The following is a 113538-nucleotide window of genomic DNA, read 5'->3' as shown; positions in this document are numbered from 1 at the left end:
TGCAGCAGCGCCTCACGCAGGCCTTCCAGCGGGATCTGGCTGACCTTCAGCTCGATCGGACCCGGGGTCTGGCCCTGCGGCACCTGGTTGGTGTCGATCAGCACGGTGCCGTCGGGCAGCGAGCCCTTGTAGCTCAGCGCGACATCGCTGGCCTGGGTCGGCTTGGCGCCGTTGCCGACTTCGATCACGCGGTACTGCACGCCGCTGGGCAGGGTCTGCACGCCCGACTTGGCGCGGTTCTGCGCAAGGTAGGTGTCGCTGGCCGCCTTGTTGGCGTCGGAGACGCGCTTGAACTCGGCCTCCATCTTGGCCTGCTGGCGCTTCTGCATGTTCTCGACGGCGGTGCGCAGGTCGTCCACGGCGACCGTGGGCTCCTTCTTGCCGTAGGCGTCCTGCAGGGCCTTGACGACCGTGTTGACGTCGATGGCTTCACCGCGCTCGGTCAGCTCCGCAAGCTCCGCGCCGGTGTTGTAGCCGATCGCGTAGCTGAGCTTCCCTTTCTCGGAAGTGGTGTCCTGGGCGGCGGCGGTACCGGCGACCAGGGTGGTGGCCGCAAGGGCGGCGGCGAGCAGGCGCAACTTCATTCGTGGGACTCTCCGGAATTGCAGATTGGGTGGGTCCAAGACGCGGCGGGGCGGTCTGGCCGCCCCGTCTGGACACGTTAGGATACTGGCCCCAGCGCTTAACCGCCACTGACACCGCAGCATCCGACCCCGCCCGGCACGGGAAGTTCCCGCCCCGGGCCCGACCACGGGAATCCCATGTCCGAACTCGTCCTGACCACCGACCGCGGGGCCGTCCGCGTCCTCGCCGTAAACCGCCCCGACAAGCTGAATGCGCTCAACCGGGCCACGCTTGAAGCCCTGCACGCCGCCTTCGACGCCGCCGCGGCCGACGACGCGGTGCGTGCGCTGGTCCTCACCGGCAGCGGCAACAAGGCCTTCGTCGCCGGTGCCGACATCGCCGAGATGTCGGAACTGAGCGCGGTCCAGGCCCGGGACTTCTCCCTGGTCGGCCAGCGCCTGATGCGCCGCATGGAGCGCATGCCCAAGCCGGTGGTGGCGATGGTCAACGGCTTCGCCCTGGGCGGTGGCCTGGAGCTGGCGATGTGCTGCCACCTGCGCATCGCCGCCGACACCGCGAAGCTGGGCCTGCCCGAAGTCACCCTGGGCCTGCTGCCGGGCTTCGGCGGCAGCCAGCGCCTGCTGCGCCTGGTCGGCCGTGCCTTCGCACTGGAGCTGACGCTCACCGGTGCGCCGGTGGACGCCGCGCGTGCGCTTGCGCTTGGCCTCGTCAATCGCGTGGTGCCCGCCGACGGACTGGAGGCGGAGACCATGGCCCTGGCCACGAAGCTCGCCGGCAACGCGCCGCTGGCGATGCGCGGGATCCTCGATGCCATCCACGTCGGCGGCGAGTGCGCGATCGACGACGGCCTCGAGTACGAAAGCGCGCAGTTCGGCCTCGCGTTCTCCACGCAGGATGCGCGCGAAGGCATGAGCGCCTTCCTCGAACGCCGCAAGCCGGCGTTCAACAACCGCTGAGCCGGGGCATGGTGGTGGACCATCCACGCAGCGGGCCCGGTCTTTCGGCCGCCAATGCCGCGTTGGCGCCGGACGCGGCACAGGCGCAGCGCATCCTCGCGCTGCTCCGCGGCGACGACGTCGATGCGGCGATCGCGGCCGGCCTCGCCGGCTTCGTGCCCCTGGGCGAGCTCGACGACCTCTCCAACGGCGCGCTGGTCGCGGCGCGTGATCGCCTGCTCGCGGCCTGGGCTGCGCGCGAACGCCACCGCGCGCGCGCGATGCGCCTGGAGCGGATCGCGGACGAGCGCAGGCGGGCACGATTGCCTTCGCCCGGCCCGGTCGCGGTCGACGAGGGAGTGACCACGGACGTTGCCGCTCCGACCCGAGCACCCAGCCCGTCCCTGCCTCCCGCGGCGGCCGCCGCACTCGCCCGCGCGAAGGCTCGGGCATCGGGGCGCGAATCGTGAGCGTCGTGCGTGAACGCCGCGGCCGGGTCATGCCCAATGCACACGTGCGCGAGATGTTCGCGCGCCTCTCGGAGCTCAACCCGAAGCCGACCACCGAACTCGAGTATTCGTCGCCCTACGAATTGCTGGTGGCGGTAACGCTGTCGGCGCAATCCACCGACGTGGGCGTCAACAAGGCCACGCGGCGCCTGTTCCCGGTGGCCAACACGCCGGCCGCCATCGCCGCGCTGGGCGAGGACGGACTGAAGCGCTACATCAGCACCATCGGCCTCTACAACGCCAAGGCCGCCAACGTGGTGGCGATGGCCAAGCTGCTGCTCGAGCGGCATGGCGGCGAGGTGCCGCGCACGCGCGCGGAGCTGGAGGCGCTGCCGGGCGTGGGGCGCAAGACCGCCAACGTAGTGCTCAACACCGCGTTCGGCGAGCCGACCATGGCGGTGGATACGCACATCTTCCGCGTCTCCAACCGCACCGGCCTGGCACAGGGCAAGGACGTGCGCGCGGTGGAGGACCGGCTGCTGAAGCGGGTGCCGGCGGACTACCTGCACGACGCCCACCACTGGCTGATCCTGCACGGCCGCTACGTCTGCAAGGCACGGCGGCCGGAGTGCGGGCCCTGCGTGATCCGCGACCTGTGCACGTATCCGGACAAGACGCCGCCCGCCGCCTGAAACGGCGGACGGTTCGCGGGGCTCAGCGCGCCGCGGTGTACGTCACCGTGACGTTGGGATCCAGCGGCAGCACGGTCTTGCTGGAGAAGCGCAGCGCGTCCGGGCCGGTCCAGCTGCAGGCCGCGGTGTCGGACGTCGGGCCGAGGTAGCACACCGGCCACAGCAGGGTCGACGGCACCGCCTTTCCGGCGACGTGCTCCGGCGAGAAGCGCCACTGCCGCGATGCGTCCGCGGCGGCCGCCGCCATCGCACGCGAGACCGATCCGGTGGCGGCGTGGACGTCGGATGCACGCACCGCGCCATCGGCGCCGACTTCGAGCCGCAATACCACCATGCCCTCGTGGCCGGCCAGCTGGTCGCGCATCGGATAGTCGGGCGGAGTCATGGCCGCCAAGGCCGGACCGGTCGTGGCCGAGACGACGTCATAGGCGCCTCCGGCCGTCTCGTCGACCACCACGCGCAGGTAGGTGCTGGCGATGCCGTCGTCGGGCGTGCCGGAGTTGAACACCCAGCCGCGGATTTCCGACGCCAGGGCATCGCCGGCGGCGCCCGGGGCAGAGCCGTATGGCGACAGGCCCGCGATCTGGCCATCGGCACCGAGTTCGATGGCGAAGGTGTAGACCTGCTGCGTGGACGCCGGCGCGACGTCCGACGCCACGGCCGCGAACGGCAGTGCCAGGAAGAGGAAAACGGGAAGGGCGATCCGCTGCATGGTGGTGCTCCGCGCGCTGGCGCATAGAGGTGATGCACCGATCACACTACGCCCGCAGATGTCGTGGGTTACACCTCCATGACAAAGACCTTCGGTATTGACCAACGGTATCAATGTGCCGACAAGCGGTCGATCAGGCGTACCTCGCAACCCGCAGCCACTTGGTGGCCACCCACTTCTCACCCTCGCCCACGGGCGCGCCACCGTGCAGGCTCCCGGTCATGGGATGCGGCCGGTCGTAGGCGAAGAACACGGCATTGCCCTTCACCGCCGCGACCTCGAAGCGCGCATCCGGGAACGTCGTCGCGCCGCCCCGGACCGGCGTGTTGAGGTACATCACGATCGAGGCCACGCGCTGGCCACCGCGCGACAGCGCGACATGCGCACCGGGCCGGTCGGGATCGAAATAGTCGTAGTGCGGCTTGTACTGGGCACCGGGACCGTAACGCAGCAACTGAAGTCCTTCGCCGTTCTCGAGCGGCCAGTCGACCAGCGCCGCCAGGCGGCGCTCGATCCGTGCACACAGCGCGTTCTCGCCGCGGCGGAAGAACGTGCCTTCGCTGCTGCGCGCCTCGTGCGCCTCGTCGGCGCCGGTATCGGGATTGAACACCGCCGAAGGCCGGAGGCGCTCCCGCCCCATCGCCACCAGCGCATCGCACTCGTCGTCCGACAGCACGCTGCCGAACACGACCACGCGCGGGTGCAGCATGTTCGCCAGCACCACGACCTCGCGGTCACCGGCGTCGATCACCGAAGGCCCGTTCATCACCAGGGGTGACGGCACCTTCTCGGGCGGCGGCAGGCCATGGTCACGCGCATGCGCTGCGAGGTGCGCGCGCATCGCATCTTCCAGCGCCGCCACGGCCCCGTCCTCCGACCAGCCGCGACCGACCATGGCCCCGACCACGTCTTCGGGCGACGCGCCCGCCTGCACCTGTCCGAGCAACCACTGCAACGTGGCGTCATCGATACCGGACTTGTCCATGCACGCACCTTCGAACCCTGTGTGTCAGTGCGCCAGCAAGCCCCGCGGACATGACAGATGGATGACAGGCGTCGCGCGGATGTCATCGACCCGCCATGAGCGACGGAACGCACAGCCGTAGCACGGCTGCAAGAAAGCTGTCACCGACGGTCCCTATCGTCAGCGTCGATTCATACGGAACGCAGCGGAGCCGCCCAGCCAGGCGCCCAAGGCCGCGGTTCCTTTGCTGCGTCCGCAGTCCATTCCTCCGGAGACCAACCAGATGTCCATGCGCCACAGTTCCAAGGCCCTTCTCATGACGTTCGGTGCCGTGCTCGCGCTCAGCGCCTGTGGCGGTGGCGCCGATCGCGTCGCATCGCCCGGCGAAGGCGCGTTCCCGCCTCCGCCGACCACTCCGCCCCCGCCGCCGCCGACTACGCCTCCTCCTCCGCCGCCGGGTGGCGAGGCCGCCGCGGATTGCCCCGACGGCTTCTCCAACATCGGCACCATCGCCGATGGCAGCCTCCGCGCCTGCCGCCTGCCCGAGCAGATCGTTGGCAACTTCGTGATTCCCGCCCGCAGCGGCACCGCGTACGCGATCAGCGGCCGCGTCGAGGTCGGCGACGACCGCGGCGGCGACGCCAACACGCCGATCGCCGGCGCCCAGCAGGGCATCCTCACCATCGAGCCCGGCGTGACGCTGTACGGCTCCGCCGGTGCCGACCTGCTGGTCGTCAACCGCGGCTCGCAGATCTATGCCGAGGGCACCGCCACCAGCCCGATCACGCTCACCGCCCGCGCCGACCTGGAAGGCCAGACCGGCGCCGATTCGATCGGCCTGTGGGGTGGCCTGGTGCTGCTCGGCCGCGCGCCGATCAACGCCTGCCCGGGTGAGACCGTGTCCGGCACCCCCGAGTGCCAGGAGCAGATCGAGGGCACCGACGGCTTCTACGGCGGCAACGCCCCGCGCGACAACTCCGGCATCGTGAAGTACCTGCGCGTGAAGCACTCCGGTTTCGAAGTCACGCCCAACAACGAACTCAACGGCATCACCCTGGGCGGCGTCGGCGACGGCACGCTGTTCGAATACGTGCAGGTGCACAACAGCTCCGACGACGGCATCGAGTGGTTCGGCGGCACGGCCAACGGCCGCTACATCGTGGTCACCGGCGCCGACGACGACAGCCTCGACACCGACACCGGCTGGAACGGTTCGCTGCAGTTCGGCATCGTGGTCCAGCGCGCTGGCGGCGGCGACCGCATGAACGAGTGGTCCAGCATCCGCCGCGAGCCCTGGTCGAACCCGAAGGTCGCGAACTTCACCTTCGTCGGCCGTGCCGGTGGCGGCGCCGCCATCACCCTCAACCAGGGCACGCAGGGCGAGTTCTACAACACGGTCGTCACCCGTCCCACCGGCGGTACCGGCGCAGGCGCCCAGTGCCTGAGCATCTCGGATGAAAACACCACCGGCACCTTCGGCTCGGTGCATTTCTCCTGCCCCACGGCCTTCGCCGACGCGCGCGCCGAAGCCGCGTTCAACGCCGGCACCGGCAACGTGGTCGGCGAGTCGACGTTGACCGGCCTCTTCGTCAACGGTGCGAACGAGACCGCGGTGGCCGCGTTCCAGGGCCTGCAGTCGGTCGACAGCTTCTTCCAGCAGGTCGACTACATCGGCGGCGTGCGCAACGCCTCCGACACCTGGTGGCAGGGCTGGACCTGCGGCCTGAGCGCCGACACCCCCTGCTGACCGGCTGGCGCTCCAGACCGGGGGCGGCCCACGTGGCCGCCCCCGCCTTGCATGAAGCACAGCCCCGCACCCGCACAGCCCAAGGTCAAACAATGAAGCGCATTCCGACACGCAGCGGCCTGGCCGTCGCGATCACCACCCTCCTCGCCTGCCAGGGCGCGTGGGCCCAGCAGCCCGATTCCCCGGGCGGCCAGGCCGCGATCCCGTCCCAGGCCACGATCGTGCACGCCACCGTCGCCCAGTCGGCACCCGCGGCCGCCGCGGCATCGCCGGCCGGCGACGACCAGCCAGCGCAGCTCGATGCGGTCGAAGTGCGTGGCGAACACATCCCCGAACCCATGCTGCAGACCGCCCAGGTCGCATCGTTCATCAGCCGCGAGGACTTCGAACGCACGGGGGATTCCGATGCGGCGTCCGCGCTGCAGCGCGTCTCGGGCGTCAGCATCGTGGGCGACAGGTTCGTCTACGTGCGCGGCCTGGGCGAACGCTACTCATCGGCGCTGCTCAACGGCTCGCCGCTGCCCAGTCCCGAGCCCATGCAGCGCGTGGTGCCACTGGACCTGTTCCCCGCGGAAGTCCTGCAAGGCATGACCGTGCAGAAGACCTATTCCGCGAAGTACCCCGGCGAGTTCGGCGGCGGCATCGTCGACCTGGAGTCGCTCACCATCCCCGACGAGCCCTTCTTCAAGATCACCCTCGGCGGTGGCGCCAACAGCGTCACCACCGGCGAGAAGGGCCTGACCTACTACGGCTCCGAGGACGACTGGTCCGGCTACGACGACGGCACCCGCAAGATGCCGCGCGAGCTCCGCGACGCCATCGCCACCGGCAAGCGCGTGGACCTGGGCAACTTCGGCCGCGAGGAGATCCGCAGGATCGGACGCAGCTTCCAGAACGCCAACCTCAACCTGCTGCAGGAAAACGACAGCATCGACCCGGACAGCAACGTCAGCTTCAGCGCCGGTTACTCCGCCGACATGGGCGACGACGCCCGCATTGGCTTCGTCGCGGTGGCCGGCTTCGAGAACGAGTGGCGCACCCGCCATGGCGACCAGGAGCAGGGCTTCTTCGTCGGCGACGTGCTCGAGTACGACTCCGACTACGAGTTCCTGTCCACCCAGAACAACGCCCGCACCAACGCCCTGCTCGGCGTGGGCTACGAATGGGGCCGCAACAGCATCGGCCTGACCACGCTGTACGTGCACGACACCATCAAGGAAGCGCGCAGCCGCTCGGGCCTCGACAACCTCGCCGGCTTCGAGGTGCGCGACGACTACACCGAGTGGTTCGAGCGCGAGATGATCAACCACCAGCTCCGCGGCTCGCACGCGTTCGGCGAGTACGACGACCTGAAGGTGGAATGGCGGGCCGCATGGGCCCGGGCCACGCGCGACGTGCCCTACGAGAAGGGCATCCGCTACGAGAACGTCGACGGCTACTGGGCCCACGACGCCTCGCGCGTGCAGAACTACACCCGCTTCAGCGCGGTCGAGGACGAGGTTGCCAGCGGCGGCGTGGACCTCACCTGGCGCCTGCCGGTCGAACGCGACATGACCCTGAGCGCCGGTGCGTCCTACATGGACAACGACCGCAGCGCATGGTCGCGCGAGTTCAAGTTCCTCGCGCTCGACGGCCCCCTGCCCCACTACAACCGCTACCAGCGCCCGGACTACCTGTTCTCGGACTACAACCTGAGCCAGGACCTGCTGACGCTGCGCGAGACCACCGGCGGCTTCGGTGCGGCCGCCTACGACGCCACGCTCAAGGTGCTGGGGGTGTACGCCGAGGTCGAGACCGAGCTCACGTCCAACCTGCGCGGCACCTTCGGTCTCCGCTACGAGGACGCCACCCAGGCCGTCCACCCCCATGACATCTTCACCGGCGCCCGCCAGGCCAGCCCGGAGCCGCTGCGCAATGACTACATCCTGCCGGCACTGACCCTGACCTGGAACGTGGGCGAGAACCGGCAGCTGCGCTTCGGCGCGTCGCAGACCATCGCCCGTCCGCAGTTCCGCGAGATGGCGCCGCAGCAGTACACCGACCCCGACAGCGACCGCCTGTTCTCCGGCAACCCGTACCTGGTCGACAGCGAGCTGACCAACCTCGACGCGCGCTACGAGTGGTTCTTCGGCTCCGGCGAGTACTTCACCGCCGGCCTGTTCTACAAGATGATCGACAAACCGATCGAGTCGAACGTCAACTTCGCCGGCGGCACCACCTTCCAGAGCTACCTCAACGCGCCCGAGGCCACGGTCCATGGCGCGGAGCTCGAGTTCAAGAAGTACTTCGACGCCGGCATCGCCGCCGACTGGTGGACCGGAAACCGGCTCTACCTCGCCACCAACTACACCTGGACCGAGTCCGAAGTGAATGCCGGCGCCGGCGACACGGTGCAGCCCTACGGCTTCGCCACGCCCGTCGAGGCCCGCCTGTTCGTGCGCGACGGCAGCCGGATGCAGGGCCAGTCGGACCACATCGCCAACCTGCAGTTCGGCGTCGAGAACGAAGACAAGGGCCTGCAGGCCACGCTCATCACCAACTACGTCAGCGAGCGCGTCTCGGCCCGCGGCCGTCCCGGCCAGCCCGACTACATGGAAGAGCCGGGCGTGACGATGGACTTCGTGCTGCGCAAGACGATGACGTTCGGCGAACGCCCGGTGACCTTCGGATTCGCGGCCCGCAACATCCTGGAGACCGAATTCCACGAGTACCAGGAACGCGCCGGCCAGAAGGTGCACGTGCACCGCTACGACCCCGGCGTGTCGTACTCGGTGAGCATCTCCACCGAGTTCTGATCGAAGGGGACATCGGACCCGGAAGGCCGCCGCATCCCGGCGGCCTTCTGCTTTCCACCGGGGCGGATGACGACGGCAGGCGCGCTTCGCGACGGAAATGTGTCAGTTGAAACACGGGTGTCACGAAACATTCGCATCCTGTCGCAACGGCGAAACACCCCGCGCCACGACACCACTGCCCGTGCCTGCATTCCCGATCATTCGCGCCCCCCGTGCTGCGCTTGCCAGGCTTGGCGGCGCCGATGGGCTGCGCGGTGCCGTGGAGGTCTGCATCGTCGTCCTGCTGGCCGTCCAGATCGCGCGCCTGGCCTGGCTGCTGTTGCCGCCGGCCCCGCTGGGCACGCTGCCGGCGACGGCGGCGGCTCTCGCCCCCCCGCGCCCCGACCGTCTTCTGGTCGACGCCTTCTATCCTTCCAGCGGCCCCGCTCCCGCGGGCGCGGACGTTTCGGGCCTGCGCCTGTTCGCGGTGCGTCCCGCACAGGCCGGCGGCAGCGCGATCCTCGCCAGCCGCGAGGGTCAGCAGCGCGCACACGCGGTCGGCAGCGAAGTCGCACCCGGCCTGCGCCTGGCCGAGGTCCATGCCGACCACGTCGTCCTGGATGCCAACGGCCGCCGCAGCGAACTGCGCTTCGCCTCCATGGAAGGGCGCGCTCCGTCGCGGCCTGCGGCATCGCCGCGCACGGCCACAGCCACAGCCACGGAGGCAGGCGAATCCGCCATCGATCCGGCGCAACTGCTTGCACAGGCCGGCCTCAGCCCGGTTGAAACCGGCGGCCGCGTCACCGGCTACACCGTCATCCCGCGTGGCGACGGCGCCGTGCTGCGCCGGGCCGGGCTCCAGGCCGGCGACGTGCTGCTCTCGGTCAACGGCCAGGAGCTCACGCCGGAACGCTACGCCGCGCTGGCGGACGACCTCGCCGGCGCACCCGCCATCACCCTCACCTACCTGCGCGACGGCCAGACCCGCAGCGCGACCCTGCAGGCCAAGACTCCGTGAGACAGCGACTCATCGCCGCCGCCCTCGTCCTCGCGCTGGTCGCCCAGCCGATTCCCTACGCCCACGCCCAGGCGGCGGCCGGCAGCAGCGTCACCGCGCAGGACGCCGACATCCGCGCCTTCATCCAGGACGTGGCACGCGCGACCGGTACCACCTTCATCATCGACCCCGCCGTGCAGGGCAGCGTCAGCATCACGCGCGACGTCGCGATGGACGAGGCCGAGCTGCTCGGCGTCCTGCTCGCGGTATTGCGCGCGAACGGCCTGGTCGCGGTCAGCGCCGGTCCGGGTGCCTACCGCGTGGTGCCCGACACCAGCGCCGCGCAGCTGCCCGGCGGCGGCCGCGGCGGCTCCGCGTTCACCACCCAGGTGCTGCCGCTGGCGACGGTGGACGCGCGCATCGCCGCCGAAACGCTCAAACCCCTCATCGGCCGCGGCGGCGTGGTGGTGCCGACGCCGCAGGGCAACGCGCTGCTGATCGCCGACTACGCCGACAACATCCGCCGCATCCGCGGCCTGGTGGCGCAGATCGACAGCGACACCGCGGGCATCGACACCGTGACCCTGCGCAACACCTCGGCGCGCGAGATCGCCGGCACCGTCAACCAGCTGTTCGGCGGCGGCGCGGACGGCCGCGGCGGGCAGCTGTCGATCCTGCCGGTGGAGGGCAGCAACTCGATCGTGGTGCGCGGCGCGCCGCAGGCCGTGCAGCGCGTGGTGCAGACCATCCTTGAACTCGACCGTCGCGCCGAGCGCACCGATGGCGTGCGCGTGATCCGCCTGCAGCACGCCAGCGCCGAGCAACTGCTGCCGGTGCTGCAGCAGCTGGTGGGGCAGACGCCCGAAGGCAGCGACGCCTCCGGCACGGTAGCCGCGAGCACCGTGAACCCGGAGGCGGACACTGCCCAAGTGATCACTGCCGTCCCCGGCAAGCGCCCGACGATCGTGCGCTATCCCGGTTCCAACGCGCTGATCATCAACGCCGATCCGGAAACGCAGCGCCTGCTGGCCGACGTCATCACCCAGCTCGACACCCGCCGCGAGCAGGTGCTGGTGGAGGCGATCGTGGTCGAGATCTCGGACAACGCCGCACGGCGCCTCGGCACGCAACTGCTCATCGCCGGCAAGGAGGGCAGCAACGTGCCCTTCCTCGCCACCCAGTACCCCAACAGCCGTCCGGGCATCATGCCTCTGGCAGGCGGCTACTACGCGCAGCGCGAGCGCGATGCCGGCGACGACGACAGCGTGCTCGACCTCGCGCGCAACGCCGCGGTGCAGTCGCTGCTGGGCCTCAACGGCGCGCTTGGCGGCATCGTCGGCAGCAACGACAACGCCACCTTCGGCCTGATCATCGATGCAGTGAAGAGCGACACCGCATCGAACCTGCTGTCGACGCCATCGATCCTCACCCTCGACAACGAAGAGGCGCGGATCCTGGTCGGCCAGGAAGTCCCGACCACCACCGGCGAGGTGCTGGGCGACAGCAACAGCAATCCCTTCCGCACCATCCAGCGCCAGGACGTCGGCATCCAGCTCGAGGTCACGCCGCAGATCAACGCCGGTGGCGGCATCACGCTCACCCTGCGCCAGGAAGTGTCGTCGATCGCCGGCCCCGTCAGCGATGACTTCGCGGAGCTGGTGCTCAACAAGCGCGAGCTCGAAACCCGCGTACTGGTGGACGACGGCGCGATCGTTGCGCTCGGGGGCCTGCTGGACCAGAGCGACCGCAACACCGTCGACAAGGTGCCGCTGCTGGGCGACATCCCGATCGTCGGCAACCTGTTCCGCCACAAGTCGCGCTCCAGGGACAAGACCAACCTGATGATCTTCATCCGGCCGACCATCGTGCGCAGCGCCGCCGATGCGCAGGCCATGACCGCGCCGCGCTGGGACCACATCCGCCGCAGTCAGGCGCCGGTGGCCGGCGAGCAGGAGGCGGCACTGGACCAGCTGGTGCGCGAGTACCTGCGCACGACACCACCGGTGATGCCCGTCGCTCCGTCGGCCACGGGTTCACCGGGGGCCGCCGCGCAATCCGCACCGATATCCACGATTCCGCCGGCCGCCCCGGCGGAAGCCCCTGCCACGGCCGACGACGCACGGTGAGCGAGCCCCTGCCTGCCTTTGCTTACGGCTTCGCCAAGCACCAGGGCGTGTTGCTGCTGGCGCTGGGCGAACGCGCGCGCGTGGGCCTGCGCGAAGACGCCGACCCGGCCGCGCTGCTGGAAGCGCGGCGCAGCCTGGGGGTGGAGCTCGACGTAGAAGTCCTGCCGCGCAGCGTCTTCGACCGCCGCCTGTCCGAGCTCTACGCGGATGCCGCGATGGCCGGCGGCGCTGGCGAACTCGAACTTCCAGGTGACCTCGACGCGCTTGCGGGCGACATCCCCGCCACCGCCGACCTGCTCGACGCCCAGGACGACGCGCCGGTCATCCGCCTCATCAACGGCCTGATCGCCGAAGCCGCGCGCATCGGCGCCTCCGACGTCCACATCGAACCCTTCGAATCCGGCCTGGTCGTGCGCATGCGCGTGGACGGCGTGATGCGCGAGGCGCTGCGCCTGCCCGGACGCATCGCGCCGCTGCTGGTGTCGCGCGTGAAGGTGATGGCGCGCCTGGACATCGCCGAGAAGCGCCTGCCGCAGGACGGCCGCATCGGCCTGGCCATGGGCAGCAAGGCGCTGGACGTGCGCGTGTCCACCCTGCCCGCGCGCGGAGGCGAGCGCGTGGTGATGCGCATCCTCGACAAGGACCAGGGCACGCTCACGCTGGAGGGCCTCGGCATGCAACCGCACGTGCTCGAAGCGCTCCAGCGCGCGCTGCGGCAGCCCAACGGCATCGTGCTGGTGACCGGCCCCACCGGCGCCGGCAAGACCACCACCCTGTATTCGGCGCTGGCCTCGCTCAACGACGGCCGCCGCAACATCCTCACCGTCGAGGACCCGGTGGAGTACGCCATCGACGGCGTCGGCCAGACCCAGGTCAACGCGCGCGTGGGCATGAGCTTCGCCACCGGGCTGCGGGCGATCCTGCGGCAGGATCCGGACGTGGTGATGGTCGGCGAGGTGCGCGATCCGGAAACCGCGCAGATCGCGGTGCAGGCAAGCCTGACCGGCCACCTGGTGCTGTCGACCGTGCACACCAACGACGCGCCTGGCGCGGTGACGCGGCTGCGCGACATGGGCATCGAACCCTTCCTGCTGGCGTCGAGCCTGCGGCTGGTGCTTGCGCAGCGTCTGCTGCGCCGCCTGTGCGCCGCGTGCCGCGAACCCGTCGCCGGGGAGACCCGCGCATCCGCGCTGCGACTGCTCGGGGCCGGCTCCCGAGTGGATGCCGGCGCCTGTGCCGACACCCACGCCAATAGCGACACCGAGGTCGACCCCCAAGCCACGCTCTACCGCGCCGCCGGCTGCGCGCTGTGCAGCCACACCGGCTACGCCGGCCGCCTGGGCATCCACGAAGCGCTGGAAATCGACGAACGCATGCGCCAGCTGATCGGCGCCAATGCCGACGAGGACGCGCTGGCCGCCGCGGCCTTCGCCGGCGGCCAGCGCCTGGGTGATGCCGCCCGTGCGGCCGTGCTGCGCGGCGAGACCACGCTCGAGGAAGCCATGCGCGTCACCCGCCAGGAGCTGCAGGACCATGGCCGCGTTTGAGTATTCCGCACTCGACGTGCAGGGGCGCAGCCGCGACGGCGTGATCGACGCCGGCAACGCCGCGGAGGCGCGGCGTCTGCTCGAAGCCCGCAAGCTGCTGCCCGTGCGCGTGGAGCCGGCCACCGTGCGCGCCGGGCAGGCCTCGCGCGGGGGCGGCCGCTTCCGCGCCAAGGACCTGGCCCTGCTCACGCGTCAGCTCGCGACGCTGGTGGCGGTGGCGCCGCTGGAGGAGGCGATGCGCACCATCGGCAGCCAGTCCGAGCGCCCGGCCGTACGGCGCGTGTTGATGGCCACCCACGCCCGCGTGGTCGAGGGCTTCCGCCTGTCCGACGCCATGGCGCGCGAACCCCGCGCGTTCCCGCCGCTGTACCGGGCAATGGTCGCCGCCGGCGAGGGCACCGGGGCGCTTCCCGCCATCCTCGAACGCCTGGCCGACCTTAACGAGCGCGAGCAGCAGGTGCGCGGCAAGCTGGTCTCGGCGCTCGTGTACCCGGCGGCGCTGGCGGTGACCGCGGTGCTGGTGGTGATCGCGCTGATGGTCTTCGTGGTGCCGAAGGTGGTCGAGCAGTTCGAGTCCATGGGCCGCGAGCTGCCGCTGCTGACCCGGATCGTGATCGGCATCTCCGAGCTGCTCTCCACGTGGTGGCTGCCGATGGCCGTGCTGCTGGCCACCGCCGCGATCACGGCGACGCGGCTGCTCCGACGCCCCGCCCTGCGCCGCCGCTTCGACGCCGCCCTGCTGCGCCTGCCTCTGCTCGGACGCATCCTGCGCGACGTCCACGCCGCACGCATGGCACGCACGCTCGCCACGATGTCCGATAGCGGCCTGCCGCTGATCGAAGGCCTGGCGATCACCGCGCGCACGGTCGGCAACACGGTGCTGCGCGAAGCCACCGAGGCGATGGTCGAGGTCATCCGCGAGGGCGGCAGCCTGTCGGGCGCGATGAAGCGCGCCGCGGTGTTCCCGCCAACCCTGCTCTATATGGCCACCAGCGGCGAGGACAGCGGCCGCCTGGCGCCGATGCTCGACCGCGCGGCCGACTACCTGGAACGCGAGTTCAACACCTTCACCACGGCGGCGATGAGCCTGCTCGAACCCCTGATCATCATCGTGCTCGGCGCGGCGGTGGCGGTGATCGTGCTCGCCATCCTGCTGCCGATCCTGCAATTCAACGCCCTCGTGGCCGGCTGACCGGAGGCCTCCATGCACCACCGCACCATCCACACATCCACCTCACGCCCCCGCATGCAGGGATCCGTAGCGGGCCGCAACGGCACGCGCGGGCGATCCGCCGGCTTCACGCTCGTCGAGTTGATGGTCGCGATCGTGATCATCGGCCTGCTGTCGACAGTGGTGATGATCAACGTCATGCCCAGCCAGGACCGCGCCATGGCCGAGAAGGCCCGCGCCGACATCTCGGTGCTGGAGCAAGCGCTGGAAACCTATCGCCTCGACAACATGGCCTACCCGACCGCGACGCAGGGCCTGGGCGCCCTGCTCGATGCGCCTTCCGGCCTTGCGCGCCCCGAGCGCTACCGCAAGGGCGGCTATATCCGCCGCCTGCCCGAGGATCCCTGGGGCAACGCCTATCAGTACCGCCAGCCGGGCCGCAGCGGCGGCTTCGACGTGTTCTCCCTGGGCGCGGACGGCACCGAAGGTGGTGACGGCGACGGCGACGGCGCCGACATCGGCAACTGGCGCTGACAGCGGCCATGCGGCGCGCGCGCGGATTCACCCTGGTCGAGCTGATGGTGGCGCTGGCCGTCATCGGGCTGGCTGGTGCCGCCGTGGCGCTGACCCTGCCGCCCGCCGACGACGTGCTGGCCAAGGAGACGGAGACCTTTGCGGCGCGCCTCGCCCACGCGCGCGACGAGGCCATCCTCGGCATGCGCACGATTGAAGTCGACGTGACATCGGTTGGCTATGCGTTTTCGCGGCGTCGCTTCGGGGGCTGGCAGCCGCTGGAAGGTCGCGCCTTCGCTCCCGTCGACTGGGCACCGGGCACCAGGCCGAAGCTTCCGGGTGGCGACGCGCGCATCGCGATCCGCTTCGATCCGACCGGCGCCACGGAGCCGCGCAGCCTCGCGCTGCTGCGCGAGGGCCAGCGCATGCGCGTGTCGGTCGACGGCGGCGGCGAGGTGACTATCGATGGCATCGCGCGCTGACACAGCGGCCGTCCGCCGGCCACGCGACGCGGACGCGGGCTTCTCCCTGATCGAAACGCTGGTCGCGCTGGCGGTGTTCGCGCTGGCCGTGCTTGGCCTGCTCAACCTCGCTGGCGAAAGCACGCGCACCGCGGTCGCGATCGAGGAGCGGGTGCTGGCGGCCGTGGTCGCCGACAACGTGGCCGTGGACGCGGCGACGCTCGACGTCCGCGCGCTGGCCGACGAAGCGAGCGGCACCGAGGACGCCGGCGGCATCACTTGGCGCTGGACGCGCCGCACCACGCCCACGGCCGATCCGTCGCTGCTGCGCGTGGACATCCGCGTGTCGCCACCTGGCGAGGAACGCGTGGCTGCCGACGTCGCGCTGTTCCGGAGCCTGCCGCGATGAGCACCCCGCATCCACGGCGCAACGCCCGCGGCTTCACCCTGCTGGAAGTGATGGCTTCGCTGGCCATCTTTGGCCTGATCGCCGCCGCAGGCGTTGCCGTGATGGCCTATACCGCCGACAGCCAGGCGGTGCTGCGTGAACGCATGGCGCGGCTAGGCGAGTTCCAGCGCACCCGCGCCCTGCTGCGCGCCGACCTGTCGCAGGCCGCCGTGCGGCTGGTGCGGCGCAGCGACGGCAGCAGCACCCGCGACGCCTTCACCGGTGGCCGGCCGGATGTCTCCGGGCCGCTGTTCGCCTTCGTCCGCCGCGGCCGTGAGAACCCCGGCGGCGAAGCCCGCGCGTCGCTCGAGTACGTCGAGTACCGCATCGTCGACGGGCGCCTGGAACGCAGCGCGCGCGCCGCCGTCGATGGCGCGGCACCGCCGCCGGCGCGTGTGCTGATCGATGGCATCGGCCTTGCGCGCGTCGCCTACCTGTCCGGCGACACCTGGAACGACGGCTGGCACGGCGGCGCCACCTCGTTGCCGGCGGCGGTCGAACTCGAGCTCGACCTCGACGGCATCGGCACCGTGCGCCAGCGCTTCCTGCTCCCGGGAGTCGAGCGGTGAACCGCCCGCGCATCGGCGCCGGGAATCGCCCGAAGACCGAACGCGGCGCGGCCCTGCTCACCGTGCTGCTGCTGGTCGCGGTGATGACGGTGCTGCTGGTCGTGGTGCTCGACGACATCCGCTTCGGCCTGCGCCGCACCGGCAATGCCCAAGCGCTGGCGCAGGCGCAGTGGTACGCCCTGGGCAGCGAGGAGCTGGCGCGCGCGCGCATCCACCAGCTCGATGGCAACGATGGCCGCACCACGCTCCAGGGTGGCTGGAACGGCAAGCCGTTCGTGTTCCCCATCGACGGCGGCGCGATGCGCGTGCGCATCGACGACGCCACCGCGTGCTTCAACCTCAACAGCGTGGTCGAGGGCGCCGTTGGGCAATGGTCGCGGCGCGAGGCCGGCGCGGGCCAGTACCGCGCTCTGCTGCGTGCGCTGGACTTCACCCCGGCGCAGGCAGCGACCATGGCCGACGCCCTGGTGGACTGGATGGACAGCGACCAGGTGCCCGGGCCGGCCGGCGCCGAAGACGCGGCCTATGCGACGCGCGGCCCCGGTTACCGCACCTCCGGCGCACTGCTCGCGGAAACCAGCGAACTGCGCGCCATCGCCGGCCACGACGCCGCGCGCTATGCGCGCCTGCGCCCGCACGTCTGCGCGCAGCCGGACAACGCGCTGTCGCCGGTGAACATCAACACCCTCGAGGAAGACGACGCGGTGATCCTCGCCATGCTCAGCGACAACGTGCTCGACCGCGACGCCGCGCGTCGGATCATCGCCTCGCGGCCGGCCGCTGGCTGGCTCGACGTCACCGAATTCGCGGCGCAGCCGGCCGTCGTGGCCGCGATCCTGCCCGATCACGCGCTGCAACAGCTCCGGCTGCGCACGCGCTATTTCAACCTGCGCACCGAGGTCGAGTACGACGGTGCCGAGGTGCTGCTCAGCGCGCTGCTCGACAGCGACCCCTACGGCCCCGTGCGCCTGGTGGCGAGACGATGGACACACGACGAATGACCAACCGCATCCTGTTCCTGCCCACCGACCCCGCCGCCGAGGCCATCTGCCTGGACGTGGACGACTTCGGCCAGGTGCTGTCGCGCTCCACACTGCAGCCTGATGCGCCTGCGCGCATGCCACCCGCTGCGCGCACCGTGATGGTCGTGCCCGGCGGCGCCATTCGCATCGACCGCCTGGAATTGCGGGCCCACAGCCCTGCGCAGGCGCAGGCCGCGGCGCGCGCCCTGCTTGCCACACGGCTGGCGATGCCCGGCGAGCCGCATGTCGTGCTGGATGCTGACGCCACCGCGACCGTCCGCACAGTCGCGGCGGTGGAGCCCGGCCTGCTGCGCGCATGGGTGGCGCAGGCGGCGACCTTGGGACTGCATCCCGACGCCGCGGTGCCGGAGCAGCTGCTGCTGCCGGAGCCGGCCGACGCCGGAACCGTGCACCTGCTCGTCGCCGCGGACCGCTGGCTGGCACGCGGCGACGGCCTGGCGTTCAGCGCCCCGTCCACGCTGGCCGCACAGGTGCTCGGGGACCGCCCGCTCGCACGCATCGAGGGCGACATCGAGAGCTTGGCAGGACGCGCGCTGCGTCCGGAACTCGACTTGTTGCAGGGGGTCTTCACCCCGGCCGCGGCGCGCGCGAAGCCGGCCAACCGGCGGCGCCTGGCGTGGCTTGCCGCAGCGTTGCTGGCCTCGCCGCTGGTGCTGGTCGCAGCCCAGGCCCTGCGCCTGGAGCTTGCCGCGCGCGCGCTCGAATCCCGTGCGGCAACCGTCGTGCGCGGGGTCCTGCCGGCCGCCGGCGATGGCGCCCCGGATGCCCTCCGCTTGCAGCTGCAGGCCGCGCGCGAACCCCGCCTGTTCGCGGCCGCCAGCGGCGCGCTGTTTTCCGCCGTGGCGGCCCGCGCCGGCAGCCACCTCGCCGGGCTCGACTACCAGCGCGGCGACCGGCTGCGCGCGGTGCTGTTCCATCCCGGCCGCGAAGACATCGAAGCCATTCGCGGCGCGCTCGCCACGGACGGCTGGCAGCTGGTGGAAGGCGGCAGCAGCGCAGTGCCCGGCGGCCTGCACACCGGTCTGGTAGTGGAGCCCGCGCCATGACCATGAACACTCGTATCCAAGCCTGGTGGCGCCGCCGCGAACCGCGCGAACACGCAATGCTCGCCGCGATGGCCGTGCTGCTCGCCGCCTTCGCCTGGTGGTACGGCCTGCTGTGGCCGCTGCGTGCGATGCGCGATGGCGCCCAGGCGCATCACCACCGCGCGGTCGTGGCCCTGCAGGCCGCACAGGCCGACGTCGCGGCGCTTGCCACGGCCGGCGCCACGCTGCCGGACGCGGCGACCGGTGATGCCCTGCAGCGCGTGATCCTGGACAGCCTGCGCGATGCCGGCCTCGCCCCCAGCCGCCAGCGCACCGCCGCCGACGGGGCGTTCCTGCTCGAGTTCGAGCGCGTGGCGTCGCCCGCGCTGTTCGGCTGGCTCGGCCGCCTGGCCGACGAAGACGGCCTCGCACCCGCGTCCCTGCGCGTCGAGCGCGCCGACGGCCGGCTGCGGGTCGAAGTCGGCTTCGGCGGCGGAGCGGCGCCATGAGCCCTCGGCGCCTGGCCTGGTGGTTCTCGGGGAGTCTCGTACTGGGCCTGCTCCTGTCGCTCCCCCTGCAGCTCGTGCTGCCCCGGCTGTCCCTGCCGTCCGGACTCTCGGCCATCCGCGTCGAGGGCAGCCTCTGGCGCGGAACCCTGCGCCAGGCGCAGTGGCGCGGCGCCGCACTGGGCGACCTGCGCATGGGGCTCTCGCCGCTGCCACTTCTTGCAGGCCGACAGAAGCTCTGGCTGCACGGTCCGGATGCAAGGCTGGCGCTGCAGGGCGGCCGCGCCAGCGGCATCGGCGATGCCCACGGCGTGGTGCCGCTGCCGCCGCTGGCGGGCCTGGCGCTGCGCGCGTCGCTGGACGGCGCACGCATGCTGTTCGACGGCGATGGCTGCAGCAGCGCCGGCGGCCGCGTGCGGATCGAGGTCAGCCTGCCCGGCGACGCACTGCCACCGGTGATCCTCGCCGGCACGCCCGCCTGCGACGGCCGCAGCGGAACGCTCGCGCTGCTCTCCGAAGACACCGGCGGGCCGCTGGTGCTGGAAGCCACTTTCACCTTGGACGCCGACGGCAGCTACGGGCTGCAGACCCTGGCCCGCAGCGACGACCCCGGTATCCGCGCAGTGCTGCTCGCCGCCGGCTTCCAGGCCGCCCCCGGCGGGCTCAGCCGCGTCGACGCGGGCCGGCTCGAAGGCTGAACGTCGAAGCGGGGCCCCGGAACACATCGTGCCGCGGGCGGCCCCGCATGTGGCGGGGCCGCTCACGCCCCCCGGGCTAGACTGGGCCTCCCCCGAAAAGATGACCGGATCGCGTCGAATCCATGAAATTTCTGTTGCTGCCGATAGCACTTGCCGCCGCCTGCCTCGTCCCCGCCCACGCCGAGGTTCCCCTGGGCACCGTGGCCGGTTCCGACGTGTCGTTCGAAGGCATGTTCCAGGTTGACGGCTACTGGTTCGACAACGACGTCATGGACCTCGATGGCCGCCCCGACGGCCGCGACCGCGCCACCGGCATCCGCCGCTTCGAGCTCGCGCTCAAGGGCAGCGGCCCCGGCGGTTTCGCATGGGCGCTGGGATATGACGTGGAAGGCGAGAACTATCTCGACAACAACGTGTCGTGGAGCTTCGGCGGCGACGGTTCGCCCAAGCACACGCTGCTGCTGGGCCAGTCCAAGCAGGCCAGCGGACTCGAAGAACTCTCGTCCGCGCGCACCAACGATTTCATCGCCAAGGCCTCGGCCACCGGCACCTTCGCCACCGGCCGCCGCCTGGGCGCGTCCTGGAGCTACGACGCCAGCAGCCACGGCGCCTCCCTGGGCTGGTTCGGACGCAACCTCGACGATGACGCCGGCGGCCCCGGCTATGTCGCGCGCACCTGGTGGGCACCGATCCGCGACGACGGACAGGTGCTGCACCTGGGCCTGAGCCACGTCGACCGCGACACCGACAGCGACCAGCTGCGCCTGCGTTCGCGGCCCAACGCCGACATGGCCGCCGTGCGCCTGGTCGACAGCGGCGCCCTGTCCGACGTCGACCGCCTTGCCACCACCGGCCTGGAAGCGATGTGGATCCGCGGCCCGCTCAAGCTGCAGGGCGAGTACTTCATCGCCAGCGGCGACCGCATCGGCAGCGGCAACTACGACACCGAGGGCGGCTACGCCAGCGCGCTCTGGACGCCGGGCGGGACCAGCTGGGGCTATCGCGGCGGCCTGCCGCGCACCACGGTCGAAGGCGCCGGCCTTTGGCAGTTCGGGCTCCGTTACGACTCGCTCGACCTCGACGACGGTGCCGTCCGCGGCGGCCGCATGGAGGCCTGGACGGTGGGCGTGAACTGGTACTGGCGCGACAACGCCAAGCTGATGCTGAACTACGTCGACGTCGCCAGCCGGCGCGCCGTGGCCGGCGGGCCGGTGGTCCACGACGACCCGTCGATCGTCGAGGCGCGCGTCCAGCTGCACTGGTAGGCGCGTCACGCAGCGGTCAAACAAGTGTAATAGGCGCGACACCGCATCCGGTCAGGCTTGGGTCAAACCGGAGCCCCGCATGCGCTACACGATCGTCACCGAGACCTATCCGCCGGAAGTCAACGGCGTCGCGCTCACCGTGCAGGATCTGGAGCACGGGCTCCGTAGCCGCGGCCATGAGGTGGACGTGGTGCGGCCGCGCCAGCACCGCCGCGACCGCGCCGCCGACCACGAGATGCTCACCGCCGCCGGCCGGTTGCCGTTCTACGCCGGCCTGCGCTTCGGCCTGCCCTCCGCCTCGCGGCTGCAACGCCGGTGGCAGCGCCAGCGCCCCGATGCGATCTACATCGCCACCGAGGGCCCGCTGGGCTGGTCGGCGATGCGCGCCGCGACGGCGCTCGGCATCCCCGTCGCGTCCGGCTTCCACACCCGCTTCGACCGGTACATGCGTGACTACGCCGCGGCCTGGATGCAGCCGGTCGCGCTGGCGTGGATGCGGCGCTTCCACAACCGCTCCGCAGCCACCCTGGTGCCGACCCGGGAGCTGCAGGGCGAGCTCAACAGCCTGGGCTTCGAGAACGTGGTGCACCTGCCTCGCGCCGTGGACACGCGGCGCTTCGATCCCGCGCACCGCGACGAGGCCCTACGCGCCCGCTGGGGCCTGAAGCCGGGCGACCTGGCCGTGGCCTGCGTCGGGCGCATGGCCGTTGAAAAGAACCTCGACCTCGCGATCCATGCCTTTCGCGCCCTGCAGGCGCTGCGCCCGGATGCACGCTTCATCTGGGTCGGCGAAGGGCCCGAACTGAGCGCCATCCGCGATGCCAACCCCGACTTCATCTACTGCGGCATGCAGCGCGGCGACGCCCTCGCGCGCCACTTCGCCAGCGCCGACCTGTTCCTGTTCCCGAGCCTGTCGGAGACCTTCGGCAACGTCACCATCGAGGCCATGGCCAGCGGCGTGGCCACCGTCGCCTACCGCTACGGCGCCGCCGCCGAGCACCTGAAGCATGGCCTGCATGGCGCCGCCATCGCGCTGCACGACGAAGCCGCCTTCATCGACGCCGCCTGCCGCCTGTCGCTCGAGGACACCTCGCGCCGCGACATGGGCTGCAACGCGCGTCGCGCGGTGCAGCCGCTGCGCCCGGCGCAGGTCGCGGCCGACTTCGACGCCATCCTCCAGGGCATTGCCCACAACAGGAGCCATGCCGATGTCCACGCTGCACTCGCCTGAGCGCCACCGCGCCGACCGCTTCCTCTGCCTGCGCACCAACGACTGGTGCGCGCACGCCGGCGTGCTGCGCATGTTCGCCGCCACCAGCCGCCTTGGTGATGGCCTTGCCTGGTATGCGCTGATGGCGGCCATGGTGCTGTTCGACGGCGTCGACGGCCTGCGGGCCTCCGCCCACATGGCGGCCACCGGCGCCATCGCACTGCTGCTGTACAAGGGCCTCAAGCGCTGGACGCGGCGCCCGCGGCCCTTCGCCGCCGACGTCCGCATCCGCGCCTGGATCGCGCCGCTGGACGAGTTCAGCTTCCCGTCCGGCCACACACTGCATGCGGTCTCATTCACCATCGTGGCCCTTGCGTACTACCCGCAGCTGGCTTGGGTGCTGCTGCCGTTCACCGCGATGGTGGCGCTGTCGCGGGTGGTGCTCGGACTGCACTGGCCCAGCGATGTGCTGGCCGCGACGCTGATCGGCAGCGGCCTTGCGGCGCTGTCGCTGTGGCTCGGCGCCGCGCTGCCCTTCCAGGCCTGAGGGCGAGCCACTAGCGTGCATCGGGGCGCATCGACGTCTGGTACCAGTCGACCCTGCGTGTCACCACCATGATCGCGGCCAACACCACGAACAGCAGCCCGGCGCCGAGCACCAGGGCGTTGTCCTCGGACACCAGCAGGCCGTACAGCGCCGCGTACAGCGTCGCCAGCATCCCCGCGAAGGCCGCGCCCCGCAGCGCGCCGCCGAGCACCGCCGCCAGGTAGAACCCGATCAGTCCGATACAGGCCGTGGCGGCCGACAGGTAGGCCAGGCCGAAGGGAATGTGTTCGCCAAGGCTGACCAGCAGCAGGAAGAAGACCGCGATCGCCAGGCCCACCAGCCCGTACTGGATGGGGTGGATCGGCTTCTGCCGCATCAGTTCGAACATGAAGAACGCGACGAAGGTCAGCAGCACGAACAGCAGCCCGTATTTGGTCGCGCGCTCCGCCTGCAGGTAGGCGTTCACGGGGTCGACCAGGGTGAGGCCGGCCGCATCGGGGTCGGGACTCCACATCTGGTACGGGTTCACGTCCCGCGCCAGGGAGGCCTGCCTGCGATAGCGGCGCTGGGCATCGGTGGACAACGAAGCCACCTTCCACTGCGCGCTGAAACCGGCGACGTCGAGATCGTGCACCGGCGACAGGCCTTCGAAGCGCGGGTGCGGCCAGCTCGAGCGCAGGCGCAGGTCGTTGTCGCGCGCCAGCGGCATCATCGCGAAGGACTCGGTGCCGCGCAGCTGCAGGTCGACGCGACTCGCGAAGGCCAGCCGCGCGCCCGATGCCGGGGCCCGGAGCCGCGCGTGCACGCCGGGGCCGTCGTCGTGGCCGATGCCCTGCGCCAGCTCGACCGCGCGTCCGTCGACCTGCATGCGCGGCAGTTCGCGCAGGCCGCGCACGTCGGCGATGCCGAAGGCCAGCCAGGGCTCCCCGATGCTGCGGTCGGCACCTTCGGGCGCGTCGTCCGGAATCTGCGCGTCGAAGCGCGCCTGCACCGTGCCCTGCCACTCGTAGACGCGGACCTCGTGCAGGCCACGCTTGCGGGTATCCGGCGCCATCGCGCCGTCGACCACCAGGGTCTCGGGGAAGAAGGTCCAGTGCCGCGTGCGCCGCCGCTCCGTGGTGCGCATGATGCCGGCCGCGTCGGCCGCCTGTTCGCGCACGTTCTCGGTGTAGGGCACGACCAGCACCGGACCCGACACCGTCTGGCGCCCGCCGTAGCTCGCAGCGATGTTCGACACCGCTTCGGCGCGCCGCGCCTGGCGCTCGTCGATCACCCCGCGCACCATCGTCAACGGCACCAGGATCGCGATCGTCATCGCCGCCACCATCAATATTTTTACCCACAGACGCATGACCGCACCTCCCTTGGAAATTGCAGGCAGGTTGCGGGCGCCCAGTGTGGCCACCGCGGGGCGGGGGTGAGGCGGGTGTGAAGTGGCGGGCCCTCAGGCCGTCGGCAGCTCGATGCCGGCGAGCGCACCGCCGCCGTCGCGGTTGCGCAGCCAGGCGCGGCCACCATGGAGCTGCGCCACCTCGGCAACGAATGTCAGGCCGATGCCGCTGCTGCGGCCACCGCCGCCGGGACGCGGCAGTGAATAGAAGCGCTCGAAGACCTGGTCGAGGGCGAAGTCCGGCACGCCAGGCCCACCGTCGGCCACTTCGATCAGCACGCCGCCATCCTGCGCCCGCAGCGCGACCGAGACCGTGCCGCCCCCGGGCGAATGCGCGATCGCATTGTCGACCAGGTTCTCCAGCGCCTGCCGCAGCAGGAAGGCATCGCCCGCAGGCGACGGCAGCGGCTCGTCGGCCTCCAGCGCCAGGGTGACGCCGCCGGCGCGCAGCCGCGGCGCCACCGCCTCGGCGACCTCGCGCGCGACGGCCGCCAGGTCCACCGGTGCGGGATCCTCCAGCCGCTGGCGATGCTCGACCGCGGCCAGTGCCAGCAGCTTGTCGATCATGGCCGCCATGCGCTCGCTCTGCGCGCCGATGTTGGCGGCGAACCGCTGGCGGTCGGCCTCGGGCAGCGGCGACTCCAGCAGTTCGGCCGAGCCGCGGATGGCCGCCAGCGGCGACTTCAGCTCGTGGGTGAGCGTGTGCACGTAGCGCTCGACGTAGCGGCGGTCCTCGAGCCGGTCGCGCATGGTCTCCAAGGCGCGCCCGAGGTCGGCGAACTCGCCGGCGGAATCGGGCAGCACCGCGCGCCGGCCGGCGGTGACCGCATCGGCATAGCCGCGCAGCCCGCCCAGCTGCCGCGACAGCCACCAGGCGGCAAACAGGCCGACCAGCAGCGCGGCGCCCAGCAGCACCAGGCCCCAGCGCAGGATCACGCCCTCGCTGCGGGCGATGAAGGGCGCCATCGCGCGGTTGGGCTTGGACACCGTCAGCACGCCGGCGATGCGTGCGCCGTCGCGGATCGGCGCCGCCACGTGCATCACCGAGCTGGCGTCGTCATCGGGATCGCTGCGCGTGGAGCGCGCGCCGTAGCGGCCGCGCAGGGTCAGGTGGACGTCGTTCCACCGCGAGTAGTCGGCACCGACGTCGCGCCCGGCGGAATCGAAGAGCACGATCCCGTGGGCATCGGTGACGGTGACGCGATAGCTGGCCTCGCGCTTCTCGAAGCCCCAGATGCCGGCGCCGATGTCGCGTCCGGCCAGCGCCCTAATGCGGGTGGCGAACTGGCCGTCCGCGATCCGTCCCGCGAGCAGGTCGTCGGTGGCGAGCTCGGCGAGCACGTTGGCGGTGTCCACCAGCGTGTCTTCCATCGCCTGGCGCACCCCGGGCTTCACCTCGCGCAGGAACACCTGGCCCAGCAGCAGCGCCGCCAGCGCCACGATCAGGAAGTAGCCGAGCAGGATGCGCAGCCCGATGCGCATGGGTCAGTCCGTGTCCAGCGAATAGCCGATGCCGCGGTGGGTGCGGATCGGGTCGGCGGCGGGATCGAGCTGGCGCAGCTTGGCGCGCAGCGTCTTGACGTGGGTGTCGACGGTGCGTTCGCCGCTGTCGGGCGCATCCGCCCAGGCGCGGTCGAGCAGCTGCCCGCGGCCCAGGATCGCGCCCGGGCGCCGCAGCAGCTCGACCAGCAGCGCGTACTCGTTGCGCGTGAGGTCCAGCAGCTGGTCGTCGAAGCGGATCCGCCGCGCCTGGGCGTCATGTTCGAAGCGCCCGTGCCGCCGCACGCCGTTGTCGGCGGCCGGGTGCCGCCGCAGCCGCGCGCGCACGCGCGCCACCAGCTCGCGCGGCGAGAAGGGCTTGGCGATGTAGTCGTCGGCACCCAGCTCCAGCCCGAGCACGCGATCGACCTCGTCGCCGCGCGCGGTCAGGAACACCACCGGCAGCGCGCTGAAGCTGCGCAGCTGGCGGCAGACCTCGAAGCCGCCGATGTCGGGCAGGCCCACGTCCAGCAGCACCAGGTCGACGCCTCCGGCACGCACGCGTTCGGCCACGCCGGTGCCCAGCATCCGGTGCTCGACCACGTAGCCGTCGGCGCGCAGTGCGTAGAGCACGGCCTCGGCGATCGCCGGGTCGTCCTCGACCAGCAGCAGGGTGGACGGCGTCGGCGCGGCGTCGGGAGGCATCGCGGGAAGCATACCGGGCGCCGCAGGCCGGCGGCGGACCGGTATCCTGCAGCGATGAATTACCGCCACGCCTTCCACGCCGGCAACCATGCCGACGTCCTCAAGCACGTCGTCCTGCTTGCGCTGTGCGATGCGCTGGTGGCCAAGCCGGCGCCGCTGTTCGCGCTCGACACCCATGCCGGCCGCGGCCTCTACCACTTGGGCGGCGCCAGCGCGCAGCGCACCAACGAGGCCGACGACGGCATCGCCCGCCTGATCGCGGAAACGCCGCGCGACCCGCTGCTGCGCCGCTACCTCGATGCGGTGTCGGCCTGCCGCAAGCAGCACGGCGCCGATGCCTATCCCGGTTCGCCCTGGCTGCTCGCGCACGCATTGCGCGACGTCGACCGCATCGCTTGCTGCGAGGTGCAGCCGGAAGAAGCGAAGGTGCTGGCGGCGACCCTCGCCACCGACCGCCGCGTGCGCGTGCACGAAAGCGACGGCTATGCCGCCGTTCGCTCCCTGCTGCCGCCGCGCGACGGCGAAGCACGCATCGGCCGCGGCCTGGTGCTGATCGATCCGCCCTACGAAACCCAGCTGGCCGAGTTCGACACCTCGCTGGCCGCGATCCGCGAGGGGCTGCGCCGCTTCCCGCAGGGCGTGTTCGCGCTCTGGTATCCGATCAAGCTGCGGCGCACGCTGGGCCCCTTCCAGCGCCGTGCCGCCGACCTGCCGGCGAAGTCGGTGCTGGTGGCCGAGCTGCTGGTCCGCCCCGACGACTCGCCCCTGCGCATGAACGGCAGTGGCCTGCTGGTGGTCAACGCGCCCTGGCAGTTCGACCTGGCGCTGAAGCCGGCGCTGGCGGCGCTGGCCACGGCACTCGGCGAACGCGGTGCGTCATCCCGCCTGCACTGGCTCCGCAGCCCGCCCTGAGCCTGCCCGGGTCAGCGGGTCCGAGGATGTAGAGGCCGGCTTCACTTCGACCGTGCCAGCATCCGCCCCATGGTCGCCAGAAACCGCCTTCCCCCGTGGCACGAGGAGATCCGCCTCGGCAACGGCCGTGATGTGCTGATCCGTCCCATCCGTCCGGAGGATGCGCCGGTCCTGCGCGCCAGCTTCGAACTGCTGCAACCGGATGAGATCCGCAGCCACATGCTGGGCGGCGTCCATGCGATGAACGCCGACATCTCCCGCCAGCTGTCACAGCCCGACACCCGCAGCGAGTTCACGCTGGTGGTCGCCGAGCAGCTGCCGCCCGGCGAGGCCATGATCCTGGGCGTGGCCCGCGCCGCCGTCGCGGCCGACAGTCGCAACGCGGCGTTCTCCATCCTCGTCAGCCGCAACGTCGCCAGCATGGGCCTGGGCCGGCATCTGATGCGCCGGCTCGCGAAGTGGGCCCGCGGCAAGCGCCTCGATGCGCTGCAGGGCGATATCCCCGAGGCGAACGGGCCGCTGCTCGATCTCGCACTGTCCATGGGCTTTGGCCAGGTGGACGGCGCGGATCCGGGCTTCACGCGTATCCTGCTGCCGCTGGCCGCGACGACGCCGGTGGCCGACGCTGAAGGCGGGGCCTGAACCACGGTCCCCCTGCGCGGCGGTGGCGACAATGCCCCCGCGTTAAACTGCGCGTCCCTGCGCCGGGTGCGTGACCGCATCCGGCGCTTCCGTTGTCTGCGTGCCGATGACCGACAAGACCCCAGCTTCCCCCGTCCTCCTGCCGTCCTCCCCTCCGCCGCTGCCCGGTCCCGGCCGGCCGCGTGCCTGGTGGCGTGCGCCCGCCTCCCGTTCGGCGCTGGCCTGGTTCGTGGCCGCGGCCGCGCGCGCGCATGAGGGCATGCTGCTGGCGGTCACGCGCGACAACCACGCGGCCGCCCAGCTGGAAGCGGACCTGCAGACCCTGGGCGGCGCCGACCCGACACTGCCGGTGCTGGCCTTCCCCGACTGGGAGACCCTGCCCTACGACCGTTTCAGCCCGCACCCGGAGATCGTCTCCCAGCGCCTGGCCACCCTGCGCCGGCTGCCATCGCTGAAGCGCGGCGTGCTGGTGGTGCCGGTGCAGACGCTGATGCAGCGCCTGCCGCCGCTGTCGTACGTCATCGGCAACAGCTTCGACCTGTGCGTGGGCCAGCGCCTGGACCTGGACGCCGAGAAGCGCCGCCTGCAATCCGCCGGCTACCGCAACGTGCCGCAGGTCTACGATCCCGGCGACTTCGCCGTGCGCGGCGCCTTGCTCGATGTCTATCCGATGGGCGAGGCCGCGCCGTTCCGGATCGAGCTGCTCGACGACGAGATCGACACCATCCGCGTGTTCGATCCGGAGAGCCAGCGCTCGCTGGACAAGGTCCAAGCCGTGCAGCTGATGCCCGGCCGCGAAGTGCCGCTGGACGAAGCCTCGCGCGGCCGCGCATTGGACGCGCTGCGCGAGCGCTTCGACATCGACACCCGTCGCAGCGCGCTGTTCCAGGACCTGAAGGCCGGCGCCGCGCCCGCGGGCATCGAGTACTACCTGCCGCTGTTCTTCCCCGACGGCGCCACCGCCACCCTGTTCGACTACCTCGGCAACGACGCGCTGCCGCTGGTGGATGACGGCACGCCGGCCGCGGCCGACCACTTCTGGATCCAGGCGGGACAGCGCCACGAGCAGCGCCGACACGACGTCGAGCACCCGGTGCTGCCGCCGGATGCGCTGTGGCTGGCGCCCGACGCGCTGCGTTCGCGCTTCAACGAGGCACCTCGGATCGAGATCGCGGGCGCCGACCACCCGCGCCATGCCGAAGCCGCGCGCCTGGGCGAACAGCCCGCGCCCCAGCTGCCGGTCTCCGCCCGCCACGACGCCACCGCCGCGCCGCTCAAGGACTTCCTGGGCAGTTATCCGGGCCGCGTCCTGGTGTCCGCCGACAGCCCCGGTCGCCGCGAGGCGCTGCTGGAAGTGCTCGACGCCGCCGCGCTGCATCCGCAGGTCGTGCCGGACTTCCGCGCGTTCGCCGCCGGCGACGTGCGCTTCGCGATCTCGGTGGCGCCGCTGGAAGACGGCTTCGCGTTGGACGGCGGCGTCGCCGGCGCACTCCCGCTGGCGGTGCTCACCGAACGCCAGCTGTTCCCGGAACGCGCCGCGCAGCCGCGCAGGCGCAAGCGCGTTGGCCGCGAGCCGGAAGCAATCATCCGCGACCTGGGCGAGCTGTCCGACGGCTCGCCGATCGTGCACGAGGACCACGGCGTCGGCCGCTACCGCGGACTGGTGAAGCTCGAGGCCGGCGGCATGCCCGCCGAGTACCTCGAGATCGAGTACGCCAAGGGCGACCGTCTATACGTCCCGGTTGCGCAGCTGCACCTGATCAGCCGCTACTCGGGCGCCTCGCCGGAAACCGCGCCGCTGCACTCGCTGGGCGGTGAACAGTGGACGAAGGCCAAGCGCAAGGCGGCCGAGAAGGTCCGCGACGTCGCCGCCGAGCTGCTCGAGATCCAGGCCAAGCGCCAGGCCCGCGCCGGCCTGGCCATCGACATCGACCGCGGCATGTACGAGCCGTTCGCCGCCACCTTCCCGTTCGAGGAAACCCCCGACCAGCATTCCGCGATCGAGGCCGTGCTGCGCGACCTGCAGTCCTCGCAGCCGATGGACCGCGTGGTCTGTGGCGACGTGGGTTTCGGCAAGACCGAAGTCGCGGTGCGCGCGGCCTTTGCCACCGCGGCCGCCGGCAAGCAGGTCGCGGTGCTGGTGCCAACCACGCTGCTGGCCGAACAGCACTTCCGCAACTTCAGCGACCGCTTCGCCGACTGGCCGCTGCGGGTCGAAGTGCTGTCGCGCTTCAAGAGCACGAAAGAGATCAAGGCCGAACTGGAGAAGGTCGCCGAAGGCACCATCGACGTCATCATCGGCACCCACCGCCTGCTGCAGAAGGACGTGCGCTTCAAGGACCTGGGCCTGGTGATCGTGGACGAGGAGCAGCGCTTCGGCGTGCGCCAGAAGGAGGCGCTGAAGGCCCTGCGCGCCAACGTGCACCTGCTCACCCTTACCGCGACCCCGATCCCGCGCACGCTCAACATGGCCATGGCCGGCCTGCGCGACCTGTCGATCATCGCCACCGCCCCGGCCAACCGCCTGGCGGTGCAGACCTTCGTCGTGCCCTGGGACGACGACCAGCTGCACGAGGCCTTCGACCGCGAACTCGCGCGCGGCGGCCAGCTCTACTTCCTGCACAACGACGTCGAGTCGATCGGCCGCATGCAGCGCCAGCTGCAGGAGCTGGTGCCCGACGCGCGCATCGGCGTGGCCCACGGGCAGATGCCCGAGCGCGAGCTGGAACGGGTGATGCTCGACTTCCAGAAGCAGCGCTTCAACGTCCTGCTGGCCTCGACCATCATCGAGTCCGGCATCGACATCCCCAACGCCAACACCATCATCATCAACCGCGCCGACCGCTTCGGCCTGGCGCAGCTGCACCAGCTGCGCGGCCGTGTCGGCCGCTCGCACCATCGCGCCTATGCCTACCTGGTGGTGCCGGACAAGCGCTCGATCACCGCCGATGCAAAGAAGCGCCTGGACGTGATCGCCTCGATGGACGAACTCGGCGCCGGCTTCACACTGGCCACCCACGACCTCGAGATCCGCGGCGCCGGCGAGCTGCTGGGCGAAGACCAGAGCGGCCAGATGGCCGAGGTCGGCTTCAGCCTGTACACCGAGCTGCTGGAGCGCGCGGTGCGCTCGATCAAGCGCGGCGAACTCCCCGACGTCGACGGCACCGCCGCGCGCGGTGCAGAAGTCGAGCTGCACGCACCGGCCCTGATCCCCGACGACTACCTGCCCGACGTGCACACGCGCCTGACGCTCTACAAGCGCATCAGCTCGGCGCGCGACACGGACGCACTGCGCGAGCTGCAGGTCGAGATGATCGACCGCTTCGGGCTGCTGCCCGACCCGGCCAAGCTGCTCTTTGCCATCGCCGAACTGAAGCTGCGCGCCAACACGCTGGGCATCGGCAAGATCGACGTCGGCGCCAGCGGCGGCCGGGTCAAATTCGTCGAGAAGCCCTCGGTCGATCCCATGGCCATCATCCAGCTCGTGCAGTCCCAGCCGAAGAGCTACCGCATGGACGGCCCCGACACCCTGCGCCTCACGCTCGAACTGCCGACGCCGGAAGAACGCCTGCAGGCCGTCCGCGGACTGCTGGCCTTGCTGGCGCCCGGGAAGGGCTGATTTATCGCGCGGAGGCGGCGGGCATGCACGCCACTTCGCGCGTCAGGCTGGCCGCGGAGTGATGTGCCACTGGCCTGCCCCCGCCATTGACACCCACTCCTCCCCTCTCCAAGCTTCGCGCGCCCACGAATGGGCGCATCGACGTTCAAGGAGAACGCACCACATGAAGACCCACCACCTCGCTCTCGCCTGCGGCCTCGCGCTTGCCGCCATCGCCCCTGCCGCCCTCGCCGTCGACGGCGGAGCCGGCTTCCTGCGCGCCGAGATCGGCCAGAGCGACATCGACCTGTCGTATGACGGCATCTCCGCCAGCGAGGACGACACCTCCGCCGTGCTGTCGGGCGGCTACTGGTTCAACCGCAACTTCGCCATCGAAGGCCATGTCGGCACCCTGTACACCGAGTACCTGGGTTACGACACCGACCTCGACCTCGTCAGCTTCGGCATCGGCGTGGCCGCCAAGCACAACTTCGGCGCCGACGGCCTCGGCTTCTTCATCGGTGGCCGCGCCGGCATCGCACGCATCACCGCGCAGCTGCGCGAGGACGATTGGGACGTGATCGACGACGAGCACTCCACCAAGCCCTACTTCGGCGCAAGCGTGGGTTACGACTTCAACCGCCGCTTCGGCCTGTCCCTGCACTGGGACCGCCGCCAGGCGGACTTCGACGGTATCGACCTCGACATCGACACCATCGCCCTCGGAGGCGAATTCCGGTTCTGAGCCCCCGGCCAGGACTGCTCCGCATGGCCGCCTCCGGGCGGCCATTTTCGTTGGTGTTGGGCTCTGCGAAGGCGGCGGGCAGGCGCGTCACTCCGCGGCCAGCCAATGGGGGGCTTCGCGGAGGCGGCGGGCAGGCACGCCACTCCGCGGCCAGCCAGTGGGAAGCCGCTGCGTGACGCGCCTGCCCACCGCTTCCACCTTCGCGGCGAGGTTGGGTTCGCAAGCCCACGCACCCCAACGGCCCAGCCGCACCACCCCATAAGCGCCCGCGCCTCCAATCTGGCCAGCTTTTCCTCCCACCCTCGCGGGAAAGATGAAGGGCAGGCCAGCGGCGCATCACGCAGTGGCTTCCCACTGGCTGGCCACGGAGTGATGTGCCGCTGGCCTGCCCCACGCAGCCCTCCCGCCTTCACTCCTGCGAGCGTTTCGTCGCCGCCTTCCCCACGTTGAGCGAGTCCGCGATCCGCCACAGGTACAGCCCCGCATGCGTCCGGAACGGCCCCCAGCGTTCGCCGCGCGCAGCGAGTTCCCGCGGCGTCGGCATCGCCTCCGCGCGGTCCAGCACCTGCACACCTTTGCGGATGCCCAGATCGTCCACCGGCAGCACGTCCGGCCGCCCCAGGCGGAACATCAGCATCATTTCCACCGTCCAGCGCCCGATGCCCCGGACCGGCACCAGCGCCGCCACGATCGCGTCCTGGTCCATCACCGACATCCGCCGCAGGTCCGGAATCTCGCCGCGCGCCTCGCGTGCGGCCAGGTCGCGCAGCGCCAGCGTCTTGTTGCCGGAGACACCGCAGGCGCGCAGCGTGGGGTCGTCGACGCGCGCCAGGGTGTCGCAATGCAAGCGGGCGGCACCAATGGCGGCCTCGACCCGCGACACGATCGTCGCCGCGGCCTTGCCGCTCAGCTGCTGGTAGAGGATGGCCCGGGCCAGGGCGTCCGCAGGGTCGAAGGAGCGGCGCCAGCGCGGGTCGGGTTCGATCGGGCCCAGGCGGCGGATCCAGGTGCCCAGGCGGCGGTCCCGGCGGGCCAGCCAGGCCTCGGCTTCAAGCGTGTCGTACCCGCGGCTGTAGCGTGGCATGGCCTCAGTCCCGTAGCGCGGCGGCAGCATGCAGCAGCCAGCCGAGGATCATCAGGCTCCCGCCCGTGGGCGCAAGCCGGGTCGGAAGATCCAGGAAATGGGCGCCGACCAGCGAGCCGGCGAACAGCAGCACGCCCAGCAGCAGTGCCCACAGTGCCGCCTTCGCCAAGCGTCCGGCCGCGCGCGGTGCCAGCGCCGCCAGGGCGAGGCCGTGGCCGAAGGCGAAGGCCGCCGCGAGGCCAAGCCGCGCGCCAGCATCGGGCCCCGCGGCGTGCGAGGCGTAGGCCGCCAGCGCAACCGCCGCCGCGGACAGCACGGCGCCGGCGGATGCCAGCAGGCGGCGGCCCGCCACGGATCGGATGCCCACCTGCGATGCCATCGGAAACGCCTCCTCCAGAACGCGAAACGCCGCACCTTTCGATGCGGCGTTCCGGGATGTCACACGCGCGGGCCGGGGCTCAGCGCTTGAGGTTCCAGAACACCTGGAACTGGCCGTCGGCGGTGAACGCGGTGTCGACGCCGTTGAGGTAGTACTCGTACGGGCGACCGATGGCCTCTTCGCCCTGGGTCATGGCCCAGGCGCGGGTGGCGTTGCGGGCCACGTCGAGTTCGGCCATGAAGCCCTTGTAGTTGGCGCGGACCACGCGCGTCGGCTCGCTGCGCACGTAGGTGACCGGACCCAGCAGCTCGATGGACGCCTCGTCCAGCGCCTCCGACTCTGCCACCACGAAGCCGGGTACGACGGGGGCCTGCTCGCCCTCGGCCGCATCGCCCGTTGCCTCGTCCGCGTCGGCAACGGCATCGGTGCCGGCCTCGGCGGCGCCGGTGCCCTTCGGGCGCACGGCCTGGACCACGTCGAAGGTGTAGGTCTCACGCGCGAACTCGGTGGTCACGATGCGCAGCGGGCCGATCGCCTCGAGGTCGTTCGCCTCCATCGTGCGCTTGATCCACTCGATGTTGTCCTTCATCGCCTTCTTGATGACTTCGTTGCTGCGCTCGATCGCGCCGGCGTTGACGACCAGCAGGTTCTCGGCGGGAAGCTCCACGATCTCCAGGCCCGTCAGGTTCGAGCCCTCCACGCGGTAGTCGAAGTTGGGCACCGAGGCCAGCATGCTGCTCAGGCGGCCCAGGCCGAACTTCATGGTGTCGCCGACGTTGCGGCTGACATACAGGCCGGCGTAGCGGCCCAGCAGGTTCCAGCCGTAGTCGACCTTGAAATCCTGGGTGATCTCGATGTTGCGGCCACCGCGACCGGTCGGCTTCAGGGTGAACGTGCTCGACTTGTCCGAGCCGCGCTTGTTGTCCTCGATCTTGTAGACCACGCGCGAATCCTGGTCGGACTCGACGATCTCCCAGCTGCCCTTGCCCACGCCCGACACTTCGGAGTCGTAGTCGATGCGCGCACCGACGCCCTCGTCGGGACCCGAGCGGTTCAGCTTCACGTTGCCCAGCGCAAAGGGGTGCCAGTCGTCGAACCGCTTGAAGCTGTTGATCGTGTCGAACACGATCGCCATCCTGCGATTGGTCTCGACGCTTTCGGTCAGGTAACGGCTGGACGGCAGCAGCACGCCGACGATCAAGAACAGCACGGCGACGATCGCCATGGAAATCAGGAGCTCAAGCAAACGGGTCATTCAGGGTTCTCCGGGACCAGGACCGGCCGAGGCCGGGGCGCAGACGCGCAATCCTAGCAAGATTGCCGGCGTCGCCGCGACCTCCGCGGCATGCATTTTTCCACATCGCGTGACGGCCGGGCCCGGGGGCCGGCGGCGCGCCAGCGATCAGACCAGCTGCAGCTCGAACGCCTTGAGCACCGCGCGGGTGCGGTCGCGCACCCCGAGTTTGCTCAGGATATTGGACACGTGGTTCTTGATCGTGCCCTCGGCCACGCCCAGCGAATTGGCGATCTCCTTGTTGGAGAAGCCCGAGGCCATCAGTCGCAGGATCTCGGTTTCGCGGTCGGTGAGCGGGTCCGGGCGGTCGAGGCTGACGAAATCGTTGCGCATGTGCTCCAGGCCCGACAGCAGGCGCTGGGTGACCGCCGGCTGCACCAGCGAGCCGCCGCCGGCCACCGTGCGAATGGCCCCGACCAACTGCTCCAGCGACACGTCCTTGAGCAGGTAGCCCTTGGCCCCGGCCTTGAGCCCGGCCAGCACCAGTTGGTCGTCGTCGAAGGTGGTGAGGATGATCGTGGGCGGCAGCGTGCCGGCCTGGGACAGCGCCTGCAGCGCCTCCAGCCCGGACATCGCCGGCATGCGCATGTCCATCAGCACCACGTCCGGGGCGATGCCGGGGATCATCTCTACCGCCTGGCGGCCGTCCACGGCCTCGGCCACCACTTCAATGCCGCCGTCCAGCGCCAGCAACGAGCGGATGCCCTGGCGCACCAGGGTCTGGTCGTCGACCAGGCAGACGCGGATCACGCGGCCGGGATCCGCGGGAGTTGCGGGGGTCGTCATGTCGCCTCCGTTGTGGTTTGCGGCGGGCCGGACGGCTCCGCCACGGGTACCGCGATGTCCGCGATGTCGTCCAGCGGCAGTCGCAGCCGCAGGGTGAAGCCCTGTCCCGGCGCGGTTTCCGCCTCGACCTCGCCACCATACGCCGACAGCCGCTCGCGCATGCCGCGCAGGCCGTTGCCGGCGGTGAAGCCGTCGGCGCCGCGGCCGTCGTCGCGGGCCACCAGCCGCACCGCGCCGCGCTCCAGCGCGTACTGCAGGTGCAGCACGCTGGCCTGGGCGTGGCGCACGGCGTTGGTGATGATTTCCTGGGTGCAACGCAGCAGGACGTGGGCGCGCTCGGGGTCTTCCATCGGGAACGGCCGCGGCAGGCGCATCTCCACCGACAGTCCCGGGACGTTGCCGGCCAGCGGTTCCAGGGTCGCGGCCATGTCGATGGTCTCGTTGCCGCGGATCTGGCTGACCGCGTCGCGCACGTCGGACAGCAGCAGCCGGGCCAGCGTGTGCGCCTGCCCGACGTGTTCCTGGGCCTTGCCCTCGGTCAGGTGGTTGGCCACCTCCAGGTTCAGGCTCAGCGCGGTCAGGTGGTGGCCGAGCAGGTCGTGCAGCTCGCGGGAGATCCGGGTGCGCTCGTTCACGCGCACGCTCTCGGCCAGCAGGGCGCGGGTGGCGCGGAGCTCCGCGTTCAGGCGGCGCTGCTCGTCCCGGGCCTGGGCCTGCTGGCGCGCGACGAGGCCGGTGACGAAGGCGAAGCCGGTGAAGCCCACGTACAGGCTGGCCTGCAGCACCGCTTCGGCCCAGGAAAAGTCGAATCCGCGCACGTACACCGGCACGATCACGAATTCGCACAGCACCAGCAGGGCCACGCCCTGCCAGACCGGCAGCAGCCAGGGCAGCACGCTGGCCACCACCATCAGCAGGATGCTGCCCAGGCCGCTCTGGCTGTAGTAGCTGATCGCGATCGCGCCGCCGGCCAGCCCCGCCAGCAGGGCCCGGTCCAAGGCCCCGACCCGCTGCCGGCCCAGCCCGCGGGTGAGCCAGGCATAGCTGGCCCCGAAGACCGCCCACGCCACCCAGGCCTGGACCGCCCCTGGTGCGACCGCGGAGGGCACGCCGTCGCGGTCGGGCTGGGGCAGGGTCAGCAGCAGCAACGGCAGGCCGATCACCGCCCAGGTGAACAGTCCCGCGTAACGCAGCAGACGGTTGTGGTCGAAGCGCTGGAGCATGCCTGCATGGTAGGCGCAAGCGGCGCCCGGACTACGGTCCGGAAGTCATGCATGCAGTCGCCGGCCGCGACGGGGCCATGCGATAATGGCTCGCAGTCGACGACCGCGACGCGCTGGCCCCGGCCCCGCGCGCGCCACGTTGGCGTCATTGGCCACACCACGGAGTCTGGAATGTCGATTGTTGTCCGCGACGTGCGCGAGCACGAGCTGGATTCCGTCCTTGCCCTGAACAATGCCGCCGGTCCTTCCATCCTGCCGCTGGATTCGGCCCGACTGCGCCAGTTCTTCGACACTGCCGATTATTTCCGCGTCGCCGAGCGCGACGGCACCCTGGCCGGCTTCCTGGTCGGCTTCGGCTCGCGCCGCGGCCATGACAGCAGCAATTTCGACTGGTTCGCCGCGCGCCACCCGGACTTCATGTACATCGACCGCGTGGTCGTCGCCAGCCGCCGCCGCGGCGGTGGCGTGGGCCGCACGATCTATGCCGACGTGCAGGGTTATGCCGAGCTCCGCTACCCGGTCCTGGCCTGCGAGGTGTTCGTCGAGCACGACAGCGACACCGCGCGCATCTTCCACGGCAGCTTCGGCTTCCGCGAGGTCGGCCAGCACGTGATGCCGGGCACCGGGATCCGCGCCTCGATGCTGACCAAGGAAATGTGCAGCTACGGCTGGGTCCGCGATACCTACGGCGAGGACCTGCCCGACGCACCCTGGCTCACGCAGCCGCGTCCGGCCGACGAAGCCCGCCTGGCGACGGGGACCCGATGATGGCGAAGGCCCAGGGCGCGCCCGTCGTGAGCTTCGAGCCCGCCGGTGAACTCAAGATCGGCCAGGTCGGCATCGCCAACCTGCGCATCCGCAGCCTCGACGTCGAGCGCCTCGCAGCCGAGATGCGCGAGCGCGTACAGCGCGCGCCCAAGCTGTTCGGCCGCGGCGCGGTGGTGGTCGATTTCGGCGGCCTGTCCGCGCTGCCCGACGTCGCGACCGCGCGCGCGCTGCTCGACGCCCTGCGCGAGGCCGGCGCCCTGCCGGTGGCGCTGGCCTGGGGCAACAGCGATAACGAACAGCTGGCGATCGAGCTCGGCCTGCCGCTGCTGGCCAAGTTCCGCGCCCAGTACGAACCCGTCGGTGGCACCACCGCCGAGGCTGCGCCCACGCCCGAAGCGCCCGTGGCCGCGCCGTCGGCGGCGGAGCGCCCCCGCTCGGCCAAGCCGGCCACCTCGGCGTCGTCCGAGCCTGCCGCGCGCAGCGGTGACCCCGGCCTGATGCAGGCCACCGCGGTGCGCTCGGGCCAGCAGGTCTATGCCGACAACCGCGACCTCACCGTGCTGGCCGCCGTGGGCGCCGGTGCCGAGGTCATCGCCGACGGCTCCATCCACATTTACGGCGCACTGCGCGGGCGTGCGCTCGCGGGCGCGCAGGGCAACACCCGGGCGCGTATCTTCTGCCGCGAGTTCCATGCCGAACTCGTGGCCGTCGCGGGACACTACAAGGTGCTGGAAGACATCCCCGCGGACCTCCGCGGCAAGGCCGTGCAGGTCTGGCTGGATGGCGACCAGCTGAAAATCGCAGCGCTCGACTGAAGCGCGCATACAGGAGACAGACTTTGGCCGAGATCATCGTAGTCACGTCCGGCAAGGGCGGCGTCGGCAAGACAACCACCAGCGCGAGCCTGGCCTGCGGCCTGGCGCGGCGCGGCAAGAAGGTCGCGGTCATCGATTTCGACGTCGGCCTGCGCAACCTCGACCTGATCATGGGCTGCGAGCGCCGCGTGGTGTACGACTTCGTCAACGTCACCCAGGGCGAGGCCACGCTCAAGCAGGCCATGATCAAGGACAAGCGTTTCGAGACCCTGTACGTGCTCGCCGCGTCGCAGACGCGCGACAAGGACGCGCTCAACCGCGACGGCGTGGAGAAGGTGCTGAAGGAACTCGACGCCGACGGCTTCGACTACATCGTCTGCGATTCCCCCGCCGGCATCGAGAAGGGCGCGTTCCTGGCGATGTACTTCGCCGACCAGGCGGTGGTCGTGGTCAACCCGGAAGTGTCCTCGGTGCGCGACTCCGACCGCATCATCGGCCTGCTCGATTCCAAGACCCGCAGGGCCGAGGCCGGCGAGCCAATCAAGTCGCACCTGCTGGTCACCCGCTACAACCCGCAGCGCGTGGGCGATGGCGAAATGCTGTCGATCACCGACGTCGAGGACGTGCTTGGCCTGAAGACCGTGGGCGTGATCCCGGAATCGGGCGACGTGCTCAACGCCTCGAACAAGGGCGAACCGGTGATCCTGGACATGGAATCCGAGGCCGGCCAGGCCTATGACGACGCCGTGGCCCGGATCATGGGCGAGGAGCGACCGATGCGCTTCATCCAGCTGGAGAAGAAGGGTTTCTTCAGCAAGCTGTTTGGAGGTTGAGGCATGGGCATGTTCGATTTCCTGAAGCCGAAGAAGAACACCGCATCGATCGCCAAGGAGCGGCTGCGGATCATCGTCGCGCAGGAGCGCAGCTCGCGCGGCGCGCCGGACTACCTGCCGCTGCTGCAGCGCGAACTGCTCGAGGTCATCCGCAAGTACGTCAGCGTCGACGTCGACGCGGTCAAGGTCGACCTGATCAAGGATGGCGACCACGACGTGCTCGACATCAGCGTGGCCCTGACCGACGAGCGCGCGGCCGCGGCCAACTGAGCCTGCCGTGGAAGCGGAGGCCGCGCCCGTTGAAGCAGGGCCTGTTGAAGCAGGGCCTGTGGGAGCGGCTATAGCCGCGATTGCCGGTGGCCCCATCGCGGCTATAGCCGCTCCCACAGGGGAAAGCACCTCCGCGGAGGTGCTGCGGCTGCGCGACATCGGTTTCCGCGATGCCGCCGCGCTGCTTGCGCGGCACGGGCTCGAACTGCTACGCGTCGACGACGGCGCACCGATTCCCGGCAGCTACTGGGGCGAGCCCGAGGCCGGGATCATCGGCAACCACGTGTACGCGCGCGGCGATACGCCCGTGCATTCCATGCTGCACGAAGCCTGCCACCTGATCGTGCTGCCGCCCGAGCGCCGCGCGCTCGTGCACACCGATGCCACCGACTCCGTACCTGAAGAAGACGCCACCTGCTACCTGCAGATCGTGCTCGCCGATGCCCTGCCCGGCGTCGGGTGCGACCGCCTGATGGCCGACATGGATGCCTGGGGCTACAGCTTCCGGCTCGGCTCCACCCGCGCCTGGTTCGAACGCGACGCCGAGGACGCCCGCGCCTGGCTGCAGGCGCGCGCCCTGCTCCCGGCCTGACGCGGCCGCCACTTGCGGCCGCGCCACCCGCCTACTAGCCTGCGTGGGTTTCGCGCCCGAGCGGGCGCCACCGGAGATCCACCAGTGAAGCCACGCACCCGCATCGCCATCGCCATTGCCGCCAGCCTGTTGCTCGCCGCCTGCTCGCGCCCGTCCACCGCGCCCGGCCCCGACGGCACGCCGTCGCAGGCGCAGCTCGAGAAGGAAACCGCGGACGAGTTCATCGCCCGCGTGAACGAGGAGTTCGCACAGCTGATGCCGGAGATGACGGCGTCGCAGTGGATCGCCGCCACTTACAGCAACGGCGACAGCGAACTGCTGGCGTCCAAGGGCAACGAACGCTTCCTCGCGCGTACCCAGCAGTGGGTGGAGCAGTCGCGCCGCTTCGAGGGCAAGGAGATGTCGCCGGCCACCGAGCGCGCGATCAGCCTGCTGAAGCTCGGCACTGCGATGCCGCCGCCGCGCGATCCCGCGAAGCTGTCGGAGCTCACCACCCTGGCCACGAAGATGGAAGGCATCTACGCGCGCGGCGAGTACTGCACCGGCGAAGGCGACGCGCGCTCCTGCCGCCAGCTCGGCGAGCTCGAGGACGTGCTGCGCAACGACCGCGACTACGACGCCCAGCTCGACGCGTGGCAGGGCTGGCACACCATCGCGCAGCCGATGCGCGCGGACTACGAGCGCTTCGCCACCCTGGTCAACGAAGGCGCGCGCGACCTCGGCTTCGCCGATGCCGGCGAGCTCTGGCGTGCCGGCTACGACATGACCCCGGCCGAACTGTCCGCCGAAACCGACCGCCTCTGGAGCCAGGTCGAGCCGCTCTACGAACAGCTGCACTGCTACACCCGCACCCGCCTGGAAGCGGAGTATCCGGGCAAGGGTTCGATCAACGGCATGCTGCCCGCGCACCTGATGGGCAACATGTGGCAGCAGGACTGGAGCAACCTCTGGTCGCTGGTGGCGCCCTACCCCAACGCCAGCCAGATGGACGTGACCGGCGCGCTGGAGCGGCAGTACCAGGCTTCGCTCAACGAGCGGCTGATGCGCGAAAGCGCGCTGCTTGAAACCGACGGCCGGGTTGAAGTCGCGCGCGGAGCGCAGCTCGAGCACGCGCAGGCCATGACCCGCCAGGCCGAGGAGTTCTACACCTCGCTGGGCATGCCGGCGCTGCCCGAGGGCTATTGGGAGAAGACCCAGTTCATCAAGCCCCGCGACCGCGACGTGGTCTGCCATGCCAGCGCCTGGCAGATGAACCCCGATGCCAGCGACGTGCGCACCAAGATGTGCATCAAGCCCAACGAGGAAGACTTCACCACGATCTACCACGAGCTCGGCCACGTCTATTACTACCTGGCCTACGGCAAGCTGCCGCCGCTGTTCCAGAACGGCGCGCACGACGGCTTCCACGAGGCCATCGGCGATACCATCGAGCTGGCGATGACCCCGCAGTACCTGCAGTCGATCGGACTGGTCGAAGGCCAGGTGCCCGGCGAGGAGGCGCTGATCAATTCGCAGATGCGCATGGCGCTGTCCAAGGTCGCCTTCCTGCCCTTCGGCCTGATGATCGACCGCTGGCGCTGGGGCGTGTTCGACGGGACGATCACCCCGGACAACTACAACAAGGCCTGGTGGGACCTGAAGGCGCGCTACCAGGGCGTCGCCCCCGCCACCGCGCGCGGCGAGGAATTCTTCGACGCCGGCGCCAAGTACCACGTGCCGGGCAACACCCCGTACACGCGCTACTTCCTCTCGCACGTGCTCCAGTTCCAGTTCTACAAGGCGCTGTGCGACGCCGCCGGCCACGTCGGCCCGCTCAACGAATGCACCTTCGCCGGCAACCAGGCGGCGGGCGAGAAGTTCTGGGCGATGCTGTCCAAGGGCAACAGCCAGCCTTGGCAGCAGACGATGAAGGAGCTCACCGGCGGCGAGACCATGGACGCCTCGGCGGTGCTGGAATACTTCGCGCCGCTGAAGGAGTGGCTGATCGAGCAGAACGAAGGCAAGACCTGCGGCTGGCAGGCGTCCGCCGTGCCGGTCGCGGCCGCGGAGTAAGGCAAGGCCTGCCCCGTCTGCCCGCGCAGCGGGGGATGGGGCAGCCACGCGGGGAACCTACACGTGTTCGGTAGGGTCCGGCATTCCCGGCTCGCACTGCCCCTCAGGCAGGCGCTTGGTCCGATACCGCTCCAGGCGCCACACCAGCCAGCCGGCCAACGTGAACACCGCGGCGGCCACCGCGAGCGTGGCGGTCGATCCGCTGACCATCGGCGACAGCAATCCAGCCACCACCGCGTTGAGCGCCAGGCTGGTGAAGGCCTGCAGCGACGAGGCCGCGCCGCGTTGGCGCGGATACATGTCGAGGATGGCGAGCGTCAGCACCGGGAACACCAGGGCCACGCCGAAGGCGTTGAGCGCCACCGGCAGCACCGCCCACGGCACCGTGGGCACGTCCACCAGCAGGCCGTAGGCAACATTGGCCACCGCCGCCAGGCCGCAGCAGGCGAAGCCCAGGTTGACCTGCAGCACGTGCGACATCCGCCCGGCCACGCGCCCGGAGGTGAAGGCACCGAGCATCATCCCGCCGATCATCGGCGCGAAGAACCAGGCGAAGCTGCGCTCGTCGAGCCGCAGCAGGTCGAGCACGAACGCGGGGGCGGAGGCGATGTACAGGAACAGCGCCGCGAAGTTGAGCGCGCCCGCCACCGCCAGGCGCTGGAAACGCCGGTTGGCGAGGATCAGCACGTAGTCGCGCAGCATCCGCCGCGGCACCGGCGCGCTGCGATTCTCCACCGGATGGGTTTCGGGCAGCCAGGCCCAGGTCGCCGCCAGCAGCAGCACGCCGAAGCCGACCAGGAACCAGAAGATGTCGTGCCAGTGGCCCCAGCCCAGGATCCAGCCGCCGATCACCGGCGCGATCGCCGGGGCGATGCCGAAGATCATCGACACCTGGCTCATCAGGCGCTGGGCGTCGTCGCCGTGGAGCACGTCGCGGATCACCGCGCGGCCCACGATCAGGCCCACGCCCGCGGACAGGCCCTGCAGCGCGCGGAACGCGAGCATGGTGAACAGGTCGTCAGCCAGCGCGCAGCCCACCGAGGCGCCGATGAACACGATCAGGCCGCCCAGGATCACGCGGCGGCGGCCCAAGGCATCCGACATCGGGCCGTGCACCAGGCTCATCAGCGCATAGGCCACCAGGTAGACGCTGATGGTCTGCTGCATCGCCAGCTTGTCGGCGCCCAGCGCCTCGCCCATCACCGGGAAGGCCGGGAAGATGGCGTCGATCGAGAACGGGCCGAACATCGACAGCCCCGCCAGCAGCAGGGCCAGCCGGCCGGTGGATTTGGGCAGATGCGGGGGCATGGGCAGGCGCAGGTAGGCGGCCGCCAAGGATACCGGCTGCCTCGCTACCCTGCGTGGGAGCGGCTATAGCCGCGACGGGCCAATCGCGGCTGTAGCCGCTCCCACAGGCTATAATCCCCGGGCAAGACCCTCCAGCGGGAGAAGCCGTCCCAGTCCACCGGACCGGCTGCCGAAGGCGCAACGCCCGTAATCGCTCAGGCCCACGTACCGCCGACGGGGACAACTCTGGAGAGACCGGTCAAACCCGGCGCCGAAGGTGCATGGATGGGGGCTCGCGCCCCATCCCGAACTCTCAGGCAAAAGGACAGAGGGGCGCCCCGCGTGCGTGCACGCGGCCCATCCGCGCCCGCGAGGTCCCTGCCATGTCCAAGTCCCCTTCACTCCGCTCGCTCGAACACCACGACGCGTTCGTTTCACGCCACATCGGCCCCAACGAAGACGAGATCGCGCAGATGCTGCGCGTGGTCGGCCACGAATCGCTCGATGCGATGACCGACGCCATCGTCCCCGGCTCGATCCGTTCCGGCGATGCCCTCGCCCTGCCGCCGCCGATGACCGAGGTCGACGCGCTGGCGAAGATCCGCGGCATCGCCGAGCGCAACACCGTCCATCGCAGCTTCATCGGCCAAGGCTACTACGGCACCCACGTGCCCAACGTCATCCTGCGCAACATCCTCGAGAACCCGGCCTGGTACACGGCCTACACGCCCTACCAGGCGGAGATCTCGCAGGGCCGCATGGAGGCGCTGATCAACTTCCAGACCATGCTGGCCGACCTGACCGGCATGGAGATCGCCAACGCCTCGCTGCTCGACGAGGCGACCGCCGCGGCCGAAGCGATGACCCTGGCCAAGCGCTCGGCGAAGTCCAGGTCCAACGTCTTCTTCGTGTCGAAGAACGTGCATCCGCAGACGCTCGAAGTGCTGCGCACCCGCGCCGGCGGCCTCGACATCGAGCTGCACGTCGGCGACGACGCCGATGCCGCCACCGTCGACAGCTACGGCGTGCTGCTGCAGTACCCCGACACATTCGGCCGCATCCACGACTACCGCGCCGTGGCCGAGGCCGTGCATGCGCGCGGCGGCGTGGTGACCGTGGCCGCCGACCTGCTGGCGCTGACCCTGATCGCCGCGCCCGGCGAATGGGGTGCGGACATCGTCATCGGCAACACCCAGCGCTTCGGCGTGCCCTTCGGCTTCGGCGGACCGCATGCGGGCTACATGGCCTGCCGCGACGCGTTCAAGCGGCAGATGCCGGGCCGCCTGATCGGCGTCTCGGTCGACGTCGAGGGCAACCCCGCCTACCGCCTGACCCTGCAGACCCGCGAGCAGCACATCCGCCGCGAGAAGGCCACGTCCAACATCTGCACCGCGCAGGTGCTGCTGGCGGTGATGGCCAGCATGTACGTGGTCTACCATGGCCCCGACGGCCTGGTGCGCATCGCGCGCCGCGTGCACCGCCTGACCGCGATGCTGGCCGCCTCGCTGCGCAAGTGCGGGATCGAGGTCGGCGGCGATTTCTTCGACACCCTGCACGTCACCGGCGTCGACGCCGCGGACATCCACGTCAAGGCGGCGAAGGCCGGAATCAACCTGCGCCGGATCGATGCCACGTCGGTGGGCATCAGCCTGGACGAGACCACCACGCGCGACGAAGTGGTCGCGCTGGCACAGCTGTTCGACGCCATCATCGACGACATCGACACGCTCGACGCCGCGACGCCCGACGCGCTGCCGGCGGGGCTGCCGCGCAGCTCGAAGTTCCTGACCCACCCGGTGTTCAACACCCACCACAGCGAGCACGAGCTGCTGCGCTACATGCGCGCCCTGGCCGACAAGGACCTGGCCATGGACCGCACGATGATCCCGCTGGGCTCGTGCACCATGAAGCTCAATGCCACCGCCGAGATGATCCCGATCACCTGGCCCGAGTTCGCCGACATCCATCCGCTGGCGCCGGCCGACCAGACCGAGGGCTACAAGGAGCTGATCGACGGCCTGGAACACATGCTTGCGGAGATCACCGGCTACGACGCGGTCAGCTTCCAGCCCAACTCGGGCGCCCAGGGCGAGTTCGCCGGCCTGCTCGCGATCCGCGCCTGGCAGGAGTCACGCGGCGAAGGCCACCGCGACATCTGCCTGATCCCCGAATCCGCGCACGGCACCAACCCGGCGTCGGCGCAGATGTGCGGCATGACGGTGGTGGTGACGCGCTGCGATGCCAGCGGCAACGTCGACGTCGAGGACATCCGCGCCAAGGCGGAGAAGTACAGCGACCGCCTGGCCGCGATCATGATCACCTACCCGTCCACGCACGGCGTGTTCGAGGAAGACGTGGTCGAGATCTGCGAGATCGTCCACGCCCACGGCGGCCAGGTGTACACCGACGGCGCGAACATGAACGCGCTGTGCGGCGTCGCCCGCCCCGGCAAGTGGGGTTCGGACGTCAGCCACCTCAACCTGCACAAGACCTTCTGCATCCCGCACGGCGGCGGCGGTCCCGGTGTCGGACCGTGCGCGGTGAAGTCGCACCTCGCGCCGTTCCTGCCGCGCGCCTTGGGCGGCACGGGCGAGGTGGGCATGGTGTCCGCGGCCACCCACGGTTCGGCCAGCATCCTGCCGATCAGCTGGATGTACATCACGCTGATGGGCGCCGAAGGCCTGCGCCGCGCCACCCAGGTGGCACTGCTCAACGCCAACTACATCGCCACGCGCCTCGAGTCGCACTACAAGACCCTGTACACCGGCCGCAACGGTCTGGTGGCGCACGAGTGCATCCTCGACCTGCGCCCGTTGAAGGACGCCACCGGCGTCGGTGCCGAGGACGTCGCCAAGCGCTTGATCGACTTCGGCTTCCACGCGCCCACGCTCAGCTTCCCGGTCTCGGGCACGCTGATGGTGGAGCCGACGGAGAGCGAGTCGATGCACGAACTCGACCGCTTCATCGACGCGATGATCCAGATCCGCGAAGAGATCCGCGCGATCGAGGACGGCAAGCTGGACCGCGAGGACAACCCGCTCAAGCACGCTCCGCACACCGCGGAGCAGGCCAGCGCCAGCGAGTGGACGCACGCCTACCCGCGCGAACTGGCGGTGTTCCCGCTGCCCTCGCTGCGCCGCCAGAAGTACTGGCCGCCGGTGGCGCGCGTGGACAACGTGCACGGCGACAAGAACGTGTTCTGCAGCTGCATCCCGATCGGCTCGGCCGAGGATGAGCCGGAAGCGTTCAGCGAACCGGACGTCGCATAAGGAACCGATGGGGGCGGCCGCGAGGCCGCCCCCATTTGCTTCGGGAACTCCCCTGCCGTAAAGCCCGCTTCACACGCGCAGCGCTACCCTGCGCCCATGCCAGCCCTCCCGGCAGCCGACGCCCTCGCGCCCCCCACGGCGGACGCGATATCCGACCTCCGCCGTCGCTATGCGGACGTCCGTACGCGCACGTGCGCGTTGGCCGCGCCGCTGTCGCCCGAGGACGCCCAGCTCCAGTCCATGCCCGACACCAGTCCGGCGAAGTGGCACCTGGCGCACACCACCTGGTTCTTCGCACGCTTCGTGCTGGACGACCCCGCCGCGATCCCCGAAGGCTGGGACTACCTCTTCAACAGCTATTACGTCGGTGCCGGCGAACGCCATGCGCGATCGCAGCGTGGCCTGGTCTCGAGACCCTCGCTGCACGAAGTACTCGCCTGGCGCGACGCCATCGATGCACGGATCCTGCGCGGCCTCGACGACGGCCGCCTCGACGCCGCCACGCGCGACGTGCTGCTGCTCGGCACCCACCACGAGCAGCAGCACCAGGAACTGCTGCTGACCGACATCAAGCACGCGCTGTGGTGCAATCCGCTGCAGCCCGCATACCGCAGCGACCTGCCCACGCCGCGGGCGCGCACGGGAACGCCCACGGCCGATGGCGATCCGCGCTGGCTGCGACGCGACGAGGCCATCATCGAGATCGGCGCGCCGCCCTGGCCGGCCGCCGCTGCGCCCTTCGCGTACGACAACGAAACCCCGCGCCATCGCGTGCTGCTGCCCGCGCATGCACTGGCCGAACGCCCCGTATCGAATGCCGGCTTCGCCGCCTTCGTCGCCGACGGGGGCTACGCGACGCCGGGCCTGTGGCTGAGCGACGGCTGGGACACCGTGCAGCACGAAGGCTGGTCGCGGCCGCTCTACTGGCACGAGGACGGCGCGCGCGAATTCACCCTCGGCGGCTGGCGCGAGCGCGACCCGCACGCACCGGCGTGCCACCTCAGCCTCTACGAGGCCGATGCCTATGCGCGCTGGGCCGGGGCGCGCCTGCCCACCGAGGCCGAATGGGAGGCGGCCGCGGCCGGGCTGCCCGTGGAAGGGAATTTCAGCGATGCCGATGCGCCGCTGCACCCCGTCGCGCGCCCTGACACGGAGGCCCACGCCGGCCTGCGCCCCGCCGTCACGCCGCTTCCCCCGCTGGGCCTGTTCGGCGACGCCTGGGAATGGACCCGCAGCGCCTACGGGCCCTACCCCGGCTTCCGTCCGCTCGCCGGTACGCTGGGCGAATACAACGGCAAGTTCATGAGCGGCCAGCTGGTGCTGCGTGGAGGCAGCTGCGCCACGCCGCGGGGCCACGCGCGCGCCAGCTACCGCAACTTCTTCCCCCCGCACGCGCGCTGGCAGTTTTCCGGCCTGCGCCTCGCCAAGGACATCGATTGAGCCCCCATCTCAGGTTGACCGACCTCCATCCCAGCGCGGACGACATCAGCGGCGACGTGCTGCGCGGCCTCGCGTCGACGCCCAAGCGCCTGCCGTCGAAATATTTCTACGACCGCCGTGGCTCGGAGCTGTTCGAGGCCATCACCCGCCAGCCCGAGTACTACCCGACCCGCGTCGAACTGGCCCTGCTGGCCGACCTCGGCCACGAGATCGCCGCCGCCGTCGGTCCCTGCGCCCACGTGGTGGAATACGGCAGTGGCAGCGGCCGCAAGACACGGCTGCTGCTCGACGCGCTGGAAGATCCGGTGGCCTATACCCCCATCGAGATCTCACGCTCCGCGCTGACCGCGAGCGCCGAACGCCTGGACCGCGAATTCGGCGATGTCGAGGTGCTGCCGGTGCTGGCCGACTTCACCCGCCCGGTCCGGCTGCCGCAGCCGTCGCGCCCTGCGGCGTCGGTACTGGTGTTCTTCCCGGGCTCGACGCTGGGCAACTTCGGCCGCGACGAATCGGTGCGGCTGCTGCAGGCGATGCACGACACGATGGGCGGCAACGGTGCCGCGCTGGTCGGCATCGACCTGGAAAAGGATCCCGCGGTCATCGAGGCCGCGTACAACGATGCCGCCGGCGTCACCGCCGAGTTCACCCTGAACCTGCTGCACCGGCTCAACCGCGATGTCGGCAGCGATTTCGATCCGGCGGCGTTCGCCCACCGCGCGCGCTACGTGCCTGAAGAGGGCCGCGTCGTGACCACGCTGGAAAGCCTTCGGGAGCAGACCGTCACGGTGGAAGATCGCGGCTTCCACTTCACCACGGGCGAGCAGATGCACGTCGAGCAGAGCCAGAAGTACACCGATGCGCGCATCACCGCGCTGGCCGCGGGCGCGGGTCTGCGCGTGGCCGCCCGATGGAACGACCCGCTCGACTGGTTCGGCCTGCGCCTGCTCCGCCCCGCATGAGGCGGAGCAGGCGCAGGCGGCGTCAGGCGGACGCCTGCTGCGGCCGCTGCCGGGGCACGGCGTTCGGCGGCAGCATGATCTTCGCGCCCTTGAAGTACATCATCCGCAGCTGGCGTCCACGCGGCGACCAGCCGATGAAATGCGCCCTGGCCTCTTCCTCGAACATGTCCTGGTAGCGCACGGCCATCTCGTCGTTCTGCAGCTCGATCATCACGCCCACCGATTCCGGCTTGGGCAGCGAGGCGTTCCAGGCCTCCAGCGTGTCGCGGATGCAGTTGAGGAAGGGCATGGTCTGCTTCAGCCCGCGCGCGCCGACGTCGAAGAACTGGCGATAGAGGTAGGTCGGCTGGCCGAACGACGGCACGATGCCCAGCACCGCGGTACCGACACCCCACAGCGCGCCGGTGTCATCCCGGCCCACGGCCACTGCCTGCTGCGCGCGCTCGGCCGCCCTGGTCGGGTCGGGCAGCGCGTTGTTGCGCGCCCACATCGCGATCAGCTGCGAACCCAGCTCCGGGGTCACGTTCTTCCAGACGGGCACGATGTCCATGCTCACTCGCCTGCCCCGCTGCCATTCTCGACCAACACCATCGTTCGCTCTCCTCCCTGGATGGCCTTCGATCATGGCGCAAGCGCCGCCGGCGGCGCAACGCGGCGGCCGGACCGGGGCACGCATGCGGGTCCGGGCGGCCTTGCAGCTTCCCGCGCACGTCGGGAGTGGCGCGCCCAGCGGCGTACCATTCCTGAGTGAGCCGTCCAGCCTCCGCCTTCCAAGGCATGTTCCAGTTCAAGCCCGCACCGCCCGACCGGGTGCGTTTCTCGCTGCGCGCGGGCGCCTGCATCGGCGCGCCGGTGCTGGCGGGCTGGCTGGCCGGCGACATCTCCGCCGGAATGATGGTCGCGATCGGCGGCTTCACCGCGCTGTACGGCGGCGGGCGGGCCTACGCGCACCGCGCGCTGCAGCTGGCCGTGATCGCATTCGCCTTCGCGCTGGCCACCGCGCTTGGAATGTGGAGCTCGGCCGGTGGCTGGTCGGTAGCGCTTCCGGTGATCGCGCTGGTCGCCGTGGTGGCCACGTGGATCGGCAACGCGCTGCGCATCGGCCCTCCCGGCGCCTACATGTTCATGCTGGCCTGCGCCGCGGCCACGGCCATGCCCGCCGGCCCCCTGTCACCGACGCTTGCCGCGCTGCTGGTGGCCGCCGGCGGCGGCTTTTCGTGGCTGGTGCACATGTCCGGCGCCCTGATCGACGTCCGCGGACCCGAGCGCAAGGCCGCGCGGGGCGCGGGCAACGCGGTGATCGCCTACGCTGCCGCGATCGGTGCGCCTGGTGAAGGGGCCGCAAGGCGCCAGGCCGCATACGCCCTGCAAAACGCATGGGACGTGCTGGTCAACCAGCAACCGCCCCGGGTTCGCGGCAGCGTCCCGGTCGGCCGCCTGCGGACCCTGGTGCGCGGGCTGCACCTGGCCTTCGCCGACGCCATGGGCACCGCCAGCAGGGGCGCCGCGCCCGACCCCGCGCTCGCACAGCATCTGCAACAGCTGCTTTCGGCGATCGACACCACCGACGACGTGGAGGTCACCGGCCACGACGAGGTCCCGCCCGGCCATCCCCGCGCACGCGAGGCGCTGCTGGATGCGCTGCGACCGGGATCCAGCGCCCGCCGGATCCTTGTGCGCGTGGCCATCGCGGCGCTGCTCGCCGGTGGGCTGGCATCGCTGCTGCACCTGGAGCGCGCCTACTGGGCGGTGGCGGCGGCGGTGCTGCTGCTGTTCCAGGGCTTCGACTGGGTGCGCATGGTGCAGCGGAGCACGGAGCGCCTGATCGGCACCTGGGTGGGCCTGCTGCTGGGCGGCGCCATCCTGGCCTGGCATCCGCAGGGCCTGTGGCTGGTGCTGGTGATCGTGGCCCTGCAGTTCACGGTGGAGATGCTGGTGATGCGCAACTACGCCATCGCCGTGATCTTCATCACCAGCGCCGCGCTGACCCTCGCCAGCGGCGGCCATCCGGTGCCTGACGTGCCGCAGTACGTACTGGCGCGGGGCGTGGACACCCTGCTCGGCGTGGTGGTGGCGCTGCTGGTGTACCGGGCGCTGCCGCCGCGACCCGCCACCGTGACCCTGCCCGAGCAGCTCAGGCGGACCATCGCTGCCGTCGCCGCACTCGTGCCGACGCTGGCCAGCGGCAACGTCACCGCGCCGGAGGCACGCGCCCTCCGCGGCACGGTGCAGCAGGCGGCCATGGCCCTCGTCGCCGCGCACGAAGCCGGGCTGGCCGGTTCGCGCAGTGAAACCCGCGCCGCGGAAGAAGCCTGGCCGGCGATCGTGTCGGCCGACCGGCTGGCCTATCGCGCACTGTCGGCCTGCTGGGCGCTGGAAGGCCTGGGCGGGCGCAGCGCGATGGAATCGGCCCGGGCGATGTTCGCCGATGGCGGCGCCAGGCGCTTGCAGGCCGCCCTGGCCGCACTTGCGGATGCGGTCGGCAACGACAGCATCCCGCCCGATCCGGGACCGCTGCCCCATGTGCTTGAAGTGGAGGTGCGCAGCCTGCGCGAGTGCCTGATCCGCGAGCCGGCGGAAGTGGTGCCGGCTGTCAGCTGATCGCCAGCCTCACGGCGAGCGCCGCGAGCGTCGCGAGCAGCACGGGCAAGGTGAGTACAAAGCCGACCCTGAAATAGTAGCCCCAGGTGATGCGGATGCCCTTGCGTGCCAGCACGTGCAGCCACAGCAGCGTGGCCAGGCTGCCGATCGGGGTGAACTTCGGTCCCAGGTCGCTGCCGATGACATTGGCGTACACCATCGCTTCGCGCACCGCGCCTTCGGCCTGGCTGGCGTCGATCGACAGCGCACCCACGAGCACGGTGGGCAGGTTGTTCATGACCGATGACAGGAAGGCCGTCAGCAGGCCCGTGCCGAACGTGGCGGCCCACAGGCCGTGGCCGGCGAACCAGTCGAGCAGCGTCGCCAGATGGTCGGTCAATCCATTGTTCCGCAGGCCGTAGACCACGAGGTACATGCCCAGCGAGAACACCACGATCTGCCAGGGGGCTTCGCGCACCACCTTGCGGGTCGAGATCCTGTGCCCCTTCGCCGCCACGCCGAGCAGCGCCAGCGCGCCGGCGCCGGCCACCGCGCTGATCGGCACGCCCAGCCTCTCGAGCGCGAAGAACCCGACCAGCAGCAGTGCCAGCACGATCCAGCCTGCGTTGAACGTGGTGCGATCGACAATCGCCGACGCGGGATCTTCGAGCTGGCTGACGTCGTAGCTGCCGGGGATGTCACGGCGGAAAAACCAGAGCAGGACGGCCAGCGTCGCGGCCACGGACACCAGGTTGACCGGGAACATCACCGACGCGTATTCGGCAAAGCCGATGTCGAAATAATCCGCCGAAACGATGTTGACCAGGTTGGAGACGACTAGAGGCAGGCTCGCGGTATCGGCGATGAATCCGGCGCCCATCACGAAGGCCAGGGTCGCGGCGGGACTGAACTTCAGCGCCAGCAGCATGGCGATCACGATCGGCGTCAGGATCAGCGCCGCGCCGTCGTTGGCGAACAGGGCCGCGACGGCCGCGCCGAGCAGCACGAGGTAGACGAACAGCCTGCGTCCGCTGCCTCGGCCCCAGCGCGCGACGTGCAGCGCGGCCCATTCGAAGAAGCCGGCCTCGTCGAGCACCAGGCTGATCAGGATCACCGCGACGAACGTGAAGGTGGCGTTCCAGACGAAGCCCCAGACAACCGGGATGTCAGAGAGCCCGACCACGCCCGTGGCCAGGGCCAGCACCGCGCCGAACGAGGCACTCCACCCGACCCCCAGCCCCTTCGGCTGCCAGATGACCAGGACGATGGTGGCGATGAAGATCAGCAGCGCGAGCAGCACGTCTCAGGCTCCGCGCACTTTGCGGGCGGCCTTGGCCGATGGACGCGACGCCGGGGCGCAACGGCCACGGTCGCCACCGCAGCAGTTGCGGGTCAGGAATTCGACCAGGCCGTTCATCGCATCGAATTCGGCGCGATAGGAAATGGATCGGCCCTGCGCCTCGCCTGCGATGAGGCCGGCCGCCGCGAGTTCCTTGAGGTGGAACGACAGGGTGGCGCCAGGCAGGGACAGCGCCTCGGCCATGTCCCCGGGAGTGCGGCCTTCGGGACCGGCCTCGACCAGCAGGCGGAACACGGCCAGCCGCGTGGAATGCCCGAGGGCGGCCAAGGCGATGGTTGCGCTTTCTATTTCCATTTTTCTAGAATAGTCGAAACGTTTTGCGCGAAGCAACCATGACCACGCCCCTCGACCTGCCCAACCTGGCTCCCGCAGCCATGCACGCGCCCAGCCGCGACACACTCGCGATGGAAGCCGGCAGCGCGCACGCGCCGCGGATCCTGATCCTCTACGGCTCGCTGCGCCCGGAGTCCTACAGCCGCAAGCTCGCGCTGGAGGCCGAGCGCCTGCTGCGTCACTTCGGCGCCGAGACCCGCGTGTTCGACCCACGCGGCCTGCCGGTGCAGGGCAGCGTCGAAACGGAGCATCCGAAAGTGCAGGAACTGCGCGCGCTGTCACTGTGGTCCGAAGGCCAGGTCTGGGTGAGTCCGGAGCGCCACGGTGCCGTGAGCGCCGTGTTCAAGAACCAGATCGACTGGCTGCCGCTGGAGGAAGGCGGCGTGCGCCCGACCCAGGGCCGCACGCTGGCGGTGATGCAGGTCTGCGGCGGCTCGCAGTCGTTCAACGTGGTCAACGCGCTGCGCGTGCTCGGGCGCTGGATGCGCATGGTGACGATCCCGAACCAGTCGTCCGTGCCCAAGGCCTGGCAGGAGTTCAACGACGACGGCCGCATGAAGCCCTCGCCGTATTACGACCGCGTGGTCGACGTGATCGAGGAGCTGCTCAAGTTCACGCTGCTGGTGCGCGGCCGCAGCGACTACCTCACCGACCGCTACAGTGAGCGCAAGGGCGACCTGGTCGCCCGGCAGCTGGCGGCCGCGAGCGCCGCGATCGAAACCCAGTCCTGACGCACCCGAGGAGCACCCCCATGCACGCCATGATCTATCACAACCCCCGCTGCGGCACGTCGCGCAACACGCTGGCGCTCATCCGCCACGCCGGCATTGAGCCCGACATCGTTGAATACCTGAAGGACACGCCCACGCGCGAACAGCTGGCCGCGCTGATCCGCGACGCCGGCATCGGCGTGCGCGATGCGATCCGCGCCAAGGAAGCGAAGTACGCCGAACTCGGCCTCGCCGATCCCACGCTGTCCGACGACGCCCTGCTCGACGCCATGCTCGCCGAGCCGATCCTGATCAACCGCCCCTTCGTGCGCACCGACAAGGGCGTTCGGCTGGCACGGCCGTCGGAAGCGGTGCTCGACATCCTGCCGCCGCTCCCCGCGCCGTTCACCAAGGAGGATGGCGGCATGGTGGCGCCGAAGTAACTGCGCCACCCTGCCCCGCCTCGCACGGCATCAGTACGCGTAGCCCACCCGCAGCCAGAACGTGCGGCCCGGCTCGTTGATCCGCACCGCGTCCGCCGGATAGCCGAAGTCGGCATTGCCGGCCAGGTTCAGGTGCTCGCTGTACGCACGGTCGAACAGATTGTCGACGCCGGCCGTGATCTGCACGCCGCTGGCGAACCGGTAGCCACCGTTCAGTGCGATGGTGGCGAAGCCGGCACTGGGGCCGATGTCCTGGCCGACCACGTTGCCGTAGCCCTCGGCCACGCGGTCCTGGCCGGCGACCACGCGCAACAGCGCGCCGGCCGACCAGGTGCCGTTGTCCCAGTCGGCGCTGAAGCGACCTTCAAGCGGCGGCATCTGCGGCAGCGGACGGCCGCTGTCGCGGTCCTTGCCGCGCGCATACGCCAGGCTGCCACCGAACTTCCAGTCATCCGAGGCGCGGTAGTCCACGCCCAGTTCGGCCCCGGCGGTCTGGGCATCGATGTTGGTCACCATCGACATCGGGCCCATCATTCCGTCGATGTAGCGGAACTGGATGAAGTCGTCCACGCGACCGGCGTAGGCCGAGATCCAGGCGTCGAAGCGCTCGCCGCGGTACTGCAGGCCGACGTCGAGCTGCGTGGTCTTCTCGGTGTCCAGGCCCGCGAAGGCGTTGGGCGCGCCCATCGGCCCCAAGTCGGCGGAGAACAGCTCCCAGTAGTCGGGCATGCGCTCGGTGTGGCCGATGCCGGCGTACCCGCTCAGCTTGCGGTCGATGTCGCGTTCGAAGCGGACGAAGCCGGCCTTGAGCGTTTCATCACGTCCTTGCCCGGCGGTGGGATTGGGCATCGCATGGCCGCCGTGGCCATGGCCGCCCGAGACCGTGGCGCGTCCATCATCGACGCCCGCGCGGTCCACGCGCGCACCGGCGATCCAGCGCGTGTCGTCGCCCTGGAACCAGGTGCCCTCGCCGAACACACCGAGGTTGTCGAAGCGCGCATCCACCACCCACGGCGCCGCAAGATACGCGCCGCGCCCCATCGCGCTGCGGCGGCGGTGGCGGCTGTCCTGCGCATCGATGCCCGTCACCATCTCGAACTCCGCGCCGCGCCAGGTCGCCGCCGCGCGCCCTCCGCTCGTGCTGCGTTCGACATTCGACGCCATCGGCATCGGCATCAGACCAGCCGGGTTCGGATCGCGCAGGCTGTAGTTGTCCATCACGTGGTCGGCGACGTTGTGGAACACGCTGGCTTCGAAGGCCTGCAGGCGCTCGCCGATGTTGTCCTTCTCGAAGCGCAGGCTGGTGTTCGTACGATCGAACCGGCTGCCGTCCATGCCGCGCGTGGCGTAGCGCGCCTGGCCGTCGCCGACGCCGACGCCGAGTTCAAGCAGCGTGTCCTCGTCGGGCGTCCAGCCGAGTGCGAAGTCCGCGTTCCACTTCTTCCAGGCCGAGCCCACGCGGTCGCCATTGCCGTCGTCGTAGTCGCCGGACTCGGAGCGGTTGGCGCTGATGCGGGCATAGCCCAGCGGCGCGCCCCAGGTCGCATCGATCACCTGGTCGTTGCGGCCCCAGCTGCCGCCCAGCGCGCTGCCGGCGACCTTCCAGGTGGGGTCCGCGTAGTACTCGCGGTCGCGCTCGAAGCGCACCGTGCCCGCCGATGCGCCCGGCCCCCAGAGCACCGTCTGCGGCCCCTTGATGACCACCAGCGCGTCGTAGGTTTCCGGCGCGATGTAGGACATGGCGTTGTCCATGCGCGACGGGCAGGCGCCCGGCATCGCGCCATCGTTGGTGAGCAGGTTCAGGCGCGAACCGAACATGCCGCGCAGCACGGGATCGCCGTTGCTGCCGCCGTTGCGTACCGCGGTGAAGCCGGGAATCGTCTTCAGGTAATCGGCGCCATCGCTGGCGGGTACCGGCTGGCGCGGCAGCTTCGGGCTGGTTTCCCAGGTGAGCGCCGAAACCGGTGCCGCAGCGGTGACGACGAGCGTGTCGAAGTCGACCGTGCGCGTGGCATCGGCAGCGGTGTCGGTGTTCGCGCTTTCGACGGCGAAGGCGGATGGGACGGCAAGCGCGGCGGCAATCGCCACGAACAGGCAGGACGAGCGGATCGCCGGGCAATACGGGATCGACATGGCAGGGGACTCCACGGGCAAGGCTTGGGATGTGCGCGCGGCGGATGCCGCGCGCGTGGGCGGTCTTCAGCCGTGGAGTGGCGGACCGCGGGAGCCAAGCCCGCTCGGGTGGAACCAGGGAAGCCGCGGCGCGGCGTACGCCGGGAACACTGCCCATGCCGTACTGCCCCGCGGCAGCACGAACCCCGGCTGCGCGACCGCCACCAGCGAAGCGAGCAGCGGGCAGTAGTCGCAGTCGGGACCGTCGACCGGCCCCGGCGGAAGCACCGGCCGCTCGCCGTCGCCCGCAACCTGCGTGGCGTGGTGGCCGTGGTGCGCGTGGGCGGCCCCCGGGGCGACGTGATCGCTTCCGGCGTGCCCTGAAACAATCACCGACGCCGCCGCGCCAGGCGCCTGCAGCATCCGCCCCGCGGTCGGCAGCACCAGCAGGAGCATCACTGCCGTCAAGCCGATCCGGCTGAACCATCTACTGGGCGCGGGGCGTTTCATTTCGAGGTCGATGATCCGCGCCGCCCGGCACGGCCGCCGTGACCCAGGTCAAGCCGATCCGATTTCCATACGCGAACGTATGCGCTTGACCCAGATCATGGTGGCGACGCGGGCAGCGGGATAACTTTCCTCCCAACGGCGAAGGAGCCCGCTCCACAGCCCCACGGCCCCACAGTTTCTTTTAACCGCTAAGGAAATCCGCAATGAGGAACCTTGTACTGCTGTTCGCACTGGCCGCCGCCGGCGGCTTCGTCCCGCACGATGTTGCTGCGCAGGGCTCGGCCTCGGTCGACATGGTGGCCGACGTCACCTTCAGCATGCGCACCGAGATCACCAACGGCCAGATGGTCTTCATCGGCAACGCCGGTGCGATCAAGGACGTGGTCAACCCCGACCTGCGCGTGGCCGAGGGCGCGGTGGTCGCGATCACCATCACCAACAACGACGGCGCCATGCACGACATCGCGGTGCCGGAGTTCGGCGCCCAGTCCGACCAGCTGGTCGGCGTCGGCTCGGCGACCACCATCGTGTTCCGCGCCACCAAGAGCGGCAACTTCGAGTACATCTGCACCATCCCCGGCCACAAACTGGCGGGCATGGCCGGCAACCTGATCGTCGGTGACGTGAAGGAAGAAGTGAGCACGGCGCTCGACGTGGCCAAGAACCCGGCCGAGGTCGGCACGCCGGTTGGCGACCGCGCCCCGCAGCACGTTACCTACGACCTGCTGACCACCGAGGTCGAGGGCCGCCTGTCCGATGGCAGCAGCTACCGCTACTGGACCTTCGACAACACCGTGCCGGGCCCGCTCCTGCGCATCCGCCAGGGCGACACGGTGACCATCAACCTGAAGAACGCCGAAGACAGCATCAACATCCACTCGGTCGACTTCCACTCCGTGACCGGCCCCGGCGGCGGCGCGGCGGTGACCCAGGTGCGCCCGGGCGAGACCAAGAGCTTCACCTTCAAGGCCCTGCACCCCGGCCTGTTCGTGTACCACTGCGCCACGCCGATGATCGCCCACCACATCTCCAACGGCATGTACGGAATGATCCTGGTCGAACCCGAAGGCGGCCTGCCCGCGGTCGACAAGGAGTACTACGTCATGCAGGGCGAGCTGTACACGGCGCAGAAGCACGGCTCGCGCGGCCTGCAGGAGTTCTCGGTCGACAAGCTGCTCGACGAGAAGCCCGAGCACCTGATGTTCAACGGCTCGATGGACGCGCTGACCAAGACCTTCGACATGAACGCGAACGTCGGCGAGGAGGTGCGCATCTTCTTCGGCGTCGGCGGCCCGAACATGACCTCGAGCTTCCACCTGATCGGCGAGGTCTTCGACCGGGTCTACAACCTGGCCTCGTTCACCAGCCCGCCGCTGCTGGACGTGCAGACCACGCTGGTGCCGCCGGGCGGCGCGACCATGGTCGAGTTCAAGGTCGACTACCCGGGCAAGTACATCCTGGTCGACCACGCCCTGTCCCGCGCCGAGAAGGGCCTGACCGGCATCCTCACGGTGCACGGCACGGCGGACCCGACGATCTTCAACAGCGACGAGCCGATCGACGCCGCCTCCGGCCACTGACCGGATCCAGGCTGGCATGACACGGAACGGCCCCCTCGGGGGCCGTTTCTTTTGCGCGCCTGAACGCCGGTGTCAAGTCCCGCGCGGCATCGATTGCTACGAAAGGGTCATGCCGCAGTCACGCCGGGTGAGACGAAGGCGGGGACAATACGCGCCATGCAATCGATGATCGAACTCCATCCGAAACCCGACGCCCTCCACGGCCTCGGCCTTCCCGCCATCCCCTATCCCGTCGCCCTGCCCGCCTTCCAGGCCGCCGTGGCCAACGACGGCGAACTGCCGCTGGCCGACATGCTGCACGGACTGCAGCTGCGTGCCGCCGCCCCGGCCGCGGACTGGCAGCGCATGGCGCCGGCGATGGCGCGGCTGGCGGAACTCCTGGCACCGGAAGGCACGCCTGGAATCGTCACTGCGGGTGGCGGAACGTGGCTTGAGATCGGGCCGATCGACCTGGGTGCGGACGTCGTCACCCTGCAGCGTGGTGAGCTGCTACTGGCCGCGATCACCCCGCGCGATGACGGACGCCTGCGCCTGGCCGCCTATCGTCCACTCGACGGACATGCCCTCAGGATGCTGCTCGCGCTTCCGCGCCCCTCGACGTCGCCCGGGTCAGCGGACCAGCGTGGGCACTGGGAACGAGCGCAGGATGCCGCGGCCGGCGATGGTCCACGCCAGGCCGGCAACGAGGGCCTGAGCTACCTGGCGCACTGGACACGAGGGCTCGGCATCGCCGATGACGGCCGCGAGCTTCCCGAGTGGCGCTCGCAGACAGAGCTGCCCGCGCGCGAGTCCGGCTGTGTGGCAGCAGAGATCGATACCTTCCTCGCGCTCAGTGGCGGCACAGCCTGACGCCTGCCCGTCAGGGGCCAGCGGCGCGGTGCGTCTCCAACCGTGCCACCAATGACTCGCTGGCCTGGTTGAGGCCCACCACGTCCACCTCGGCGCCGTGCCTGCGGAGCTTCAGCACCACGCGATCCAGCGCGGCCACGGCGCTGGTGTCCCAGAAGTGCGCGTGGCGCAGGTCGATCACCACCTTCGCCGGTGCGTGCAGGTAGTCGAAGCTGTTGCCGAACTGCACCGCGGAGGCGAAGAACACCTGTCCACGTACCGCATACACGCGGCTGCCGTCGTCCGCATCCCGGGCGTCCACCGCGAGCAGCGCGCTTACCCGGCGGGTGAACGACAGCGCGGTCAGCAGCACGCCCGTCAGCACGCCCTTGGCCAGGTCGTGGGTGGCCACGGTCACCACCACGGTGCCGATCATGATCAGGTTGGCCGTCTTCGGATGGGTCTTGAGCTCGATGAAGCTTTTCCAGTGGAAGGTGCCGATGCTCACCATGATCATCACCGCCACCAGCGCCGCCATCGGGATGCGCGACACCCACTCCGAGGCATAGACCACCAGCAGCAACAGCACCACGCCCGCCACGCAGCACGACAGCCGTCCGCGGCCGCCTGAAGACACGTTGATCACCGACTGTCCGATCATCGCGCAGCCGGCCATGCCGCCGAAGAAGCCAGTGACGATGTTCGCCGCACCCTGCCCCGCGCATTCGCGGCGGCGGTCGGTGGGCGTATCGGTCATGTCCTCGACGATCTGCGCCGTCATGAGCGACTCCAGCAGACCGACCACGGCCAGGGTCGCGGACACGGGCAGCAGGATGCGCAGCGTCTCCAGCGTCCACGGGATATCGGGCAGCAGGAACACCGGCAGGCTGTCGGGCAGTTCGCCCATGTCGCCCACGGTGCGGATGTCCAGGCCCATCCAGATGCAGGCGATGGTGAGCACCACGATCGCGACCAGCGGCGACGGCACCGCGCGCGTGACGAGCGGCAGCAGGTAGATGATGGCCAGACCGGCCGCGCAGACCGCGTACACGGTCCACGGCATGCCGATCAGCTCCGGCAGCTGCGCCAGGAAGATCAGTATCGCCAGGGCATTGACGAAGCCCACCACCACCGAGCGCGACACGAAGCGCATCAGCGTGTTGAGCCGCAACGCCGCCGCGAGCAGCTGCAGCAGCCCGGCGAGGATCGTGGCCGCGAACAGATACTGCAGGCCGTGGTCGCGGACCAGGACGACCATCACCAGCGCCATCGCGCCGGTGGCGGCGGAGATCATGCCGGGCCGCCCACCGGCAAAGGCCGTGACCACCGCGATGCAGAACGAGGCGTACAGGCCGACCTTGGGATCGACCCCGGCGATGATGGAAAACGCGATCGCCTCGGGAATCAGCGCCAGGGCCACGAGCAGGCCAGACAACAGGTCGCCGCGCACATTGCCGAACCACTGCTCGCGCAGCGGATAGGTGACAGACATCAGGAGGACTCCGGAGGCGCGCGGACCGCACGCCCGGCCCGTCAGGGCGCAGTCATCGCGGCATGGCTGCGGGCAGGCCTGCCAGTATATTGCGGCGCAACATGGCGCTCAAGCAGACGGCAGCGCCGCCCGCAGCGGCGCGAGGTCCGCGGCGGAGACAGGACGCACCACCCGGGCAAGTTCGGCACCCGACTGCAGCAGCACCAGCGTCGGCCACAGCTTCACGCCGAACGAGCGCCCCAGCGGCTTGCCGCGACCATCCTCGATCTTGACGTGCCCCACCCCCGACAGTTCCGACAGCAGGGATTCGATCGCCGGCTGCGCCGCCATGCAGTGTCCGCACCATGGCGCGCCGAACTCGAGCAGCACGGGCTTGGATTCGGCGTCGACTGATGCGCGCTCAGGCTCCGCTCCCGCATAGGCCGCCTGGTAGCTCACGCCGCGGGGCCGCGCAGCGCCTGTTCGATGTCGCCCAGCGGCGCATTGGTCAGCGTCTTGGCGATCTCCGACACGATGCGCGCCTGGACTTCCTTGTGCAGCTGCGGGCGGATGCGGCCCAGCGTTGCCGGGTCGGCGATCAGCACCAGATGTTCGTACTGCTGTTTCAGCGCCCCCTGGTTGAGGCCGTGCGCCAGCTGCTTGGCGAAGGTGGCTTCGTCGATGTCATGGCCAGTGGACTCCTGCGGCATGCTGCCCGACGGTCCGTCGTCGTCCATGTTCATCAGCTCCAGCAGGTCGACCTGGTGCAACAGGGGCGCGCGCTCGTCCCCACGGTTGCGGAACACGCGGGCACCTGTGCCATCGGCAACAACGACCAAGGCGTCGGAAGGAACAATCGTCATGTGAAACTCCGTTCGTTGCGATGGGAACCACCTTCAATGACGCCCCATCAACAACGCGTGACCTACCGTGGGGTCCAGCCGTCCCCGGTTGACGAAGGATTAACGGGTGAACCCATACCGTGCCCGCTCAGGGGGATCGATGCATCCTATTCAGACACGACCGGCGAGCGAGCTGGAAGACGAGACTCGCCAGTTCGCCCTGCTCCTCAATTCGGTCACCGACTACGCCATCTACATGCTGGACGCGGGCGGATTCGTGCGCTCGTGGAACCCCGGTGGCGTGCGGATCAAGGGCTACAGCGCGGACGAGGTCATCGGCACGCACTTCTCGCGCTTCTACACGCCCCCCGACGTCGACGCCGGCCTTCCGCTGCGCAACCTGAGGACCGCCGAAGCCGACGGCCGCTTCTCCGCCGAAGGCTGGCGGGTGCGACGCGACGGCACGCAGTTCCTGGCCAGCGTGGTCATCGACCCGATCTGGGGAGACGACGGTTCGCTGCTGGGCTACGCAAAGGTGACCCGCGACATCACCGAGCGCGATGAGGCCGACCGGCGCCTCCAGGAAGCGCAGCAGGCCCTGTTCCAGGCCCAGAAGATGGAGGCCATCGGGCTGCTGACGCTGGGGCTCGCCCACGACTTCAACAACCTGCTGACCGTGGTGGTGAACAGCCTGGATCTCATCGGACGCAGGAACGCGGACGAGAGGACCGCCAAGGTGCTCGAAACCGCCATGCGGGCGACGGACCGCGGCGTGCTGCTCACGCGGCAGCTGCTGACCTTCGGGCGCGGCCAGGTGCTGGCGACGGAATGCGTCGACGTCAACGCGCTGCTCCGCGAATCCGAAGACCTGCTGCGTCGCGCGGCCGCCGACCTCGTCGACCTGGGCCTCGCGCTCGTACCGGGGACGGCGCCCGCGGAGATCGACCGCGGCCAGTTCGAAGCCGCCCTGCTCAACCTGGTCATCAACAGCAGGGACGCGATGCCCGACGGCGGGCGCATCACCGTGTCCACGTCCATGCGCCGGACGCGGCTTCCGGCCGCTCCGCAGGACGAACCCCGGCTGTTCATCCGCGCGTCCGTCACCGACGACGGCCCCGGCATTCCAGTCGAGCACCAGAGCCGTGTGTTCGAGCCCTTTTTCACGACCAAGGAGGTGGGACGCGGCAGCGGCCTCGGGCTCAGCCAGGTGTTCGGCTTCGCCGCGCAGTCCGGTGGCTTCGCCGAACTCGACAGCACGCCGGGCCACGGCACCACCGTGTCCATCCACCTCCCCGCAAGCGAGGACTGCTGATGTCCCAGACCCGCCTCCTGTTCGTCGAAGACGAAGACGACCTCAGGTTCCTCATCTTCGAGGCGCTCTCCGACCTGGGTTATGACGTCACCATGGCCAGCAACGGCAAGGAAGCGATCGAGAAGCTGCAGGGTGATGCCGTCTTCGACCACGTCGTCACCGACGTCAGCATGCCCAAGGGCGTGACCGGCCTCCAGGTTGCGGAGGAAGCGGCCCGGCTGCAGCCCCAGGCCAGGATCGTGCTGGTGTCCGGGTACCAGCGCTCCCAATTGCCACCGATACCGGAGGGCGCGCAATTCCTGCCCAAGCCCTACCGGCTGCACCAGCTGCTCGGCGTACTGGAAAGCTAGGCGCGCCCGGTCAGGAACACGAAACGCCCGGGAATCCCGGGCGCTCGCTTGATCACACCCTGGTTCAGCGCTTGCGTGCTGGCGCGTCGCCATCGTCCACGCCATCGGCGGACAGCGTTGCTTTGGTGGTCTTCGCCATCGTGCCTTCGTCGCCGCGACCGGCGCTACCCTCGGCTTCGACGCCATCGGCGGCGGCACGCTCTGACGTCCGAGCTCATTGCGGCAAGCGCGGTCGACGTGCCACTGGCACGGGCAGCGGAACGGCTCCTCCGCAGTGGCGAAAGCATGCGCGAACTGCTGGACAAGCTGCTGGTCTACAACCGCTCGCAGATGGGCCTGGGCTTCGAGGTCGACCGGGCGAACGTCGACCTGGCACAGGCCTGCCGCGACGAGATCGAGCAGCTGCAGGCGTCCATCCCCGGGGCCCGCATCCGTCTGCATGGCCCGGACGCCGTGCACGGCATGTTCGACGCCAGGGCCATGCGCGAAGTGCTCGCGAACCTGGTGGTGAACGCGCACAAGTACGGCGACTCCGGCGGCGAAATCCGGGTGGAGCTGCGTGACGGCAACTCCGCGGTGGAACTCTCCATCAGCAACGAGGGCGACACCATCCCCCCGGAAGCGCTGGACCTGATGTTCGAACCCCTCAGGCGTGGCGGCGTGTCTGGAGGCGACCTGGAACATGCCAGCCTCGGGCTGGGACTGTTCATCGTGAGCCAGATCCTGAAAGCGCATGACGGCACGATCCGCGCGGAATCCGCCGCGGACACGACCACCTTCAGGATGCACCTGCCCCGGGCCTGACAAGGCCCCCGTACCAGGCCAACAGCGCCGCGGCTCGCGCCACCACGTACACCACGAACGCCGCCCACAACCCGTGGTTGCCCCAGAGGGCCGCCAGCGGCCATGCGGCCAGCAGGAACACCCCCAACGACACCAGGCCGGCCTGCCGCATCTCCCGCGTGCGGGTGGCGCCGATGAACACGCCGTCCAGCTGGAACGCCGCCACCGAGAGCAGTACGTACAGCGCGGCCCATGGCAGGTGCGTCGCAGCGGCTTCGCGCACCGCGGGCAGGCTGGTCAAGGCCATCACCGCGGCTTCGCCCAGCACCAGGACCAGCACCGCCAGCCCCAGCGCAGTGCCTCCGGCCAGCTCGCTGGTCAGCCGTACCGCGCGCTTGAACCTGCCGCTGTCGCGCGCGCCCCAGGCCGCGCCCACGTGGGCTTCGGCCACGAACGCGAAGCCGTCCAGGAAGAACGCACTGAACGACACCAGCTGCAGCAGGATGTGGTTCGCCGCAAGGGTCACGTCGCCGAAGCGTGCGCCGGCGTTGGCGAACCAGCCGAACGCGAGCAGCAGGCACAGCGTGCGTACGAGGATGTCGCGGTTGGCGGCCAGCGACGCGCGGATGCGCTGCCAGTCGGCGATGCGCGCCCAGGGCAGGAACGGCGCCGCATCGCCGTGGCGCGCACGCAGCACGCGCAGCACCACGATGATGGCGACGGCGAACGTGCTCCATTCCGCGATCGCCGTGCCCAGGCCGATGCCGCGCGCGCCCATGCCAAGCGCGCCGGCAAACCAGATGTCCAGCCCGGCGTTGAGGCCGTTGAGCAGCAGTTGCACCAGCAGCAGTTCACGACTGCGGCCCAAGCCGATCAACAGGCCGCTGATCGCGAACAGGGCCAGCGCCGCCGGCGCGCCCCAGATCCGGGCGCGGAAGTATTCGCCAGCGACCGCTTCCACCGCGTCACTGCCGTCCATCAGTGAGAAGTACAGCCAGGTGACCGGCCACTGCAGCAGCAGCAATGCGATGCCCAGGCCAATGGCCAGCAGCACCGCGCGCGCAAGCGTGGCGCGCACCTCGGGCTCGTCGCCGGCGCCGAATGCCTGCGCGACGAAGCCGGTGGTGCCCATGCGCAGGAAGCCGAAGCTCCAGTACACAAAGTTGAAGAGCAGCGCGCCCAGCGCCAGTGCGCCCAGCTCCACCGCGCTGCCGTAGTGGCCGATGACGGCGGTATCGACCAGACCGAGGCTGGGCACCGCGGCGTTGGCGAGGATGATCGGCCACGCCTGACGGGCGATGGCCGTGCGGGTCAGGCCCGCTGCCTGCGGTGACACCGCCGCGCTACAGGTTGGATTCGTCCGCCGGGACGTTGGCCGCCAGTGGCGCCGCGCCCGCGGTGACGTCGCTGTCGGGCGGGCACTGCGCGCCCACGGTGTACGACGTCATCGACAGCGAGCCGTAGGCCGGGCCTTCCACCAGCACGTCGGCGCCCTTGCCGCTCGCCGCCGCAATCCCCGCCAAGTACAGCAGCGGCAGGAAGTGTTCGTCGGTCGGCGCTGCGGCGGCAAAGTCCGCGTGCCGCATCAGCGCGGCCGCGTCACCCGGCCGCTCGGCCAGCACCTGCTTCGCCGCGGTGTCGAAGCGCTCGTTCCAGTCGAACGCAGAGTCGGGCTGCTTCCAGTCGATCGCGCGCAGGTTGTGCACGACGTTGCCGCTGCCCACCACCAGGATGCCGTGCTCGCGCAGCGCAGCCAGGCGCGCGCCGAGTTCGATGTGGAACTCGGGCGGCTTTCTCGCATTGATGGAAAGCTGCACCACCGGTATGTCCGCGTCCGGGAACGCATGCACCAGCACCGACCAGGTGCCGTGGTCGAGTCCCCAGCCGTCATGGTCGGCGCCGACGAAGTCCGGCTTCGCGACATCGGCCACCTCTTCCGCGAGCTCGGGCAGGCCCGGCGCCGGGTACTGCACGTCGAACAGCGCCTGCGGGAAACCGAAGAAGTCGTGGATGGTCTTTGGCCGCGGCATCGCGGTGACGGCGGTGGCGTTGACGTACCAGTGCGCCGACACCGCCAGGATCGCGCGCGGGCGCGGCACCGATGCACCGAACGCGCGCCAGGCTTCGGTGTAACGATTGCGCTCCAGCGCGTTCATGGGGCTGCCGTGGCCGAGGAAGGCGGCGGGCATCAGGGGCGGCAGGGCCATGGCGACCTCGATCATCCGGTGATGCGGCCAGTATGCGACTGTCCGCGCCGCGCTGCGCCCTGGCCCCTGCCCTAGTAGTAGCCCGCGATGTTGATGAACCAGCCGCGGTGGTCGTACTCGAGATCGGTCAGGTCGTCGCTGAACGAGGTGAAGTTGTAGCCGGCGCCGATCTTGAAGTTCTCGGCGATGCGGCGGTACGCCATACACTGGAGCTCCCGCACCCATCCCTGCCGCAGCACGCGATGCACGCCTTGAAATACCTCGCCGGCTACCCGCAGCACCTCCAGGCGCAGGTGCGGGGGCTGATCGACCAGGACCGGCTTGGCCCGTTCCTGAGCGGCCGGTATCCCGACGCCCACGCCGTGCGCACCGACAGCCAGCTGTACGAGTACGTGCAGGCGCTCAAAAGCCGCTACCTGCGGAAGTCCGCTCCGCTGGGCAAGGTGCTCTACGACGGCAGGCTGCAGGTGCTGAAGCACGCGCTCGGCACCCACACCACCATCTCGCGGATCCAGGGCAGCCGGCTCAAGGCCAGCCGCGAGATCCGGATCGCCAGCGTGTTCAGGGACGCGCCCGCTGCCCTGCTCAAGGCGATCGTGGTGCACGAACTCGCGCACCTGAAGGAGTCCGACCACAACAAGGCGTTCTACCAGCTGTGCATGCACATGGAGCCCGACTACCACCGGCTCGAATTCGACATGCGGCTGTATCTCACCTGGCTGGATGGCGCCGCACCCACGGCGCGAGCAGCCGCAGGCGACGGGGTCGGCTTGAAAGGATGAGTGCCGTTGCGGCGGCCGCGGCAGCCAACAGCATCAACCACACCAGCACCGCCATGGTCACGTGGTCGCTGCCCAGGCAGCAGGGCAGCGCGAGCAGCACCGCGACCATGCCCAGCCGTCGCAGCCCCTTCAGTTGCACCGGCGGCGGCAGCCGACCCCACGCCTGCAGCGCGTGCACCGGCATCGCCAGCGCCAGCCAGCCCATGCCGGCGAAGGCGCACAGGGCCGCCGCAACCAGCCAGAGCGTGGCGCCGGGCTCATGCATGGCGTGGCTCCGTGGCGGTGACAGCCGCCTGCCGCACGAGCGCGCGATGGCCCAGCCTGTGCGCGACCACGCCCGCAGTTGCGGCCACCGTCAGCAACGCCAGGTCCACGCCGGCCACCGGCCAGTAGCCATTGGCCAGCGTGCGCAGCAGGTGGTCGCCGGTCGTCACCCAGTTGAGCACCGCGGCCGCGACCGCGAGTACGGCGATCGCCCACGCCTGCTCGCGCCACGCCGGGTTCGACAGCCCGCGCGCCACCGGCGCGCTGCGCCAGCCGGCGTGGAGCAGCGCCAGCACCCAGGTCAGCCAGAACGCGCGCTGCTCCCAGTCGCCGCGCGCGGGCAGATCCACGGGCAGCAGGCGGTTGGCGATCAGGATCCCGAGCGCCGCCAGCACCATGCCGGTCACCGTGGTCACCGCCAGCGCATCGACCACGCGCGCGCCCTGCACGCCGCGCGCCGCGTGCTGCCGCTTGCGCTTCTCGACGAAGAACACGAAGCCCGTCGCGATGCACACCGCGCCCGCCAGCCCGCCAAACACGTACAGCCAGCGCAGCAGCCAGTGGCGGAAATGCTGCAGGTGCAGGCCGGTGAGGAACTCGGCCACGCGGCCCACGGCGGTGGGCGGCGGATCGACGCGGATCAGTTCGCCCGTCGCGGCCTTGAAGTGGATGCCGTCGCCGACCAGCGCGATGCGGTCGGTGCCGGCGCGGTACACGCTGACATAGCCGTTGGCGTCGCCCACATGCATCAGCACCAGGAAGCCGACGTCGCCCGCCTTGCCCGCCGCCTCCCAGCGCGCGCGCGCGTCGGCCACCATCGCGTCGACGTTGGCGAGGTCGGCCGGCACGCCGGCGCGCTCGTGCGGCAGCCCGGTCTGTTGCGCTTCAAGTGCGGCGGCGCGGTCGTGCAGCTCGTGCAGCTGGGTGTGGCCGAGCGGGAAGTAGTAGGTGGCCGCGAAGATCAGCAGGCCCGTCAGCGCGAAGAAGAAGTGGAACGGCAGCGCCACCACGCCCGTCAGGTTGTGCAGGTCGAGCACGCTGCGCAGCCGCTGCTTGCCCGGGCGGAAGGTGAAGAACTCGCGGAAGATCTTCCGGTGCATCACCACGCCGCTCACCAGCGCCGCCAGCATCACCAGCGCCGAGAAGCCGACGATCCAGATGCCGAGGTTCTTCCAGTCCAGCGTCAGGCCGTAGTGCATGGGATAGAAGAAGCCGCTGCCGACCTTGAGCCGATCGTCGGGCAGCACGTGCCCGTCGCGCGGGTCGACGGTGGCCTCGGCATAGATCTGCTCACCGGGATGCTTGGCGTTGGGCACCTCGAAGCCGGCGAACAGCGCCACCACCGGGTCGCGGTGGGTGGTGTAGGCGCTCCAGTAGGCGATGGTGTCGAAGCGGTCCGGCAGCTCACCGTTCGCGCGCGGGCGCATCGCGTCGATGGCCTCGGGCGTCGGCTGCATGCGCTCGAAGGCCGGGCGCAGCACCGCCTCATAGGACGACATCGGCTGCGGCTCGATGCGCGTTGCCGGGATCGCCCAGCGGTCGAACTCGCGGTCGAACACCGACAGCGCGCCGAAGAAGAACGCGGCCATCAGCACGAAGCCCAGCACCAGGCCGAACCAGGTATGGAGCCAGGCCATCGCCTGGCGGAATGTGGCGAACATCGGCTGCATCCTCCTCAGACCAGGGCCGCCTGCACCAGCGAGCCCACGCCGGCCAGCACCGCGCCGCCGACCAACAGCACCGCCCACACGCGCCACAGCCGCCGCGCCGCGATCGCCCACAGCAGCGCGGCGAGGAAGGCCAGCACCCCGACGAGGCTCGACAGGAACTCCGCATCGTGGAAGCCCATGCCGGCCGCGACCGCCAGGCTGGTGCACGCGGCCACCAGGCCCCAGGCGAAGCCGTAGCCGCCGAGTACGGCGGCGGCGATCCGCGCCACCAGCGCGAGGCGCGGCGCGGTGGCGTGCATGGCGGGCGTGACGGACATCAGAACCTCCAGTCGACGCTGAGCGTGTAGTTGGCGGGCGCACCGTAGTAGCCGCTGTAGCGCAGGGTATTGATGTATTTCTCGTCGGCGATGTTGTTGGCGTTGAGCCGCAGCGTGGCGTCGGGTGCGAAGTCCCAGGCGACGAACGCGTTCGCCACCGCGTAGCTGTCCTGCTGCACCCGGAAGCCGCTGGCCTCGGTGTTGAAGATCCCGCTCTGCCACCGCCCGCCGATGCCCCAGGACAGCGCCTCGTAGGCCGGGAAGCGCCCGCTCAACAGCAGGTTGGCCGTGCGGCGTGGCACCCAGGGATAGGTGTCGCGGCCGTCGAGGCCGTCCAGGCGCAGCGCGGTGTAGCCGGCCACGAGATCGAGGCTGTCGGTGATCCGCCCCACCGCCTCCAGCTCCACGCCCTTCGATCGCACATCCACCGGCGCATAGATCGCCATGCCGAACTCGTTGTACTGGCCCGTCGGCGTGGCCAGGCCTTCCTGGTCGGCCTTGAACACCGCCACCGTGGTCAGCAGCCGCGCGTCCAACCAGTCGGCCTTGATGCCGGCCTCGTAGTTCACGCCCTGGCTGGCATCGAGGTAGCGGTCGTTCGCGTCCACCTGGTCCTGCGGCTGGTAGATGTCGGAGTAGCTGACATAGCCGAGCACGCGGTCGGTGAAGTCGAAGGTCAGGCCGCCGTAAGGACTGGTGTGCTTCGTGGTCTGGTCGAAGGTCAGGTCATAGGAATTCCCGCTGCGGCGGTAGCGCGCGTGGTTGGCGCCGACGATGGCCTTGAAGCGGTCGGTGAGCGCGATGCGCGTCGCGGCGAAGGCGCGCGTGAGCTCCTGGTTGAGTTCAGAGTAGAGGTTGGGCTCGCTCCAGGCCGGCTCCGGGATGGCGTTGGTCGGATACGGGAACGGCGGCAGCGGGCCCCAGGCCGGCGACGAGAAGTCCGCCGTGCGCTCGCGGTTGTCGGTGGTGCTGCGCGCGCGGGCCAGGCCCACCATCGCCTCGTGCTCGCGCCCGAACATCTGGAACGTGCCGTTGAGCGTGGCCGTGCCGAGGTGCGCCGTGGCCTCGTCGTCGCCGCCCCAGGGATAGCCGGACAGGCCCAGGCCGGTCTCCGGGTCCAGGCCCGTGCCCATCCCGTCGAAGGCGTAGAACATGCGCTCGTCACCGGTGTTGCGGCGGTAGTTGTACGACAGCTTCAACTGCCAGTGGTCGGCCACGTCGTGCGTGTACTCGGCGAAGGCCGTGTGCGCGGTGGTGTCCCAGTAGGTCCAGTCCTGGGTGGTGCTGGTACTGCGCGGCCACACCCGCTGCGTGCCATCACTGTTGGTGAAGGGCAGCGCGCCCCACATGATTCCGTCGGACTCCGCGCGCTGGTACGAGTAGCCCAGCGTCAGCGTGCCGCGATCGCCGACCTGGCCATCGACCACGCCGTAGAAGAAGTCGCGGCTGTTCTCGTTGGCCCGTAGCCAGGAATCGCCATGCTCGTGCGCGGCCACCACGCGCCCGGCCCAGGTGCCATCGGCGGTGAACGGCGTGGAGTAGTCCACCTCCGCGCGCAGCGTGTTCCAGGAGCCATAGGCCAGCCCCACCCTGCCCTCGCGTTCATTGGTCGGCCGCTTGCGCACGTAGTTGATCGTGCCCGCCGCGTTGCCCACGCCGGTCAGCAGCCCGTTGGCGCCACGGATCACCTCCACCTTCTCGTAGCCGGCGGCATCGACCGCGCCGGTGGTCACGCCCCAGCCGTTGGGCAGGCCCACGCCGTCGACCTGCGTGTTGAGGATGTCGAAGCCGCGCGCGCTGTAGCTGGTGCGGTTGGTCTCCCACTCGTCCACGCGCACGCCCGTGGCCAGGCGCAGCGCCTCGTTGACGCTGTTGGCGCCGAACTGGCGCATCTGTTCGGCGGTGACCACGGAGATGGACTGCGGGGTCTCGCGGATCGAGAGGTCAAGGTTGGTGGCGCCGTTGCTGACGCGGTTGGCGCGCTGGCCGACGACGCGGATGGTGTCGAGGTCGGTGGCGGCGAGGGTGCCGGTAGTAACGGTGGCCTCGGCGGCAGGTTGCGCGGCGGGCTCGGCGGACTGGGCCGCGGCCAGGCCGGGAGCAGTGGCGAGCATCAGCGGCAGGGCGAGCGTGATGGCGGTGCGGAGCGGGCTGGCGCGGAACGCGGGATCGGTGATGCGATCGCGGGAGGGCCGCGAAGGGATCGGGCAGGTGGGGTGCATTGAGGGTCGCTGGTTGTCGGACGTAGGGATCAAGCCCTGTGTCCGCTGGCGACCTCAGCTGGCGGGACGAATCGGGTTGGCGGTTCGCGGCGGCGAGGGGTCCGGGGCGAATGGGCGTATTAAATGCGAATGATTCGCGTTTTGCAATCCGCGCCGGTTTGGCGAGGCTCCATGCTCACCCGCCGCCTATACTCGGCCCAGGTCAGCTCCGGGGGGAGACGGGTGAGCCAGGACATCGAGGAACTGCAGGCCGCGCTGCGCCGCTTCGCCGACGAGCGCGACTGGGGCCAGTTCCATTCGCCCAAGAACCTTGCCGTGTCGCTCTCCCTTGAAGCCGCGGAAGTGCTGGAGCACTTCCAGTGGCTGACCGAAGAACAGAGCCGGACCCTCGACGATGCGCGTCGCCAGGCCGTCGCCCACGAGATCGCCGACGTGCTGCTGTACCTGCTGCAGCTGTCCGACCGGCTCGGCATCGACCCGCTGGAGGCCGCCCGCCAGAAGCTCGCGCTGAATGCCGAGCGCTACCCCGCCGACAAGGCCAGGGGCACGAGCCGGAAATACACCGAGCTCTGAATCCCGCGAACGACGGAGGGAGGCTGTCGTGATCGTCTACCAGGCAACCAAGCAACGATTCCTGCACGACAACGATCACGCGCAGATCGAGGACGAGGTGCAGCGCGCGTTCGTCAAGAAGGTCGGTCGTTACGTCTCGCAGGGCGAGTTCAAGTCGTGGCGCCATTCGCTGGCGGCCATGGCGCGCGTGCTGCGCGACCGCGATATTCCCGACGACATCGGCGTGGGCATCGAATTCGGCATCGGCCAGACCGCCAAGCGCATCGACTTCGTGATCTCCGGCACCGCCAATGACGACACGCCACACCTGGTGATCGTCGAGCTGAAGCAGTGGTCCAACTCGCGCATCAGCGAGAAGGACGGGATCATCATCGCCAACCGCGGCGGCAAGGCCGAGATCGAAGGCCCACACCCCAGTTACCAGGCGTGGTCGTACGCTGCGCTGCTCAACGGATTCAACGAGGCCGTGTACGAGTCCGGGACCGAGCTGCGACCCTGCGCCTACCTGCACAATTACCGGGATGACGGCGTCATCCGCCATCCGCATTACGCCGCGTACCTGGACAAGGCTCCGGTCTTCCTCGACGGTACAGACGAGCTGGAAAAGCTGCGCGCCTTCATCAAGCAGCACGTGCGCAAGGGCGACCGCGGCAAGCTCCTGTACGAGATCGCAGAAGGCCGCATCCGCCCGTCCAAGATGCTGGCCGACAGTCTCGCGAAGATGCTCAAAGGCAACCGCGAGTTCGTGCTGGTGGACGACCAGAAGGTGGTCTACGAGACCTGCCTCGCCAAGGCCCAGCAGGCCAGCGATGCGCGCAAGCAGGTGGTGATCGTCGGGGGCGGACCGGGAACCGGCAAGTCGGTGGTGGCCGTGAACCTGCTGGTTGAGCTGACCAAGCGCGGGCAGCTGACCAAGTACGTGTCCAAGAACGCCGCACCGCGTGCGGTCTATGCGCAGAAGCTGGCGGGAACGCTGCGCCGCGTAGAGATCGGCAACCTGTTCGGCGGCTCGGGCGCCTTCCACGAAGCGCAAGCCAACACCTTCGACACCTTGGTTGTGGACGAGGCGCACCGCCTCAACGAGAAGAGCGGCCTGTACGGCAACCTCGGCCAGAACCAGATCATGGAGCTGATCCGTAGCGCCCGCTGCACGGTGTTCTTTGCTGATGACGATCAGATCGTGACGCTGTCTGATGTCGGCCGCATCGCCGAGCTGGAGCGCTGGGCGCTGGAGATGGGGGCGGAGGTCACCCGGCTGGAGCTGGCATCGCAGTTTCGCTGCGGAGGCTCGGACGGATACATCGCCTGGCTGGACAACTTCCTGGGCATCCGCGAGAGCGCCAACACGGACTTCGACCGCGACGCGTTCGACTTCCGCATTGTTGATTCACCCGTCGAGCTGCACGACCTGATCCGGGAGAAGAACAAGCTCAACAACAAGGCACGCGTGGTCGCGGGGTATTGCTGGGACTGGAAGAGCAAGAAGAACCCGGATGCGTGGGATATCGAGTTCCCCGAGTTCGGCTACAGGGCGAAATGGAACCTGGACAAGGATGGAAGCCTCTGGATCGTGGCACCGGATTCTGTCGAGGAAGTTGGCTGCATCCATACCTGCCAGGGGCTGGAACTGGACTACGTCGGTGTGATCATCGGGCCAGACCTGCAGTGGGTCGATGGTGTACCAAGCGTGTTCCCTGAGGAGCGGTCATCCATGGACCGCACGGTTCGCGGGTACAAGAAAGCACTCAAGGAAGACCCAGATGCCACGCGCGCTCGGTTGGAGCTCATCGTACGCAATACCTACAAGACGTTGATGAGCCGGGGGATGAAGGGGTGTTACATCCATATCGTGAGATAGGCGTCATTCGAAAAGTCTGCTTCCGACGGCGGTTTCATACCATCGATGCAACACATAGCTAGCTGCCTGAGCAGCAGGAGTGTTGCGGATGAAGCGAAGGAATCGGATCCGGTACACGGACAGCCAGAAGGCCTTGATGTGGGACCGGTGGCAGCAAGGCGAGTCGCTCCACCAGATTGCCCGGCTGTTTGATCGGCATCATTCGTCGGTTCGCGGGATTCTGGCCGAGTCCGGTGGCATCCGGCCAGCACCTCGTCGCCGGTCGTTACAATCCTTGAGCTTGGCTGAGCGCGAAGAGGTCTCGCGGGCACTGGTAGCCGGGCACTCGCTCCGCTCGATCGCGACAACGCTGGGCCGGGCTCCGTCGACAATTAGCCGCGAGATCCGGCGTAATGGTGGTGCCGAATGCTACCGCGCAAGCCATGCGGATCAGGCCGCCTGGGACCGGGCGCATCGGCCAAAGGCTTGTAAGCTGGCGCTGCATCCCGCGCTGGCGAAACGGGTGGCGGACAAGCTGCAGCAGCAATGGTCGCCGCAGCAGATCGCAGGCTGGCTGATGCGCACCTACCCCGACGATGCGACCTGCCAGGTGTCCCACGAAACGATCTACCGCACGCTCTTCATCCAGTCGCGTGGCGCACTGAAGAAAGAGCTCTTGGAGCACTTGCGACGATCGCGGGCGATGCGTCGTTCTCGTCACCACACCCAAAAGACGGCCAACCACGGCCGGATCAGTGACACGATATCGATCAGCGAGCGGCCAGCCGCGGTTGAAGACCGAGCCGTTCCTGGCCACTGGGAAGGCGACCTGCTGTGCGGCAGCAGCAACAGCCAGATCGCCACGCTTGTGGAGCGCAGTACCCGTTACGTGATGCTGGTGAAGGTCGACCGCAAGGACACGCAGACGGTCGTCGATGCGCTGATTCGGACCGCGAGGAAGCTGCCAGACGAGCTCTACAAATCGCTGACATGGGATCGCGGAAAGGAGATGGCGGACCATCGCCGCTTCACGCTAGCAACGGATATCCAAGTCTACTTCTGCGACCCACAGAGTCCTTGGCAGCGTGGGTCGAACGAGAACACCAACGGCCTTCTACGGCAATACTTCCCGAAGGGCATAGACCTGTCGACATTCTCCCAGGCCAAGCTCAACGAAGTGGCCAGGCGCTTGAATGAGCGACCACGTAAGACCTTGGGTTACGAAACACCAATCGAGCGATATCGACAAGCTGTTGCATCGACCGGTTGAAACCGCCACCCAAAGCGGACATCTAACAACTAAGCGACTGAATGGCCGAACAGTTGTGTCACTCACAAGCCACCTGCCTTACGCTTCTTGCCTGTTTCGATGCTGCGCTTCTCGACCTCCAAACGCCAAGTTTCCAGTGCATTTATGTCGGCCAGCAGCTCGTCGGGCTCGGGAACTGCAATGCCGCCCTCTAGAGCCTTGTCGTGGGCGTAGTTGGAGCACTTCGACATGCCGGCGCTGATCCTGGCGTAGTCCTCGTCGTCGACCACGACGCCGGCGAGCCGCTGGGTTTCCACACCCTTACGGAAACGAAGCACAACTTCGCGCAGCAGGACTTCCTCGACGGCACGTTCCCAAGTCATCCGTAGCCGGACGTAGGCGTCCATGGTCTGTTTTCGATGCTCCTGTTCTTCGCCGTCCTTGTGCAGCTTGGCGATCAGCTGCTGCTGAGCTTTCAGCGCGCCGATCCGCTTGCTTGCATTCTTGCCTTGAAACGGCAGCTCGGGATCGGCGATTCCGAATCCTTCCGCGCGCCGGACGAGACTTTGGCTGGAAATCGTCGTGCCGGCCAGTTTCGCTTCTTCCAACAGCAGGCACAGAAAGTAGATGTCGTGGGTGAACACCACGACCTGACGGGTGGCGGCCTCGGCGGCGAGGCGCTTGGCGACGTGCTCGCGCCGACGATGGTCGAGTGAGGAAACGGGGTCGTCGAACACAATGCCGCCCTTGTCGCCGTTCAGCCCGATCTCGGCTAGGAACGAGCCGATCGCCACGGCGCGTTGCTCGCCTTCGCTCAGGATGTCGCCGGGGCTGCGGCTCTGGGGCAGTTCCAGCTTGAGTTTGTGTAATGCCTTGCCGCGGTCGGCGCGACTTTGCAGCGACACCTTCAACGTGCCGACGCCCAGTGCCTTGAACTCGCGGTTCAGCGCATCGGCCAGTTCCTTGGAAACAACCTTCTCGGCCATGTCCGATGCCTTCAAGGAAATGGCATTGGTCTTCACAGCAGAGAGGCACTTCGCGAGTTTGGCCTGATGGCTGAGTTTGCCGACGGCCGCCACCACGGCATCCCTGACCTGACTCAGTCTGGTGCGTGCATCGAGTTCCATGTACTGCTTCTGTAGCGCGGCGCGGGCTTTTTCGTCCGATGCCTTATCCAGCGTCTCGGCTTCGGCGTTGAGCTTGTCGGCCAGCGCCTGCAACCGCGTTGCCGGGTTCGCCAACGCCTGGGCGACGGCCTCCCATTGTTGAGATGTCACCGCCGCTTTGATCCCTTCCTGACGCGCTGAAAGCTGAGACTCGAACGCCTTGGCATCGGCCGCCAATTGCGGGTCCATTGCCTTGATCTCGTCGTGGGTTGCGTCGTCGAGGCCCAGCGCCAGGTTCTGTGCAGCGAACGGCTTATATCCCGCTATCAGAGCTGCGCGGCGCGCCTGCGCTGTCTTCTCCGCCTCCTGCTGGATGAATGTTTCGAAGCGTTGCAGGCGGGCGGCGCCTTCGGCGAGCGGTTGCTGGCACAGCGGACACGGCGTATCCGCGCCCAGCTCAGGGAAAGCTTTGTCTGGGTGGGATTCGGTCGCGAACTTGCGGGCGGCGTCGAACAGTTCGCGCCAAGCTTCGCCCCCGGTGCCAGGCAGAAGGTGCTCGCTCTCATTGAACTCCTTGGCCGCAATCGCTGCCGCTGCCTGTGCGGTGCGGAAGCTGTCCGCGAGTCCGCGCAGCTTGGTGACGACTGGCTGGTCCACCAGTGCACCCTTGCTGGTGGCGTTCGTAGCGATGGTCGCGACGCGGCGCGCCTGTAGACGCAACTGACTCGCCTTTTCCTTCGGGTTGTTTTCTTTCAGGCCCTTATCCAGTTCCGCGTGCTGTGCCAGTTCCTCCGGCGTCAAGGTGGCCAGCGCGTCGATCTGGGCTTGGGTTGTCTTGGCCGACAGCGCCGTGATCAGCATGCCGACCGCAGTGTCTCCCCGCAGCGGCGCGAATGCGGTCAGATCGACGGCGTGCTGCGCCTGTTCCGCTTCGATTGAAGTCTTCAGCTGCCCGAAGACCTTCGCCAAGGCCCCAAACACGTCAAGTCCGTAGGGGACGTAGGAGAAGTCGTCTTCGCTGTCGAGATAGGCGCGTGCGCACCGCGCGTCGAAGATCGCAAACGAAGACAACTCAGGAGGCGCCGCCTTTCCATGTGTCCATTGCACATCCTTGGCGACGCCGTCCACGGTGATCTCGAACGTGGCTTCCGCAACGCCAGCCTTGGCGGCAGGGAGATGGGCGTTGGGGTGGATCGCCTCGGTCTGGTCGCGTGCGCGACAGGCCCGCTTCAGTACCCGCGAGTATCCCGATTTACCTGAGCCATTGTCGCCGTAGATCACGGACAACCCGGCAGTATTGAAGGGAAGGCGCTGGCTCTCAGCGAGCGCGTTGACGTGGCGCATGTCCTTTATCGCCAGCAGCTCGATGTGCGTGGAGTTCTTGACCGGTGCTGGGATTTGGTCTGCGGTGAGTGGCTTGGGCGTGCGGCCCTTCGGATCGGGGATGCCGTGCGCCAGTTTCAGCAGCGCAAACAAGTCGTCCTGATCGTCCGTGGAAAGGGTTTGTTTAGCCAGCAGGCGGGCTACCGCGTCGCTTTGCCATGTGGGCAACGTCTGCGTCCAGACAAGTATTTCTTGCAGTATCGACATGGTTCCCCCTACCAGTCCCAGTGCAGGTCTTCTCTTATCGCTAACTCCCAGGCGACCAAAGCTACCGGCAGCACCTAAGACCTGTCCACTTGATCGATTCGGCTTAGCCCCGTCAAAAGGTGATGGTAGGGCTAGCGCCATCCGCGAGTTCGGACTGGCCTGGTCTGCTTCTGGCCGGAAGGAGTCTTCAGCGCACGATCACGCTAAGCCTCGGCTATGCTTCCTGCCCTCCCCCGCCGCACCTTCGAAACCACCCACTCCTCCACATCATCCACCAACGTAAACGCCGCCGGCACCACGATCAGGCTCAGCACCGTCGAGGTGATCAACCCGCCGATCACCGCCACCGCCATCGGCATCCTGAAGCTCGCATCCGCCGTCAGCCCCAGCGCGATCGGCATCATGCCCGCGCCCATCGCCATCGTGGTCATGATCACCGGCCTCGCGCGCTTGTGGCAGGCGTCCATCAGCGCCTCGTGCCGGCCCATGCCTTTCTCTCCGGCCATCACGGCGTAGTCCACCAGCAGGATCGAGTTCTTCACCGCAATCCCGATCAGCAAAATCAATCCGATGAGCACCGACAGCGAGATATCCAGCCCGGTGATCAGCAGCGCGCCGAACGCGCCGCCCGCGGCCAGCGGCACCGCCACCAGGATCGTGATCGGCTGGCTGGCGTGGTTGAACAGCAGCAGCAGCACGCCGTAGACGCAGAAGATGCCGGCCACCATGGCCATGGCGAAGCCCCCGAACATCTCGGCGAAGATCTCGCTGTCGCCGGCGGCCTGGCGGTCCACGCCCACGGGCAGGTTGACGAGCGAGGGCAGCGCGTCGATCTGCTTCTCCACTTCGCCCATGGCCATGCCGTTCAAGTCGACGGTAATCGTGACGTTGCGGCGGCGGTCGAAGCGGTCGATCTGCGAGGGGCCGCTGGCGGTGGTGATCTCGGCCACGGACGACAGCGGCACGCTGCCGCCGGTGGCGGTGGGCACGCGCAGTTGGCCGAGCAGTGACGGGTCCGACAGCGCGCGTTCGTCCAGCTGCACGCGGATCGGTACCTGGCGCTCGGGCAGGTTGAGCTTGGCGAGGAACTGTTCGTAGTCGCCGCGCGTGGCGACGCGGGTGGCGGCGGCGATGTCGGCGGTGGACACGCCCAGGTCCGCGGCGCGCGCGGGGTCCGGGCGCACGATCACTTCCGGGCGCACCAGCGAGGCCGATGAGCCGACGGTGCCGAGGCCCGGCAGCTGGCGGATCTCGCGCTCCACGTCGCGCGCGGTGGCGGCCAGCTTCACCGGGTCGTCGCCGGCCAGCACCAGTTGCAGCGCGCGGCCGGGTTCGCCGCCCTGGAAGCTCAGGCGCACGCCGGGAAGATCGGCCAGACGCTCGCGCACCACCGTTTCCAGCTCGTACTGGGTGAGGTCGCGGTCGTCGGTCCAGCGGATGGTGAGCGTGGCCTTGCGCAGCTCGGCGCTGGTGAGGTCGCCGGCCGGACCATTCGCGCCGGAGTTGCTGCCGGCGGTCACGAACACGTGCTCGATCTCGGGGATGTCGGCGATGCGCTGGCGCGCGGTCTCGGCCACGGCTTCGGTGGTGGCGAGCGCGGTGCCGGGCGGCAGTTCGATCAGCACGTTGCTCTGGATGCCGTCGGTCGGCGGGATGAAGGTGACCTTGAGCAGCGGCAGCAGCGCCAGCGAGCCGATGAAGATCGCCAGCGCGATCAGCAGCGTGCGGTTGCGGTGCTTCAGCGAGTTGTCGACGAAGCGCAGGTACCACTGCATCAGCTTCGAGTCGCCCTTGTGCTCGGGCAGGGGCTTGAGCATGTAGGCCGCCATCATCGGCGTGATCAGGCGCGCCACCAGCAGCGAGAACATCACCGCGGCGGCGGCGGTCCAGCCGAACTCGCGGAAGAACTTGCCGGGGATGCCGGGCATGAAGGCCACTGGGATGAACACCGCGGCCAGCGTGCACGAGGTGGCGATCACCGCCAGGCCGATCTCGTCGGCGGCCTCGAGCGCGGCCTGCTTCGGTGTCTTGCCCATGCGCAGGTGGCGGTCGATGTTCTCGACTTCCACGATGGCATCGTCCACCAGGATGCCCACCACCACGGCCAGCGCCAGCAGCGTGATCATGTTGAGGCTGAAGCCCAGCCAGTACATCACCGCGAACGTCGGGATGATCGACAGCGGCAGCGCGATGGCGCTGATGAAGGTGGCGCGGAAGTCGCGCAGGAACAGGAACACCACCAACACCGCGAGCGCCGAGCCCTCGTAGAGCATGTGCATCGAGGATTCGAACGAGTCCTCGGCCACCTGCGTGGTGGAGGCCACCTCCACCATGCGCACGCGCGGCTGCTCCTGCTGCAGCGTCGCCACGCTGTCGCGCACGGCGTTGCCGACGTCCACCTCGCTGGTGCCGGTGGTGCGCTGCACGGCGAAGCCGATCACGGGACGGCCATCGAGCGTGGTGCGCTGGCTGACGGTGGCGTTGCCGTCGCTCACGGTGGCCAGCGTCGACAGCCGCACGCTGCGGCCGTCGGGCATCGAGATCGGGAAGTTGGCGAGGTCGGCGGCAGTGTCGACGGTGCCCAGCGTGCGCACGGCCTGCTCGCTGCCGCCCACGGTGGTGCGGCCACCGGGCTGCTCCTGCTGGATGCGCGCGAGCTGCTGGCTGATCAGCGCCGGGCTGACGCCGAAACCCTGCACGGCCTCGGGCCGCAGGGCCACGCGGATCTCGCGGTCGACGCCGCCGATGCGCCGCACGGTGCCCACGCCGGGTACGGCGAACAGGCGCTTGGACACGGTGTCGTCGATGAACCAGCTGAGCTCCTCGTCGCTCCAGCCGTCGGCGGTGACGGCATAGGTGAGCATGTCGCCGCCGGTGACGTTGACCAGGGAGACGATCGGCGGCTCCACTTCGGCCGGCAGGTCGATGCGCACGCGGTCGATGGCGTCGCGCACCTCGTCCTTGGCGAGGGTGCCGTCCTTCTCGATCTCGAAGGTGAGGATGGTGGTCGACACGCCCTCGTTGACGATCGATGCCGTGTTGCGCAGCGCGGGGATGCTGGCGGTGGCGTCCTCGACCTTGCGCGTGACCTGGGTTTCCAGCGTGCTGGGGCTCGCGCCCGGGAGCAGCACGGTGACGTTGACCACCGGCACGGTGAGGTCAGGGAACTGGGAGACGGCCAGGCGGTTGAAGGCCAGCAGGCCGGCGGCCGTGAGCAGGATAAAGACCAGGATCGCCGGCAAAGGCCGGTGGATCGAAAAGGCGGAGAAGTTCATTCGGCGACGGTCCCGGTCGCCGCGTCAGCGTCTTCGACTACGCGCACCAGATCGCCATCGCCGAGGAAGCCCGCGCCACGCGCAACCACGCGATCGCCCTGCGTCAACCCATCGCTCACTTCGACCATGTCGCCATGCGCCCCGCCCGTCACCACGCCGCGCTCGCGCACGCGGTTGTCCTCGGCCACCGTGAACACATAGGCGCGGCCGTCGCGCCGCACCAGCGCCTCGCGCGGCACCAGCAGCGCCTGCGCCCGACCCAGCACCAGCCGCCCCTGCGCGAACATGCCGGCGCGCAGTCCACCCGGCTCCGGCAGGTCCACGTACACCGTGCCGGTGCGGCTCTGCGCATCCAGCCCCGGCGACACGGTGCGCACGCTGCCTTCGATGAACCCGGCCGGCGACTCCACGCGCACCGGCGTGCCCACGTCCACGCGCAGCAGGTCGCCCTCGGCAAGTTCAGCGCGCCATTCCAGGCGGCCGTCGCGGATCAGGCGCAGCAGCTCCGCGCCCGCGCCCACCACCTGCCCCGGCTGCACGCTGCGCGCCGACACCACGCCCGCCACCGGCGCGCGCACCACGGTGAAGTCCCGCTGCACGCGCGCGGCATCGCGGCTGGCAATAGCGGTGTTGAGGCGCGCTTCGGCATTGGCGCGTGCGGCCTCGGCCTCCTCGGCATCTTGCAGCGCCACCATCTGCGAGTCGGCAAGCTCGCGGATGCGCGCGGCCTTGCGGCGCGCGGTCTCAAGGTTGGTCTGCGCCTCGCGCACCTGGGCATCCGACTGCGCCAGCTGCGAGGCCAGCGTGCGGTCGTCCACGCGCAGCAGCACGTCGCCCGCGGCCACCACGCTGCCGACCTCCACCTCCACGCTCGCCACGCGCAGCCCGGAGAGCTCCACGCCCACCGACACCTCTTCCCACGCCGCCACCGCCCCGGAGGCCACGACCTCGCGCGCAACCTCGCGCATCTGCGGCGTAGCGAGGCTGACCGTCAGGCTGGGCGTCGACTCGGGCGGCGCATCGTCCCCGCAGGCGGCAAGGGCCAAAACGAGGGCCAGGAGTGTGAGGGCACGCAGGAATGGGTGCATCGCGTCGGGAGCCTATTCAGGGATGCGGCACGCTAGCAGCCTGCAGATCATTGCGCGATGACGGCGCCGGCCCTCCCGGCCCGCAGATGCGAGGGATCCCGGGCCGCGCCCGGGACGCCGCGTACCGCTACGCACCGGGTGCCATGGCCCTTGAGGGGGAAGTCAAGGAGGAGGCGATGGCCGCAGGCCGTCGCCGGGGACATGAGCCCTCAAGGGCCATGGCACCCGACGCCTGAAGAAGCCTCAGGCAAACGGATCCTGCAGCACCATCGTGTGCTTCCGGTCCGGCCCGGTGCTCACGATCGACAGCGGGCACCCCGCCAGCTCCTCCAGCGCGCGCAGGTAGGCACGCGCGGCCGGCGGCAGCTTGTCCCACTCGGTGATGCCGTGGGTGTCTTCCGTCCAGCCCGGGAACTCCAGGTACACCGGCTCGCACTCGGCCCAGCCCTGGGCGTCGAGCGGCGCGTACTCGGTCTGCTTGCCGCGGTACTGGTAGCCGATGCACATCTTCAGCTTGTCCATGCCGTCGAGCACGTCCAGCTTGGTGATGCACAGGCCGCTGATGCCGTTGATCGCCACCGCGCGCTTCAGCGCCACGATGTCGATCCAGCCGCAGCGGCGCGGGCGGCCGGTGGTGGCGCCGTATTCCTGGCCCCGGTCGCGCAGGCGCTGGCCGTCTTCGTCGTCGAGCTCGGTCGGGAACGGACCGCCGCCCACGCGCGTGGCGTAGGCCTTGCAGATGCCCAGCACGTAGTCGATCGCGTCCGCGCCGACGCCGGTGCCGGCGAGCGCGCCGCCAACGGTGGTATTGGAGCTGGTGACGTAGGGATAGGTGCCGTGGTCGATGTCGAGCAGCGAGCCCTGCGCGCCTTCGAACAGCACCTTCTTCCCCTGCTTGCGCAGGTCGTGGAGGATGCCGGCGACGTCGGACTTCATCGGCTCGACGTACTCGCCGAATTCCAGTGCCTCGTCATAGGTCTGCTGGAAGTCGACCGCGTCCACGCCCAGGTAACGGGTCAGGACGAAGTTGTGGTAATCCAGCGCCGTGCGCAGCAATTCTTCCAGCTGCGCGGGATAGTGCAGGTCGGCCACGCGGATGCCGCGGCGCGCCACCTTGTCTTCGTACGCCGGGCCGATGCCGCGCCCGGTGGTGCCGATGGCCTTGCCGCCGGCGGCCTTCTCGCGGGCCTGATCCAGGGCGATGTGGTACGGCATGATCAGGGGCGTGGCCGGGCTGATCTTCAGGCGGCTGCGCACTTCCACGCCGGCTTCTTCCAGCTCGGCAATCTCCTTCATCAGCGCGGCGGGCGAAAGCACCACGCCGTTGCCGATCAGGCACAGCGCGTCGTCGCGCAGGATGCCGGAGGGGATCAGGTGCAGCACGGTCTTCTTGCCGCCGATCACGAGCGTGTGGCCGGCGTTGTGTCCGCCCTGGAAGCGGACCACGCCGCCGATGTCCTGCGTCAGCAGGTCGACGATCTTGCCCTTGCCTTCGTCGCCCCACTGGGCGCCCAGCACCACTACCGACTGGCCCATGGCCACTACTCCTGAATAGAAAGGTTCAGCCCTGCCGCAACCACCACAGCGACAGCAGGCCCGCCGCCAGCACCACGGCCCCGATGGTCCGCAGCTGGCGCTCGGGCGTGGCCAGCATCTGCGCCATCGCCCGCTTCCACGCGCCGGGTGCTGCGAACAGCACCAGGCCTTCAAGCACCGCCACCAGGCACAGCGCGGCCCAGAGATCCTTCACCGGGGCGCCCGCCTGCTCAGCGGTCGCTGCGCATGTACTGCAGGAACGGGTCGTTGCGCTCCAGCACCATCACCGCCTCGCCGGAAGAGAAGGCGCGGCGATAGGCGTCCAGGCTGCGCTGGAAGGCGAAAAACGCGGGGTCGCGGTTCGCAGCGAGCGCATAGATGCCCGCGGCCTCGGCATCGCCCTCGCCTCGCAGCACCTGCGCGTCGCGCTCGGCCTCGGCCAGCAGCACGGTCTGTTCGCGGTCGGCCTCGGCGCGGACGATGCGCGCCTGCTCCTCGCCCTCGGCGCGCAGCGCGGCGGCCACCTGGCGGCGCTCGGCGCGCATGCGGTCGTAGACCTGGCCGATCACTTCGCTGTCGGTGGGCAGGTCGATCTGCTTGAAGCGGATGTCGACCACCTGCATGCCCAGGGTGCGGGCACCCTCGTTGATGCCGGGCAGCTGGCGGTCGATCAGCTCGGCGCGGTTGCCCGACACCAGCTGGGTCAGGGTCTGCGAGTTGATCTCGTTGCGCAGCGATTCCTTGATGATCGGCGCCAGGCGCGCGGTGACCAGCTCTTCATTGCCGCCGGTGGCGCGGTAGAAATCAGCGGCGTCGACGATGAAGCCGATGGCGACGAAGTCGACGCTGATGTCCTTGCGCTCGGACGTCAGCGAGCGCTCGGGCGGGAACTCGTTGGCCTGGAAGCGGCGGTCGAACACGCGCGCGCTTTCCACCAGCGGGATCTTGAAGTGCAGGCCCGGACCGAGGTCCGTGCGCGCCACGCGGCCGAGGTTCAGCACCAGGCCGACCTGGCCCTCGCGGACCACGAACATCGAGCCGAGCAGGCCGAGGATCACGACCAGCACGATGGGAACGATCAGCTGCGGCTTCATCGGGTGCCTCCATCGCGCGAGGGGCGCGGCAGGTTGCTGGTGGCGGCGGGCACGGTGGCCTCGGCTTGCGGCCTGGGATCGAGCGGCGGCGTGACGATGTCGGGCGTCAGCAGGGGCGGCTGCGATGCGCCCTGCCCTGCCATCGGCACGTAGATCAGCTGCTGGCCGTCGCCACCGACGACCGTGCGGTTGTCGGCCAGGACGTCTTCGACCGTCTCCAGCCACAGGCGCTTGCGGGTGACTTCGGGCGCCTTGGCGTACTCGTTGACCAGCAGGGTGAACCGTTCGGCGTCACCGGTGGCACGGGCCACGGACGCGGTCTTGTAACCCTCGGCCGTGGTGCGCACGCGCTGCGCCTGGCCGCGGGCCTCGGGCACGATGCGCGCGGCGTAGGCACGGGCCTCGTTCACCAGGCGCTCGTTCATCTGCTGGGCGCTGTTGACCTCGTCGAAGGCCGGCTTGACGGCCTCCGGCGGGCGGGCGTCCTGCAGGCTGAGCTCGGTCACGATCAGGCCGGTGCGATAGGTGTCGAGCGAGGCCTGCAGCGACGTCGCCGCGGCGGCCGACAGCGGGCCGCGCGCGTTGAGCGCGGAGTCGAGGTTCGAGCGGCCGATCTGCTCGCGCACCGCGCTCTGCGAGATCTGCTCGAGCACCCGGTCGGCATCACGCGAGCCGAACAGGTACATCTGCGGATCGCTGACCCGGTACTGGACGTTGAACGACACGGTGACGATGTTCTCGTCGCGGGTCAGCACCGGCAGGCTGTTGCTGAAGGTGCGCACGCCGGTGGTGTTGAGCTTGGTGACCGTTTCGATCGGCCACGGCAGCTTGAAGTTCGGGCCGGGCTGCATGACGCGGGCGAACTTGCCGAAGCGCAGCACCACGCCGCGATCCTGCTCGCCGACCAGCACGAAGCAGTTGAAGGCCAGCCACAGCACCAGCGCGATGCCGATCCAGCGCAGCGGGTTGCCACCACCGCCGCCGCCGCCGAAGAGGCCGCGGAGCTGGTCGAGGATGCCGTCGAAGGGACCACGGCCGCGGCCACCGCCGCTGCGGCGCGGCGGCCAGGGATTCTGACGGCGGCCATTGCCGCTGTCGCCGCCCGAACCGCGGTCGTCGTTGTTCTTGCCGGGGATGTTCCAGGCCATGCTGGCTCCAGTCTGGGGATCCCGCCGCCGGGGCCCGGCGACGAATAAGGACATTCTACAAGGTGCGGGCGCGGCAGGTCCTGCCCGCCCACACCGGGAAACTCAGGCCGCGGGCAGCAGCGGCCGCAGGGGCTCGCCGTCATCCTGCGCCGCCAGGCGCCGGGCGTCGCTCAGCGGCAGGTCGATGGCGAGCGTCCAGCCGTGCTCGTCATGCGACTCGCCGCGGATGGCGTCGACTTCGTGCAGGCGCGCGCGCAGGCGGCCGGCATCCGGCGGCAGGCGCAGCTCGCCCTGCAGGCGGCGCAGGCCCAGGCGGCGGCCCAGCGCGCTGCGCAGCAGGTCGATGCCGTCGTGGTCGCGCGCGGAGACCCACACCCGCTCGCGCACGGCGGCTTCGTCGGGATGGTCGCTGGCATGCGGCTGGTCATGGCGCGCGGGCACGCCCAAGCGGTCGACCTTGTTGTAGACCAGCAGCTGCGGGAGGTCGCCGGCGCCGATCTCGCCCAGCACCTCGTCCACCTGCGCCACGCGCTCGTCGCGCAGCGGATCCGAGGCATCGATGACGTGGATCAGCAGGTCGGCCTCGCGGGCCTCGCTGAGGGTCGAGCGGAAGGCGGCCACCAGCTCATGCGGCAGGTCGCGCACGAAGCCGACGGTATCGGCCAGCACCACGTAGCCGCCCGGCAGGGTGATCTTGCGCACGGTGGGGTCCAGCGTGGCGAACAGCTGGTCGGCGGCGTAGGCGTCGGCGCCGGTCAGGGCGTTGAAGAGCGTGGACTTGCCGGCGTTGGTATAGCCGACCAGGGCCACGCGCGGCAGTTCGCTGCGCACGCGGGCGCGGCGCATCTGCGTGCGCTGCACTTCGACCTTGGCCAGACGCGCCTGCAGCTGTTCGACGCGCTTCTGCAGCAGCCGGCGGTCGGTCTCGAGCTGGGTCTCGCCAGGGCCGCGCAGGCCGATCGAGCCGCCGCGCTGGCTGTCCAGGTGGCTCCAGCCGCGCACCAGGCGCGTGGCCATGTGCCGCAGCTGCGCAAGTTCGACCTGCAGCTTGCCCTCGTGGCTGCGCGCACGCTGGGCGAAGATGTCGAGGATCAGGCCGGTGCGGTCGACCACGCGGCGCTCGAGTAACTTCTCGAGGTTGCGTTCCTGACCCGGGGACAGGGGATGGTTGACCAGCACCAGGTCGGCGCCGGTGGCGTCGGCCGCGGCCTTGATCTCATCGAGCTTGCCGCTGCCCAGCAGGGTGGCGGGGTTCGGGCGGCCGATGCGCGCGGGCATGACGTGGGCCACGGTCGCGCCTGCCGAGCGGGCAAGCTCGGCGAACTCTTCCAGCGCGCCCTCGTCCGGCGGACCGCCGGAATGGGGCTGGACCAGCAGCGCGTGCTCGCCCTTGCGGGAACGTTCAAACAGCTGGGTGGGCATGCGGTCGGCGGCGTGTTGTCATGGCCCTGAGATGGGGCCGGATGGCGCCGACGCAACCGTCATTCGGACTCGTCGTCGCCCGCTTCGCCGCCAGTGGCATCGTCGGAGGCCTGCACGACGCCGCCGCCCGGGCCCACGCGCACGTTGCGCGCCGGCACGACGGTCGAGATCGCGTGCTTGTAGACCATCTGGCTGACGGTATTGCGCAGCAGCACCACGAACTGATCGAAGGATTCGATCGTGCCCTGCAGCTTGATGCCGTTGACGAGGTAGATCGATACCGGCACCCGCTCGCGGCGCAGGGCGTTCAGGAAAGGATCCTGCAAAGACTGTCCCTTGGACATTCGGTGTTCCCCAACTGGTTTCTTGTTGTTATGGATGAATACGGCTTCGCGCCACGTTGCCCGACCGCTCCCCGGTGGCAACGCTCCGATCTTATACGACCTGCGCTGCTGCCGACGGTTGAAGGCATGACGCCGTGACCATGCGCACGCCCGGATCCGGCCCCGGGCGCCTCAGCGGAGGAAGGCGTCGACCGCGCGGGCGGGGGCGCGGGCGTCCACGGTGGGGTCGAACCTGAGCGCGTCGAATTCCCCGCGCAGCCAGGTGAACTGGCGCTTCGCCAGCTGGCGGGTGGCGGCGATCGCCCGCTCGCGGAAGCCCCGGGCGTCGGTGGCACCGTCGAGGAATTCCCAGGCCTGGCGGTAGCCAACCGCGCGCAGCGCCGGCAGGTCCAGCGGTGCGGGATGGTCGCGCAGCTCCGGCAAGGCGCGCAGCACTTCGACCTCGGCCAGGAAGCCGGCTTCGAGCATCGCGTCGAGCCGGCCGACGATGCGTTCGTGCAGCACCGCCCGGTCGCGCGGGGCCAGCACCAGCTTGAGCACCCGGTACGGCAGACGCACCGGTGCCGGGTCCGCGCGCCAGTCGCTGATCGCGCGCCCGCTCAGGCGATGGACTTCCAGCGCGCGCTGGATCCGCTGTGCGTCGGTGGCATGGATGCGCTGCGCGGCCGCGGGATCCACCTGCGCGAGCTCTGCGTGCAGCGCCGCCCAGCCGCGTTCGTCCGCCTCCCCTGCCAGCTGCGCGCGCACCGACGCATCCGCGGATGGCATCGACGACAAGCCCTGCAGCAGCGCGCGGAAATACAGTCCGGTGCCGCCGGCCAGGATCGGCAGCCGGCCGCGCGCGGCGATGGCGTCCATCGCGACCCGGGCGTCGGCGGCGAACTCGGCGGCCGAGTACGGCTCCCAGGGTTTGCGGATGTCGACCAGGTGGTGCGGAACCCCGGCGCGTTCATCGGCCGTGGGCTTGGCCGCGCCGATGTCGAGGCCGCGGTACACCAGCGCCGAATCGACGCTGACGATCTCCCCGCCCAGGCGCCGCGCGCAGTCGATCGCGAACGCGGTCTTGCCCGACGCGGTCGGGCCCATCAGTGCGACGGCACAGGGACGCCTGTCGATCGGCATCTCCGGCCCCGCGCTCAGTAACCGGTTTCGCGAAGCGAGGCCCGCACTTCGTCATGGGTGCTGCGGATGTCCTGCGCCGGCGCGCGCCCCAGCAGACTCACGGAGACGATCGCAAGGGTCGCGGCGGCGAAGCCGGGCACGATCTCGTACAACTGGAAATCCATCCGCTCGACCGCGATCTGCTTCCAGGCGATCACCACCACCGCGCCGGTCACCATGCCGGCCAGCGCGCCGTCGCGCGTCATCCGGCCCCAGAACAGCGACAGCACCAGCACCGGCCCGAAGGCGGCGCCGAAGCCGGCCCAGGCGTAGGACACGAGGCCCAGCACCCGGCTGTCCGGATCGCGCGCCAGCCACAGCGCCACCAGCGACACCGCCAGCACGCTGGCGCGCCCGACCCAGACCAGCTCGCGCTGGCTGGCCTGCTTGCGCAGGAATCCGCGATAGAAATCTTCCGACAGCACGCTGGAGCACACCAGCAGCTGGCTCGACAGCGTGCTCATCACCGCCGCCAGGATCGCGGACAGGATCACGCCGGCGATCCAGGGGTTGAACAGCAGCTCGACCGCGGCGATGAACACCCGCTCGGGGTTGGCCTCCACCGGACCGGCGGCATCGGGGTGGAGGTGGAAGAAGGCGATGCCGAAGAAGCCCACCATCAGCGAGCCGAGCAGGCACAGGATCATCCAGGTCATGCCGATCTTCCGCGCCTTGGGAATCGCGTGCACGCTCTCGGCGGCCATGAACCTGGCCAGGATGTGTGGCTGGCCGAAATAGCCCAGGCCCCAGGCAATCGCAGACACGATCGCGAGCATGCCGCCGGCGCCCACCCACTCCAGCCGCGCGGGATCGATCTCGCGGATCAGCTCGACGCTACCGTCGAAGCCACCGCTGGCCACCACCACCATCACGGGCGTGACGATCAGCGCGAACAGCATCAGCGTGCCCTGCGCGACGTCGGTCCAGCTCACCGCGAGGAAGCCGCCCACCATCGTGTAGAGGATGGTCACCGCCGCCCCCCACCAGATCGCCTGCGCGTAGGACATGCCGAAGACGCTCTCGAACAGCCGTGCGCCCGCCACGACGCCCGAGGCGCAGTACACCGCGAAGAACACCAGGATCACCAGCGCCGCCAGCACCCGCAGCACGCGGTTGCGGTCGCTGAAGCGGTTGGTGAGGTAGTCCGGCAGGGTCAGCGCGTTGCCGGTGCGCTCGGTGTAGACGCGCAGCGGGCCGGCGACGTAGCGCCAGTTGAGCCAGGCACCCAGCGTCAGGCCGATCGCGATCCAGGCTTCGGCCAGGCCGCTGGCGTACAGCGCACCGGGCAGGCCCATCATCAGCCAGCCGCTCATGTCGGACGCGCCGGCCGACAGCGCGGTCACGACCGGTCCGAGCTTGCGGCCGCCCAGGATGTAGTCGTCGAAGTTCTTGGTCGAGCGCCAGGCGAACACGCCGATCAGCACCATTCCGGCGAGATAGACAAGGAAGGTGATGATGAGCGGCGTGCTGGTCTGGAACATGAGTGCTGGAATCCCCCGGGTCGACGCCACCGCCCCACCGGCGCCAGCGGGGGCAGCCTAACGCAGGCCTGCAGGCCGATGCACACCGGGCCGCGGCAGTGCGCCGCGGCAGGCGCTCAGGCGTCGTCCGGCCAGGCGATGGCTGGCGCGGGCGTCGCGATGCGCGGGACCGGCACCGCATCCACCGCCGCCCAGACCTTGAGCGCGTCGACGGTAGCGGCCACGTCGTGCACGCGCAGCAGCATTGCGCCGCGCTGCGCGGCGATGAGGTGCGCGGCCACCGAGCCGTGCACGCGCTGCCGCGGTTCGTCGCGCCCGGTGACCTCGCCGATGCTGCGCTTGCGCGACAGGCCGGCGAGCACCGGCACGCCGAGTTGGATGAAGCGTTCGAAGCGCGCCAGCAGGGTGATGTTGTGCGCGGTGGTCTTGCCGAAGCCGAAGCCCGGGTCGGCCACGATGTGCTTGCGCGGGATGCCGGCCATCTCGGCGGCGAAGATGCGCTCGGCGAGGAAGCGGTGCACCTCGGCGACCACGTCGTCGTACGCCGGCGCCTCCTGCATCGAGCGCGGCTCGCCGAGCATGTGCATCAGCACCACCGGCACGCCGGCCGCGGCGGCCACGTCCAGTGCGCCCTCGGCGCGCAGCGCGCGGATGTCGTTGATCATCCCGGCACCGGCGTCGACCGCGGCGCGCATCACCTCCGGGCGCCAGGTGTCGATGCTGATCGGAACCGGTGTCTCGCGCGCCAGGCGTTCGATCACCGGCACCACGCGGCGGATCTCCTCCTCCACGCCCACGCTGTCGGATCCGGGACGGGTGGATTCGCCGCCGACGTCCAGGATGTCGGCGCCTTCGCCTGCGAGCTGCAGGCCGTGCGCGACCGCGGCGTCGAAGTCGAAGTGATCGCCGCCATCGGAGAAGGAATCCGGGGTGACGTTGACGATGCCCATCACGCGCGGGCGGTCCAGGCGCAGGGGGCGGCCGGCGCAGTCGAGGGTGGCGACGGTGTCGAACATCCAGGAACTCCTTGGCGACAGATAACGATTATCACCCGGCGCAAACGAAACGGGGCCCGCATGAGCGGGCCCCGGTCGCAGCTATAGCTGCTCCTACGGTGGTGGTCGAGGAGGAGTGGATGTCGGTCAGGCTTGGGGCGCGGGATCGGTGATCGGCGGCAGCGGGCGCTTGCTGCCGCTGTCATCGTCGTCACCCTTCGGCTCCGGCTTGATCCAGCCGATCGGCGGCGGCGGGTCGCGGCCTTCCATGATGGCGTCGATCTGCGGCACGTCGATGGTCTCGTACTCCAGCAGGAGCTTTGCCATCGCGTGCAGCTTCTCGATGTTCTCGGTGAGGATGGCCTTGGTGCGGTTGTAGGCGCTGTCGAGGATGTCGCGCACTTCCTCGTCGATCCTGCGCGCGGTCTCGTCGGACACGCTCTTGTGCTGCGTGACCGAGCGACCCAGGAACACCTCGTCCTCTTCCTCGCCGTAGGCGATCGGGCCGAGTTGTTCCGACAGGCCCCACTTGGTGACCATGGCGCGGGCCATCTTGGTGGCGCGCTCGATGTCGTTGGAGGCACCGGTGGTGACCTTGTCGGTGCCGAAGATCAGCTCTTCCGCCACGCGGCCGCCGTACAGCGTCGCCAGGCGGCTGTGCAGGCTTTCACGGGTGGAGCTGTAGCGATCGCCTTCGGGCAGGAACTGGGTCACACCCAACGCGCGGCCGCGCGGGATGATGGTGACCTTGTAGACCGGGTCGTGGTCGGGCACCAGGCGGCCGACGATGGCGTGGCCGGCCTCGTGGTACGCGGTGTTGGTCTTTTCTTCCTCGCTCATGGCCATCGAGCGGCGCTCGGCGCCCATCAGGATCTTGTCGCGCGCCTTGTCGAAGTGGTCCATGCGGACGTCCTTCGCGTTCTCGCGCGCGGCGAACAGCGCCGCCTCGTTGACGAGGTTGGCAAGGTCCGCGCCGGAGAAGCCAGGCGTGCCACGCGCGACCACCATCGGCTCGACGTCGTCGGCCAACGGCACCTTGCGCATGTGCACCTGCAGGATCTGCTCGCGGCCGCGCACGTCGGGCAGGCCCACCACGACCTGGCGGTCGAAGCGGCCCGGGCGCAGCAGCGCGGGGTCGAGCACGTCGGGGCGGTTGGTGGCGGCGACCACGATCACGCCCTCGCCGCCCTCGAAACCGTCCATCTCGACCAGCAGCTGGTTCAGCGTCTGCTCGCGCTCGTCATGCCCGCCGCCCAGGCCGGCACCGCGGTGGCGGCCGACGGCGTCGATCTCGTCGATGAAGATGATGCACGGCGCGTGCTTCTTGGCCTGCTCGAACATGTCGCGCACGCGGCTGGCGCCGACGCCGACGAACATCTCGACGAAGTCCGAGCCCGAGATCGAGAAGAACGGCACCTTGGCCTCGCCGGCGATCGCCTTGGCCAGCAGCGTCTTGCCGGTGCCGGGCGGGCCGACCATCAGCACGCCGCGCGGGATCTTGCCGCCGAGCTTCTGGAAGCGCGAGGGATCGCGCAGGAACTCGACCAGCTCCGACACTTCTTCCTTGGCCTCGTCGCAGCCGGCGACGTCGGCGAAGGTGACCTTGACCTGGTCGTCGCTCAGCAGCTTGGCGCGCGAGCGGCCGAAGGACATCGCGCCCTTGCTGCCACCCTGCTGCATCTGCCGCATCATGAAGAACCAGAAGCCGATGATCAGCAGCACCGGCAGGAAGTTGAGCAGCAGCGACCACAGCGTGATGCCCGACTCCGGCGGCGCCTGCTTGATCTCGACGTTGTGGTTCATCAGGTCATCGACCATGCGCTCGTCGCGGCGCGGCGCGGTGGTGATGCCGCTGGTGCCGTCCTTGCGCTGGAACTGGACCGAGCGCTCGTCGCTCGCGATGTCCACGGACTGGATGCGGTCGGTGCGGACCTCGGTCATGAACTGCGAGTACATGACCTCCTGGCTGCCGGGCACGGTGGGGCTGAAGCTGTTGAAGACCACCATCAATACGACGGCGACCACCACCCAAAGCATCAGATTCTTGACCAGGTCGTTCATTCTCGATTCCGCTCCGCGGCAACGCCGCTAGGTTACTTGATCCGTTCCAGCTTGCCCTGCGCCAAGGCATAGACTTCCGGCGAACGCTGGCGCGAGGCCGCCGGCTTGCGGACCGCGACCTTCGCGTACCGCCGGCGCAGCTCGCGCACGTAATCGTCGAACCCGGTCCCGTGGAACAGCTTGATCAGGAAGGCGCCACCCGGACGCAGGTGCCGGTCGGCGAAATCCATCGCAAGCTCGGACAGGTGCATGGCCCGGGGCTGGTCGACGGCTGCTACACCACTCTTGTTGGGGGCCATGTCGGACAAGACAAGGTCCACGGGCGCCCCGCCAAGCATCGATTCGAGCTGCGAGAGCACCACATCGTCCCTGAAATCGCCATGAAGGAACTCGACGCCGGCGAGCGGCGGCATGTCCAGGATGTCCAGGGCGATCACCCGGCCGCTGTCGCCCAGGGCCTGGCGGACCCATTGCGACCAGCCCCCGGGGGCGGCGCCAAGGTCGACCACCGTCATGCCCGGCTTCAGCAGGCGGTCGCGGGCGACCAGTTCCTCGAGCTTGTACGCCGCGCGCGAACGCATGCCCTCGGCCTGCGCCTTCTTCACGAAGGGGTCGGCGAAGTGCTCCTGGAGCCAGCGCTGGCTGCTTTTACTGCGGGTGGCCATCGCCTGCGGACGGAGCAATTGCGGGCCGCCATGATACCCTGCGTGGCCCTCCGCACCTGACTGCAGCCCACATGACCGCCGACCTTACCGCCGCCCAGATCCGCTTCCTGCGCGGCCAGGCCCACGGGCTCAAGGCGATGCTGCAGCTTGGCGGAAAAGGCCTGACCGACGCCGTGGTGGCCGAGGTCGAAGGCGCACTTGGGCACCACGAGCTGATCAAGGTGAAGGTGGCCGCGGCCGACCGCGAGGCGCGCGACGCCCTGATGGCCGAGCTGGCCAAGCGCAGCGGTGCCGTGCTGGTCCACCGCATCGGCCACGTCGCCGTGCTCTACCGCCCCAACAGCGAGAAGCGCCAGATCGTCCTGCCGCGAGGCTGAGCCCGGGAGGCCGCGCGATGGATCTCGTCCAGGAACGCCCGGATTACGACTACGTGCTGCGCGCCGCCGACGGCCGTTCGGCGCGGGTGAATGATCGCCAGCTCTCCGCCAGTTTCATCATCTCGCCCGATCGCCTGGTCGAGGACTGGGCGGCCGCGCCCATCGCCGGACTCACGCCGGAACAGCTCGAGCCGCTGCTCGCACTGGATCCCGAAGTGCTCGTGATCGGCACCGGCGACACGCAGGGTTTCCCGCCGCCGCGCACGATGGCCGCCTGCCTTGCGCGCGGCGTGGGCCTGGAAGCAATGACCAACGCCGCTGCCGCGCGCACCTTCAACGTGCTGGCCAGCGAAGGCCGGCGCGTGGTGGCTGGATTCATCCTCTCCGGCAGCTGAGCACCGGAACGTCGCGGTCGCGCGCGCTCAGCGGCGCGGCAGGTAGCGCAGCGGATCGACCGGCTTGCCGTTGTAGCGGATCTCGAAGTGCAGCATGTCGCGGTCTGCGCCGGTGCGGCCCATTTCCGCGATCTGCTGGCCGGCCTTCACCCGGTCGCCCTCGCCCACCAGGCGCTTGCGGTTGTGGCCATAGGCCGACAGCCATTGCTCGTCGTGCTTGATGATCACCAGTTCACCGTAGCCGACCAGGCCGGAACCCGAGTACACCACCACGCCGTCGCCGGCGGCACGCACCGCCTGCCCCGCCGAACCCGCCACGCCGATGCCCTGACGGGTCGGATCGCCATCGACATACCGGCTGACGAGAGACCCGTCGGCAGGCCAGCGCCAGGACACGGCGCTGCTCGCAGGCGCCGAGCCCGTGGGCTGCGGCGGGGCCTGCGTGGGCTGCACGGCCCTGCCGCGGCTGTCGGTGACCGGGCGCGAAGTGCCGCTCGTGCCGCCACCCGACGCGGTGGACGTGCCGGCCGTGCGCGTGTTGCCGCCCATGCCCGACGACGGATACAGGCGCAGCCGCTGTCCGGGATAGATCGTGTACGGGGCCTGGATGCCGTTCCACATCGCCAGGTCGAGCGGACTGATGCCGTTGTTGACCGCCAAGCGGTAGAGGTTGTCGCCCTTGCGCACGGTGACCGTCTGCCCCGGCTTCGGCGCCGACGCGCGCGTCGCCGAAGCGCCACCTTCGCGGACCACCTTGCTCGTGCCGCAGCCGGCAAGTGCCAGCATCAGTGCGACGGCGGGAACCAGGGCGATGCGGGCGGTGCGACGGATCGGGAGCATGCGCGAGGGAACCTCCAGGCTGGGCATGGTGTGTGGATTCAACCTGCGAAATGCTGCCACAGGTGCGTCAGGGCCAGTCCGCTGCTTCCGATCAGCACGCTGAAATAGATCACGGTGCAGATCGTGGCGAGATGGCCGAGCAGCACCGCACCGCCATCACGCTGGATGAAGCCCACAGCGTAAAGCAGCAGCGCGATCGCGGGGATGGTGTTGCTGAACGGAATGAGTCCGAACGGCGCCATCAGCAGCAGCGCGGCGAAAATGAAAGCGAGGTTGTTGAACACCCGCTGCGGGCGGCCGTCGACCACGGCGGCCATGCGGTGCGGACGGCTGATGCGCTCCAGCCGGCGCACCCAGGACATGCCCGCGGTGAGTGCGGGGCGCAGGCGATCGGCGGGCAGCTGCCGTTCCGCCAGCCGCTTCGGCACCCACAGCGGGCGTCCGGACAGGCGGCTGATCCCGACCAGCAGGATCGCCGCGCCGAACACCGTGCTCACGCCCGGGATCGATACCGGGATCAGGAACACCAGGGTCAGCAGGATCGACAGCACCAGCAGGCCTTCGTCGCCGATGACGCCGAGCAGTTCGCCCAGGCTCATCGAACCCGTTGGCAGGCGCGCGATGACCGCTTCGAGCTGGGTACGCAGCGAGGCGTCGCCAGCGGGGCCGGACGGGGGCACGGATGCGGTCATGCCTAGTCCACCAGTCCGGAGAGCAGGGGCACGAAGGCAACGCTGGCCAGCGTGTCCTGGGTGATGTGGCCTTCGGCGTCCTTGCGCAGGCGCAGCAGCGACTGCGCGCCGCCCGCGCCGACCGGTGCCACCAGCACGCCGCCCGGAGCCAACTGCGAGGTCAGCGCCTCGACCAGGGCCGGCGCACCCGCGGTGACCAGGATGCCGTCGAAAGGCGCTTCCTCCGGCCAGCCGATGCGGCCGTCGTCGTGCTTGCTGCGCACGTTGAGCCCGAGCGAGCGGAAGCGCTTGCGCGCGACCCGCAGCAGGTCGCCGATGCGCTCGACGGTGAACACCTCCAGCCCGAGCGCGCCAAGGATCGCCGCCTGGTAGCCGGAGCCGGTGCCGACCTCGAGCACGCGCTTGGGCTGGGCGCCGTCGAACAGGGCTTCGGTCATCCGCGCCACCACCCAGGGCTGGGAGATGGTCTGGCCGTGGCCGATCGGCAGCGCGGTGTCCTCGTAGGCGCGGGTGGCCAGCGCCTCGTCGATGAACAGGTGCCGCGGCACCACGCGGATGGCGTTGAGCACGCGCTCGTCGGTGATGCCGTTGCCGCGCAGGCGTTCGATCAGGCGGTCGCGCACGCGCTGCGAGGTCATGCCGACACCGAGCGCTTCGGGCTGCAGCCGCAGCCGCGGCGTCACGCCGGGCCTCCGTTGCGCAGGGCTTCTTCGAGCCCGCCGACCCAGGCGGCGACCTGCTCGAGCGCCTGGTAGCGCGTCAGGTCGACCTGGATCGGCGTGATCGCGATGTGCTTCGTGCGCACGGCGTGGAAATCGGTGCCCGGGCCCGAGTCGGCCTCGGCGCCGGCGCCGCCGATCCACCAGAAGTGGCGGCCGCGCGGGTCCTTCGCCGGAATGCAGGCTTCCGCGCGATGGCGGTTGCCCAGGCGCGTGACCTCGAAGCCCTCGATTTCCGACCAGGGCAGGTCGGGCACGTTGACATTGAGGATGGTGTCGGCGGGCAGTGGATCAGCCTTCAAGCGGGCGACGATCTCGACCGCGGCGCGCGCGGCGGATTCGTAATGCCGGCCAACATGGTCGCGCGTCACCAGCGACACCGCCACCGCGGGCAGGCCCAGGAACCGGCCTTCCATCGCCGCGGCAACGGTGCCCGAATAGATGACGTCATCGCCCAGGTTGGCGGTGTTGTTGATGCCCGAGACCACGATGTCGGGATCGTGGTCGAGCATGCCGGTAATGGCGACGTGGACGCAGTCGGTCGGCGTGCCGTGGACGCGCCAGGTCGACGCATCGAGCTGCACCGCCTGCAGCGGCAGGTCGAGGGTGAGGGAATTGCTGGCGCCGGAGCGATCGCGATCGGGGGCGACGACGGTGACCTCGTGGCCGGCGGCACGCAGGCCTTCGGCGAGTGCGCTGATGCCGGGGGCGTCGACGCCGTCGTCGTTGCTAACGAGGATTTTCATTGCGTCGATGATAACGGAACGCGACGCCCGGGGTCCCTCGCGCTAGGCTTGCACCATGTCTGGACCGGGCGGAAAACACGACGACGACGAGGACGATGCGGCCCTGTTCCGCGCCGCGGTCGGCCCGGTGCGCGAACTGCCCGCAGCTCCCGCCCCGCCCGGGCGCCCGCGCCCACGGCCGCGGGCCCGCATGGCCGAGCGCGACGAAGCGCAGGCGCGCGAGGATTTCCGGCTGGGCCGCGGCGAGGCCTTCGTGATCGAACGCGGCGACGTGCTCTCGCACCGCCGCGACCAGGTGCCGCCACGCACCCTCAAGCGCTTGTCACAGGGGCTCTACGCCGCCCAGGACGAGCTCGACCTGCACCACACCGATGCCGGCACTGCCGAAATCCTGCTGCGCCGCTTCCTGGCCGAGGCTCGCGACGCCGGCCACGGCTGCGTGCGCGTGGTCCACGGCAAGGGACTCAATTCACCAGACAGCCTGCCGGTGCTGAAGAACGTGGTCGACCGTGTCCTGCGCCATCGCGCGGACGTGCTGGCCTTCCATTCCGCGCCGCCCGCCCAGGGCGGGACCGGCGCGGTGCTGGTGCTGCTGGCCCGGCGCTGACTATTCGTCGGTGTCGGTGCTGGCGACGGCCCGTGTCGGCGGCTGCACCCAGTACACCTCGACGCCGCGGCTGAGCGCCTTTCGCTCTACGTAGGCGACGTATTCGGTGTCGGTGACGAGCCTGCCCTGGTGCTGGGGCGTGGCTTTCGACAATTGGCTGCCATCCGTGGCGCAGGCTGCCAGCATCACGGCCGCCATCGCCATCAGGACCATACGGAGATGCGTTCTCATGATCGTCTCCCGTCATTGCGCGCCAACGCGGCGCGCAGCCCAGCTCTATACCCGGCAGTGCCGCCGGGCCAGTGCCTGGGAGCGGTTTCCGACAGGCGGCGGCTCAGGCTGCGTGCGGATCGGCCACGGCGCCCAGCTCGGCCAGGACGGAGGTGGCGTAGGTGCCGGCGGGCAGCGCGAACCCGAGCTCCAGGACATCGCCCGCCAGCCAGCGCCAGGCCAGTCCGTCGGGCCGCAGGCGGGTCGCGCGGCGCTCCTGCTTCAGGCCGACGCCTTCCAGTCCGGCACGCAGCGCCATGCTGTCGTCGTCCGCCAACGTGGCCAGTTCCAGCGCCCGTGCGTCGTCCACGCTGCGCAGCTCGCCGCGGCCCCACAGCGGCGCGCTGGGGTGGATGTCGAACGCGGCAAGCCGCACCGCCAGCGCGTCGCTCCACGGCTCGGGTCCGAACACGCTGCGGCTGCCGTCGAGCATCCACGCCTCGCCTTCGAGGCCGCGATCCCAGCGGCCTGATTCCACGCGCGCGGCCAGCACCCGGTTGAACAGCTCCGAGCGCGCGGCCGACAGCAGCAGCGCGCGTTCGTCGCGGCGCACGCGCATCCCCGCAAACATACGTCGCACCTTGTCGACGTTGCCGCCGCCGCGGCCGAAGCGCTGCACGCCGAAGTAGTTGGGCACGCCGCGGGCGGCGATGGCCTGCAGCCGCGCCTCGATGGTGGCGGCATCGCCTTCGACATCGCGCAGCACCAACACGAAGCGGTTCCCTACCAGTGCACCGCGCGGCAGCTTGCGTGCATGCCGGGCATGGTCGAGCACCCGCAGCGCCTGCCCGGTGGCCGGGTCACTGCGCTCGAGCGTCGCGATGTCCGGCGCCTCCCGCCCCGGCAGCTGCACGCTGAAGCGCTGCCGCGTAACCGCGTGGCGGTCCTTCAGCCCCGCGTAGCCGACCGTGCGCTCGTCCACGCCGGCCCACTCGGCCAGCAGGCGCGCGACGAAGGCGGTGTTCATGCCTCGCTTCTCGACCGTCAGCAGCAGGTGTTCGCCGGCACCGCTGGCGTCGAAGCCGGCAATCTCGGTGACGTCGAAATCTTCCGGAGTGACCCGCATCCGCGCGGCCAGCACCGGCGCGCCGTGGGCGCGCGGAAGCTCCATGCGACGCGTCGCTTCGCTCACGCCGCCACGAGCAGGCACACGGCCTGCGCGGCGATGCCCTCTTCGCGGCCGATGAAGCCCAGGCGCTCGCTGGTGGTGGCCTTGACGCTGACCGCGTCCAGCGCGATGCCGAGGTCCGCCGCGATCGCCTCGCGCATCGCCTGCGCGTGCGGACCGACCTTCGGGCGTTCGCAGATCACGGTGGCATCGACGTTGCCGGCCTTCCAGCCGCGCTCGGCGGCCAGCGCCGCGCAGTGGCGCAGCAGCACGCGACTGTCGGCACCCTTCCAGCGCTCGTCGGACGGCGGGAAATGCACGCCGATGTCGCCCAGCGCCAGCGCGCCGAGCATGGCGTCGCAAAGTGCGTGCAGGATCACGTCGCCGTCGCTGTGCGCGACCAGGCCGCGGTCGTGCGGCACGCGCACGCCGCCGAGCATCACGTGATCGCCCTCGCCAAACGCGTGGACGTCGTAGCCGTGGCCGATGCGGATGGTCATTGGGCTGGATTCCTGAAGATCGGGACTGGGGCCGGCAAGTATGAAGCGAACCTGCCCAATCCGCCCCCGAGACCCTGTGGGAGCGGCTACAGCCGCGATCGCGGCCATGGCCGCTCCCACAGTAAGCGCACACCTCCTACCGGTAGCAAAGGCGCCGCCGTCGCCGCGATTTTCTTCCTCGCCGCGAACCGTGCTACAGGGAAACCGTTGGCGCCCGGGGAGTTGCATTGGAGCGCCGCCGTCCCGCTCAACGCTTGGCCGGTTGATCGGGGCCACATCCACGGTCGGCGTGCACTGCGGCCGGCAGATGGAGGGGACCATGAACGTCGCATCCCGACTGCTCTTCCCGCTGGCTCTGCTGGTCGCGTCACCCGGCCTCTTTGCCCAAGACGCCATCGAGCCCTACGTCGAGTACCGCAAACGCGTCGAGACTGCCCAGAACATTTCGCCGCTCGAGCACGGCCTGTTCGGCGAGCAGGTCAGCCTATACAACGGCAGTACCGCCTTCGCGGTCACCGACATCGACGTCCCGGGCAACAACGCTCTGCCGGTGCAGCTGACCCGACGTTTCTCGGTCGAGCTTCAGCCGCAAAACCTGATTCGCAGCTACGACGCCCTGCTCCGTGGCATGGGCAACTGGGACGTGGACGTGCCGCACATGGCCGCAACCTATCTGGTTTCCGCCGGAGCCGCGTTGCGCTGCGATGGCGGATACGTGCCCAGCGGAGCCCCACAGGGTTTCCATCGTGGCGACATCTGGCAGGGCGTGACCGTCAACGTCCCGGGCCGGGGCAGCATGAACGCCCTGGGCATGCTGGCCGAACTTCCGCGCCCCACCGGGGGCGCGACGTACAAGCTGACCACACCCGACCGCGACGTCTTCGAGTGCATTCCGATGAAGCCGGGCTTCACGGGCCAGGGTTTCCGGATGACCACCGTGTCGGGACTTCGCTACCACTTCGATACTCCGACCACGCGTACTGCAGCCACGCTGGAAGGACTGGTCAAGCGGTCCGGCCAGATGCCGTTGACCGTCTACGCACCGCGCAACCGGCTGTACCTCCTGGCCAGCAAGATCGAGGACCGGTTCGGCAATACCGTGGAGCTCCAGTACAACGCGAATGGACACCCGACCCGGATCTGGTCCAACGACGACCGCGAGATCACGCTGACCTACACCGGCGGACGCTTGGCGACGGCCGCGAGCCAGGGCCGGACGTGGCACTACAGGTATACCCACACTGGCAGCGGGCTGTATGCCCGTCTTTCAGAAGTCGAACGACCCGACCACAGCACCTGGAAATACACCTACTCAAACGACCTGATGCCGCCGCCCGACTCCGTCGGGGTGCCGACGCTGCCCTGGTGCGCCGGCTTCCCTCTGCTGCAGGAAGACTCCCTGGTTCTGACCTCCACGCACCCATCGGGAGCCGTGGGTACGTTCGAATTCAACAACCGCAGGCACTCCCGCAGCGGCGTCCATGTCACCGAATGCGAGCGCACCGGAGATCTTTACGATCCCAGCTACCGTCTCCGGGTACCGCACTTCTTCGACGTGATGAGCATCGACAGCAAGACCCTGAGCGGCCCTGGGCTGCAGGCGCAGGAATGGACGTACAGCTATGCCGCCCACCTGCAGAGCCTCTGGGGCCTGCCGACCGAGCCCCCGTCGTATCCCTGCACCACCTGCACCGCGAGCAAGACGGTGACCGTCACCCATCCTGACGCCAGCGCCACGCGCTACACCTTCGGCATGCGCTACCACGACAACGATGGGCGCCAGCTGAAAGTGGAAACGTTGCGCGCCAACACCACGGTGGCGCGGAGCGAGACCAGCACATACATGACCGAAGCACAGGCCGCAGCGCAGCCGTTCCATGGGTTGCAAGGGTCGAACCTCGGCGGAGTCGGCGACCCCGCCAGCGTCCGCCAGCGGCCGGTGACCAACCGGACCATCCAGCAGGATGACATCAACTTCATCTGGCAGGCCAACCTTCGACACCTTCGCCCGGCCGAAGAGCGTAACCAGATCGAGTACCCTTCCGGGCAACCCGACTCGCCAGGAGGAGACGTTCTACTGGGACAACATGGTCAAGTGGGTCCTGGGGCAGGTCCACCGCGCGGTCTGCATTGGTCCGTTCACTGCGCTGCCGGCCGGCTGCGGCGGCGGCACGGAGATGTTCAAGCGCAGCTACGACCCCACCTACGCCCTGCCCCTGGTCACCGAACGCTTCGGCAAGATCGAGCAGACGTTGGGCTGGAACACGGCCGCACCGCTACCCGGCGGCCAGCGCGGCACCGCCGCGAGCGTGGCCGACGGCAATGGTCATGCCACCACCCTGGCCGACTGGAAGCACGGCATCCCGCAGCTGATCACCTATCCGGCCACGCCCGAAGCGCCGTCCGGCGCGATGCACGCCGCGCATGTGAACGACCGCGGCTGGATCGACTGGATCGACGACGAGAACGGCTCGCGCACCTGTTATCTCTACGACGCCATGGGCCGGATCAGCCAGGTCACCTACCCCTCCGAAGCTGCGGCCCATACTTGCAACACCAGCACGTGGGCGGCCACCACCCAGGCTTTCCAGCAAGTCGACAGCACCGAATACGGGATCCCGGCCGGCCATTGGCGGCAAACGGTGGCGACCGGCAATGGCCGCCGGGTCTCCTACTTCGACGCCCTGTGGCGCCCGCTGGTGACGCGCGAGTACGACACGGCCAACGCGGCGGGGACCCAGCGCTTCCAGCGCTTCGCCTACGACCACGAGGGGCGCACCACCTTCGCCTCCTACCCGGCCACCGTGCACAACCCCACTTCCGGTTCCTGGACGGAGTACGACGCGCTGGGCCGCGCGACCTCGGTCTCGCAGGATAGTGAGCAGGGCCTGCTGACCACCACCACGCTCTACGAGTCCGGCTTCCAGACGCACGTCACCAATGCGGAGAACCAGCAGACGCTGACCCGCTATCTGGCCTGGGACCAACCGACCACCGACCTCCCGGTGCATATCACCCATCCGGAGGGCGCCTTCACCCACATCGCCCGAGACGTGTTCGGCAAGCCGACGCTGCTCCGGCGCAGCAACCACACCAATCCTGCCGGCGGAACGCTGGCGGTCGACCGGACCTATGCCTACAACCCGCATCAGGAGCTGTGCCGCAGCGTGGAACCAGAGACGGGCGCCACCCTGATGGGCTATGACGGCACCGGCAACCTGGCGTGGTCGGCCGCGGGCCTGCCGGCGGCCACGGCCTGTCACCTGGCCGGCACCACGCCCACCATCAGCGCCCGCCGGGTGGACCGCACCTACGACGCGCGCAGTCGGCTGAAGACCCTGTCCTTCCCCAAGGACAGCAACGGCAACGGCAATGGCGACCAGGCGTGGACCTACTTCCGGGACGGCAAGCCGCACCAGATAAGTACCTGGAACATCGGCGTCGAGGGCGGCGATCCCAAGGAAACCCGCAACCTGTACGGCTACCACCGGCGTGGCCTGCTGACTACCGAAGCCATCGCGGTACCGGCCTGGTACATGTTCCTGGTCGGGCACGCATACGACGCCAATGGGCACGAGATCAAGCTGACGTATCCAAGCGGCCGCGTGGTCACGACCGCGGTCAACGCCCTGGGCCAGCCCACGGCGATCACCAGCGCCGGCGCGACCTACGCCAGCGGCATCGGCTACCACCCCAACGGCGCGGTCGCAGGCTTCACCTATGGCAACGGCATCGTGCATGCGATGGCGCCGAACGCGCGCCAGCTGCCGGGCACGGTGTCGTCGGTGTACGGGGCCGAGGAGTTTCTGCACGACGGCTATGCCTACGACCGGAACGCCAACGTCACTGCCATCGCCGACCTGCGCCTGGCCAAGGGCGGCGCCCGGTCGCGCACGATGACGTACGACGGACTGGACCGGCTGACGTCCGTCGCCTCGGAGATGTACGGGCCGACCGGCGCGAACTACGTCTACAACGTGCTTGACGACCTCACGCAGGTGAACGTGGGCGGCCCCACGGGCCGCAACCACCATTACTGCTACAACGCCAAGCGCCAGCTTGGTGGCATCAGGGCGGGAGGCTGCAGCGGCACGTCACTCTTCACGCTGCAGTTCGACGCGCAGGGCAACCTGCAGTCACGCGAACCCACCGGCGGCACCGCGCAAACCTACCGCTTCGACTTCGGCAACCGGCTGCGGGAAGTCGATGGTGTGGAACGCTATCGATACGACGGCCATGGCCGTCGTGTGTTGGCCATGCAGATCGATGCGGGAACAGTGTTCTCGCAGTACGGGCTGGACGGCAGGCTGCTGTACCAGAAGAGCGAGAAGACCGCGCTACAGACCGATCACGTCTTTCTTGGCGGCACCCTGGTTGCCATCCACGAGAAGCCTTCGCTCGGCGCAGGCCCGGAACCGGTGAAGTACCAGCACACCGACGCATTGGGCAGTCCGGTGGTGGTGACGCGGCAGGACCGCTCAAGGGCGGAGGAAAGCGAGTACGAACCGTATGGGCAGGTGATCAACCGGGCGTTGCGCGATGGGCCCGGATATACGGGGCACTTGGAAGACGCGGCGACCGGGCTCGTGTATATGCAGCAGCGCTATTACGATCCGATGCTGGGCGTGTTCCTATCCGCTGATCCGGTGACGGCGTATTCAAACCCGGTAGGGCAGTTCCATCGATATCGGTACGCCAGCAACAATCCATACACCCGAGTTGATCCGGATGGGCGTCGTGACATTTACATCGGTGGCGGTGGAGACAAGAACGGTTCGCAGATTGTTCAGTCGTATGCTGCAGCTCAACAACAGTTGCACCCAGACCGCGACATTCAATACTTCAGCTGGAGAGAGTCTGGAAGTATTTCGGAAGCCATGTCCAAGGGGTTGGCCGACGGCGAGCCTCTCAATGTGATTGGACACAGCTTGGGTGGTAGTCAAGCGATTAAGCACGCCAATGATTCCGGTGCGACGATAACCAACCTGGTTACGATTGATCCAGTGGGTGAGCAAGCCGGCAATGGCGTAAAACCCGCCAACACTGAGAACTGGGTGAACATCGCAGCAGATCCTGGAACCGGCGATCGCTCAGACAAGGTCGCAAGTGTTGGTCATGCGGTTTTCGGAGCGACTAACACGTCAGGAGCCACCACGTCCCAGACATCCAACGCACATCACGGTTATTTCAATACGATGATGAACGAGGCCAAAGCCACGGAGACCATCGACGCCTCTTATCAAGAAAAGCGGAACCCCTAATCATGCGACCGAATTATACAATCACAGTTTGCGCGTTCGCATTGATTTTGACCGCGTGCACACATAGCGCAGACCCGACTTCGACTAGCGCACGCATTATCGACGCGAATGTAATTGTTGAAGTTATGCTTGACCAGCGTGATGTCCAAGTGATCAAAGAACGGGAGTTATACTTTTCGATTGTTGTGGTTGAGTGTGCGGACAACTCTAAGAAGTTTCCCTTGCAGCCATTCTTGGATGGCAAGAGGATTGAGGGCGGCAATTTCCCGAGCGCGAGACCTACCACGGTCTACGGCACCATGCCTATCAATAGCTTTCAACGCTATGAGAAGCCTTGCGTCTTTCTTGAAGGTGGCGGCTACTTCTCCGGAAAAATATCGAGCCCGTTGGTTCCTATAATTCTCGCTGCGAACAATTGAAGTGATTACCGAGGACCAACTAACCGGGTCAGCTTCACGCCTTTTGCGCGCCCGCAACCAACGGCGGCGATGCTCATTGCATCCCCACAGTTGGGCTTGCGTGGGGGGGCAACGGGTGGATAGCGTCCTTGACGCTGCGACGCTGGCAGCCGAAAGTCGCTTCAAGAGCTTTGGCGAGAACGGCAGGGGTGCTTCAAGGGCAGTTGGCGGCGGCAGGCCGCATGGCGTCGGGGGTTGATCGCAGCAACAGGCGGAATCCGCGTCGGGTCAGAGTGTTCAGCGCTATTACGACCCCGAAGTTGGACTATTCTTGTCCACGGATCCCGTGTCCGCGCACTTAAATCCAGTTGGGCAGTTCCACCGATATCGGTACGCGAACAACAATCCGTACGGCTTGATCGACCCCGACGGCCGACAAGCTGTAGATGGGGATGATCAAAAGACCACGGGCTCGCACTTACGAGGAAGTGAGGTTGCGAAAGGAATGCTGTCGCATGGCGCTATGAGTGCACAGGGGGGAGTAACAAGCGTCTCCAGAAGTCAAACGGGGACCCAGCCGCAGATCCCGCTGGCAAACAACGTCATGGAACTTGCGAGCAACATCACTGAGCGCGGAGCCAGGCGCACCTCATTCTCCGCAAGTGGCGCAGGCGCAGTAGGGGTTGGTTTTGAAGCGATAGCGATCAAGACCACTCGACCGTGGCAAAGCGATCGGGTTGGAGTCTATAAAGTCATCGGACTTGGAGCATTCGTTGGTGCCAACGCAAACTTCAGGCTGTTCTCGTGGGGGGATGCAGAGGGAACAACGGATATCACTATGAAGGGTAACCCCATGGGATACGCAAAACTAAAGATCGGCGGTGGACTTGCCGTCGGAATAGTAGTCAAATTTAACGACCATGGTGGTGGGAGCTTGTACGTCTCCACAGGCGGTGGGCTCGGGGGCGAATTAATTGTACGGCCACCAGCAACGCTCGGCTGGGAGAAGGAACTTTGAATACTCTGCTGAATTTTCTGCTCGTTTTAGGCTGGCTTGGCATGCTTGTGACTGCCCCGATCTACTTCATTTCGTTGCATTCACTGCGAACATCATTTATTGAGTTCAACGATCTGCTCGCCAACAAATTGCGCACCCGGACAGGGCTTGGTTGGGCTCATGGTGCTTATCAAGCCATGCAGAACGTAAAGGGCGACGAACTCTATGGCATCAAGCTGCCAGCTGAAATTGTAGCCATGGCCACGAAGACTCGCCGCCGACTATATATATCTATGGCTTGGTTTCTTCTTACGTTGGCAGCCGGGCTCTCGTCATCTGTTTTATATGGCCAAGCCTAGCGCCGAGACGAAGCCCACTCATCGGGCGCTTCGCACCTTCTCGCCAGCAGGAATTCGAAATAGGCCAGGTCGTCTGGCGTCGTGATCTTGATGTTGTCCGCGGCGCCTTCGACCAGCAGCGGCCGCGCACTCTGGCGCTCCATGGCCATGGCTTCGTCGGTGACTTCGACGCCATCGGCAGCGGCGGCCTCCAGCGCACGACCCAGCTGCAGGCGCCGGAACAGCTGCGGCGTCAACGCGCGCCACAGGCGGTCGCGGGGCTCGGTGCGGTCAATGCCGCCATCGTCGCCCGCGCGCTTGAGCGTGTCCCGCACCGGGCTGGCGAGGATGGCGCCCACCGGATCCTCGCGGCCGCGCTCGAGCAGGGCCGCAAGGTCCAGCAGGCGCAGGTTCGGGCGGGCGGCATCGTGCACCAGCACGAAGGCATCGGGGCGCACGTCGTCGGGGAGTGCGGCGAGGCCGGCCAGCACCGATTCCGCGCGCGTGTCGCCACCGGTGCAGGCGATCACCGGACGACCACTGCCGTCGCTCCAGCCCTGCCAGCGGGTGTCGCCCTCGGTCAGCGCCACCACCGCGCCCTTGACGCCGGGGTGTGCGAACAACGCGCGCAAGCTGTGCGCGATCAGCGGCTCGCCAGCGACCTCCAGGTACTGCTTGGGCACGGCGCCGCCGAAGCGCGCGCCGCGGCCAGCGGCCGGGACCACGACCCAGGTCACTGGGCATCTCCGTCGTTGCCAGAAATAACGGTCCGGTTCATTGCGACTCTTCCTCCGCGTCCGCCGCCGGCTGCGCGTGGTCGACCACCCGATAGAACACCTCGCCGGGCTTGATCATCCCCAGTTCCGCGCGCGCGCGCTCCTCGATCGCCGCCTCGCCGGACTTGAGGTCGGCGACCTCGGCGGCGAGCGCGGCGTTGCGCTCGCGCAGGCCATCGTTCTGCCGCGCCTGCTGCTCGACCTGCGCCTGCAGCTGGGCAACCTCGTTGTTGCCGCCGCTGCCAAACCACAGGCGGTACTGCAGCCACGCCAGCAGCGCGACCAGCACCACCAGCACGATCCGCAGCGTGCGCATGGCGGTTCCGTCAGCGCTTCAGCGAGACGAAGGCGTCGCGGCCGGCAAAGCGCGCGCCCGCGCCCAACGACTCCTCGATACGCAGCAGCTGGTTGTACTTGGCCACGCGGTCGCTGCGGCACAGCGAGCCGGTCTTGATCTGGGTGGCCGTGGTCGCCACCGCGATGTCGGCGATGGTGGTGTCCTCGGTCTCGCCGGAGCGGTGCGAGATGACGGCGGCGTAACCGGCGGCGTCGGCCATGGTGATGGCCTCCAGCGTTTCGGTCAGGGTGCCGATCTGGTTGACCTTGATCAGGATCGCATTCGCGGTGCCGGTGTCGATGCCCTCGCGGAAGATCGAGGGGTTGGTCACGAACAGGTCGTCGCCGACAAGCTGCACGCGGTTGCCCAGGCGCTGCGTGAGCAGCTTCCAGCCGTCCCAGTCGGCCTCGGCCATGCCGTCCTCGATGGTGACGATCGGGTACTGGTCGCTCCACGAGGCCAGGAAGTCGGTGAACTGCTCCGCCGACAGGCGCTTGCCCTCGCCTACCAGGTGGTACTTCCCGTTGTCGTAGAACTCGCTCGAAGCCACGTCCAGGCCCAGCAGCACGTCGTCGCCGGCGCGGTAGCCGGCCTTGCCGATGGCTTCGAGGATGGTGTCGAGCGCCTCCACGTTGCTGCGCAGGTCGGGGGCGAAGCCGCCCTCGTCGCCGACCGCCGTGCTCAGGCCATGGCCCTTCAGCACCGACTTCAGCGCGTGGAAGATCTCGGTGCCCGCGCGCAGGCTCTCGGAGAAGGAGTCGAAGCCTACGGGCAGCACCATGAATTCCTGCAGGTCGACGTTGTTGTCGGCATGCGCGCCGCCGTTGATGATGTTCATCATCGGCACCGGCAGCACGGGCGCGCGGTCGCCCGCGAGCAGCTGCCACAGCGGGATCCGACGCGAGGCCGCCACCGCGTGCGCCGCCGCCATCGAAACACCCAGCAGCGCATTCGCGCCCAGCCGGCCCTTGTTGTCGGTGCCGTCCAGATCGATCAGCCGCTTGTCGAGGCCCGCCTGGTCGGCGGCATCGAAGCCCTTCAGCGCATCCGCGATCGCGCCGTTGACGTTGGCCACCGCCTGCGTGACGCCCTTGCCGAGGTAGCGCGTCTTGTCGCCGTCGCGCAGCTCCACCGCCTCGCGCGTACCGGTCGATGCGCCCGAGGGCACCATCGCGCGGCCGAATCCGCCATCGGCGAGGGTCACCTCGGCTTCCAGCGTGGGATTTCCACGGCTGTCGAGGATTTCACGGGCATGGATCTTGGCGATATTGGTCATGGGCTCGCTTTGTCGCTTTATGTGGGATTACGGGAAGAGCATTTTTTGCCACGGATTTACGCGGATAAGGCGGATTTACACGGATAGAGCAAACATCTTGCGAATGTAGGAGCAGCTATAGCTGCGTTCCCGAGCTGGGGTCCATGTGCGGTCGCAGCTATAGCTGCTCCTACAGCAAGGAAGATTCAGTTCTTGATCTATCCGTGTAAATCCGCCCTTATCCGCGTAAATCCGTGGCAAAGCTTCTAGATCTGACTTTCCAGGAAGCCGCCACGCTTGGTGACCGCATCCAGTTCGAGCATCGTTTCCAGCAGGGCGCGCATCTTGTCCAGCGGCCAGGCGTTGGGTCCGTCGCTCAGCGCCTTGGCGGGATCGGGGTGGGTTTCCATGAAGACGCCGGCGACGCCGACGGCGATCGCGGCACGTGCGAGCACCGGCACGAACTCACGCTGGCCGCCGCTGGAGGTGCCCTGCCCGCCCGGGAGCTGCACGGAATGGGTGGCGTCAAACACGACGGGGCAACCGGTGTCGCGCATCACCGCAAGCGAGCGCATGTCGCTGACCAGGTTGTTGTAGCCGAAGCTGGCGCCGCGCTCGCAGACCATGATCTGGTCGTTGCCGGTCGACTTGGCCTTCTCGACCACGGGCTTCATGTCCCAGGGCGACAGGAACTGGCCCTTCTTGATGTTCACCGGCTTGCCGGCGGCGCAGACCTTCTTGATGAAATCGGTCTGGCGCACCAGGAAGGCCGGCGTCTGCAGCACATCCACCACGCTCGCCACTTCGTCCATCGGCGTGTACTCGTGGACGTCGGTGAGCACCGGCACGCCGATCTGCCGCTTCACCTCGGCCAGCACGCGAAGGCCTTCCTCCATGCCGGGACCGCGGAAGGCCGTGCCCGAGGTGCGGTTGGCCTTGTCGAAGCTCGACTTGAAGATGAAGTTGATGCCGAGCGCTGAAGTGATCTCCTTGAGCCGACCCGCGACATCAAGCTGCAGCTGCTCGCTCTCGATGACGCAGGGGCCGGCGATCAGGAAGAACGGCTGGTCGAGGCCAACTTCGAATCCACAGAGGTTCATTGACAAGCCTTTTTTTGCCACGGATTTACGCGGATAAACGCGGATAGAGCAAAAGCCATGATTTTGTAGGAGCAGCTATAGCTGCGATAGCTACTGTCACCGACCCACGACCTAGCTCCCGGGTCGCAGCTATAGCTGCTCCTACGGGTTTTCGCTTGATCCGCGTTTATCCGCGTCAATCCGTGGCCAAAAACGCTCATGCCGTTGCTTCTTTCAGAAGCTTCCCGCCAGCCCTGCGCTCGCGCGCGGCGCGGACGAAGCCGATGAAGAGGGGGTGGCCGCCGCGCGGGGTCGACAGGAACTCGGGGTGCGCCTGGCAGGCGATGAACCAGGGGTGGTCGGCCAGCTCCACCATTTCGACCAGCAGGTCGTCCATGGACTTGGCACTGATCACCAGGCCCGCGTCTTCCAGCTGGGTGCGGTAGCGGTTGTTGAACTCGTAGCGGTGGCGGTGGCGCTCGGCCACCACGTCCTTGCCGTAGAGCGCGCGCGCCTTGGTGCCCGGCTTCAGGCGCTGCTCCTGCAGGCCCAGGCGCATGGTGCCGCCGAGGTCGCTCTCTTCGCTGCGGCGCTGCACTTCGCCGGCCTGGGTGCGCCATTCCGTGATCAGGCCGATCACGGGGTGCGGGGTCTTGCGGTCGTTCTCGGTGCTGTTCGCGCCCTTGAGCCCGGCCATGTTGCGGGCCACGTCGACCACGGCGGCCTGCATGCCGTAGCAGATGCCGAAGTACGGCAGCCCGGTCTCGCGCGCATGCTGCGAGGTCAGCACCTTGCCCTCGAAGCCGCGGTCGCCGAAACCGCCCGGCACCAGCACGCCGTCGGCGCCGGCCAGCACGGCCACCGCGCCGTCGCGCTCGATGTCCTGCGACTCCACCCACTTCAGGTTCACGCGGGTGCGCTGGCGGATGCCGCCGTGGCGCAGGGCCTCGGCCACCGACTTGTAGGCGTCCTTGTGGTCGACGTACTTGCCGACCACCGCGATGTTCACCTCGTCGATCGGATGCTCGGTGGCATCGACCACGGCTTCCCACTCGGACAGGTCCGCCACCGCCGTGGCCTTGCCTTCCAGGCGCAGGCGCTCGAGCACGATCGCGTCCAGGCCCTGCAGGTGCTGCCACATCGGGATCTTGTATATGTTGTCGAGGTCCACCACCGAGATCACGGCCTTCTCGGAGACGTTGGTGAACAGGGCGATCTTGCGGCGCTCGCTGTCGGGCAGCGGCTGCTCGCTGCGGCACAGCAGCACGTCGGGCTGGATGCCGATCGAGCGCAGCTCCTTCACCGAGTGCTGGGTGGGCTTGGTCTTGAGCTCGCCGGCCGCGGCGATGTACGGCACCAGGGTCAGGTGCAGGAACAGGGCCTTGTCCGGGCCGCGCTCGGTGCGGATCTGGCGGATCGCCTCGAGGAACGGCAGCGACTCGATGTCGCCCACGGTGCCGCCGATCTCCACCAGGGCGACGTCGAAGCCCTGGGTGGCGGTGTCGATGCAGCGCTTGATCTCGTCGGTGATGTGCGGGATCACCTGCACGGTGGCGCCCAGATAGTCGCCGCGGCGCTCCTTGCGGATCACGCTCTCGTAGATCTTGCCGGTGGTGATCGAGTTCTTGCCCGACAGGCGCACGTTGACGAAGCGCTCGTAGTGGCCCAGGTCGAGGTCGGTTTCGGCGCCGTCGTCGGTCACGTAGACCTCGCCGTGCTGGAACGGGCTCATGGTGCCGGGGTCGACGTTGATGTAGGGGTCGAGCTTCATCATCGTCACCCGCAGGCCGCGGGCTTCGAGGACGGCCGCCAGCGACGCCGCGGAAATGCCCTTGCCCAGCGAGGACACCACGCCGCCGGTGACGAAAATAAGGGGAGTCATGGTCATGCTGCCGCAGGAAAGCCATAGTCTAGCGGCTGGAGGTGACATGGGCGACCTTGACAGGGCTCCGGGTGGGGGGGGGGGGGGGGGGGGGGGGGGGGGGGGGGGGGGGGGGGGGGGGGGGGGGGGGGGGGGGGGGGGGGGGGGGGGGGGG

At 69.2% G+C, this 113538-nt stretch carries 105 protein-coding genes and 2 riboswitches (1 of these 107 only partly in view); of the genes, 52 read left to right on the top strand and 53 right to left on the bottom strand.

The window, feature by feature from the left end; all coding sequences use genetic code 11:
* Nucleotides 1-584, bottom strand: the 5' portion of a protein-coding gene (locus ACW5F0_RS00525; RefSeq protein ID WP_456964096.1) for an FKBP-type peptidyl-prolyl cis-trans isomerase N-terminal domain-containing protein. 127 nt of this gene lie to the left of the window's left edge; only the first 584 of its 711 coding nucleotides appear in the window; its start codon is at nucleotides 582-584; its stop codon lies beyond the left edge, outside the window.
* 177 nt (nucleotides 585-761) lie between these two features.
* Between ACW5F0_RS00525 and ACW5F0_RS00520 the strand changes: the two genes are divergently transcribed.
* Genes ACW5F0_RS00520 through nth form a run of 3 tightly spaced genes read left to right on the top strand, consistent with a single transcriptional unit; the run spans nucleotide 762 to nucleotide 2661 of the window.
* Nucleotides 762-1541, top strand: a complete 780-nt coding sequence (locus ACW5F0_RS00520; RefSeq protein WP_456964095.1) for an enoyl-CoA hydratase-related protein — start codon at nucleotides 762-764, stop codon at nucleotides 1539-1541.
* 8 nt (nucleotides 1542-1549) lie between these two features.
* Nucleotides 1550-1990: a hypothetical protein gene (locus tag ACW5F0_RS00515; RefSeq protein ID WP_456998802.1), complete on the top strand. Its 441-nt coding sequence runs from the start codon at nucleotides 1550-1552 to the stop codon at nucleotides 1988-1990.
* A gap of 29 nt (nucleotides 1991-2019) precedes the next feature.
* Nucleotides 2020-2661 carry an endonuclease III gene (nth, locus tag ACW5F0_RS00510; RefSeq protein ID WP_456999152.1) on the top strand — a complete coding sequence of 214 codons (642 nt, stop codon included), beginning with the start codon at nucleotides 2020-2022 and terminating at the stop codon, nucleotides 2659-2661.
* A gap of 22 nt (nucleotides 2662-2683) precedes the next feature.
* Here nth and ACW5F0_RS00505 read toward each other — a convergent pair whose 3' ends face one another.
* Together ACW5F0_RS00505 and ACW5F0_RS00500 are read right to left on the bottom strand one after the other, a co-directional pair.
* Nucleotides 2684-3373, bottom strand: a complete 690-nt coding sequence (locus tag ACW5F0_RS00505) for a TonB family protein (RefSeq protein ID WP_456998801.1) — start codon at nucleotides 3371-3373, stop codon at nucleotides 2684-2686.
* 133 nt (nucleotides 3374-3506) lie between these two features.
* Nucleotides 3507-4358 (bottom strand): 2OG-Fe(II) oxygenase, encoded by an 852-nt coding sequence (locus tag ACW5F0_RS00500; protein WP_456998800.1) that lies wholly within the window; start codon nucleotides 4356-4358, stop codon nucleotides 3507-3509.
* Between the two features lie 262 nt (nucleotides 4359-4620).
* Between ACW5F0_RS00500 and ACW5F0_RS00495 the strand changes: the two genes are divergently transcribed.
* The 17 genes from ACW5F0_RS00495 (at nucleotide 4621) to ACW5F0_RS00415 (ending at nucleotide 22984) form a co-directional block, all read left to right on the top strand.
* Nucleotides 4621-6084 carry a hypothetical protein gene (locus tag ACW5F0_RS00495; RefSeq protein WP_456964091.1) on the top strand — a complete coding sequence of 488 codons (1464 nt, stop codon included), beginning with the start codon at nucleotides 4621-4623 and terminating at the stop codon, nucleotides 6082-6084.
* Between the two features lie 92 nt (nucleotides 6085-6176).
* On the top strand, nucleotides 6177-8879 hold the full coding sequence (locus ACW5F0_RS00490) for a TonB-dependent receptor domain-containing protein (RefSeq protein ID WP_456998799.1): 2703 nt from the start codon (nucleotides 6177-6179) through the stop codon (nucleotides 8877-8879).
* Nucleotides 8880-9060: 181 nt separating this feature from the next.
* A complete protein-coding gene (locus tag ACW5F0_RS00485; protein ID WP_456998798.1) occupies nucleotides 9061-9876 on the top strand; it encodes a type II secretion system protein N in 816 nt (271 codons plus the stop codon).
* Nucleotides 9873-11981, top strand: coding sequence for a type II secretion system secretin GspD (gene gspD / locus ACW5F0_RS00480; protein ID WP_456998797.1), 2109 nt, complete (start codon nucleotides 9873-9875; stop codon nucleotides 11979-11981). Before ACW5F0_RS00485 ends, gspD begins: the two co-directional genes overlap by 4 nt.
* Entirely contained in the window at nucleotides 11978-13528 is a 1551-nt protein-coding gene (gene gspE / locus ACW5F0_RS00475; protein WP_456964087.1) for a type II secretion system ATPase GspE, read from the top strand. Before gspD ends, gspE begins: the two co-directional genes overlap by 4 nt.
* Nucleotides 13515-14720 (top strand): type II secretion system inner membrane protein GspF, encoded by a 1206-nt coding sequence (gspF, locus tag ACW5F0_RS00470; protein WP_456964086.1) that lies wholly within the window; start codon nucleotides 13515-13517, stop codon nucleotides 14718-14720. Before gspE ends, gspF begins: the two co-directional genes overlap by 14 nt.
* 54 nt (nucleotides 14721-14774) lie before the next feature.
* Nucleotides 14775-15233: a type II secretion system major pseudopilin GspG gene (gene gspG / locus ACW5F0_RS00465; protein WP_456965229.1), complete on the top strand. Its 459-nt coding sequence runs from the start codon at nucleotides 14775-14777 to the stop codon at nucleotides 15231-15233.
* A gap of 8 nt (nucleotides 15234-15241) precedes the next feature.
* Nucleotides 15242-15694, top strand: coding sequence for a GspH/FimT family pseudopilin (locus ACW5F0_RS00460; protein WP_456998796.1), 453 nt, complete (start codon nucleotides 15242-15244; stop codon nucleotides 15692-15694).
* The gene (gspI, locus tag ACW5F0_RS00455; protein WP_456964084.1) at nucleotides 15678-16082 is read left to right on the top strand and encodes a type II secretion system minor pseudopilin GspI; all 405 of its coding nucleotides are present in this window, start codon (nucleotides 15678-15680) and stop codon (nucleotides 16080-16082) included. The genes ACW5F0_RS00460 and gspI overlap by 17 nt, the downstream gene beginning before the upstream one ends.
* On the top strand, nucleotides 16079-16690 hold the full coding sequence (gspJ, locus tag ACW5F0_RS00450; RefSeq protein WP_456964083.1) for a type II secretion system minor pseudopilin GspJ: 612 nt from the start codon (nucleotides 16079-16081) through the stop codon (nucleotides 16688-16690). The genes gspI and gspJ overlap by 4 nt, the downstream gene beginning before the upstream one ends.
* Nucleotides 16687-17691 carry a type II secretion system minor pseudopilin GspK gene (gspK, locus tag ACW5F0_RS00445; RefSeq protein ID WP_456964082.1) on the top strand — a complete coding sequence of 335 codons (1005 nt, stop codon included), beginning with the start codon at nucleotides 16687-16689 and terminating at the stop codon, nucleotides 17689-17691. Before gspJ ends, gspK begins: the two co-directional genes overlap by 4 nt.
* On the top strand, nucleotides 17688-18779 hold the full coding sequence (gene gspL / locus ACW5F0_RS00440) for a type II secretion system protein GspL (protein ID WP_456998795.1): 1092 nt from the start codon (nucleotides 17688-17690) through the stop codon (nucleotides 18777-18779). Before gspK ends, gspL begins: the two co-directional genes overlap by 4 nt.
* A complete protein-coding gene (gene gspM / locus ACW5F0_RS00435) occupies nucleotides 18776-19267 on the top strand; it encodes a type II secretion system protein GspM (protein ID WP_456998794.1) in 492 nt (163 codons plus the stop codon). Before gspL ends, gspM begins: the two co-directional genes overlap by 4 nt.
* The gene (gspN, locus tag ACW5F0_RS00430) at nucleotides 19264-19962 is read left to right on the top strand and encodes a type II secretion system protein N (protein ID WP_456998793.1); all 699 of its coding nucleotides are present in this window, start codon (nucleotides 19264-19266) and stop codon (nucleotides 19960-19962) included. The genes gspM and gspN overlap by 4 nt, the downstream gene beginning before the upstream one ends.
* A gap of 122 nt (nucleotides 19963-20084) precedes the next feature.
* Complete coding sequence (locus ACW5F0_RS00425) at nucleotides 20085-21227, top strand: OprO/OprP family phosphate-selective porin (RefSeq protein ID WP_456964078.1); 1143 nt, start codon at nucleotides 20085-20087, stop codon at nucleotides 21225-21227.
* A gap of 79 nt (nucleotides 21228-21306) precedes the next feature.
* On the top strand, nucleotides 21307-22458 hold the full coding sequence (locus ACW5F0_RS00420; RefSeq protein ID WP_456998792.1) for a glycosyltransferase family 4 protein: 1152 nt from the start codon (nucleotides 21307-21309) through the stop codon (nucleotides 22456-22458).
* Nucleotides 22436-22984, top strand: a complete 549-nt coding sequence (locus tag ACW5F0_RS00415; RefSeq protein ID WP_456964076.1) for a phosphatase PAP2 family protein — start codon at nucleotides 22436-22438, stop codon at nucleotides 22982-22984. Before ACW5F0_RS00420 ends, ACW5F0_RS00415 begins: the two co-directional genes overlap by 23 nt.
* A gap of 10 nt (nucleotides 22985-22994) precedes the next feature.
* Here the strand turns inward: ACW5F0_RS00415 and creD are convergent, their stop codons facing one another.
* The 3 genes from creD to creB form a co-directional block, all read right to left on the bottom strand.
* Nucleotides 22995-24335 carry a cell envelope integrity protein CreD gene (gene creD / locus ACW5F0_RS00410; protein WP_456964075.1) on the bottom strand — a complete coding sequence of 447 codons (1341 nt, stop codon included), beginning with the start codon at nucleotides 24333-24335 and terminating at the stop codon, nucleotides 22995-22997.
* A gap of 93 nt (nucleotides 24336-24428) precedes the next feature.
* Nucleotides 24429-25856, bottom strand: a complete 1428-nt coding sequence (gene creC / locus ACW5F0_RS00405; RefSeq protein WP_456964074.1) for a two-component system sensor histidine kinase CreC — start codon at nucleotides 25854-25856, stop codon at nucleotides 24429-24431.
* A 3-nt stretch (nucleotides 25857-25859) separates the two neighbouring features.
* The gene (gene creB / locus ACW5F0_RS00400) at nucleotides 25860-26558 is read right to left on the bottom strand and encodes a two-component system response regulator CreB (protein ID WP_456998791.1); all 699 of its coding nucleotides are present in this window, start codon (nucleotides 26556-26558) and stop codon (nucleotides 25860-25862) included.
* 54 nt (nucleotides 26559-26612) lie between these two features.
* On the opposite strand from creB, the gene ACW5F0_RS00395 reads away from it, so the two are divergent.
* The 4 genes from ACW5F0_RS00395 to ACW5F0_RS00380 all read left to right on the top strand — a co-directional run bounded on the left by ACW5F0_RS00395 (nucleotide 26613) and on the right by ACW5F0_RS00380 (nucleotide 32455).
* Entirely contained in the window at nucleotides 26613-27470 is an 858-nt protein-coding gene (locus ACW5F0_RS00395) for a 23S rRNA (adenine(2030)-N(6))-methyltransferase RlmJ (RefSeq protein ID WP_456998790.1), read from the top strand.
* A gap of 69 nt (nucleotides 27471-27539) precedes the next feature.
* Nucleotides 27540-28112: an N-acetyltransferase family protein gene (locus tag ACW5F0_RS00390; RefSeq protein WP_456964071.1), complete on the top strand. Its 573-nt coding sequence runs from the start codon at nucleotides 27540-27542 to the stop codon at nucleotides 28110-28112.
* 106 nt (nucleotides 28113-28218) lie between these two features.
* Nucleotides 28219-31731, top strand: coding sequence for a transcription-repair coupling factor (gene mfd / locus ACW5F0_RS00385; protein ID WP_456998789.1), 3513 nt, complete (start codon nucleotides 28219-28221; stop codon nucleotides 31729-31731).
* 163 nt (nucleotides 31732-31894) lie between these two features.
* Nucleotides 31895-32455, top strand: coding sequence for an outer membrane beta-barrel protein (locus ACW5F0_RS00380; protein ID WP_456964069.1), 561 nt, complete (start codon nucleotides 31895-31897; stop codon nucleotides 32453-32455).
* Between the two features lie 409 nt (nucleotides 32456-32864).
* Here the strand turns inward: ACW5F0_RS00380 and ACW5F0_RS00375 are convergent, their stop codons facing one another.
* The 5 genes from ACW5F0_RS00375 to ACW5F0_RS00355 all read right to left on the bottom strand — a co-directional run bounded on the left by ACW5F0_RS00375 (nucleotide 32865) and on the right by ACW5F0_RS00355 (nucleotide 37221).
* Nucleotides 32865-33539, bottom strand: coding sequence for a DNA-3-methyladenine glycosylase family protein (locus tag ACW5F0_RS00375; protein WP_456964068.1), 675 nt, complete (start codon nucleotides 33537-33539; stop codon nucleotides 32865-32867).
* Nucleotides 33540-33543: 4 nt separating this feature from the next.
* The gene (locus ACW5F0_RS00370) at nucleotides 33544-33918 is read right to left on the bottom strand and encodes a DUF423 domain-containing protein (protein ID WP_456964067.1); all 375 of its coding nucleotides are present in this window, start codon (nucleotides 33916-33918) and stop codon (nucleotides 33544-33546) included.
* A 79-nt stretch (nucleotides 33919-33997) separates the two neighbouring features.
* A complete protein-coding gene (locus tag ACW5F0_RS00365; protein ID WP_456964066.1) occupies nucleotides 33998-35173 on the bottom strand; it encodes a polyketide cyclase in 1176 nt (391 codons plus the stop codon).
* A gap of 147 nt (nucleotides 35174-35320) precedes the next feature.
* A complete protein-coding gene (locus ACW5F0_RS00360) occupies nucleotides 35321-35962 on the bottom strand; it encodes a response regulator (RefSeq protein ID WP_456965228.1) in 642 nt (213 codons plus the stop codon).
* 32 nt (nucleotides 35963-35994) lie between these two features.
* Nucleotides 35995-37221, bottom strand: coding sequence for a sensor histidine kinase (locus ACW5F0_RS00355; protein WP_456964065.1), 1227 nt, complete (start codon nucleotides 37219-37221; stop codon nucleotides 35995-35997).
* A 171-nt stretch (nucleotides 37222-37392) separates the two neighbouring features.
* Between ACW5F0_RS00355 and ACW5F0_RS00350 the strand changes: the two genes are divergently transcribed.
* The 6 genes from ACW5F0_RS00350 (at nucleotide 37393) to ACW5F0_RS00325 (ending at nucleotide 42551) form a co-directional block, all read left to right on the top strand.
* Entirely contained in the window at nucleotides 37393-37989 is a 597-nt protein-coding gene (locus tag ACW5F0_RS00350) for a GNAT family N-acetyltransferase (protein ID WP_456964064.1), read from the top strand.
* Nucleotides 37989-38804 carry a septum site-determining protein MinC gene (gene minC / locus ACW5F0_RS00345; protein WP_456964063.1) on the top strand — a complete coding sequence of 272 codons (816 nt, stop codon included), beginning with the start codon at nucleotides 37989-37991 and terminating at the stop codon, nucleotides 38802-38804. Before ACW5F0_RS00350 ends, minC begins: the two co-directional genes overlap by 1 nt.
* Before the next feature lie 23 nt (nucleotides 38805-38827).
* Entirely contained in the window at nucleotides 38828-39637 is an 810-nt protein-coding gene (gene minD / locus ACW5F0_RS00340) for a septum site-determining protein MinD (RefSeq protein WP_456964062.1), read from the top strand.
* A 3-nt stretch (nucleotides 39638-39640) separates the two neighbouring features.
* The gene (minE, locus tag ACW5F0_RS00335) at nucleotides 39641-39907 is read left to right on the top strand and encodes a cell division topological specificity factor MinE (RefSeq protein WP_456964061.1); all 267 of its coding nucleotides are present in this window, start codon (nucleotides 39641-39643) and stop codon (nucleotides 39905-39907) included.
* A 103-nt stretch (nucleotides 39908-40010) separates the two neighbouring features.
* Nucleotides 40011-40499 carry a hypothetical protein gene (locus tag ACW5F0_RS00330; protein ID WP_456965227.1) on the top strand — a complete coding sequence of 163 codons (489 nt, stop codon included), beginning with the start codon at nucleotides 40011-40013 and terminating at the stop codon, nucleotides 40497-40499.
* Nucleotides 40500-40583: 84 nt separating this feature from the next.
* Nucleotides 40584-42551 (top strand): M2 family metallopeptidase, encoded by a 1968-nt coding sequence (locus ACW5F0_RS00325; protein WP_456998788.1) that lies wholly within the window; start codon nucleotides 40584-40586, stop codon nucleotides 42549-42551.
* A 57-nt stretch (nucleotides 42552-42608) separates the two neighbouring features.
* Here ACW5F0_RS00325 and ACW5F0_RS00320 read toward each other — a convergent pair whose 3' ends face one another.
* A complete protein-coding gene (locus ACW5F0_RS00320; RefSeq protein WP_456964059.1) occupies nucleotides 42609-43859 on the bottom strand; it encodes a multidrug effflux MFS transporter in 1251 nt (416 codons plus the stop codon).
* Between the two features lie 125 nt (nucleotides 43860-43984).
* Nucleotides 43985-44079: riboswitch (glycine riboswitch) on the top strand.
* Nucleotides 44080-44172: riboswitch (glycine riboswitch) on the top strand.
* A gap of 49 nt (nucleotides 44173-44221) precedes the next feature.
* On the opposite strand from ACW5F0_RS00320, the gene gcvP reads away from it, so the two are divergent.
* From gcvP to egtD, 3 genes are all read left to right on the top strand, one after another.
* Complete coding sequence (gene gcvP, locus ACW5F0_RS00315; protein ID WP_456964058.1) at nucleotides 44222-47107, top strand: aminomethyl-transferring glycine dehydrogenase; 2886 nt, start codon at nucleotides 44222-44224, stop codon at nucleotides 47105-47107.
* 96 nt (nucleotides 47108-47203) lie between these two features.
* Entirely contained in the window at nucleotides 47204-48547 is a 1344-nt protein-coding gene (gene egtB / locus ACW5F0_RS00310; protein WP_456964057.1) for an ergothioneine biosynthesis protein EgtB, read from the top strand.
* Nucleotides 48544-49506 carry an L-histidine N(alpha)-methyltransferase gene (gene egtD, locus ACW5F0_RS00305; RefSeq protein WP_456964056.1) on the top strand — a complete coding sequence of 321 codons (963 nt, stop codon included), beginning with the start codon at nucleotides 48544-48546 and terminating at the stop codon, nucleotides 49504-49506. Before egtB ends, egtD begins: the two co-directional genes overlap by 4 nt.
* Nucleotides 49507-49528: 22 nt before the next feature.
* On the opposite strand, the gene ACW5F0_RS00300 is transcribed toward egtD, so the two are convergent.
* Nucleotides 49529-50056 (bottom strand): hypothetical protein, encoded by a 528-nt coding sequence (locus ACW5F0_RS00300; protein WP_456964055.1) that lies wholly within the window; start codon nucleotides 50054-50056, stop codon nucleotides 49529-49531.
* A 197-nt stretch (nucleotides 50057-50253) separates the two neighbouring features.
* Here ACW5F0_RS00300 and ACW5F0_RS00295 point away from each other — a divergent pair, with 197 nt between their 5' ends.
* Entirely contained in the window at nucleotides 50254-52107 is a 1854-nt protein-coding gene (locus ACW5F0_RS00295) for an FUSC family protein (RefSeq protein WP_456964053.1), read from the top strand.
* Here the strand turns inward: ACW5F0_RS00295 and ACW5F0_RS00290 are convergent.
* Nucleotides 52100-53386: an arsenic transporter gene (locus tag ACW5F0_RS00290; RefSeq protein WP_456964052.1), complete on the bottom strand. Its 1287-nt coding sequence runs from the start codon at nucleotides 53384-53386 to the stop codon at nucleotides 52100-52102. The two genes, ACW5F0_RS00295 and ACW5F0_RS00290, sit on opposite strands and share 8 nt — an antisense overlap.
* Before the next feature lie 3 nt (nucleotides 53387-53389).
* On the bottom strand, nucleotides 53390-53740 hold the full coding sequence (locus tag ACW5F0_RS00285; protein ID WP_456964051.1) for an ArsR/SmtB family transcription factor: 351 nt from the start codon (nucleotides 53738-53740) through the stop codon (nucleotides 53390-53392).
* A gap of 38 nt (nucleotides 53741-53778) precedes the next feature.
* On the opposite strand from ACW5F0_RS00285, the gene arsH reads away from it, so the two are divergent.
* Together arsH and arsC are read left to right on the top strand one after the other, a co-directional pair.
* Nucleotides 53779-54510 carry an arsenical resistance protein ArsH gene (gene arsH, locus ACW5F0_RS00280; RefSeq protein WP_456964050.1) on the top strand — a complete coding sequence of 244 codons (732 nt, stop codon included), beginning with the start codon at nucleotides 53779-53781 and terminating at the stop codon, nucleotides 54508-54510.
* Between the two features lie 20 nt (nucleotides 54511-54530).
* The gene (arsC, locus tag ACW5F0_RS00275; protein ID WP_456964049.1) at nucleotides 54531-54932 is read left to right on the top strand and encodes an arsenate reductase (glutaredoxin); all 402 of its coding nucleotides are present in this window, start codon (nucleotides 54531-54533) and stop codon (nucleotides 54930-54932) included.
* A gap of 30 nt (nucleotides 54933-54962) precedes the next feature.
* Here arsC and ACW5F0_RS00270 read toward each other — a convergent pair whose 3' ends face one another.
* Nucleotides 54963-57065: a TonB-dependent copper receptor gene (locus ACW5F0_RS00270; protein ID WP_456998787.1), complete on the bottom strand. Its 2103-nt coding sequence runs from the start codon at nucleotides 57063-57065 to the stop codon at nucleotides 54963-54965.
* Between the two features lie 66 nt (nucleotides 57066-57131).
* Entirely contained in the window at nucleotides 57132-57554 is a 423-nt protein-coding gene (locus tag ACW5F0_RS00265; protein WP_456998786.1) for a DUF2946 family protein, read from the bottom strand.
* A 203-nt stretch (nucleotides 57555-57757) separates the two neighbouring features.
* On the opposite strand from ACW5F0_RS00265, the gene nirK reads away from it, so the two are divergent.
* Nucleotides 57758-59134 carry a copper-containing nitrite reductase gene (gene nirK, locus ACW5F0_RS00260; RefSeq protein WP_456964046.1) on the top strand — a complete coding sequence of 459 codons (1377 nt, stop codon included), beginning with the start codon at nucleotides 57758-57760 and terminating at the stop codon, nucleotides 59132-59134.
* Between the two features lie 156 nt (nucleotides 59135-59290).
* Nucleotides 59291-59983 carry a hypothetical protein gene (locus ACW5F0_RS00255; protein ID WP_456964045.1) on the top strand — a complete coding sequence of 231 codons (693 nt, stop codon included), beginning with the start codon at nucleotides 59291-59293 and terminating at the stop codon, nucleotides 59981-59983.
* 10 nt (nucleotides 59984-59993) lie between these two features.
* Here the strand turns inward: ACW5F0_RS00255 and ACW5F0_RS00250 are convergent, their stop codons facing one another.
* The 3 genes from ACW5F0_RS00250 to ACW5F0_RS00240 all read right to left on the bottom strand — a co-directional run bounded on the left by ACW5F0_RS00250 (nucleotide 59994) and on the right by ACW5F0_RS00240 (nucleotide 62296).
* Nucleotides 59994-61454, bottom strand: coding sequence for a SulP family inorganic anion transporter (locus ACW5F0_RS00250; protein ID WP_456998785.1), 1461 nt, complete (start codon nucleotides 61452-61454; stop codon nucleotides 59994-59996).
* A 108-nt stretch (nucleotides 61455-61562) separates the two neighbouring features.
* Nucleotides 61563-61892 (bottom strand): thioredoxin family protein, encoded by a 330-nt coding sequence (locus ACW5F0_RS00245; RefSeq protein ID WP_456964043.1) that lies wholly within the window; start codon nucleotides 61890-61892, stop codon nucleotides 61563-61565.
* On the bottom strand, nucleotides 61889-62296 hold the full coding sequence (locus tag ACW5F0_RS00240) for a host attachment family protein (RefSeq protein WP_456998784.1): 408 nt from the start codon (nucleotides 62294-62296) through the stop codon (nucleotides 61889-61891). The genes ACW5F0_RS00245 and ACW5F0_RS00240 overlap by 4 nt, the downstream gene beginning before the upstream one ends.
* A gap of 139 nt (nucleotides 62297-62435) precedes the next feature.
* Here ACW5F0_RS00240 and ACW5F0_RS00235 point away from each other — a divergent pair, with 139 nt between their 5' ends.
* From ACW5F0_RS00235 to ACW5F0_RS00225, 3 genes are all read left to right on the top strand, one after another.
* Nucleotides 62436-63587, top strand: a complete 1152-nt coding sequence (locus tag ACW5F0_RS00235; RefSeq protein ID WP_456998783.1) for a two-component system sensor histidine kinase NtrB — start codon at nucleotides 62436-62438, stop codon at nucleotides 63585-63587.
* The gene (locus ACW5F0_RS00230; protein WP_456964040.1) at nucleotides 63587-63937 is read left to right on the top strand and encodes a response regulator; all 351 of its coding nucleotides are present in this window, start codon (nucleotides 63587-63589) and stop codon (nucleotides 63935-63937) included. Before ACW5F0_RS00235 ends, ACW5F0_RS00230 begins: the two co-directional genes overlap by 1 nt.
* Nucleotides 63938-64222: 285 nt before the next feature.
* The gene (locus ACW5F0_RS00225; RefSeq protein WP_456998782.1) at nucleotides 64223-64741 is read left to right on the top strand and encodes a sensor histidine kinase; all 519 of its coding nucleotides are present in this window, start codon (nucleotides 64223-64225) and stop codon (nucleotides 64739-64741) included.
* Here the strand turns inward: ACW5F0_RS00225 and ACW5F0_RS00220 are convergent.
* The 3 genes from ACW5F0_RS00220 to ACW5F0_RS00210 are packed head-to-tail and all read right to left on the bottom strand — an operon-like array spanning nucleotide 64716 to nucleotide 67130.
* Nucleotides 64716-66056, bottom strand: coding sequence for an MATE family efflux transporter (locus ACW5F0_RS00220; protein ID WP_456998781.1), 1341 nt, complete (start codon nucleotides 66054-66056; stop codon nucleotides 64716-64718). The genes ACW5F0_RS00225 and ACW5F0_RS00220 overlap by 26 nt on opposite strands.
* A 7-nt stretch (nucleotides 66057-66063) precedes the next feature.
* On the bottom strand, nucleotides 66064-66942 hold the full coding sequence (ygiD, locus tag ACW5F0_RS00215) for a 4,5-DOPA-extradiol-dioxygenase (RefSeq protein ID WP_456998780.1): 879 nt from the start codon (nucleotides 66940-66942) through the stop codon (nucleotides 66064-66066).
* A gap of 56 nt (nucleotides 66943-66998) precedes the next feature.
* Nucleotides 66999-67130: a hypothetical protein gene (locus ACW5F0_RS00210; RefSeq protein WP_456998779.1), complete on the bottom strand. Its 132-nt coding sequence runs from the start codon at nucleotides 67128-67130 to the stop codon at nucleotides 66999-67001.
* A 39-nt stretch (nucleotides 67131-67169) separates the two neighbouring features.
* On the opposite strand from ACW5F0_RS00210, the gene ACW5F0_RS00205 reads away from it, so the two are divergent.
* The gene (locus ACW5F0_RS00205; RefSeq protein ID WP_456998778.1) at nucleotides 67170-67709 is read left to right on the top strand and encodes a YgjP-like metallopeptidase domain-containing protein; all 540 of its coding nucleotides are present in this window, start codon (nucleotides 67170-67172) and stop codon (nucleotides 67707-67709) included.
* On the opposite strand, the gene ACW5F0_RS00200 is transcribed toward ACW5F0_RS00205, so the two are convergent.
* From ACW5F0_RS00200 to ACW5F0_RS00185, 4 genes are read right to left on the bottom strand one after another with little or no spacing between them, the layout of a single operon-like run.
* Nucleotides 67639-67974, bottom strand: a complete 336-nt coding sequence (locus ACW5F0_RS00200; protein ID WP_456998777.1) for a DUF3325 domain-containing protein — start codon at nucleotides 67972-67974, stop codon at nucleotides 67639-67641. The two genes, ACW5F0_RS00205 and ACW5F0_RS00200, sit on opposite strands and share 71 nt — an antisense overlap.
* Nucleotides 67967-69634 carry a PepSY-associated TM helix domain-containing protein gene (locus tag ACW5F0_RS00195; protein WP_456998775.1) on the bottom strand — a complete coding sequence of 556 codons (1668 nt, stop codon included), beginning with the start codon at nucleotides 69632-69634 and terminating at the stop codon, nucleotides 67967-67969. Before ACW5F0_RS00195 ends, ACW5F0_RS00200 begins: the two co-directional genes overlap by 8 nt.
* Before the next feature lie 14 nt (nucleotides 69635-69648).
* A complete protein-coding gene (locus tag ACW5F0_RS00190) occupies nucleotides 69649-69960 on the bottom strand; it encodes an iron uptake protein (protein ID WP_456998774.1) in 312 nt (103 codons plus the stop codon).
* On the bottom strand, nucleotides 69960-72182 hold the full coding sequence (locus ACW5F0_RS00185; protein WP_456998773.1) for a TonB-dependent siderophore receptor: 2223 nt from the start codon (nucleotides 72180-72182) through the stop codon (nucleotides 69960-69962). Before ACW5F0_RS00185 ends, ACW5F0_RS00190 begins: the two co-directional genes overlap by 1 nt.
* Nucleotides 72183-72404: 222 nt before the next feature.
* On the opposite strand from ACW5F0_RS00185, the gene ACW5F0_RS00180 reads away from it, so the two are divergent.
* The 3 genes from ACW5F0_RS00180 (at nucleotide 72405) to ACW5F0_RS00170 (ending at nucleotide 75862) form a co-directional block, all read left to right on the top strand.
* Nucleotides 72405-72755 (top strand): nucleotide pyrophosphohydrolase, encoded by a 351-nt coding sequence (locus ACW5F0_RS00180; RefSeq protein WP_456998771.1) that lies wholly within the window; start codon nucleotides 72405-72407, stop codon nucleotides 72753-72755.
* A 28-nt stretch (nucleotides 72756-72783) separates the two neighbouring features.
* Complete coding sequence (locus ACW5F0_RS00175) at nucleotides 72784-74613, top strand: DNA/RNA helicase domain-containing protein (protein WP_456998770.1); 1830 nt, start codon at nucleotides 72784-72786, stop codon at nucleotides 74611-74613.
* Between the two features lie 88 nt (nucleotides 74614-74701).
* Complete coding sequence (locus ACW5F0_RS00170) at nucleotides 74702-75862, top strand: IS30 family transposase (protein WP_456998769.1); 1161 nt, start codon at nucleotides 74702-74704, stop codon at nucleotides 75860-75862.
* Between the two features lie 62 nt (nucleotides 75863-75924).
* Here ACW5F0_RS00170 and ACW5F0_RS00165 read toward each other — a convergent pair whose 3' ends face one another.
* The 14 genes from ACW5F0_RS00165 to rlmE all read right to left on the bottom strand — a co-directional run bounded on the left by ACW5F0_RS00165 (nucleotide 75925) and on the right by rlmE (nucleotide 94807).
* Nucleotides 75925-78537 carry an AAA family ATPase gene (locus ACW5F0_RS00165; RefSeq protein WP_456998768.1) on the bottom strand — a complete coding sequence of 871 codons (2613 nt, stop codon included), beginning with the start codon at nucleotides 78535-78537 and terminating at the stop codon, nucleotides 75925-75927.
* Nucleotides 78538-78740: 203 nt separating this feature from the next.
* Nucleotides 78741-81812, bottom strand: a complete 3072-nt coding sequence (locus tag ACW5F0_RS00160) for an efflux RND transporter permease subunit (protein WP_456998767.1) — start codon at nucleotides 81810-81812, stop codon at nucleotides 78741-78743.
* On the bottom strand, nucleotides 81809-82900 hold the full coding sequence (locus ACW5F0_RS00155) for an efflux RND transporter periplasmic adaptor subunit (protein WP_456998766.1): 1092 nt from the start codon (nucleotides 82898-82900) through the stop codon (nucleotides 81809-81811). Before ACW5F0_RS00155 ends, ACW5F0_RS00160 begins: the two co-directional genes overlap by 4 nt.
* A gap of 243 nt (nucleotides 82901-83143) precedes the next feature.
* Nucleotides 83144-84436: an adenylosuccinate synthase gene (locus ACW5F0_RS00150; RefSeq protein ID WP_456998765.1), complete on the bottom strand. Its 1293-nt coding sequence runs from the start codon at nucleotides 84434-84436 to the stop codon at nucleotides 83144-83146.
* Between the two features lie 25 nt (nucleotides 84437-84461).
* Nucleotides 84462-84650 carry a DUF2065 domain-containing protein gene (locus tag ACW5F0_RS00145; protein WP_456964024.1) on the bottom strand — a complete coding sequence of 63 codons (189 nt, stop codon included), beginning with the start codon at nucleotides 84648-84650 and terminating at the stop codon, nucleotides 84462-84464.
* A gap of 16 nt (nucleotides 84651-84666) precedes the next feature.
* A complete protein-coding gene (hflC, locus tag ACW5F0_RS00140) occupies nucleotides 84667-85530 on the bottom strand; it encodes a protease modulator HflC (protein WP_456964023.1) in 864 nt (287 codons plus the stop codon).
* Nucleotides 85527-86678 carry an FtsH protease activity modulator HflK gene (hflK, locus tag ACW5F0_RS00135; protein WP_456964022.1) on the bottom strand — a complete coding sequence of 384 codons (1152 nt, stop codon included), beginning with the start codon at nucleotides 86676-86678 and terminating at the stop codon, nucleotides 85527-85529. The genes hflC and hflK overlap by 4 nt, the downstream gene beginning before the upstream one ends.
* A 102-nt stretch (nucleotides 86679-86780) precedes the next feature.
* Nucleotides 86781-88088, bottom strand: a complete 1308-nt coding sequence (gene hflX, locus ACW5F0_RS00130) for a ribosome rescue GTPase HflX (RefSeq protein WP_456965226.1) — start codon at nucleotides 88086-88088, stop codon at nucleotides 86781-86783.
* A gap of 71 nt (nucleotides 88089-88159) precedes the next feature.
* Nucleotides 88160-88444, bottom strand: a complete 285-nt coding sequence (hfq, locus tag ACW5F0_RS00125; RefSeq protein WP_456964021.1) for an RNA chaperone Hfq — start codon at nucleotides 88442-88444, stop codon at nucleotides 88160-88162.
* A 171-nt stretch (nucleotides 88445-88615) separates the two neighbouring features.
* On the bottom strand, nucleotides 88616-89566 hold the full coding sequence (miaA, locus tag ACW5F0_RS00120; RefSeq protein ID WP_456964020.1) for a tRNA (adenosine(37)-N6)-dimethylallyltransferase MiaA: 951 nt from the start codon (nucleotides 89564-89566) through the stop codon (nucleotides 88616-88618).
* Nucleotides 89567-89580: 14 nt separating this feature from the next.
* Nucleotides 89581-91086 (bottom strand): sodium/proline symporter PutP, encoded by a 1506-nt coding sequence (putP, locus tag ACW5F0_RS00115; RefSeq protein WP_456964019.1) that lies wholly within the window; start codon nucleotides 91084-91086, stop codon nucleotides 89581-89583.
* Nucleotides 91087-91202: 116 nt separating this feature from the next.
* On the bottom strand, nucleotides 91203-92102 hold the full coding sequence (folP, locus tag ACW5F0_RS00110) for a dihydropteroate synthase (protein WP_456964018.1): 900 nt from the start codon (nucleotides 92100-92102) through the stop codon (nucleotides 91203-91205).
* A gap of 126 nt (nucleotides 92103-92228) precedes the next feature.
* Nucleotides 92229-94088, bottom strand: coding sequence for an ATP-dependent zinc metalloprotease FtsH (gene ftsH / locus ACW5F0_RS00105; protein ID WP_456965225.1), 1860 nt, complete (start codon nucleotides 94086-94088; stop codon nucleotides 92229-92231).
* An 86-nt stretch (nucleotides 94089-94174) separates the two neighbouring features.
* On the bottom strand, nucleotides 94175-94807 hold the full coding sequence (rlmE, locus tag ACW5F0_RS00100; RefSeq protein ID WP_456964017.1) for a 23S rRNA (uridine(2552)-2'-O)-methyltransferase RlmE: 633 nt from the start codon (nucleotides 94805-94807) through the stop codon (nucleotides 94175-94177).
* A 71-nt stretch (nucleotides 94808-94878) separates the two neighbouring features.
* Between rlmE and yhbY the strand changes: the two genes are divergently transcribed.
* Both yhbY and ACW5F0_RS00090 read left to right on the top strand, forming a co-directional pair.
* Nucleotides 94879-95184 (top strand): ribosome assembly RNA-binding protein YhbY, encoded by a 306-nt coding sequence (gene yhbY / locus ACW5F0_RS00095; protein WP_456964016.1) that lies wholly within the window; start codon nucleotides 94879-94881, stop codon nucleotides 95182-95184.
* A gap of 17 nt (nucleotides 95185-95201) precedes the next feature.
* A complete protein-coding gene (locus ACW5F0_RS00090) occupies nucleotides 95202-95579 on the top strand; it encodes an Mth938-like domain-containing protein (protein ID WP_456964015.1) in 378 nt (125 codons plus the stop codon).
* 27 nt (nucleotides 95580-95606) lie between these two features.
* Here ACW5F0_RS00090 and ACW5F0_RS00085 read toward each other — a convergent pair whose 3' ends face one another.
* The 4 genes from ACW5F0_RS00085 to surE are packed head-to-tail and all read right to left on the bottom strand — an operon-like array spanning nucleotide 95607 to nucleotide 98576.
* A complete protein-coding gene (locus ACW5F0_RS00085) occupies nucleotides 95607-96419 on the bottom strand; it encodes a peptidoglycan DD-metalloendopeptidase family protein (protein WP_456965224.1) in 813 nt (270 codons plus the stop codon).
* Nucleotides 96420-96457: 38 nt separating this feature from the next.
* A complete protein-coding gene (locus ACW5F0_RS00080; RefSeq protein ID WP_456964014.1) occupies nucleotides 96458-97111 on the bottom strand; it encodes an exopolysaccharide biosynthesis protein in 654 nt (217 codons plus the stop codon).
* Nucleotides 97112-97113: 2 nt separating this feature from the next.
* Nucleotides 97114-97794, bottom strand: coding sequence for a protein-L-isoaspartate(D-aspartate) O-methyltransferase (locus ACW5F0_RS00075; protein ID WP_456964013.1), 681 nt, complete (start codon nucleotides 97792-97794; stop codon nucleotides 97114-97116).
* Nucleotides 97791-98576: a 5'/3'-nucleotidase SurE gene (gene surE, locus ACW5F0_RS00070; protein WP_456964012.1), complete on the bottom strand. Its 786-nt coding sequence runs from the start codon at nucleotides 98574-98576 to the stop codon at nucleotides 97791-97793. Before surE ends, ACW5F0_RS00075 begins: the two co-directional genes overlap by 4 nt.
* A gap of 55 nt (nucleotides 98577-98631) precedes the next feature.
* Here surE and ACW5F0_RS00065 point away from each other — a divergent pair, with 55 nt between their 5' ends.
* Nucleotides 98632-99183 (top strand): Smr/MutS family protein, encoded by a 552-nt coding sequence (locus ACW5F0_RS00065; RefSeq protein ID WP_456964011.1) that lies wholly within the window; start codon nucleotides 98632-98634, stop codon nucleotides 99181-99183.
* Here ACW5F0_RS00065 and ACW5F0_RS00060 read toward each other — a convergent pair whose 3' ends face one another.
* The 3 genes from ACW5F0_RS00060 to ispF all read right to left on the bottom strand — a co-directional run bounded on the left by ACW5F0_RS00060 (nucleotide 99184) and on the right by ispF (nucleotide 101061).
* On the bottom strand, nucleotides 99184-99414 hold the full coding sequence (locus tag ACW5F0_RS00060; RefSeq protein ID WP_456964010.1) for a hypothetical protein: 231 nt from the start codon (nucleotides 99412-99414) through the stop codon (nucleotides 99184-99186).
* Between the two features lie 103 nt (nucleotides 99415-99517).
* Nucleotides 99518-100564 carry a tRNA pseudouridine(13) synthase TruD gene (gene truD, locus ACW5F0_RS00055; protein WP_456964009.1) on the bottom strand — a complete coding sequence of 349 codons (1047 nt, stop codon included), beginning with the start codon at nucleotides 100562-100564 and terminating at the stop codon, nucleotides 99518-99520.
* Nucleotides 100565-100581: 17 nt separating this feature from the next.
* A complete protein-coding gene (gene ispF, locus ACW5F0_RS00050) occupies nucleotides 100582-101061 on the bottom strand; it encodes a 2-C-methyl-D-erythritol 2,4-cyclodiphosphate synthase (RefSeq protein WP_456964008.1) in 480 nt (159 codons plus the stop codon).
* 2087 nt (nucleotides 101062-103148) lie between these two features.
* Between ispF and ACW5F0_RS00045 the strand changes: the two genes are divergently transcribed.
* The 4 genes from ACW5F0_RS00045 (at nucleotide 103149) to ACW5F0_RS00030 (ending at nucleotide 108076) form a co-directional block, all read left to right on the top strand.
* Entirely contained in the window at nucleotides 103149-106322 is a 3174-nt protein-coding gene (locus ACW5F0_RS00045; protein ID WP_456998764.1) for an RHS repeat-associated core domain-containing protein, read from the top strand.
* Nucleotides 106323-106447: 125 nt separating this feature from the next.
* A complete protein-coding gene (locus tag ACW5F0_RS00040; RefSeq protein ID WP_456998763.1) occupies nucleotides 106448-106741 on the top strand; it encodes a hypothetical protein in 294 nt (97 codons plus the stop codon).
* Between the two features lie 394 nt (nucleotides 106742-107135).
* Nucleotides 107136-107738, top strand: a complete 603-nt coding sequence (locus ACW5F0_RS00035; RefSeq protein ID WP_456965288.1) for a hypothetical protein — start codon at nucleotides 107136-107138, stop codon at nucleotides 107736-107738.
* Complete coding sequence (locus ACW5F0_RS00030; protein ID WP_456964005.1) at nucleotides 107735-108076, top strand: hypothetical protein; 342 nt, start codon at nucleotides 107735-107737, stop codon at nucleotides 108074-108076. Before ACW5F0_RS00035 ends, ACW5F0_RS00030 begins: the two co-directional genes overlap by 4 nt.
* Here the strand turns inward: ACW5F0_RS00030 and ispD are convergent.
* The 5 genes from ispD to ACW5F0_RS00005 all read right to left on the bottom strand — a co-directional run bounded on the left by ispD (nucleotide 108073) and on the right by ACW5F0_RS00005 (nucleotide 113384).
* A complete protein-coding gene (gene ispD, locus ACW5F0_RS00025) occupies nucleotides 108073-108792 on the bottom strand; it encodes a 2-C-methyl-D-erythritol 4-phosphate cytidylyltransferase (protein WP_456964004.1) in 720 nt (239 codons plus the stop codon). The genes ACW5F0_RS00030 and ispD overlap by 4 nt on opposite strands.
* 37 nt (nucleotides 108793-108829) lie before the next feature.
* Nucleotides 108830-109147, bottom strand: coding sequence for a cell division protein FtsB (gene ftsB, locus ACW5F0_RS00020; RefSeq protein ID WP_456964003.1), 318 nt, complete (start codon nucleotides 109145-109147; stop codon nucleotides 108830-108832).
* A gap of 10 nt (nucleotides 109148-109157) precedes the next feature.
* On the bottom strand, nucleotides 109158-110444 hold the full coding sequence (gene eno / locus ACW5F0_RS00015; protein WP_456964002.1) for a phosphopyruvate hydratase: 1287 nt from the start codon (nucleotides 110442-110444) through the stop codon (nucleotides 109158-109160).
* A 245-nt stretch (nucleotides 110445-110689) separates the two neighbouring features.
* Nucleotides 110690-111523 (bottom strand): 3-deoxy-8-phosphooctulonate synthase, encoded by an 834-nt coding sequence (gene kdsA / locus ACW5F0_RS00010; RefSeq protein ID WP_456964001.1) that lies wholly within the window; start codon nucleotides 111521-111523, stop codon nucleotides 110690-110692.
* Nucleotides 111524-111719: 196 nt separating this feature from the next.
* Entirely contained in the window at nucleotides 111720-113384 is a 1665-nt protein-coding gene (locus ACW5F0_RS00005) for a CTP synthase (RefSeq protein WP_456964000.1), read from the bottom strand.
* Between the last annotated feature and the right edge of the window lie 154 nt (nucleotides 113385-113538).

Source organism: Luteimonas sp. A534 (assembly GCF_054072805.1).
Note: the sequence above shows the minus strand (reverse complement) of the source record. Positions and strands in the feature narration are given on the sequence as shown.

Coding starts and splice junctions, on each gene's coding strand:
- ACW5F0_RS00520 (WP_456964095.1), top strand. CDS start 762: ATGTCCGAACTCGTCCTGACCACCGACCGCGGGGCCGTCCGCGTCCTC.
- ACW5F0_RS00185 (WP_456998773.1), bottom strand. CDS start 72,182: ATGCACCCCACCTGCCCGATCCCTTCGCGGCCCTCCCGCGATCGCATC.
- creB (WP_456998791.1), bottom strand. CDS start 26,558: ATGCCTCCCGACGCCGCGCCGACGCCGTCCACCCTGCTGCTGGTCGAG.
- ACW5F0_RS00355 (WP_456964065.1), bottom strand. CDS start 37,221: ATGCTCCAGCGCTTCGACCACAACCGTCTGCTGCGTTACGCGGGACTG.
- ACW5F0_RS00065 (WP_456964011.1), top strand. CDS start 98,632: ATGTCTGGACCGGGCGGAAAACACGACGACGACGAGGACGATGCGGCC.
- ACW5F0_RS00495 (WP_456964091.1), top strand. CDS start 4,621: ATGTCCATGCGCCACAGTTCCAAGGCCCTTCTCATGACGTTCGGTGCC.
- putP (WP_456964019.1), bottom strand. CDS start 91,086: ATGTTCCAGACCAGCACGCCGCTCATCATCACCTTCCTTGTCTATCTC.
- arsH (WP_456964050.1), top strand. CDS start 53,779: ATGACCACGCCCCTCGACCTGCCCAACCTGGCTCCCGCAGCCATGCAC.
- ACW5F0_RS00060 (WP_456964010.1), bottom strand. CDS start 99,414: ATGAGAACGCATCTCCGTATGGTCCTGATGGCGATGGCGGCCGTGATG.
- truD (WP_456964009.1), bottom strand. CDS start 100,564: ATGGAGCTTCCGCGCGCCCACGGCGCGCCGGTGCTGGCCGCGCGGATG.
- ACW5F0_RS00155 (WP_456998766.1), bottom strand. CDS start 82,900: ATGCACCCATTCCTGCGTGCCCTCACACTCCTGGCCCTCGTTTTGGCC.
- hflK (WP_456964022.1), bottom strand. CDS start 86,678: ATGGCCTGGAACATCCCCGGCAAGAACAACGACGACCGCGGTTCGGGC.
- ACW5F0_RS00300 (WP_456964055.1), bottom strand. CDS start 50,056: ATGGACATCGTGCCCGTCTGGAAGAACGTGACCCCGGAGCTGGGTTCG.
- ACW5F0_RS00265 (WP_456998786.1), bottom strand. CDS start 57,554: ATGAAACGCCCCGCGCCCAGTAGATGGTTCAGCCGGATCGGCTTGACG.
- egtB (WP_456964057.1), top strand. CDS start 47,204: ATGCCAGCCCTCCCGGCAGCCGACGCCCTCGCGCCCCCCACGGCGGAC.
- ACW5F0_RS00285 (WP_456964051.1), bottom strand. CDS start 53,740: ATGGAAATAGAAAGCGCAACCATCGCCTTGGCCGCCCTCGGGCATTCC.
- gspN (WP_456998793.1), top strand. CDS start 19,264: ATGAGCCCTCGGCGCCTGGCCTGGTGGTTCTCGGGGAGTCTCGTACTG.
- folP (WP_456964018.1), bottom strand. CDS start 92,102: ATGTTCGACACCGTCGCCACCCTCGACTGCGCCGGCCGCCCCCTGCGC.
- ACW5F0_RS00040 (WP_456998763.1), top strand. CDS start 106,448: ATGCTTGACCAGCGTGATGTCCAAGTGATCAAAGAACGGGAGTTATAC.
- gspF (WP_456964086.1), top strand. CDS start 13,515: ATGGCCGCGTTTGAGTATTCCGCACTCGACGTGCAGGGGCGCAGCCGC.
- ACW5F0_RS00370 (WP_456964067.1), bottom strand. CDS start 33,918: ATGGCATCGCAGGTGGGCATCCGATCCGTGGCGGGCCGCCGCCTGCTG.
- creC (WP_456964074.1), bottom strand. CDS start 25,856: ATGCGCATCGGGCTGCGCATCCTGCTCGGCTACTTCCTGATCGTGGCG.
- ACW5F0_RS00425 (WP_456964078.1), top strand. CDS start 20,085: ATGAAATTTCTGTTGCTGCCGATAGCACTTGCCGCCGCCTGCCTCGTC.
- ACW5F0_RS00190 (WP_456998774.1), bottom strand. CDS start 69,960: ATGTCCGTCACGCCCGCCATGCACGCCACCGCGCCGCGCCTCGCGCTG.
- ACW5F0_RS00195 (WP_456998775.1), bottom strand. CDS start 69,634: ATGTTCGCCACATTCCGCCAGGCGATGGCCTGGCTCCATACCTGGTTC.
- gspI (WP_456964084.1), top strand. CDS start 15,678: ATGGCATCGCGCGCTGACACAGCGGCCGTCCGCCGGCCACGCGACGCG.
- ACW5F0_RS00460 (WP_456998796.1), top strand. CDS start 15,242: ATGCGGCGCGCGCGCGGATTCACCCTGGTCGAGCTGATGGTGGCGCTG.
- ispF (WP_456964008.1), bottom strand. CDS start 101,061: ATGACCATCCGCATCGGCCACGGCTACGACGTCCACGCGTTTGGCGAG.
- ACW5F0_RS00225 (WP_456998782.1), top strand. CDS start 64,223: ATGCGCGAACTGCTGGACAAGCTGCTGGTCTACAACCGCTCGCAGATG.
- ACW5F0_RS00235 (WP_456998783.1), top strand. CDS start 62,436: ATGCATCCTATTCAGACACGACCGGCGAGCGAGCTGGAAGACGAGACT.
- ACW5F0_RS00160 (WP_456998767.1), bottom strand. CDS start 81,812: ATGAACTTCTCCGCCTTTTCGATCCACCGGCCTTTGCCGGCGATCCTG.
- arsC (WP_456964049.1), top strand. CDS start 54,531: ATGCACGCCATGATCTATCACAACCCCCGCTGCGGCACGTCGCGCAAC.
- ygiD (WP_456998780.1), bottom strand. CDS start 66,942: ATGATCGAGGTCGCCATGGCCCTGCCGCCCCTGATGCCCGCCGCCTTC.
- ACW5F0_RS00250 (WP_456998785.1), bottom strand. CDS start 61,454: ATGTCTGTCACCTATCCGCTGCGCGAGCAGTGGTTCGGCAATGTGCGC.
- ACW5F0_RS00490 (WP_456998799.1), top strand. CDS start 6,177: ATGAAGCGCATTCCGACACGCAGCGGCCTGGCCGTCGCGATCACCACC.
- hflC (WP_456964023.1), bottom strand. CDS start 85,530: ATGAAGCCGCAGCTGATCGTTCCCATCGTGCTGGTCGTGATCCTCGGC.
- ACW5F0_RS00505 (WP_456998801.1), bottom strand. CDS start 3,373: ATGCAGCGGATCGCCCTTCCCGTTTTCCTCTTCCTGGCACTGCCGTTC.
- ACW5F0_RS00150 (WP_456998765.1), bottom strand. CDS start 84,436: ATGGGCCAGTCGGTAGTGGTGCTGGGCGCCCAGTGGGGCGACGAAGGC.
- ftsB (WP_456964003.1), bottom strand. CDS start 109,147: ATGCGCACGCTGCGGATCGTGCTGGTGGTGCTGGTCGCGCTGCTGGCG.
- yhbY (WP_456964016.1), top strand. CDS start 94,879: ATGACCGCCGACCTTACCGCCGCCCAGATCCGCTTCCTGCGCGGCCAG.
- gspL (WP_456998795.1), top strand. CDS start 17,688: ATGACCAACCGCATCCTGTTCCTGCCCACCGACCCCGCCGCCGAGGCC.
- kdsA (WP_456964001.1), bottom strand. CDS start 111,523: ATGAACCTCTGTGGATTCGAAGTTGGCCTCGACCAGCCGTTCTTCCTG.
- ACW5F0_RS00500 (WP_456998800.1), bottom strand. CDS start 4,358: ATGGACAAGTCCGGTATCGATGACGCCACGTTGCAGTGGTTGCTCGGA.
- ACW5F0_RS00390 (WP_456964071.1), top strand. CDS start 27,540: ATGGTCGCCAGAAACCGCCTTCCCCCGTGGCACGAGGAGATCCGCCTC.
- ACW5F0_RS00205 (WP_456998778.1), top strand. CDS start 67,170: ATGCACGCCTTGAAATACCTCGCCGGCTACCCGCAGCACCTCCAGGCG.
- ACW5F0_RS00270 (WP_456998787.1), bottom strand. CDS start 57,065: ATGTCGATCCCGTATTGCCCGGCGATCCGCTCGTCCTGCCTGTTCGTG.
- gspG (WP_456965229.1), top strand. CDS start 14,775: ATGCAGGGATCCGTAGCGGGCCGCAACGGCACGCGCGGGCGATCCGCC.
- ACW5F0_RS00165 (WP_456998768.1), bottom strand. CDS start 78,537: ATGTCGATACTGCAAGAAATACTTGTCTGGACGCAGACGTTGCCCACA.
- rlmE (WP_456964017.1), bottom strand. CDS start 94,807: ATGGCCACCCGCAGTAAAAGCAGCCAGCGCTGGCTCCAGGAGCACTTC.
- surE (WP_456964012.1), bottom strand. CDS start 98,576: ATGAAAATCCTCGTTAGCAACGACGACGGCGTCGACGCCCCCGGCATC.
- ACW5F0_RS00170 (WP_456998769.1), top strand. CDS start 74,702: ATGAAGCGAAGGAATCGGATCCGGTACACGGACAGCCAGAAGGCCTTG.
- ACW5F0_RS00320 (WP_456964059.1), bottom strand. CDS start 43,859: ATGCCCCCGCATCTGCCCAAATCCACCGGCCGGCTGGCCCTGCTGCTG.
- ACW5F0_RS00210 (WP_456998779.1), bottom strand. CDS start 67,130: ATGGCGTACCGCCGCATCGCCGAGAACTTCAAGATCGGCGCCGGCTAC.
- ACW5F0_RS00090 (WP_456964015.1), top strand. CDS start 95,202: ATGGATCTCGTCCAGGAACGCCCGGATTACGACTACGTGCTGCGCGCC.
- ACW5F0_RS00085 (WP_456965224.1), bottom strand. CDS start 96,419: ATGCTCCCGATCCGTCGCACCGCCCGCATCGCCCTGGTTCCCGCCGTC.
- hfq (WP_456964021.1), bottom strand. CDS start 88,444: ATGTCCAAGGGACAGTCTTTGCAGGATCCTTTCCTGAACGCCCTGCGC.
- gspM (WP_456998794.1), top strand. CDS start 18,776: ATGACCATGAACACTCGTATCCAAGCCTGGTGGCGCCGCCGCGAACCG.
- miaA (WP_456964020.1), bottom strand. CDS start 89,566: ATGCCGATCGACAGGCGTCCCTGTGCCGTCGCACTGATGGGCCCGACC.
- ACW5F0_RS00350 (WP_456964064.1), top strand. CDS start 37,393: ATGTCGATTGTTGTCCGCGACGTGCGCGAGCACGAGCTGGATTCCGTC.
- gspJ (WP_456964083.1), top strand. CDS start 16,079: ATGAGCACCCCGCATCCACGGCGCAACGCCCGCGGCTTCACCCTGCTG.
- ACW5F0_RS00005 (WP_456964000.1), bottom strand. CDS start 113,384: ATGACTCCCCTTATTTTCGTCACCGGCGGCGTGGTGTCCTCGCTGGGC.
- ACW5F0_RS00415 (WP_456964076.1), top strand. CDS start 22,436: ATGTCCACGCTGCACTCGCCTGAGCGCCACCGCGCCGACCGCTTCCTC.
- nirK (WP_456964046.1), top strand. CDS start 57,758: ATGAGGAACCTTGTACTGCTGTTCGCACTGGCCGCCGCCGGCGGCTTC.
- minE (WP_456964061.1), top strand. CDS start 39,641: ATGGGCATGTTCGATTTCCTGAAGCCGAAGAAGAACACCGCATCGATC.
- ftsH (WP_456965225.1), bottom strand. CDS start 94,088: ATGGTGGTCTTCAACAGCTTCAGCCCCACCGTGCCCGGCAGCCAGGAG.
- ACW5F0_RS00365 (WP_456964066.1), bottom strand. CDS start 35,173: ATGACCCGTTTGCTTGAGCTCCTGATTTCCATGGCGATCGTCGCCGTG.
- ACW5F0_RS00045 (WP_456998764.1), top strand. CDS start 103,149: ATGGTCAAGTGGGTCCTGGGGCAGGTCCACCGCGCGGTCTGCATTGGT.
- creD (WP_456964075.1), bottom strand. CDS start 24,335: ATGCGTCTGTGGGTAAAAATATTGATGGTGGCGGCGATGACGATCGCG.
- ACW5F0_RS00380 (WP_456964069.1), top strand. CDS start 31,895: ATGAAGACCCACCACCTCGCTCTCGCCTGCGGCCTCGCGCTTGCCGCC.
- ACW5F0_RS00080 (WP_456964014.1), bottom strand. CDS start 97,111: ATGACCGCATCCGTGCCCCCGTCCGGCCCCGCTGGCGACGCCTCGCTG.
- ACW5F0_RS00375 (WP_456964068.1), bottom strand. CDS start 33,539: ATGCCACGCTACAGCCGCGGGTACGACACGCTTGAAGCCGAGGCCTGG.
- mfd (WP_456998789.1), top strand. CDS start 28,219: ATGACCGACAAGACCCCAGCTTCCCCCGTCCTCCTGCCGTCCTCCCCT.
- nth (WP_456999152.1), top strand. CDS start 2,020: ATGCCCAATGCACACGTGCGCGAGATGTTCGCGCGCCTCTCGGAGCTC.
- minC (WP_456964063.1), top strand. CDS start 37,989: ATGGCGAAGGCCCAGGGCGCGCCCGTCGTGAGCTTCGAGCCCGCCGGT.
- eno (WP_456964002.1), bottom strand. CDS start 110,444: ATGACCAATATCGCCAAGATCCATGCCCGTGAAATCCTCGACAGCCGT.
- ACW5F0_RS00515 (WP_456998802.1), top strand. CDS start 1,550: ATGGTGGTGGACCATCCACGCAGCGGGCCCGGTCTTTCGGCCGCCAAT.
- ACW5F0_RS00255 (WP_456964045.1), top strand. CDS start 59,291: ATGCAATCGATGATCGAACTCCATCCGAAACCCGACGCCCTCCACGGC.
- ACW5F0_RS00240 (WP_456998784.1), bottom strand. CDS start 62,296: ATGACGATTGTTCCTTCCGACGCCTTGGTCGTTGTTGCCGATGGCACA.
- ACW5F0_RS00395 (WP_456998790.1), top strand. CDS start 26,613: ATGAATTACCGCCACGCCTTCCACGCCGGCAACCATGCCGACGTCCTC.
- ACW5F0_RS00200 (WP_456998777.1), bottom strand. CDS start 67,974: ATGCATGAGCCCGGCGCCACGCTCTGGCTGGTTGCGGCGGCCCTGTGC.
- gcvP (WP_456964058.1), top strand. CDS start 44,222: ATGTCCAAGTCCCCTTCACTCCGCTCGCTCGAACACCACGACGCGTTC.
- ACW5F0_RS00420 (WP_456998792.1), top strand. CDS start 21,307: ATGCGCTACACGATCGTCACCGAGACCTATCCGCCGGAAGTCAACGGC.
- ACW5F0_RS00230 (WP_456964040.1), top strand. CDS start 63,587: ATGTCCCAGACCCGCCTCCTGTTCGTCGAAGACGAAGACGACCTCAGG.